The organism is Streptomyces sp. CY-1 (assembly GCF_047218265.1).
GTDB lineage: Bacteria > Actinomycetota > Actinomycetes > Streptomycetales > Streptomycetaceae > Streptomyces > Streptomyces niphimycinicus.
Genome location: NZ_CP178393.1, coordinates 9,195,928 through 9,309,634, shown reverse-complemented (window position 1 = coordinate 9,309,634; position 113,707 = coordinate 9,195,928). Strand labels below are relative to the sequence as shown.

At 71.4% G+C, this 113,707-nt stretch carries 100 protein-coding genes and 4 pseudogenes (2 of these 104 running past the window's edge); 54 read left to right on the top strand and 50 right to left on the bottom strand.

The features are described 5' to 3' along the window. Together ACK1X7_RS40080 and ACK1X7_RS40075 are read right to left on the bottom strand one after the other, a co-directional pair. Positions 1-716: the 5' portion of an ABC transporter permease gene (locus ACK1X7_RS40080; RefSeq protein ID WP_385152854.1), read on the bottom strand. Its footprint begins 328 nt before the window's first position; the window shows 716 of its 1,044 coding nt (coding positions 1-716); the start codon lies at positions 714-716; its stop codon lies off the left edge, out of view. Next, positions 713-2,293, bottom strand: a complete 1,581-nt coding sequence (locus tag ACK1X7_RS40075; protein WP_390793453.1) for a sugar ABC transporter ATP-binding protein — start codon at positions 2,291-2,293, stop codon at positions 713-715. The genes ACK1X7_RS40080 and ACK1X7_RS40075 overlap by 4 nt, the downstream gene beginning before the upstream one ends. A 223-nt stretch (positions 2,294-2,516) precedes the next feature. Between ACK1X7_RS40075 and ACK1X7_RS40070 the strand changes: the two genes are divergently transcribed. From ACK1X7_RS40070 to ACK1X7_RS40020, 11 genes are all read left to right on the top strand, one after another. Beyond that, positions 2,517-5,720, top strand: a complete 3,204-nt coding sequence (locus ACK1X7_RS40070; protein WP_390793454.1) for an alpha-L-rhamnosidase — start codon at positions 2,517-2,519, stop codon at positions 5,718-5,720. Between the two features lie 30 nt (positions 5,721-5,750). Continuing rightward, the gene (rhaI, locus tag ACK1X7_RS40065; RefSeq protein ID WP_385152848.1) at positions 5,751-6,911 is read left to right on the top strand and encodes an L-rhamnose isomerase; all 1,161 of its coding nucleotides are present in this window, start codon (positions 5,751-5,753) and stop codon (positions 6,909-6,911) included. A gap of 756 nt (positions 6,912-7,667) precedes the next feature. Further along, positions 7,668-9,707, top strand: coding sequence for a bifunctional aldolase/short-chain dehydrogenase (locus ACK1X7_RS40060; protein WP_385152845.1), 2,040 nt, complete (start codon positions 7,668-7,670; stop codon positions 9,705-9,707). A 202-nt stretch (positions 9,708-9,909) separates the two neighbouring features. Beyond that, positions 9,910-11,448 (top strand): rhamnulokinase, encoded by a 1,539-nt coding sequence (locus ACK1X7_RS40055; protein ID WP_413116417.1) that lies wholly within the window; start codon positions 9,910-9,912, stop codon positions 11,446-11,448. Continuing rightward, entirely contained in the window at positions 11,439-12,191 is a 753-nt protein-coding gene (locus tag ACK1X7_RS40050; RefSeq protein WP_385150362.1) for a (Fe-S)-binding protein, read from the top strand. Before ACK1X7_RS40055 ends, ACK1X7_RS40050 begins: the two co-directional genes overlap by 10 nt. Before the next feature lie 112 nt (positions 12,192-12,303). Further along, positions 12,304-13,773 (top strand): lactate utilization protein B, encoded by a 1,470-nt coding sequence (locus ACK1X7_RS40045; protein WP_413116946.1) that lies wholly within the window; start codon positions 12,304-12,306, stop codon positions 13,771-13,773. Positions 13,774-13,868: 95 nt separating this feature from the next. Further along, positions 13,869-14,528: a LutC/YkgG family protein gene (locus tag ACK1X7_RS40040; RefSeq protein WP_385150368.1), complete on the top strand. Its 660-nt coding sequence runs from the start codon at positions 13,869-13,871 to the stop codon at positions 14,526-14,528. A 164-nt stretch (positions 14,529-14,692) separates the two neighbouring features. Beyond that, complete coding sequence (locus ACK1X7_RS40035) at positions 14,693-14,884, top strand: hypothetical protein (RefSeq protein WP_093466356.1); 192 nt, start codon at positions 14,693-14,695, stop codon at positions 14,882-14,884. Between the two features lie 49 nt (positions 14,885-14,933). Beyond that, entirely contained in the window at positions 14,934-16,535 is a 1,602-nt protein-coding gene (locus ACK1X7_RS40030) for a penicillin-binding transpeptidase domain-containing protein (protein WP_385150359.1), read from the top strand. A 241-nt stretch (positions 16,536-16,776) separates the two neighbouring features. Beyond that, complete coding sequence (locus ACK1X7_RS40025; RefSeq protein WP_385150357.1) at positions 16,777-18,009, top strand: ROK family transcriptional regulator; 1,233 nt, start codon at positions 16,777-16,779, stop codon at positions 18,007-18,009. Between the two features lie 12 nt (positions 18,010-18,021). Further along, a complete protein-coding gene (locus tag ACK1X7_RS40020) occupies positions 18,022-20,955 on the top strand; it encodes a glycoside hydrolase family 2 TIM barrel-domain containing protein (RefSeq protein WP_385150354.1) in 2,934 nt (977 codons plus the stop codon). A gap of 297 nt (positions 20,956-21,252) precedes the next feature. On the opposite strand, the gene ACK1X7_RS40015 is transcribed toward ACK1X7_RS40020, so the two are convergent. The 4 genes from ACK1X7_RS40015 to ACK1X7_RS40000 form a co-directional block, all read right to left on the bottom strand. Continuing rightward, positions 21,253-21,708 carry a peroxiredoxin gene (locus ACK1X7_RS40015; protein ID WP_382953948.1) on the bottom strand — a complete coding sequence of 152 codons (456 nt, stop codon included), beginning with the start codon at positions 21,706-21,708 and terminating at the stop codon, positions 21,253-21,255. Positions 21,709-21,770: 62 nt separating this feature from the next. Further along, positions 21,771-22,079: a hypothetical protein gene (locus tag ACK1X7_RS40010; protein WP_216345634.1), complete on the bottom strand. Its 309-nt coding sequence runs from the start codon at positions 22,077-22,079 to the stop codon at positions 21,771-21,773. A gap of 36 nt (positions 22,080-22,115) precedes the next feature. Next, the gene (locus ACK1X7_RS40005; protein ID WP_413116416.1) at positions 22,116-23,396 is read right to left on the bottom strand and encodes an amidase; all 1,281 of its coding nucleotides are present in this window, start codon (positions 23,394-23,396) and stop codon (positions 22,116-22,118) included. A gap of 27 nt (positions 23,397-23,423) precedes the next feature. Further along, entirely contained in the window at positions 23,424-24,506 is a 1,083-nt protein-coding gene (locus ACK1X7_RS40000; protein WP_390793458.1) for an AraC family transcriptional regulator, read from the bottom strand. A gap of 92 nt (positions 24,507-24,598) precedes the next feature. On the opposite strand from ACK1X7_RS40000, the gene ACK1X7_RS39995 reads away from it, so the two are divergent. After that, positions 24,599-25,816, top strand: coding sequence for an MFS transporter (locus ACK1X7_RS39995; protein WP_385150343.1), 1,218 nt, complete (start codon positions 24,599-24,601; stop codon positions 25,814-25,816). Between the two features lie 64 nt (positions 25,817-25,880). Continuing rightward, on the top strand, positions 25,881-26,918 hold the full coding sequence (locus ACK1X7_RS39990) for a serine hydrolase domain-containing protein (RefSeq protein ID WP_385150340.1): 1,038 nt from the start codon (positions 25,881-25,883) through the stop codon (positions 26,916-26,918). Positions 26,919-26,964: 46 nt separating this feature from the next. Here the strand turns inward: ACK1X7_RS39990 and ACK1X7_RS39985 are convergent, their stop codons facing one another. From ACK1X7_RS39985 to ACK1X7_RS39970, 4 genes are all read right to left on the bottom strand, one after another. Continuing rightward, entirely contained in the window at positions 26,965-27,834 is an 870-nt protein-coding gene (locus ACK1X7_RS39985; protein ID WP_385150337.1) for a glycoside hydrolase family 16 protein, read from the bottom strand. A gap of 100 nt (positions 27,835-27,934) precedes the next feature. Next, positions 27,935-29,392 carry an ROK family transcriptional regulator gene (locus tag ACK1X7_RS39980; protein ID WP_413116415.1) on the bottom strand — a complete coding sequence of 486 codons (1,458 nt, stop codon included), beginning with the start codon at positions 29,390-29,392 and terminating at the stop codon, positions 27,935-27,937. Positions 29,393-29,521: 129 nt separating this feature from the next. Next, positions 29,522-30,805: an ROK family transcriptional regulator gene (locus ACK1X7_RS39975; protein ID WP_413116414.1), complete on the bottom strand. Its 1,284-nt coding sequence runs from the start codon at positions 30,803-30,805 to the stop codon at positions 29,522-29,524. Between the two features lie 166 nt (positions 30,806-30,971). Beyond that, a complete protein-coding gene (locus ACK1X7_RS39970) occupies positions 30,972-31,394 on the bottom strand; it encodes an ankyrin repeat domain-containing protein (protein WP_413116413.1) in 423 nt (140 codons plus the stop codon). A 252-nt stretch (positions 31,395-31,646) separates the two neighbouring features. Between ACK1X7_RS39970 and ACK1X7_RS39965 the strand changes: the two genes are divergently transcribed. Further along, the gene (locus tag ACK1X7_RS39965) at positions 31,647-31,841 is read left to right on the top strand and encodes a hypothetical protein (protein ID WP_059146566.1); all 195 of its coding nucleotides are present in this window, start codon (positions 31,647-31,649) and stop codon (positions 31,839-31,841) included. A gap of 1 nt (position 31,842) precedes the next feature. Next, entirely contained in the window at positions 31,843-33,471 is a 1,629-nt protein-coding gene (locus ACK1X7_RS39960; protein ID WP_390793461.1) for a hypothetical protein, read from the top strand. Between the two features lie 110 nt (positions 33,472-33,581). Here ACK1X7_RS39960 and ACK1X7_RS39955 read toward each other — a convergent pair whose 3' ends face one another. Next, a complete protein-coding gene (locus ACK1X7_RS39955; protein WP_413116412.1) occupies positions 33,582-35,105 on the bottom strand; it encodes a PLP-dependent aminotransferase family protein in 1,524 nt (507 codons plus the stop codon). A gap of 96 nt (positions 35,106-35,201) precedes the next feature. Between ACK1X7_RS39955 and ACK1X7_RS39950 the strand changes: the two genes are divergently transcribed. Further along, entirely contained in the window at positions 35,202-35,882 is a 681-nt protein-coding gene (locus tag ACK1X7_RS39950) for a YczE/YyaS/YitT family protein (protein ID WP_361512273.1), read from the top strand. 256 nt (positions 35,883-36,138) lie between these two features. Then, on the top strand, positions 36,139-36,513 hold the full coding sequence (locus ACK1X7_RS39945; protein WP_014056358.1) for an RNA polymerase-binding protein RbpA: 375 nt from the start codon (positions 36,139-36,141) through the stop codon (positions 36,511-36,513). Between the two features lie 94 nt (positions 36,514-36,607). Here ACK1X7_RS39945 and fxsA read toward each other — a convergent pair whose 3' ends face one another. Beyond that, positions 36,608-37,213 (bottom strand): FxsA family membrane protein, encoded by a 606-nt coding sequence (gene fxsA / locus ACK1X7_RS39940; protein ID WP_385149745.1) that lies wholly within the window; start codon positions 37,211-37,213, stop codon positions 36,608-36,610. Positions 37,214-37,376: 163 nt separating this feature from the next. Between fxsA and ACK1X7_RS39935 the strand changes: the two are divergent. Next, a pseudogene (locus ACK1X7_RS39935) lies at positions 37,377-38,306 on the top strand (proton-conducting transporter membrane subunit); the annotation flags it as partial. 25 nt (positions 38,307-38,331) lie between these two features. Here ACK1X7_RS39935 and ACK1X7_RS39930 read toward each other — a convergent pair. The 5 genes from ACK1X7_RS39930 to ACK1X7_RS39910 all read right to left on the bottom strand — a co-directional run bounded on the left by ACK1X7_RS39930 (position 38,332) and on the right by ACK1X7_RS39910 (position 44,285). Further along, the gene (locus ACK1X7_RS39930; protein WP_059146576.1) at positions 38,332-38,520 is read right to left on the bottom strand and encodes a Rho termination factor N-terminal domain-containing protein; all 189 of its coding nucleotides are present in this window, start codon (positions 38,518-38,520) and stop codon (positions 38,332-38,334) included. 79 nt (positions 38,521-38,599) lie between these two features. Further along, positions 38,600-39,388, bottom strand: coding sequence for a polyprenol monophosphomannose synthase (locus ACK1X7_RS39925; RefSeq protein ID WP_216345623.1), 789 nt, complete (start codon positions 39,386-39,388; stop codon positions 38,600-38,602). Between the two features lie 308 nt (positions 39,389-39,696). After that, the gene (lnt, locus tag ACK1X7_RS39920; RefSeq protein WP_413116411.1) at positions 39,697-41,532 is read right to left on the bottom strand and encodes an apolipoprotein N-acyltransferase; all 1,836 of its coding nucleotides are present in this window, start codon (positions 41,530-41,532) and stop codon (positions 39,697-39,699) included. Positions 41,533-42,109: 577 nt separating this feature from the next. After that, entirely contained in the window at positions 42,110-43,753 is a 1,644-nt protein-coding gene (locus tag ACK1X7_RS39915; protein WP_413116410.1) for an amidohydrolase, read from the bottom strand. A gap of 91 nt (positions 43,754-43,844) precedes the next feature. After that, complete coding sequence (locus tag ACK1X7_RS39910) at positions 43,845-44,285, bottom strand: Lrp/AsnC family transcriptional regulator (RefSeq protein WP_216341691.1); 441 nt, start codon at positions 44,283-44,285, stop codon at positions 43,845-43,847. Between the two features lie 217 nt (positions 44,286-44,502). Here ACK1X7_RS39910 and ACK1X7_RS39905 point away from each other — a divergent pair, with 217 nt between their 5' ends. After that, on the top strand, positions 44,503-44,868 hold the full coding sequence (locus ACK1X7_RS39905) for a hypothetical protein (protein WP_059146579.1): 366 nt from the start codon (positions 44,503-44,505) through the stop codon (positions 44,866-44,868). Between the two features lie 127 nt (positions 44,869-44,995). Here ACK1X7_RS39905 and ACK1X7_RS39900 read toward each other — a convergent pair whose 3' ends face one another. Beyond that, positions 44,996-46,168 (bottom strand): acyl-CoA dehydrogenase family protein, encoded by a 1,173-nt coding sequence (locus tag ACK1X7_RS39900; protein ID WP_413116409.1) that lies wholly within the window; start codon positions 46,166-46,168, stop codon positions 44,996-44,998. Positions 46,169-46,563: 395 nt separating this feature from the next. Between ACK1X7_RS39900 and ACK1X7_RS39895 the strand changes: the two genes are divergently transcribed. The 6 genes from ACK1X7_RS39895 (at position 46,564) to mgtA (ending at position 54,795) form a co-directional block, all read left to right on the top strand. Then, complete coding sequence (locus ACK1X7_RS39895; protein ID WP_385149758.1) at positions 46,564-47,841, top strand: glycoside hydrolase family 18 protein; 1,278 nt, start codon at positions 46,564-46,566, stop codon at positions 47,839-47,841. A 347-nt stretch (positions 47,842-48,188) separates the two neighbouring features. Continuing rightward, positions 48,189-48,323: a hypothetical protein gene (locus tag ACK1X7_RS39890; protein ID WP_262704163.1), complete on the top strand. Its 135-nt coding sequence runs from the start codon at positions 48,189-48,191 to the stop codon at positions 48,321-48,323. A 128-nt stretch (positions 48,324-48,451) separates the two neighbouring features. After that, positions 48,452-49,834 (top strand): GAF domain-containing protein, encoded by a 1,383-nt coding sequence (locus ACK1X7_RS39885; protein WP_390793463.1) that lies wholly within the window; start codon positions 48,452-48,454, stop codon positions 49,832-49,834. Positions 49,835-49,975: 141 nt separating this feature from the next. Then, complete coding sequence (adh, locus tag ACK1X7_RS39880; protein ID WP_385149764.1) at positions 49,976-51,499, top strand: aldehyde dehydrogenase; 1,524 nt, start codon at positions 49,976-49,978, stop codon at positions 51,497-51,499. Between the two features lie 181 nt (positions 51,500-51,680). Then, a complete protein-coding gene (locus tag ACK1X7_RS39875; RefSeq protein WP_361498298.1) occupies positions 51,681-52,049 on the top strand; it encodes an ArsR/SmtB family transcription factor in 369 nt (122 codons plus the stop codon). A gap of 7 nt (positions 52,050-52,056) precedes the next feature. Next, the gene (mgtA, locus tag ACK1X7_RS39870; RefSeq protein WP_390793518.1) at positions 52,057-54,795 is read left to right on the top strand and encodes a magnesium-translocating P-type ATPase; all 2,739 of its coding nucleotides are present in this window, start codon (positions 52,057-52,059) and stop codon (positions 54,793-54,795) included. On the opposite strand, the gene ACK1X7_RS39865 is transcribed toward mgtA, so the two are convergent. Then, positions 54,706-56,232, bottom strand: coding sequence for an LCP family protein (locus ACK1X7_RS39865; protein ID WP_385149767.1), 1,527 nt, complete (start codon positions 56,230-56,232; stop codon positions 54,706-54,708). The two genes, mgtA and ACK1X7_RS39865, sit on opposite strands and share 90 nt — an antisense overlap. Positions 56,233-56,782: 550 nt before the next feature. Between ACK1X7_RS39865 and ACK1X7_RS39860 the strand changes: the two genes are divergently transcribed. Beyond that, positions 56,783-57,031 (top strand): hypothetical protein, encoded by a 249-nt coding sequence (locus ACK1X7_RS39860; protein ID WP_413116408.1) that lies wholly within the window; start codon positions 56,783-56,785, stop codon positions 57,029-57,031. 175 nt (positions 57,032-57,206) lie between these two features. Here ACK1X7_RS39860 and tatA read toward each other — a convergent pair whose 3' ends face one another. Beyond that, positions 57,207-57,500: a Sec-independent protein translocase subunit TatA gene (gene tatA, locus ACK1X7_RS39855; protein WP_385149777.1), complete on the bottom strand. Its 294-nt coding sequence runs from the start codon at positions 57,498-57,500 to the stop codon at positions 57,207-57,209. Between the two features lie 705 nt (positions 57,501-58,205). Here tatA and ACK1X7_RS39850 point away from each other — a divergent pair. The 6 genes and pseudogenes from ACK1X7_RS39850 (at position 58,206) to ACK1X7_RS39825 (ending at position 61,850) form a co-directional block, all read left to right on the top strand. Further along, positions 58,206-58,427 carry a hypothetical protein gene (locus ACK1X7_RS39850; protein WP_201856843.1) on the top strand — a complete coding sequence of 74 codons (222 nt, stop codon included), beginning with the start codon at positions 58,206-58,208 and terminating at the stop codon, positions 58,425-58,427. A 342-nt stretch (positions 58,428-58,769) separates the two neighbouring features. Beyond that, positions 58,770-58,967 carry an antitoxin gene (locus ACK1X7_RS39845; protein ID WP_216341701.1) on the top strand — a complete coding sequence of 66 codons (198 nt, stop codon included), beginning with the start codon at positions 58,770-58,772 and terminating at the stop codon, positions 58,965-58,967. A gap of 179 nt (positions 58,968-59,146) precedes the next feature. After that, on the top strand, positions 59,147-59,377 hold the full coding sequence (locus ACK1X7_RS39840) for a hypothetical protein (RefSeq protein WP_385113167.1): 231 nt from the start codon (positions 59,147-59,149) through the stop codon (positions 59,375-59,377). Between the two features lie 287 nt (positions 59,378-59,664). Then, the gene (locus ACK1X7_RS39835; RefSeq protein ID WP_385157943.1) at positions 59,665-59,931 is read left to right on the top strand and encodes a GlsB/YeaQ/YmgE family stress response membrane protein; all 267 of its coding nucleotides are present in this window, start codon (positions 59,665-59,667) and stop codon (positions 59,929-59,931) included. Between the two features lie 75 nt (positions 59,932-60,006). Next, positions 60,007-60,633, top strand: a pseudogene (locus ACK1X7_RS39830) (BlaI/MecI/CopY family transcriptional regulator); the annotation flags it as partial. A gap of 212 nt (positions 60,634-60,845) precedes the next feature. Continuing rightward, a complete protein-coding gene (locus tag ACK1X7_RS39825) occupies positions 60,846-61,850 on the top strand; it encodes an acyl-CoA desaturase (protein WP_390793467.1) in 1,005 nt (334 codons plus the stop codon). Positions 61,851-61,913: 63 nt separating this feature from the next. Here ACK1X7_RS39825 and ACK1X7_RS39820 read toward each other — a convergent pair whose 3' ends face one another. Continuing rightward, a complete protein-coding gene (locus ACK1X7_RS39820) occupies positions 61,914-62,882 on the bottom strand; it encodes a zinc-dependent alcohol dehydrogenase family protein (protein WP_413116407.1) in 969 nt (322 codons plus the stop codon). Between ACK1X7_RS39820 and ACK1X7_RS39815 the strand changes: the two genes are divergently transcribed. Further along, the gene (locus ACK1X7_RS39815; RefSeq protein WP_413116406.1) at positions 62,863-63,333 is read left to right on the top strand and encodes a FadR/GntR family transcriptional regulator; all 471 of its coding nucleotides are present in this window, start codon (positions 62,863-62,865) and stop codon (positions 63,331-63,333) included. The two genes, ACK1X7_RS39820 and ACK1X7_RS39815, sit on opposite strands and share 20 nt — an antisense overlap. A 77-nt stretch (positions 63,334-63,410) precedes the next feature. Here ACK1X7_RS39815 and ACK1X7_RS39810 read toward each other — a convergent pair whose 3' ends face one another. Further along, positions 63,411-63,791 (bottom strand): winged helix-turn-helix transcriptional regulator, encoded by a 381-nt coding sequence (locus tag ACK1X7_RS39810; RefSeq protein ID WP_390793470.1) that lies wholly within the window; start codon positions 63,789-63,791, stop codon positions 63,411-63,413. A gap of 80 nt (positions 63,792-63,871) precedes the next feature. Here ACK1X7_RS39810 and ACK1X7_RS39805 point away from each other — a divergent pair, with 80 nt between their 5' ends. From ACK1X7_RS39805 to ACK1X7_RS39795, 3 genes are all read left to right on the top strand, one after another. Then, positions 63,872-64,804, top strand: a complete 933-nt coding sequence (locus ACK1X7_RS39805; protein WP_385145903.1) for an NADP-dependent oxidoreductase — start codon at positions 63,872-63,874, stop codon at positions 64,802-64,804. A 406-nt stretch (positions 64,805-65,210) separates the two neighbouring features. Further along, complete coding sequence (locus ACK1X7_RS39800) at positions 65,211-65,636, top strand: hypothetical protein (protein ID WP_385145895.1); 426 nt, start codon at positions 65,211-65,213, stop codon at positions 65,634-65,636. A gap of 206 nt (positions 65,637-65,842) precedes the next feature. Beyond that, positions 65,843-66,511: a Type 1 glutamine amidotransferase-like domain-containing protein gene (locus ACK1X7_RS39795; protein WP_413116405.1), complete on the top strand. Its 669-nt coding sequence runs from the start codon at positions 65,843-65,845 to the stop codon at positions 66,509-66,511. 210 nt (positions 66,512-66,721) lie between these two features. Here the strand turns inward: ACK1X7_RS39795 and ACK1X7_RS39790 are convergent, their stop codons facing one another. Then, positions 66,722-67,258 (bottom strand): hypothetical protein, encoded by a 537-nt coding sequence (locus ACK1X7_RS39790; protein WP_413116404.1) that lies wholly within the window; start codon positions 67,256-67,258, stop codon positions 66,722-66,724. Between the two features lie 292 nt (positions 67,259-67,550). Between ACK1X7_RS39790 and ACK1X7_RS39785 the strand changes: the two genes are divergently transcribed. From ACK1X7_RS39785 to ACK1X7_RS39755, 7 genes are all read left to right on the top strand, one after another. Beyond that, positions 67,551-68,180 (top strand): hypothetical protein, encoded by a 630-nt coding sequence (locus ACK1X7_RS39785; protein WP_385145889.1) that lies wholly within the window; start codon positions 67,551-67,553, stop codon positions 68,178-68,180. A 102-nt stretch (positions 68,181-68,282) separates the two neighbouring features. Then, positions 68,283-69,119 (top strand): alpha/beta fold hydrolase, encoded by an 837-nt coding sequence (locus ACK1X7_RS39780; RefSeq protein WP_413116403.1) that lies wholly within the window; start codon positions 68,283-68,285, stop codon positions 69,117-69,119. A 22-nt stretch (positions 69,120-69,141) separates the two neighbouring features. Then, on the top strand, positions 69,142-69,675 hold the full coding sequence (locus ACK1X7_RS39775) for a TetR/AcrR family transcriptional regulator (protein ID WP_385145913.1): 534 nt from the start codon (positions 69,142-69,144) through the stop codon (positions 69,673-69,675). A 197-nt stretch (positions 69,676-69,872) separates the two neighbouring features. Next, positions 69,873-70,247 carry a hypothetical protein gene (locus tag ACK1X7_RS39770; protein ID WP_385145885.1) on the top strand — a complete coding sequence of 125 codons (375 nt, stop codon included), beginning with the start codon at positions 69,873-69,875 and terminating at the stop codon, positions 70,245-70,247. Positions 70,248-70,415: 168 nt separating this feature from the next. Beyond that, positions 70,416-71,561, top strand: coding sequence for a DUF475 domain-containing protein (locus ACK1X7_RS39765; RefSeq protein WP_385145883.1), 1,146 nt, complete (start codon positions 70,416-70,418; stop codon positions 71,559-71,561). A gap of 149 nt (positions 71,562-71,710) precedes the next feature. Then, positions 71,711-72,736 (top strand): Leu/Phe/Val dehydrogenase, encoded by a 1,026-nt coding sequence (locus ACK1X7_RS39760; RefSeq protein WP_390793473.1) that lies wholly within the window; start codon positions 71,711-71,713, stop codon positions 72,734-72,736. Between the two features lie 258 nt (positions 72,737-72,994). Continuing rightward, positions 72,995-74,032 carry a hypothetical protein gene (locus ACK1X7_RS39755; RefSeq protein ID WP_385145911.1) on the top strand — a complete coding sequence of 346 codons (1,038 nt, stop codon included), beginning with the start codon at positions 72,995-72,997 and terminating at the stop codon, positions 74,030-74,032. A gap of 9 nt (positions 74,033-74,041) precedes the next feature. Here ACK1X7_RS39755 and ACK1X7_RS39750 read toward each other — a convergent pair whose 3' ends face one another. The 3 genes from ACK1X7_RS39750 to ACK1X7_RS39740 all read right to left on the bottom strand — a co-directional run bounded on the left by ACK1X7_RS39750 (position 74,042) and on the right by ACK1X7_RS39740 (position 75,632). Further along, positions 74,042-74,362: a transcriptional regulator gene (locus ACK1X7_RS39750; RefSeq protein ID WP_385145879.1), complete on the bottom strand. Its 321-nt coding sequence runs from the start codon at positions 74,360-74,362 to the stop codon at positions 74,042-74,044. Continuing rightward, the gene (locus ACK1X7_RS39745) at positions 74,359-74,823 is read right to left on the bottom strand and encodes a hypothetical protein (RefSeq protein WP_413116402.1); all 465 of its coding nucleotides are present in this window, start codon (positions 74,821-74,823) and stop codon (positions 74,359-74,361) included. Before ACK1X7_RS39745 ends, ACK1X7_RS39750 begins: the two co-directional genes overlap by 4 nt. Before the next feature lie 86 nt (positions 74,824-74,909). Further along, positions 74,910-75,632, bottom strand: coding sequence for a TetR/AcrR family transcriptional regulator C-terminal domain-containing protein (locus ACK1X7_RS39740; protein WP_385145875.1), 723 nt, complete (start codon positions 75,630-75,632; stop codon positions 74,910-74,912). A gap of 75 nt (positions 75,633-75,707) precedes the next feature. Between ACK1X7_RS39740 and ACK1X7_RS39735 the strand changes: the two are divergent. After that, positions 75,708-77,317: pseudogene (locus ACK1X7_RS39735) on the top strand (FAD-dependent monooxygenase). A gap of 162 nt (positions 77,318-77,479) precedes the next feature. Next, complete coding sequence (locus tag ACK1X7_RS39730) at positions 77,480-77,836, top strand: DUF779 domain-containing protein (RefSeq protein WP_385145873.1); 357 nt, start codon at positions 77,480-77,482, stop codon at positions 77,834-77,836. A gap of 274 nt (positions 77,837-78,110) precedes the next feature. On the opposite strand, the gene ACK1X7_RS39725 is transcribed toward ACK1X7_RS39730, so the two are convergent. Further along, entirely contained in the window at positions 78,111-80,393 is a 2,283-nt protein-coding gene (locus ACK1X7_RS39725) for a putative bifunctional diguanylate cyclase/phosphodiesterase (protein WP_385145871.1), read from the bottom strand. A gap of 733 nt (positions 80,394-81,126) precedes the next feature. Between ACK1X7_RS39725 and ACK1X7_RS39720 the strand changes: the two genes are divergently transcribed. After that, positions 81,127-82,887 carry a PucR family transcriptional regulator gene (locus ACK1X7_RS39720; RefSeq protein ID WP_413116401.1) on the top strand — a complete coding sequence of 587 codons (1,761 nt, stop codon included), beginning with the start codon at positions 81,127-81,129 and terminating at the stop codon, positions 82,885-82,887. Positions 82,888-82,943: 56 nt separating this feature from the next. After that, positions 82,944-83,582, top strand: a complete 639-nt coding sequence (locus tag ACK1X7_RS39715) for an endonuclease (protein ID WP_385145867.1) — start codon at positions 82,944-82,946, stop codon at positions 83,580-83,582. A gap of 58 nt (positions 83,583-83,640) precedes the next feature. On the opposite strand, the gene ACK1X7_RS39710 is transcribed toward ACK1X7_RS39715, so the two are convergent. The 3 genes from ACK1X7_RS39710 to ACK1X7_RS39700 are packed head-to-tail and all read right to left on the bottom strand — an operon-like array spanning position 83,641 to position 86,344. Beyond that, a complete protein-coding gene (locus ACK1X7_RS39710) occupies positions 83,641-84,150 on the bottom strand; it encodes a hypothetical protein (protein ID WP_385145865.1) in 510 nt (169 codons plus the stop codon). Continuing rightward, positions 84,147-85,652: an ATP-binding protein gene (locus ACK1X7_RS39705; protein WP_398159666.1), complete on the bottom strand. Its 1,506-nt coding sequence runs from the start codon at positions 85,650-85,652 to the stop codon at positions 84,147-84,149. Before ACK1X7_RS39705 ends, ACK1X7_RS39710 begins: the two co-directional genes overlap by 4 nt. Beyond that, positions 85,649-86,344: a response regulator gene (locus ACK1X7_RS39700; protein ID WP_385145861.1), complete on the bottom strand. Its 696-nt coding sequence runs from the start codon at positions 86,342-86,344 to the stop codon at positions 85,649-85,651. Before ACK1X7_RS39700 ends, ACK1X7_RS39705 begins: the two co-directional genes overlap by 4 nt. Positions 86,345-86,476: 132 nt before the next feature. Between ACK1X7_RS39700 and ACK1X7_RS39695 the strand changes: the two genes are divergently transcribed. Genes ACK1X7_RS39695 through ACK1X7_RS39680 form a run of 4 tightly spaced genes read left to right on the top strand, consistent with a single transcriptional unit; the run spans position 86,477 to position 90,157 of the window. Further along, positions 86,477-87,127, top strand: a complete 651-nt coding sequence (locus ACK1X7_RS39695; RefSeq protein WP_385145859.1) for a hypothetical protein — start codon at positions 86,477-86,479, stop codon at positions 87,125-87,127. Next, on the top strand, positions 87,124-88,200 hold the full coding sequence (locus ACK1X7_RS39690; protein ID WP_385145857.1) for an efflux RND transporter periplasmic adaptor subunit: 1,077 nt from the start codon (positions 87,124-87,126) through the stop codon (positions 88,198-88,200). Before ACK1X7_RS39695 ends, ACK1X7_RS39690 begins: the two co-directional genes overlap by 4 nt. After that, positions 88,197-88,931, top strand: a complete 735-nt coding sequence (locus tag ACK1X7_RS39685; RefSeq protein ID WP_413116400.1) for an ABC transporter ATP-binding protein — start codon at positions 88,197-88,199, stop codon at positions 88,929-88,931. Before ACK1X7_RS39690 ends, ACK1X7_RS39685 begins: the two co-directional genes overlap by 4 nt. Further along, positions 88,928-90,157 (top strand): ABC transporter permease, encoded by a 1,230-nt coding sequence (locus tag ACK1X7_RS39680; RefSeq protein WP_385145855.1) that lies wholly within the window; start codon positions 88,928-88,930, stop codon positions 90,155-90,157. The genes ACK1X7_RS39685 and ACK1X7_RS39680 overlap by 4 nt, the downstream gene beginning before the upstream one ends. Before the next feature lie 123 nt (positions 90,158-90,280). On the opposite strand, the pseudogene ACK1X7_RS39675 reads toward ACK1X7_RS39680, so the two are convergent. The 3 genes and pseudogenes from ACK1X7_RS39675 to ACK1X7_RS39665 all read right to left on the bottom strand — a co-directional run. Beyond that, positions 90,281-90,691 (bottom strand): annotated as a pseudogene (locus ACK1X7_RS39675) (sugar phosphate nucleotidyltransferase); the annotation flags it as partial. Between the two features lie 67 nt (positions 90,692-90,758). Then, entirely contained in the window at positions 90,759-90,968 is a 210-nt protein-coding gene (locus tag ACK1X7_RS39670) for a hypothetical protein (RefSeq protein WP_385145853.1), read from the bottom strand. Positions 90,969-90,973: 5 nt separating this feature from the next. Then, on the bottom strand, positions 90,974-91,948 hold the full coding sequence (locus ACK1X7_RS39665) for an SAM-dependent methyltransferase (protein WP_385145851.1): 975 nt from the start codon (positions 91,946-91,948) through the stop codon (positions 90,974-90,976). 451 nt (positions 91,949-92,399) lie between these two features. Here ACK1X7_RS39665 and ACK1X7_RS39660 point away from each other — a divergent pair, with 451 nt between their 5' ends. After that, entirely contained in the window at positions 92,400-92,762 is a 363-nt protein-coding gene (locus ACK1X7_RS39660; RefSeq protein WP_059145793.1) for a VOC family protein, read from the top strand. A gap of 90 nt (positions 92,763-92,852) precedes the next feature. On the opposite strand, the gene ACK1X7_RS39655 is transcribed toward ACK1X7_RS39660, so the two are convergent. Then, positions 92,853-94,061 carry a pyridoxal phosphate-dependent aminotransferase gene (locus ACK1X7_RS39655; RefSeq protein ID WP_398159669.1) on the bottom strand — a complete coding sequence of 403 codons (1,209 nt, stop codon included), beginning with the start codon at positions 94,059-94,061 and terminating at the stop codon, positions 92,853-92,855. A gap of 346 nt (positions 94,062-94,407) precedes the next feature. Here ACK1X7_RS39655 and ACK1X7_RS39650 point away from each other — a divergent pair, with 346 nt between their 5' ends. Beyond that, positions 94,408-95,751, top strand: a complete 1,344-nt coding sequence (locus ACK1X7_RS39650) for a hypothetical protein (RefSeq protein ID WP_385156872.1) — start codon at positions 94,408-94,410, stop codon at positions 95,749-95,751. A gap of 119 nt (positions 95,752-95,870) precedes the next feature. Here ACK1X7_RS39650 and ACK1X7_RS39645 read toward each other — a convergent pair whose 3' ends face one another. Beyond that, positions 95,871-96,596 (bottom strand): glycosyltransferase, encoded by a 726-nt coding sequence (locus ACK1X7_RS39645; protein ID WP_390793477.1) that lies wholly within the window; start codon positions 96,594-96,596, stop codon positions 95,871-95,873. A 50-nt stretch (positions 96,597-96,646) separates the two neighbouring features. Next, a complete protein-coding gene (locus ACK1X7_RS39640) occupies positions 96,647-97,846 on the bottom strand; it encodes an RNA-guided endonuclease InsQ/TnpB family protein (protein WP_413116399.1) in 1,200 nt (399 codons plus the stop codon). 155 nt (positions 97,847-98,001) lie between these two features. Here ACK1X7_RS39640 and ACK1X7_RS39635 point away from each other — a divergent pair, with 155 nt between their 5' ends. Continuing rightward, the gene (locus ACK1X7_RS39635) at positions 98,002-98,775 is read left to right on the top strand and encodes a class I SAM-dependent methyltransferase (RefSeq protein ID WP_413116398.1); all 774 of its coding nucleotides are present in this window, start codon (positions 98,002-98,004) and stop codon (positions 98,773-98,775) included. Positions 98,776-98,806: 31 nt separating this feature from the next. Here the strand turns inward: ACK1X7_RS39635 and ACK1X7_RS39630 are convergent, their stop codons facing one another. The 14 genes from ACK1X7_RS39630 to ACK1X7_RS39565 all read right to left on the bottom strand — a co-directional run. Beyond that, complete coding sequence (locus ACK1X7_RS39630; protein ID WP_385156884.1) at positions 98,807-99,154, bottom strand: MmcQ/YjbR family DNA-binding protein; 348 nt, start codon at positions 99,152-99,154, stop codon at positions 98,807-98,809. A 37-nt stretch (positions 99,155-99,191) separates the two neighbouring features. Continuing rightward, positions 99,192-100,016, bottom strand: a complete 825-nt coding sequence (locus tag ACK1X7_RS39625; RefSeq protein ID WP_390793480.1) for a class I SAM-dependent methyltransferase — start codon at positions 100,014-100,016, stop codon at positions 99,192-99,194. Further along, positions 100,013-100,270: a helix-hairpin-helix domain-containing protein gene (locus ACK1X7_RS39620; RefSeq protein ID WP_059145788.1), complete on the bottom strand. Its 258-nt coding sequence runs from the start codon at positions 100,268-100,270 to the stop codon at positions 100,013-100,015. The genes ACK1X7_RS39625 and ACK1X7_RS39620 overlap by 4 nt, the downstream gene beginning before the upstream one ends. A gap of 11 nt (positions 100,271-100,281) precedes the next feature. Continuing rightward, positions 100,282-101,790, bottom strand: a complete 1,509-nt coding sequence (locus tag ACK1X7_RS39615; RefSeq protein WP_385155431.1) for an MDR family MFS transporter — start codon at positions 101,788-101,790, stop codon at positions 100,282-100,284. Continuing rightward, the gene (locus tag ACK1X7_RS39610) at positions 101,787-102,662 is read right to left on the bottom strand and encodes a DUF4346 domain-containing protein (RefSeq protein ID WP_385155435.1); all 876 of its coding nucleotides are present in this window, start codon (positions 102,660-102,662) and stop codon (positions 101,787-101,789) included. Before ACK1X7_RS39610 ends, ACK1X7_RS39615 begins: the two co-directional genes overlap by 4 nt. Then, a complete protein-coding gene (locus tag ACK1X7_RS39605) occupies positions 102,656-104,485 on the bottom strand; it encodes a B12-binding domain-containing radical SAM protein (RefSeq protein WP_413116397.1) in 1,830 nt (609 codons plus the stop codon). The genes ACK1X7_RS39610 and ACK1X7_RS39605 overlap by 7 nt, the downstream gene beginning before the upstream one ends. Then, positions 104,479-105,822: an alkaline phosphatase family protein gene (locus ACK1X7_RS39600; RefSeq protein ID WP_385155440.1), complete on the bottom strand. Its 1,344-nt coding sequence runs from the start codon at positions 105,820-105,822 to the stop codon at positions 104,479-104,481. Before ACK1X7_RS39600 ends, ACK1X7_RS39605 begins: the two co-directional genes overlap by 7 nt. Continuing rightward, positions 105,819-107,084: a GTP-binding protein gene (locus ACK1X7_RS39595; protein ID WP_413116396.1), complete on the bottom strand. Its 1,266-nt coding sequence runs from the start codon at positions 107,082-107,084 to the stop codon at positions 105,819-105,821. Before ACK1X7_RS39595 ends, ACK1X7_RS39600 begins: the two co-directional genes overlap by 4 nt. A gap of 10 nt (positions 107,085-107,094) precedes the next feature. Beyond that, on the bottom strand, positions 107,095-107,901 hold the full coding sequence (cysD, locus tag ACK1X7_RS39590) for a sulfate adenylyltransferase subunit CysD (RefSeq protein ID WP_385116759.1): 807 nt from the start codon (positions 107,899-107,901) through the stop codon (positions 107,095-107,097). Further along, on the bottom strand, positions 107,876-108,517 hold the full coding sequence (locus ACK1X7_RS39585) for a hypothetical protein (RefSeq protein ID WP_385155446.1): 642 nt from the start codon (positions 108,515-108,517) through the stop codon (positions 107,876-107,878). Before ACK1X7_RS39585 ends, cysD begins: the two co-directional genes overlap by 26 nt. Continuing rightward, positions 108,514-109,890 (bottom strand): alkaline phosphatase family protein, encoded by a 1,377-nt coding sequence (locus ACK1X7_RS39580; protein WP_385155449.1) that lies wholly within the window; start codon positions 109,888-109,890, stop codon positions 108,514-108,516. The genes ACK1X7_RS39585 and ACK1X7_RS39580 overlap by 4 nt, the downstream gene beginning before the upstream one ends. Further along, positions 109,887-112,184 carry a beta-ketoacyl synthase N-terminal-like domain-containing protein gene (locus ACK1X7_RS39575; RefSeq protein ID WP_390793484.1) on the bottom strand — a complete coding sequence of 766 codons (2,298 nt, stop codon included), beginning with the start codon at positions 112,182-112,184 and terminating at the stop codon, positions 109,887-109,889. Before ACK1X7_RS39575 ends, ACK1X7_RS39580 begins: the two co-directional genes overlap by 4 nt. 16 nt (positions 112,185-112,200) lie before the next feature. Next, the gene (locus tag ACK1X7_RS39570; RefSeq protein ID WP_137968377.1) at positions 112,201-112,467 is read right to left on the bottom strand and encodes an acyl carrier protein; all 267 of its coding nucleotides are present in this window, start codon (positions 112,465-112,467) and stop codon (positions 112,201-112,203) included. Positions 112,468-112,581: 114 nt separating this feature from the next. Beyond that, positions 112,582-113,707, bottom strand: partial view of an alkaline phosphatase family protein gene (locus ACK1X7_RS39565; RefSeq protein ID WP_390793485.1) — the 3' portion only. The gene runs 425 nt beyond the window's last position; only the last 1,126 of its 1,551 coding nucleotides appear in the window; its start codon lies off the right edge, out of view; its stop codon occupies positions 112,582-112,584.

Sequence of the window (113,707 nt, the reverse complement as noted above, 5' to 3'; positions counted from 1 at the left end):
AAGAGATACGCGCCCAGCACCCGCCGCCGGATCGGCACCCCGGCCAGCCGGGCGGCCTCCGGGCTGGAGCCGATGGCGTACAGCTCACGGCCGCTGCGGTAGGTGCGCAGGACGTACGCGGTCCCGGCGAGCACCGCGAAGGCGATCAGCGGGAGATACGGGATGCCCAGCACACTGCCGCTGCCGAGGTCCAGTACGGGCTGCGGCACGTCGGCCGCGTTGATCTGCTGCCCTTGCGCCCACCAGTAGTCGACGCCCTGGATGATGTAGAGCATTCCGAGGGTCACCACCAGCGCGGGCACCCGGCCGAAGCTCACCAGCGCACCGCTGACGATGCCGCAGCCCGCGCCGACGAGCAGGCCGAGCAGCAGGACCGTCAGCACCCCGTGGTCGGTGCCGGAGACGAACTTCCCGCAGGCGAAGGCGGACAGGCCCACCACGGAGCCGACCGACAGATCGATATTGCGGGTGATGACCACCACCGACTGCCCGACCGCGAGCAGCACCAGGATCGCGGCGTTGAGCAACAGGTCCTTGATGCCCTGGTCGTTGAGAAAGCGTGGCTCGGCGATCCAGGTGAACAGCACCAGCAGCAGAAGGGCGCCGGCGATGCTGATCTCCCGCGCGCGGAAGACGGCGTCGACGAGCGAGCGCGCCGAGCGCGGCGTCTCGGGCGCGGCGGCGGGTTTCCCGGGTTTCTCGACGGTCACGCTCACGTCCGTGTCCTTTCGCCGGTGAGGCCCGTGGCGTCGGGGTCGCCCGTGACATCGATGTCGCGGGTGTCGCCGGTGAGCCCTGTCGCGGCGGCCATGACGGACTCCTCGGTGGCCTCGGCGCGCGGGATCTCGGCGACCAGCCGGCCCTCGTGCATCACCAGGACCCGGTCGGCCATGCCCAGCACCTCGGGCAGATCGGAGGAGATCATCAGCACCGCGAGGCCGTCCGCGGCCAGCGATGACAGCAGCCGGTGCACCTCGGCCTTGGTGCCGACGTCGATCCCGCGCGTCGGCTCGTCGACGATGAGCACCGTGGGCTCGGTCGCCAGCCACTTGGCCAGCACGACCTTCTGCTGATTGCCGCCGGAGAGCACCCCGACGTGGTCGGCGAGACTGCCGTACTTCAACTGGAGTCGGACCGCCCAGTCGGCCGCCCGGCCGCGCTCCAGCGTCCGTCGCACGAGGCCCGCGCGGCCCAGTCGGTCGAGGCCGGTCAGCCCGATGTTCCGTTCGATGGACAGCTCCATCACCAGGCCCCGCTGGCGCCGGTCCTCGGGGACGAGCGCGAGCCCGGCGTCCATGGCGGCGGTCGGCGAGCCGGGCAGCAGCACCGTCCCGTCGACCCGCACCTCGCCCGCGTCCGCCCGGTCCACGCCGAAGACGGCCTGGGCGACCTCCGTGCGCCCGGCGCCGACCAGCCCGGCGAGCGCGACGATCTCACCGCGCCGCACCTCGAAGGAGACGTCCCGGAAGACGCCCTCACGGGTCAGCCGCCGTACCGACAGCGCGGTTTCGCCGACCCGGCTGTCCTGCTTGGGGTAGAGCTCGGCCAGATCCCGGCCGACCATGCGGCGGACCAGATCGTCCTGGGTCAGCCCCGTCAGCGGCTCGGAGGCCACCCACCGGCCGTCCCGCAGGATGGTGACCCGCTGGCACAACTCGAAGATCTCCTCCAGGCGGTGCGAGATGAACAGCACGGCGGCGCCCTCGGCGCGCAACGTCTCGACGACCGAGAAGAGCCGGGCGGTCTCGCTTCCGGTCAGCGCGGCCGTCGGCTCGTCCATGATCAGGACCCGGGCGTCGAAGGAGAGCGCCTTGGCGATCTCGACGATCTGCTGATCGGCGATGGACAGCCCCCGGGCGGGCCGGTCCGGGTCGAGGTCGACGCCGAGCCGCGCCATCAGGGCGCCGGTGGAGGTCCGTACGGCCTTGTGGTCGATCCGGCCGAGGGCCCGGCGGGGCTGACGGCCCATGAAGATGTTCTCGGCGATGGACAGATCGGGGAAGAGCGTCGGCTCCTGGTAGATGACGGCGATGCCGACGTCGCGCGCGTCGGCGGGGCCGTGGAAGACCACCGGCTCGCCGTCCAGCAGCACCCGGCCGGAATCCGGCCGGTGCACCCCGGCGAGGGCTTTGATCAGCGTCGACTTGCCCGCCCCGTTCTCACCGGCCAGGGCATGGGCCTCACCGGCGAAGAGCTCGAGCGAGACATCGCGAAGGGCCCGTACGGCGCCGAAGGATTTGTTCACCCCCTCGAGGGCGAGGACCGGCACACCGGTCGAAGCAGGCTGGCTCACGGAGTCTCCTGACGCATACCCAGGGCGGGAAATGAAATGTTTCAATGCTGGATTCCGGGAAGCTAGCCGTGCACTTTGCGGCCGTCAAGGGGGTGTGCACGGGATATGCCCACATCGATTCAGCCCCCTTGACGCGCCCGGAAATCCGGCCCTACGGTCCAGGCGCCTTGGGTTGAATCGTTTTCATCGATCGTTCCCATCCAGCCATCCCTGGAGGAAGCCCATGATCAGCAGACGCCACCTGCTCGCCACCACCGCCGCCACCGGTACGGCCCTCACGGGTCTGCCCGCTCTCACCCCGTCCGCCGCCGCCGAGGACCGCCCCGCCGCCGGACTGCGGGTCCGGAGCACGACGGTGGAGTACGCGCCCCAGCCGCTCGGCCTCGACATCCCCCACCCCCGCCTGAGCTGGATCCTCGACTCCGACGCCCGCGACCAGTCGCAGAGCGCGTACCACATCCGGGTCGCCACCTCCCCCGACCGGCTCGGCGACCCCGACGTCTGGGACAGCGGCAAGCAGACCTCGCGCCAATCGGTCCTGGTGCCCTACGACGGTCCGGCCCTGCGTCCGCGCACCCGTTACCACTGGTCGGTGCGGGTCTGGGACGACCACGGCCGCCCCTCCCCGTGGTCCGCCCCCGCCTGGTGGGAGACCGGGCTGCTGGGCGACGGGCAGTGGCGGGCGCGCTGGATCACCGCGCCCGCCGCGCTGACCGCGCCCCCGGCCCTGGACGGCGCCTCCTGGATCTGGTTCCCCGAAGGGGATCCGGCCACCGAGGCCCCGGCGGCCACCCGGTGGTTCCGCGCCACGGTTCAGGTCACGGGCACCGTCCGGCGCGCCCGGCTGGTGGTGGCCGCCGACGACGGCTTCACCGCCTATGTGAACGGCACCGAGGTCGCCGCCCGCGAGGCACTGGGTGTGCTCAAGGCATGGAGCCACCCGGCCACCGTGGACGTCACCGAATTCCTCCACCAGGGCGCCGCCACCCTCGCCATCTCGGCCACCAACGCCGAGAAGGGCCCGGCGGGGCTGCTGACCACCCTGGAGCTCACCACCGAGGACGGCACCACCACCCACCACCACACGGACGCCACCTGGCGCACGACCGACGCGAAACCCCCCGCCGCCTGGCCGGACCGGGATTTCGACGACAGCGGCTGGGCCACCGCCAAGAAGCTGGCGGCCTGGGGCAGCGGGCCCTGGGGCCGGGTGCTCCCCCTCCAGTCCCCCGCCCAACTGCGCCGCACCTTCCGGCTCACCAAGCCCGTCGCGCGCGCCCGGCTCCACTCCACGGCACTGGGCCTGTACGAGGCGCAGCTCAACGGCGTCCGCGTCGGCCGCGATCAACTGGCGCCCGGCTGGACGGATTACCGCAAGCGGGTGGCGTACCAGACCTATGACGTCACCGACGCCCTCCGCCCCGGGGCCAACGCCCTCGGTGTGACCCTCGCCCCCGGCTGGTACGCCGGGAACATCGCCTGGCTCGGCCAGGCCCAGTACGGCGAACACCCCGCCCTGCTCGTCCAGTTGGAAGTCGTGTACGCCGACGGCAGCACCGAGCGCATCACCACCGACCAGCAGTGGCGCGCGGCCACCGGCCCACTGCTGACCGCCGACGTGCTGATGGGCGAGGAGTACGACGCCCGTAAGGAGACGCCGGGCTGGAGCTCACCGGGCTTCGACGACACCGGCTGGCAGCCCGCCGTCACGGCCGCGGACATCACCGCCGAGGTGGTGGCCCAGACCGACGCCCCGACCCGGGTGGAACGCGAGATCAAGCCCGTCGAGGTCACCGAACCCGCCCCCGGCGTCCACCTCTTCGACCTCGGTCAGAACATGGTCGGCAGCGTCCGCCTCACCGTCTCGGGTCCGGCCGGCCGGAAGATCCGGATCCGCCACGCCGAGGTGCTGAGCCCCGACGGCACCGCCTATACGGCCAATCTGCGCACCGCCCGCCCCGTCGACACGTACACCCTCAAGGGCGGCGGCCCCGAGACCTACGAGCCGCGCTTCACCTTCCACGGCTTCCGCTACGTCGAGGTCACGGGCTACCCCGGAAAGCCCTCCCTCGACGCGGTCACGGGCCGGGTCATGCACACCGCCGCGCCGTTCACCATGTCCTTCCACACCGACTCGGCGATGCTCAACCAGTTGCACTCCAACATCACCTGGGGCCTGCGCGGCAACTTCCTGTCCATCCCCACCGACACCCCGGCGCGGGACGAACGGCTCGGCTGGACCGGCGACATCAACGTGTTCTCCAGCACCGCCGCGTACGCCATGGAGTCCGCCCGCTTCCTCACCAAGTGGCTCCAGGACATGCGCGACGGCCAAACCGACGGCGGCTCCTTCCCCAATGTGGCGCCCAACCTCGGCGACGTCGGCGACGGCGTAGCGGGCTGGGGCGACGCCGGGGTGACCGTGCCCTGGAACCTCTACCAGGCATACGGCGACACCCGCGTCCTGCGCGAGAACTGGCCGGCCATGCGCCGCTGGATCACCTATCTCGAACAGCACAGCACCGGCCTGCTGCGGCCCGCCGAGGGCTACGGCGACTGGCTCAGCGTCGAGGCGGAGACCCCCAAGGACGTCATCGCCACGGCCTACTTCGCCCACGCCACCGACCTCGTGGCCCGCACGGCACAGGTCCTGGACGAGGACCCGGCCCCTTACGAAGACCTTCTGACCCGCATCAAGACGGCCTTCACCACGGCCTATGTCTCCGCCGACGGCAGGATCAAGGGCGACACCCAGACCGCGTACGTCCTGGCGCTCTCCATGGACCTGCTCCCCGCCGCCCTCCGCAAGCCCGCCGCCGACCGCCTCGTCGCCCTCATCCAGGACCGCGACTGGCATCTGTCCACCGGCTTCCTCGGCACCCCCCGGCTGCTCCCGACGCTCACCGAGACCGGTCACACCGACGTCGCCTACCGCCTGCTCCATCAGCGCACCTTCCCCTCCTGGGGGTACCAGATCGACCGGGGCGCCACCACGATGTGGGAGCGCTGGGACTCCATCAAGCCGGACGGCAGCTTCCAGGACGTCGGGATGAACTCGTTCAACCACTACGCCTACGGCTCGGTCGGCGAGTGGATGTACCAGAACATCACCGGGATCGCCCCCGCCGCCCCCGGCTTCCGCGAGATCCTCATCCGGCCCCGCCCCGGCGGCGAAGTGCGCTCCGCCGAGGGCCGCTACGACTCGCTCTACGGCCCGGTCACCACCCGCTGGTCCCAGGGCGAGGACTTCACCCTCACGGTGTCCATCCCCGTCAACACCACCGCACAGATCTGGGTCCCCGCGCGCCGCGCAGCGGATGTGACCCGGCACGGCGGGCACCTTCTGCGGATGGCGGACGGCTGCGCGGTGTTCGCCGTGGGCTCGGGGACCCACCACTTCTTGACGCGTGGCCGACCGCGCGGCTAGGTTTCTTGAATCGTTTCATTAAGGAGATTCATGTCTGACGTTCCAGCCGTGAAGGCGGCCCTCAAGAGCCAGGCGGTCGAGACGCCGTCATGGGCGTACGGCAACTCCGGAACCCGGTTCAAGGTCTTCGCCCAGCCCGGTGTGCCGCGCTCCCCCCAGGAGAAGCTGGACGACGCCGCCCAGGTGCACGCCTTCACCAAAGTGGCGCCCACCGTCGCCCTCCACATCCCCTGGGACCGGGTCGAGGACTACGGGGCGCTCGCCAAATACGCGGAGGAACGCGGCCTGAAACTGGGCGCCATCAACTCCAACGTCTTCCAGGACGACGACTACAAGCTGGGCTCGGTCACCCACCCCGACCCGGCGGTCCGCCGCAAGGCCCTGGACCACCTCCTGGAGTGCGTCGACATCATGGACGCCACGGGCTCCCGCGACCTCAAGCTCTGGTTCTCCGACGGCACCAACTACCCCGGCCAGGACGACATCGCGGCCCGCCAGGACCGTCTCGCCGAGGCCCTGAGCGCCGTCTACGACCGCCTCGGCGACGACCAGCGCATGCTGCTGGAGTACAAGTTCTTCGAGCCCGCCTTCTACACCACGGACGTCCCGGACTGGGGCACCGCCTACGCCCACTGCCTCAAGCTCGGCCCCAAGGCCCAGGTCTGCGTCGACACCGGCCATCACGCCCCCGGCACCAACATCGAGTTCATCGTCGCCCTCCTCCTGCGCGAGAAGAAGCTCGGCGCCTTCGACTTCAACTCCCGCTTCTACGCGGACGACGACCTGATGGTGGGCGCCGCCGACCCCTTCCAGCTCTTCCGGATCATGTACGAGGTGGTCCGCGGCGGCGGGCTGACCTCGGGGGTCGCCTTCATGCTCGACCAGTGCCACAACATCGAGCCCAAGATCCCGGCGATCATCCGCTCCGTCATGAACGTCCAGGAAGCCACGGCCAAGGCCCTCCTGGTCGACGGTGACGCGCTGGCCGCCGCGCAGCGCACGGGCGATGTGCTGGGCGCCAACGCGGTCCTGATGGACGCCTACAACACCGATGTACGGCCGCTGCTCGCCGAGGTCCGCGAGGAACTGGGCATCGGGCCCGACCCGATGGGCGCGTATCGGGGCTCGGGGTGGGCGGAGCGGATCGTTTCGGAGCGGGTGGGTGGGCAGCAGGCGGGGTGGGGGGCGTAGCGCGCGGGCGCGTAGCGCCTGCGGCGGGCCCTTCCCCACCCCGCCCCTTCCCGAAACCGGGGGCAAGCCCCCGGCCCCCCGGGACCACCGGGGCTGCGCCCCGCCCCGCCCCCGGGGCTCCGCCCCACGTCCCCGGGGCGTTGCCCCAGACCCTGGGGGCTCCGACCCAAATCCCAGGGGCTCCGCACCGAACTCGCCAGGGCTCAACACCCCAGAACGCCGCCCCAGACACCCGGGACTCCGACCTCGGCTCCCCAGAATTCCGCCCCGCACCCCGGGGCGCTGCCCCGATCCCCTTGGGGCTCCGCCCGAACAACCCGAGAAGCCGCCCCAAGCACCCAGGGCTCGGATCGAGCCCCCGGGGCTTCGCCCCGAACTCCCGGGGCGGTGTCCCAAACCCCAGGGACTCCGACCCAAGCCCGACGGGCCTCGCCCGAACACCCCAGGAAGCCATCCCAAACACGCGCGGTTCCGACCCACTCCACCCCGAACCCGGCGGGGCTCCGCCCGAACACCCCAGGGAGCCGCCCCAAACACGCGGGACTCCACCCGGGTCCAGAGCTTCGCCCCACACCCCCGGGGCGCTGCCCCAAACCCCGGGACTCCGAACCGAACTCGCCGGGAAAGTCGCCCCCAACACGCGGGGCGTCGCCCCGAACCCCTTGGCGCCACACCCGACCACTACCGGCCCCCAAACACACCCATGCGGGACACGTCTCCCGCCGAGACCAGCCTGGTCCACACGAAGAGGACGACATGACCGCAGAACCTCATCCCGAGGCGGCCGCGCTCCTGGAGCGATCGCACCGGCTCGGTGCCGACCCTCGTAATACCAACTACGCGGGCGGAAACACCTCCGCCAAGGGCACCGCGACCGACCCCGTGACGGGCCAGGACGTCGAGCTGATGTGGGTCAAGGGCTCCGGTGGCGATCTGGGTACACTCACCCACTCCGGGCTTGCCGCGCTGCGGCTGGATCGGCTTCGGGCGCTCACCGGGGTCTACCCGGGGGTGGAGCGCGAGGACGAGATGGTCGGGGCCTTTGACTACTGCCTGCATGGCAAGGGCGGGGCCGCGCCGTCCATCGATACCGCCATGCATGGCCTGGTCGACGCCGCGCACGTGGACCATCTCCACCCCGACTCCGGCATCGCCCTCGCCTGCGCGGCCGACGGCGAGGCGCTGACCAAGGAGTGTTTCGGCAACCACGTCGTGTGGGTGCCCTGGCGGCGCCCCGGCTTCCAACTGGGCCTGGACATCGCCGCCGTCAAGAAGGCCAATCCCCAGGCCATCGGCTGCATCCTCGGTGGCCACGGCATCACCGCCTGGGGCGACACCTCCGCCGAGTGCGAGGCGAACTCCCTCCGCATCATCCGCACCGCCGAGGAGTTCCTCACCGCACGCGGCAAGGCGGACCCGTTCGGCCCCGTCGTCCACCCCAGCCTCCCCGAGGCCGAGCGCCGCGCCCGCGCGGCCGCCCTGGCCCCCGTGATCCGCGGGCTGGCCTCCACGGACCGCCCCCAGGTGGGCCACTTCACGGACGACGACACCGTCCTGGACTTCGTCTCCCGCGCCGAACACCCACGCCTGGCGGCCCTCGGCACCTCCTGCCCGGACCACTTCCTCCGGACGAAGGTCCGCCCCCTGGTCCTGGACCTTCCGCCCGACACCCCACTCGACGAGACGATCAACCGCCTCAGGGAACTCCACACCACCTACCGCACCGACTACGCGGCCTACTACAACAACCACGCCACCCCCGACTCCCCTCCCATGCGCGGCGCGGATCCCGCCATCGTGCTCATCCCCGGCGTCGGGATGTTCAGCTACGGCAAGGACAAGCAAACCGCCCGCGTGGCAGGCGAGTTCTACGTCAACGCCATCAACGTCATGCGCGGCGCGGAAGCGGTGTCGGCCTACTCCCCCATCGAGGAGTCGGAGAAGTTCCGCATCGAGTACTGGGCGCTGGAAGAGGCCAAGCTCCAGCGCATGCCGAAGCCCAAGCCCCTCGCCACCCGTATCGCCCTGGTGACCGGCGCCGGCTCAGGCATCGGCAAGGCGATCGCGCACCGCCTGGTGGCCGAGGGCGCATGCGTCGTAGTGGCGGATATCGACGCAGCCTCAGCCGCAGCCGTCGCACAGGAGCTGGGCGGCCCGGACAAGGCCACCTCAGTCGTCGCCGACGTCACCTCCGAAGAGCAGCTCAAGGCGGCATTCGCCCAAACAGCCCTGGACTTCGGCGGCGTGGACATCCTCATCAACAACGCCGGGATCAGCATCTCCAAGCCCCTCCTCGAAACCACCACCCAGGACTGGGACCTCCAGCACACCATCATGGCCCGAGGCAGCTTCCTGGCCTCCCGCGAAGCGGCACGGACCTTCATCGCCCAGAACATGGGCGGCGACATCGTGTACATCACCTCCAAGAACGCGGTGTTCGCGGGCCCGAACAACATCGCGTACTCCGCGACCAAGGCCGACCAGGCCCACCAAGTCCGCCTGCTCGCCGCCGAGTTGGGCGAGCACGGCATCCGGGTCAACGGCGTGAACCCCGACGGCGTGGTCCAGGGCTCCGGCATCTTCGCCGGCGGCTGGGGCGCACAACGCGCCGCCGTGTACGGCGTCCCCGAGGAGAAGCTGGGCGAGTTCTACGCCCAACGCACCCTGCTCAAGCGCGAAGTACTCCCGACCCACGTGGCGAACGCGGTCTTCACGCTCGTAGGCGGCGACCTGGCCCACACCACGGGTCTGCACATCCCGGTCGACGCGGGGGTGGCGGCGGCGTTCCTGCGCTGAGACGCGCGTGAGGGGGACGGGGTCGGAGGGGTGGGGTCCTGGACGCTTACGTGCATTTGTGGCGCCGATCTCCGGCCCACCCAACGCCCCCGGCCAACGGCGCCGTAAATATACGGTCCAGGGCCCCGCCCCGGAGGCCCCGGCCCCCGCCCCGTACGAACCACAGCAACCACCCCCGCACCCCACCCACCACGAGGTCCACGTGCCCACCACAGAACACCGCTTCGCCGCCGTTGACCTCGGCGCCTCCAGCGGCCGACTCATCGTCGGCGAGGTCGCCCCCGAACGGCTGACCCTCCACGAGACACACCGCTTCCCCAACCAGCCCACCCGCGTCCTGGGCACCCTGCACTGGGACATCCTGTCCCTCTACCAGGGCATCCTGAACGGCCTGAAGGCAGCGGCGAACAGCGCCCCACACCCCCTGACCAGCATCGGCATCGACACCTGGGCCGTCGACTACGGCCTACTCGCCGCCGACGGCACCCTCCTCGCCAACCCCGTGCACTACCGCGACACCCGCACCACCCACGCACCCGAAAAGGTCGCGAAGACGCTCTCGCCCCAGGCCCTCTACGCCGCCACCGGCATCCAGCACCTCCCCTTCAACACCGTCTACCAGCTCATAGCGGCCCAGGGCACCCCCACCCTCACCGCCGCCCACCGGCTCCTCCTCATCCCCGACCTCATCTCGTACTGGCTGACCGGCGAGCCCGGCACCGAGCTGACGAACGCCTCCACCACCCAGCTCATCGACCCCCGCACCCGCGACTGGGCCACCCCTGTGGCACAGGCCCTGGGCATCGACCTGACGCTCTTCCCGCCCCTGCGCCACCCGGGCGACCCCGCCGGGACCCTGCGCCGGGACGTGCTCGCCGAGACGGGCCTCACCACCCCCCTCCCCGTGACCGCCGTCGGCTCGCACGACACCGCGTCCGCCGTCGTCGGCGTCCCGGCCACCACGCCCGACTTCGCGTACATCGCCACCGGCACCTGGTCCCTCGCCGGGCTGGAGCTGGACGCGCCGGTGCTCACGGAGGCGAGCCGCGCGGCCAACTTCACCAATGAGCTGGGGGTGGACGGCACGGTCCGCTATCTGCGCAACATCATGGGGCTGTGGATGCTCCAGGAGTGCGTCCGCACCTGGAACGCCGAGAACATGCGAGCCACCGGCACAGACCTCACCGCCCTGCTCCAAGAGGCAGCCCAAGCCACCCCCCTCCGCTCCGTGGTCGACGCCGGCGACCCCGCCTTCATCGCCCCGCACCACATGCCCGACCGCATCGCCGAAGCCTGCCGCCGCACCGGCCAGCCCGTCCCCCGTACCCCGGCCGAGACCACCCGCTGCGTCCTGGACTCCCTCGCCCTGGCCCACCGCCGCGCGATCGCCGACGCCACGCGGCTGTCCGGCCGTACGGTCCGCACCGTGCACATCGTCGGCGGCGGTGTGCACAACACCCTGTTGTGCCAGCTCACCGCCGACGCCTGCGGGCTCCCCGTCGTCGCGGGCCCGGCCGAGGCGGCGGCCCTCGGAAACGTATTGGTCCAGGCCCGGGCGGCCGGAGCGATCACCGGTGGTTTGCCAGAATTGCGCGCGCTGCTTCACAGCACCCAGCCTCTGAGGCAGTATGAGCCCACAGGTGATCATTCGGCGTGGGACCGGGCAGCCGCCCGGCTAGGAGACGCACAGGTCACAAGGGCCACCACCGGCCTGGGCGACGAGGAGGAACCGTGCGCGTAGCGCTCTTCATCACCTGCGTCAACGACACCCTCTATCCACAGACCGGCCAGGCCGTCGTCACGCTTCTCGAACGGCTCGGCGTGGAGGTCGGCTTCCCGGAGGGGCAGAGCTGCTGCGGTCAGCCGCAGTTCAACACCGGCTACCGCCACGAGACCGAACCGCTGGTGCGCCGCTACGCGGCCGCGTTCCGCGACTACGACTATGTGGTGGCCCCCTCGGGTTCATGCGCGGCGATGGTGCGCGACAACTACCCCCGGATCGGCGCCAAGGCCGCCGCCGAGGGTCGTGGCCAGGAGCTCGCGGACGCGGCGGCCGAGACCGTCCCCAAGACGTACGAGCTGACCGAGTTCCTCACCGACGTACTGAAGGTCACCGACGTCGGCGCGTACTACCCGCACACCGTGACCTACCACCCCACCTGCCACGGGCTGCGGATGCTGGGGCTCGGCGACCGCCCGCGTTCGCTTCTCGCCGCCGTGAAGGGGCTGACCCTGGTGGAGTTGCCGGGCGCCGACGAGTGCTGTGGCTTCGGCGGTACGTTCGCCGTCAAGAACGCGGCCGTCTCGGCGGCCATGGGGGCGGACAAGGCGCGCAACATCACGGCGACCGGTGCCGAGGCCGTGTGCACGGTCGACAACTCCTGCCAGATGCACATCGGCGGCACACTCGCCCGCCAGGGCTCCGCGGTCCGCCCGGTCCACATCGCCGAGATCCTGGCCAGCACGGAAGGAAACGTCTGGTGAGCGGAGACCGCCAGGTGAAGGCAAGGCATCAGGCGAGCGGACACCATCAGGTGAGCGAAATCCATCGGGAAGGACACGACTGGTGAGCGGAACCCAAGCCACCTACCTGGGGATGCCCGCTTTCCCGGTGGCGGCCGACGCCTCGACGCGGAACACCCAGTTGCGCGCCAACCTCCGCCACGCCACCCACACCATCCGCGCCAAGCGCGCCACGGCGGTGGCCGAACTGGACGACTGGTCGCCGCTGCGCGCCGCGGGCGCGGCCATCAAGGACCGTACGCTGCGCCATCTCGACCACTATCTGGAGCAGTTGGAGAGCGCGGTCACGGCGGCCGACGGCCACGTCCACTGGGCGGCGGACGCGGACGAGGCGAACCGGATCGTCACCGAGCTGGTGCGGGCGACGGGCGAGCGCGAGGTCGTCAAGGTCAAGTCGATGGCCACGCAGGAGATCGGGCTGAACGGCGCCCTCGCCACCGCCGGGATCACGGCGTACGAGACCGATCTCGCCGAACTGATCGTGCAGCTCGGCGACGACCTTCCGTCGCACATCCTGGTCCCGGCGATCCACCGCAACCGGGGCGAGATCCGTGACATCTTCGCGGCGAAGATGGCCGAGTGGGGCCGCCCGGCCCCGGAGGGGCTGACCGACGCGCCCGCCGATCTGGCGGAGGCCGCGCGGCTGCATCTCCGCGAGAAGTTCCTTAACGCCAAGGTGGGCATCTCCGGCGCCAACTTCATGGTCGCGGAGACCGGCACGCTCGTGGTCGTGGAGTCCGAGGGCAACGGCCGGATGTGCCTGACCCTCCCCGAGACGCTGATCTCCGTCGTCGGCATCGAGAAGGTGATCCCCACCTTCCAGGACCTGGAGGTCTTCCTTCAGCTTCTGCCCCGCTCCTCGACCGCCGAGCGGATGAACCCGTACACCTCCACCTGGACCGGCACCACGGACGCGGACGGGCCCCGCACCTTCCACCTCGTCCTCCTCGACAACGGCCGCACCGACACCCTCGCGGACACCGTGGGCCGCCAGGCGCTGCGCTGCATCCGCTGCTCGGCGTGTCTCAATGTGTGCCCGGTGTACGAGCGGGCGGGCGGCCATGCCTACGGTTCGGCGTACCCGGGCCCGATCGGCGCGATTCTCACCCCTCAACTGCGCGGCACCCAGAGCGAATTGGACGCTTCCCTCCCGTACGCGTCATCCCTGTGCGGGGCGTGTTACGAGGTGTGTCCGGTCGCCATCGACATCCCGGAGGTCCTGGTCCACCTCCGTGAGCGCGTGGTCGAGGGCGGGCCGGTAACCGTCCGTGGCACCCGTACCGTCATCAAGCCCGCCAAGGGCCACGCCGCCGAGCGCGCCGCGATGCGTGCCGCCCGCTGGGCCCTGGACCACCCCGGGGTGCTGCGCACCGGCCAGCGCCTGGCCTCCCGCACCCGCCGCTTCCATCCGCGCCGACTGCCCGGTCCGGGGCGGGCGTGGAGCGATACGCGGGAGCTGCCGAAGGTGCCGGAGGAGTCGTTCCGCGACTGGTGGCAACGCACCCGGGGCGGTAGCGGCACGGAGGGAAGGAAGACCACATGACCCCGCAGGACCCCGGCAGCCAAAGCACCCAGCGCCCCGGCGCCCGAAACGCCCAGGGCCCCGACGCCCAGGACCCCGGCTCCCGCACCCTGGTCATGGCCCGTATCCGCCGCGCCCTGGCCGATGTGCCGCGCGCCGAGACGCCCGACGCGGTGCCGGTCGAGCGCACCTACCACCGCGTCCACGGCGACCGCACCCCCGCCGAGACCGTGGACCTCCTCGCCGAGAACCTGGCCGACTACCGCGCGATCGTCCACCGCGCCGACACCCCCTCCCTCCCCGCCCTGATCGCCCGCCTCCTCGCCGATCGCGGCGCGACCAGCGTGGCCGTACCCCCCGGCCTGCCCGACTCCTGGCTGTCCGCCGTCCCCGACGCGGTGCGCCGGATCCCGGACACGGCGGAGCTGACCCCGCACGACCTGGACGCCGTCTCCAGCGTGGTGACGGCCTGCGCGGTGGCCATCGCCGAAACCGGCACCGTGGTCCTGGACGCCGCCCCCGACCAGGGCCGCCGCCGTATCACCCTGGTTCCCGACCACCACATCTGCGTCATCCACGTGCCCGACCAGGTCGTGGGCTCCGTCCCGGAGGGCCTTGAACGCCTCGACCCCGCCCGCCCGTTGACCTGGATCTCGGGCCCGTCCGCGACAAGTGACATCGAACTCGATCGCGTCGAGGGCGTCCACGGCCCCCGCACCCTCGAGGTGATCCTCGCAGGGTCGCCGGCCGGGCCGGAAACCGCTGGTCAGAGCTGATGAAGCAGGGGCGCATACCCCGGCCACGGCGGGGCATATGCCATAGGGGCAGGCGAAGGAACACCCGTGCGGGGGATGCGGTCTTCCTCACATACCGCCGGTAACACCGCAGTTGGGCGGTTTAAGCCGATGCTGTTGTCGGTAGGGGCCTCTACTCTTATGGCATGCGTCCGACTCCTACTCAACAACCTGCCTTACTGACCACCTCCTCCACCGACCAGGCCAATGAGGCGATTCGCGTCTTTCTGCGGGCCCGGGCAGGCCGGGCACTGCGGCCTTCGGAGCGGGCCGAGTACAGCCGGTTGCTGAAGGTCTACACACGGGCGCTGCGCGGCGAGGTCGAGAAGGCCGCCTGAGCGGCACGAGCGGCACGAGCCGACCACATCTGAAAAGCCGGGGGGCGCCATGGGGGCTGTGGGCAAGGTCGTCTTCGGAGCGGTGGCGGCGGGGCTTCTGGGCGTCGCCGGGTACGGCGGATACAACCTCTACACGGGCGTGACCAGCGGCAATACCACCGCACCCCATGACGGTCCGGTGACCGCGGACGAGACCCGGCGGACCGCCCGGGAATTCCTGGACGCATGGGCGGACGGCAATGACATGCTGGCCGCCGGGCTGACCAACGACGCCGAGGCGGCCATCGGCGCGCTGAGCGGCTATCGCGACGACGGTCATGTGCGGAAGGTGACGCTCAGCCCGGGCACGGCGCGGGGCACCACGGTGCCGTTCACCGTCAAGGCCGAAGTGGTCTTCGACAAGACCCTTTCGAGCTGGACGTACGAGTCCCGGCTGACCGTGGTGCGCGGCCGGACGACGAAGAAACCGCTGGTCGACTGGAGACCCTCGGTCCTCCATCCCAAGCTGGCGGCCGATGAGTCCGTGCGGACGGACCTGGCGGACAATCCGCCGGTGCGGGTGCTGGACCGCGACGGCAAGGAGCTGCGGCAGGGCCGCTATCCCTCGCTCGACCCGGTACTGATCGCGCTTCGGGCGAGATACGGGGCGGACGCCGGGGGCTCGGCTCGGGTGGAGGTGTCGGCGGTCAAGCCCGACGGGACCGCCGGAGCGACGCTTCATGTGGTGAAGAAGGGCACGCCTGGCACGCTGCGCACCACTCTCGACGCCGGGGTGCAGAAGCGCGCGGAGAAGGCGGTGGCCACCCGCGACGGCGCCTCCGTGGTGGCGCTCAAGCCCAGCACCGGGGAGATCCTGGCGGTGGCCAACTCCGACCAGGCCGAGTTCAACGCCGCGTTGCAGGGGCAGACGGCGCCGGGGTCGACGTTCAAGATAGTCACCGCGGCCACTCTGCTGGAGGCGGGCAAGGTCAGCCCGGGACACCTGGTGCCATGCCCGAAGACGGCGGCGTACGCACAGGGCATGACGTTCCACAACGTCGAGGACAGCGAGAACCCCGGCGCCACCTTCGCGCAGGACTTCGCGGCGTCCTGCAACACCGCGTTCGTCTCGCTCGCCGGGACCGTGCCCGATGGCGCGGTGGCCCAGGAGGCCCGGTCCGTGTTCGGCCTCGGGCTCAACTGGCGGGTGGGCGTCACCACCTTCGACGGCGAGGTGCCGGGCGGAAGCGGCGACGACAAGGCCGCCGCCATGATCGGCCAGGGCACGGTCCAGATGAACCCGCTCACCATCGCCTCCGTCGCGGCCACCGCCCAGACCGGCACCTTCAAGCAGCCCGTCATCGTGCCGCGCTCGGTCGACCACCGCGAGATCGCCACCAGCGACCGCGGCCTCGGCCCGGCCACCCGGTCGCAGCTCAGGGCCATGATGCGGCTGACCGCGACGAGCGGCACCGCCGCCCGGGCGATGTCCGGGCTCACCGGCGACATCGGGGCCAAGACGGGCTCGGCCGAGATCGACGGCCAGCCCAAGACCAACGCCTGGTTCACCGCCTACCGGAACGATGTGGCGGCAGCCGCCGTGGTCACCGGCGGCGGCCACGGCGGGGATGCCGCCGGACCCGTCGTCCGCGCGGTACTCGAGGCCGACTGACGAGCGGCGCTCGAAGCCGGTGCTCGAAGCCGGTGCTCGAAGCCGGTGCTCGAAGCCGGCTGACGCACGGTACCGAATGCCACTACCCCATGGCCTCCCCCGCTGCCCCTTCACTTCGTACAGGGGTTGGGCTAAGGGGTTGTCCAAGGTCTGGCCCACGCTCTAGCCTGGCGCGGCGGCCGCCACCGCACGGCACCGCATCTGCCCGCGCAGCGCAATGCAGCGCAGAGGGGATTCCGGCGTGAAGCGCACGTCCCGCGATATACGCACCGCCAACCGCTACAGCGTGCTGCGCCATATCGTCGCCCGATCCCCCGTCTCCCGGCGGGAGGTGGCCGCCGCGACGGAGCTGAGTCCGGCCACCGTGGCGAATCTCGTCGGGGAGCTGCTCGACCTCGGGATGCTGGTCGAGGTCGGCTACGAGGACTCCGACGGCGGCCGGCCGCGCGGTCTGCTCGCGGTCAACTCCTCGGGCGCCGCGCTGATCGGCGTGGATGTGGCGGAGACGTATATCCATGTCGAGCTGTTCGATCTGGCGCTGACCGTCCTGGCCCGCGCGGACGAGGAGTTGCGCCCGGAGGAGAACGATCCGGGCAAGGTGGTGGGGCGTATCGCGGACGCCGTGGCCTCGGTGGTCGGGCAGTCGGGCGTGGCCGCGGAGCGGGTGCTGGGCGTCGGCGTGAGCATGCCGGGGCAGGTGGACCGCGAGGGCGGGGTCTCGGTCTTCGCGCCCAACTGGGACTGGCATGACGTCCCGCTGCTGCGGCTGCTGGCCGAGCACCTCCCGTACCCCCTCCACCTCGACAATCCGCTGCGTGCCTGCACCGTGGCCGAGCAGTGGTTCGGGGCGGCGCGCGGGCGGAACGACGCCGTGGTGGTCAACCTCGGTACGGGCGTGGGGGCCGGGCTGGCGCTCGGCGGCACCCTGCACCGCGGGGTCAGCAACAGCGCCGGGGAGTGGGGGCACACCACCCTCGTCCTGGACGGACGGCAGTGCCACTGCGGCAACCAGGGATGTGTGGAGACCTATGTCGGCGCCCCCGGCATCATGCGGAATCTGCGCGAGCTGAGCCCGGACAGCCCGCTGCTGCACCCGGACGACCAGACGGCCACCATCGAGGCGCTCGGCCGGGGCCTCACGGCCGGCGATCCGGTGGCCGTGCGGGTCGTGCACACCACCGCGCGCTATCTCGGCGCCGCGCTCGCCGATCTGATCAATCTGCTCAACCCGGAAGTGATCGTGCTCAGTAGCTGGGTCGCGGCCGCCCTCGGGGAGCCACTGCTCGCCGAGGTGCGCGCGGCGGTGGCGGTGCGCGCGCTGCGCCGCCCGCTGGCGAACACCGAGATCGTGCTGTGCCCGATCCCGTCCAACCCCGTGAGCCTCGGCGCGGCGACCCTCGCCCTGGAGGGCTCGCTCGCGTCGGTGGGACCGAAGAACCGCCGCACCACACCAAGAAGCCGTTCCAAGGGCTGACCGAGGAGAACGATGAGCTCCACGCAGCACACGCCACCGCCCTACTACGAGGACGTCTCCCCCGGCGCGGGAGCGCTGCCGCCCCGCCCCTGGACCCCATCCTCCGACGCCGCGCGGCTGAGCCTGAACGGGACGTGGTCCTTCCGGCTGTCGCCGACCGCCACCGCCGAGGACGACTCCTTCGCCCGCCCCGGCTACGACGCCCGCGGCTGGGACGAGCTCCCGGTGCCCGGCCACTGGGTGCTGCACGGCCACGGGGCGCCAATCTACACCAATGTGCTCTATCCCTTCCCGGTGGATCCGCCGCATGTCCCCGCCGAGAACCCGACCGGCGACCATCTGCGCGTCTTCGATCTGCCCGGCGACTGGCCGGAGGGCGGGGACGCGGTGCTGCGCTTCGAGGGCGTCGAGTCATGTGCCCGGGTCTGGCTCAACGGCGAGGAGCTGGGCACCTTCAAGGGCAGCCGGCTGCCGCATGAGTTCGAGGTCGGGAGCCTGCTCGAGCCGTCGGGGAACGTGCTGGCCGTCCGCGTCCACCAGTGGTCCTCCGGAAGCTATCTGGAGGACCAGGACCAGTGGTGGCTGCCCGGTATCTTCCGCGAGGTGACGCTGGAGCACCGCCCCGAGGGCGCGCTCGCCGACTACTTCGTGCACGCCTCGTACGACCACACCACCGGCGAGGGCACGCTGCGGATCGACGCCGACCCCGGCGGCCGGGTCACCGTCCCCGAGCTGGGGCTTGACCTGGCCACCGGGGAGAGCGCCACCGTCCCCGTCGAGCCGTGGACGGCGGAGACACCGCGGCTGTACGCGGCGCGGCTGACCACGGTGGGCGAGAGCGTCTCGCTGCACGTGGGCTTCCGTACCGTGGTGGTCGAGGACGGGCTGCTCAAGGTCAACGGGCGTCGGGTGCTCTTCCGCGGCGTCAACCGGCATGAGTTCCACCCCGAGAACGGGCGGGCGGTGGACCTCGCGACCATGCGCCGCGATCTGGTGCTGATGAAGCAGCACAACATCAACGCCGTGCGCACCAGCCACTATCCGCCGCATCCGGCCTTCCTCGGGCTCTGCGACGAGCTGGGGCTGTGGGTGATCGACGAATGCGATCTGGAGACCCATGGCTTCGGCGTCCTGGACTGGCGGAACAACCCGGTGGACGACGACCGCTGGACCCCGGCGCTGCTCGACCGCGCCGAGCGCATGGTCGAGCGCGACAAGAACCACCCGTCCATCGTGATGTGGTCGCTGGGCAATGAGTGCGGCACCGGACGCGGGCTGTCCGCCATGGCCGACTGGATCCGGGAGCGCGACCCGTCCCGGGTGATCCACTACGAGGGCGACATGTCCTGTGCCGACACGGACGTCTACTCGCGGATGTACGCACCGCACGAGGAGGTCGACCAGATCGGCCGGCGCACCGAGGCGCCGTGGGGCGATCCGGAGCTGGACGCGAAGCGCCGGGCGCTGCCGTTCATCCAGTGCGAGTACGCGCACGCCATGGGCAACGGGCCGGGCGGACTGGGCGAGTACCAGCGGCTGTTCGAGGCGCATGAGCGCTGCCAGGGCGGTTTCGTCTGGGAGTGGATCGACCACGGCTTCACCCGGCGCGCCCCGGACGGCCGCTTCTACCACGTGTACGGCGGGGACTTCGGCGAGGAGCTGCACGACGGGAACTTCGTCTGCGACGGGCTGGTCTTCCCCGACCGCACCCCCTCCCCGGGGCTGATCGAGTACAAGAAGGTCATCGAGCCGGTGCGGATCGAGGGCGACGGGGCGCGGGGCACGGTCCGGATCACCAACGGCCATGACTTCGCCGATCTGTCCCATCTCGTCTTCACCTGGAGCTACGAGGCGGAGGGCGAGGCGATCGGCTCGGGTGAGCTGGCAGTGCCGCCGCTGCCGCCGGGCGAGTCCGCCGATCTGAAGCTCCCGGCACCGCCCGGCACCGCCGAGGCGGGGGCGGAGACCCGGTGGACCGTCGAGGCGCGGCTCGCGGCGCCGACGGCATGGGCCGAGGCGGGCCATACGGTGGCCTGGGCCCAGCTCCCCACCACCGCTTCCGGCACCGGCCGGGCGCGCGCCCTCGCCTCGGGGGAGGCGGCGCGCAGCGACGGCGACCGGATCGTGCTCGGCCCCGGTGTCTTCGACGCGGCCACCGGCGCCCTGACGGCACTGGGCGGGCTCCCGGTCACCGAACCGCCCCGGCTGGACATCTGGCGCGCGCCCACCGACAACGACAACGGCGCCTCCTGGCAGCCGGACGAGCGCTGGGGCCTGATCTGGCGCACGTTCGGGCTGCACCGGGTGCGGCACCGGACCGACGCGGTGGAGACGACGCCGGACGGTGCGCTGACGGTCCGTACCCGCGTCGCGCCCGCCGCCGTCGACTTCGGTCTGGAGACGGTCTACCGCTGGACCGCCGATGAGGACGGACGGCTGAGCCTGGCGGTCTCCGTCACCCCGCTCGGCGAGTGGACCTGCCCGCTGCCGCGCCTGGGCCTGCGGCTCGGGCTCCCGGCCGTGCTGGGCGAGGCCGAGTGGTTCGGCGGCGGACCCGGCGAGGCGTACCCGGACACGCGTGCCGCCGCGCGGGTCGGGCGGTGGGCGCTGTCGGTCGACGAGCTCCAGACGCCGTACGTCCGCCCGCAGGAGAACGGCGCCCGGATCGATGTCCGCTGGGTGCGGCTGACCGCGCCCGACGGCTCCGGGGTGCGGATCGAGGGCGAGCCGGCCTTCTGGTTCACCGCGCGCCGCTGGACCACCGAGCAGCTCGACGCGGCCGAGCACACACCGGATCTCGAGGCGTCGAACGAGACGGTGTGGGTGAACCTGGACCACGGGCAGCAGGGCATCGGCACCCAGTCCTGCGGCCCGGGGGTGCTGGACGAGCACCGCCTGGACGTGGCACCGGCCGAGTTCTCGTTCACGTTCTCGCGGCTGAGCTGACGGTCGCGTACGGTCGGGGCCGGTCGTGGCGACCGGCCCCGGGCCGTACGCGCCTGCACCACCCGTACCGCGCTCGCTGGTCAGAAGAGTGCGGGGGCAGTCCAAGGGGGGCCGCCCCCGCCGGGGGTTCGGGGGCGGAGCCCCCAGAACGGGGTCTGGTGCGTAGCCCCGGCGGGGGCCGGGGCAGCGCCCCGGTTCGGGAAGGGGCGGGGTGGGGGAAGCCCCCCCCCGCGCCTCCGCCACCACCCCCGTCGGCACGTGTTTTCGGCCTTCCGTACGCGGCCGCGTCAGGCGGCCCTACGCGCTCCTGCCGCGCAGAGCCTCGAGCGCCCGGTCCGCGTGCACGCTCATCCGGAACTCACTCTTGACGATCTCCAGCACCTTGCGGTCGGTGTCAATCACAAAGGTGACCCGTTTGGTAGGCACCGCCGCGATCCCGCGCTTCACCCCGAACCGCTCCCGTACGGTCCCCTCCGGATCCGACAGCAGCGGATAGCCGAAGGAGTACGCATGGGCGAACTCCGCCTGCTTCTCGACCGAATCGGCGCTGACCCCGACCGGCTGGGCGCCGAGTTCCTTGAACTCCGCGGCGATGTCCCGGAAGTGGCACGCCTGTTTGGTACAGCCGGGGGTGAAGGCCGCCGGATAAAAGAACAGCACCACCGGACCGTCCGCCAGCAGCCCACTCAGCGAACGGACGGCGCCGCTCTCGTCCGGCAGCTCGAAGTCCTCGACCACATCACCGATGTCCATGGGGGCACGCTACCCGTCACCCGCCCGGAGCGGCGGGGGAAACGGACGTGCGCGGCGGCACGTCAGCAGCGCAGCCGGGCGGTATGGCCGTCGATGCGCAGGATGCATTCGGTGAACAGCGTCATCGAGGGGCTGTCGTCCGTGGGGACCAGCCGCAGCCCGAGGTCCATGATGGACCGGATGACATGGGCGGTACGGCTTCCGTCGGGGTCCGGTCCGCGCAGCGCGGACCATGCCTCGAAATGCGCCCGGACGGCATCCCAGGCCGGTCCCGGCGTGAAGTGGCACAGAAAAACCGGCTGGTCGACCCCGTACTGGCGTAACTCGCCGACTGCGGCCTCACCTTGCATAAGCCACCATGTGGCACTCATCTCGTCCCCAACTCCGTACATGGGAGTGGATACCCATCATACGGGTGCGGATGACCCGTCGAGGGTCGACTCCAGATCGAGGGCCCATCCCAGCAGCCGCTCGTCGGCCCCCGGCCGGGCCACGCACTGCACGCCCAGCGGAAGGGAGCCCGCCGCCCGGCCCGCGGGCAGGGCCAGGGCGGGGACTCCCGCATAGCTCCAGGGGAGGCTCATCACGGAGTCGCCGGTGCTCTTCAGGCCGTACGGCGCGGGGCCCGTGGCGGCCGGGGTGATCCACAGGTCGATGCCGTCCCGGTCCATGGCGGCCACCAGCCGGTCGCGGAAGGCGGCACGTTCGCCAAGCGCCGCGGCGTACGCGTCGTCGCCGATCCGCTGCCCCTGCCGGATCGCCTCGGCGGTCTGCTCGCGGTACCGCTCCGCGTAACGCGGAAACCATACGGCGTGGGTCCGCGCCAGTTCGTAACGGCCGATCACCACCCGTTCCGCCACGACCCGGTCGAAGTCGTCCGGGAAGGGCACCCGGCGGACCGTGAATCCGGCCGCCTCCAGGCGCCCCGCCCGCTCCTCGAAGGAACTCCTGGCCTCGGCGTCGGCACGGTCGAGGTACGGACCGAGCGGGATGCCGAGCACCGGCCGCCGCCCCGTCGTCGCCTCCCCGCCGTCGCCGGACGGCCGCCAGCCGTCGCACAGTACGTCCGCCGCCGGGGCGAGGGTCGCCACGTCGGGGGCGAAGAGGCCCACGGTGTCGAAGGTCGGGGCGTTGGCGATCACGCCGTCGGAGGGGATGCGGCCGTGGGTCGGTTTGAAGCCGACGACCCCGCAGTAGGCGGCCGGGCGGATCATCGAACCGATCGTCTGGGTCCCGATCGCCAGCGGCACCATCCCCGCCGCGACGGCCGCGGCCGAACCGCTGCTGGAGCCGCCGGGGGTGTGGTCGAGATGGTGCGGATTACGGGTGGGGCCGGGGGCGGTCACGGCGAACTCGGCGGTGACGGTCTTGCCCGCCACCAGCGCACCCGCCGCCCGCAGCCGATCGATGAGTGACGCCTGCGGTCCGGCCAGCGCCTCGGCGGGAACGTCCGAACCGGCCCGTGTGGGCAACCCGTCGACATGCACGATGTCCTTGACGCCCACCGGCACACCGAACAACACCGGCCGCCCGCCCGGACGACCGTTCCACCGCGCATCCGCCATCCGCGCCTCATGCAACAGCCGCTCTCGGCGGCCGGTTTCGGGGACGAAGGCCCGAATCTCCCCGTCGGCGGCCTCGATCCGGTCACAGACCCGCGCGGCAGCGGTGGCACAGGAGGTGTCCATGAACCCCGAGGCTACGCCGCTCCCGCGTCAATCCGCCTTCTCAGCAGCCCCTGGCCGTGGGGTGTCCCTGCTGGCGCCGGGCGGCCGGCCGGTGACGCGTTTGAAGGCACGGCTGAAAGCGGCCTGCGAGGTGTAGCCGAGGCGCTGCGCCACGGACTGGATCGGCACCGTGTCCTGGGCCAGCCACTGCCCGGCCAGGAGCATCCGCAGCTCCGTGGCGTAGCGGAGGGGCGGCATGCCCATCGTGGTCTGAAAGCGGTCCGCGAAAACGGACCGGGAGACATTGCATTCCGCCGCCAGCTCCGCCACGGTCCAGTGATGCCCCGGCTGCCGGTGCAGGGCCAGGAGGGCGCAGGCAAGGCGGGGGTCGCGCAACGCGGCCACGAGGCCGGAGGAGTTGTCACATCCGCATTCGATCCAGCCCCGCACCATCATGGCCGCCGCCACCTCGGCCAGGCGGGCGAGGATCCCGGCGAAACCCACACGTCCGGCGCAGACTTCGCGCCTCATCGACGTGAGGATCGGCATGAGCCCGGGGTAACGCTTTCCCCCGGCATCGACCAGCATGACATCGGGCATCAGCCGGCCGATGCCCTGCATTCCACCGAGGTCGAATTCCATGAAGCCGTTGAAGAAGATGGCGCTGGGGTTCGGGTTGGTACTCGGGCAGGCATCCACATCGCATACCGCATTGCTGAGCGGGACCGCATCGAAACTGTCTATGCCCCGGACCGGTATATCCGGACCGGAGAGCAGTTGATGGGACTCGCCGTGGGGCATGAATACGGCATTTCCGGCCGAGAGTTCGTGGCGGGTTCCATCCTCGGTGCGCAGGACGGCGGAGCCGACGGCGAGGAAGTGGAAATAGGCGCGTCCGGGCTCGGCATCGAAATTGAGGCCGAACCGCGGGCCGGCGTGAACGCGACGATAGCGGACACCGCGCAGCCGCATGCTGGTCAGCAGTTCGCTGATGAGGTCGGACGACAGGGCGAACTGCCCCGCGGGCCCTCCGCCCGCGGGCGCTGTGTCCGGAGCTCCTCCGCCCGGACTCCCCCCGTCCGGACTCCCCTCGCCCGGACTCTCGGTCAAATATCGCAGACGCTCTGTCATAGCTCATCCTGAAATTCGTACCTAGCCTTGACTCGAAGCTCTCATGCGATTCAGGGAGAAGCAAACAGTTGAGTAGTGATGTGTGCACCACCATGCCCGATGCCAATCCCGGCGAAGCGGCCGATGGGGAATTGGTGCCGCCCGAACCGGTCTCGCCGTCCTGGGCGGCGGTGTTCTCACTGGCGATGGGGGTATTCGGATTGCTCACGGCGGAATATCTGCCGACCAGCCTGTTGACTCCGATGGCCGCCGACCTGGGAGTATCGGAAGCCCTGGCGGGGCAGGCGGTGACGGTAACGGCGGCGGCCGCGATGATTTCCGGATTGCTGACGGCGAGCCTGACCCGGAGGATCGACCGACGGATGGTGTTGCTCGGCTTCACCGTCCTCTTGATCGTATCCAATCTGCTGGTGGCCGTGGCCACCAATATGGCAGTGCTGATGCTGATGCGGATCCTGCTGGGTGTCGCACTCGGTGGCTTCTGGAGCATGGCCGCGGCGGTGGCGATGCGTCTGGTGCCCGCGGCTCTGGTTCCACGGGCGGTATCGATCATCTTCAGCGGCATCGCGGTGGCGACCATCGTGGCGGTGCCGCTCGGCAGCTACCTCGGCGACCTGGCCGGCTGGCGCAGCACCTTCCTGGCGGCGGCCGGACTCGGGGTCGTGACGTTGGTGTTCCAACTGTTCACGCTGCCCCGGATGGCGCCCCATGGCACGGCACGGCTGGGCACCTTGTGGGAGGTGCTGCGCCGCCCGGGCTTCGGGGTGGGCATCGTGGGAATGCTGCTGGTTCACATTGGGCACTACGCGCTGTTCACCTATATCCGGCCCGCGCTGGAAAACGTGGTGAAAGTCGACGTCGACGCGTTGGCGCTGCTGTTGTTCGTCTTCGGAGTGGCGAACCTCGTGGGCACGCTGGTGTCCGGATGGCTTCTGGAGATCAGCCTGCGTCTGGCGTTGACACTGACACCCGCGCTGATGGGCGTCGCGGCACTGGGCGTGGCGCTCCTTCCCGCCGGGCGGGCCGGGTACGTGTTCCTGGTGGTCCTCTGGGGCCTGGCCTTTGGCGGCGTATCGGTGGCATGGTCGAACTGGGCGACTCGTATGGTGCCCGACCAGGCCGAAAGTGCGGGCGGACTCGTGGTGGTAGGCGTGCAGTCCGCCATCGCCGGCGGCGCCGCCGCGGGCGGTCTGATATTCGGTATCGGCGGCGTCGTCACCGTATTCACCGTCTCGGGCGTCGTGTTGCTCGCCTCCGCCTTGCTGATCCTCCTGCGGGTCAAGGCGCCCCGGTGCCTGGTAAGGAGCTGAGGTCAAAGAGATGGTGACGGGGGACGGCATTGTCACGTGAGGCATGTGCCTGGACGATGGCCCGGTGAACGATGCCTGGACTGGGGTCGACCCCGTAGCGCTGGAAAGGGCCGTGCGGGAGCGGGCCGGGCGGCCCGTGGCCGGGGTCGAGGACATGGAGAGCTATCTCGCGGCCCAGGTGGCGGACACCTCGCACCGCGAGGTGCTCGGGCCGCTGCTGAACGGACACGGCCCCAGTGGTGTGGTCGTACGGCGCGGAGAGGTGCTCGCCCGCTGGGGCGATCCGAACCGGGTGGAGATGGCCTTCAGCGCGACCAAGAGCGTGCTGTCCCTCGTCGCGGGCGTCGCCTTCGACGAGGGGCTGCTGCGGCTCGACGAGCCCGTGCACACCTCCGTGGGGCTGCCCCAGTTCGCGGACGAGCACGGGTGCCGGATCACCTGGCGGCATCTGCTCGATCAGACGAGCCAGTGGGAGGGCGAGCTGTGGGGAAAGCCGACGCGTGTGGACGCCCAGAGCGTCCGCGAGGGCACGGAATCGGCGGGCGGCCCGTCCGGTGAAGGGTGGGCCTACAACGACGTCCGGGTGAATCTGACGGCGCTCGCGCTCACCGTGCTGTTCCGGCGTCCGTTGCCGGAGGTGCTGCGCACCCGTGTCATGGAGCCCATCGGGGCCTCCGCCTCATGGTCGTGGCACGGCTACGCCAACTCCCACGTGGACGTCGGCGGCGTCCGCCTCCCCGTGGTGTCCGGCGGCGCCCACTGGGGCGGCGGGCTGTGGATCAGCGCGCTCGACCTGGCGCGTATCGGCCGACTCTGCCTGGAGGGTGGGGAGTGGGCCGGGCGCCGGGTGGTGTCCCGGCGCTGGATCGCGGAGCTGTGGACGCCGTGTTCCGTCAAACCGGAGTACGGGCTGTCCTGGTGGCTCAACGATGGCCGCGTGGTGTGGCCACAGGCCCCGTCGACCGGGCGCTGCGCCCGGGGCAACGGCGGCAATCACCTCTTGTGGGTGGACCCGGCCCGTGGCCTCACGCTCGTCTCACGGTGGGGAGCCGATGTGGAAGCCCTGATCGTGGCGGTCTCGGCGGCGGTCCGCCCCGGATGACGGCCTGAGGCCACCGCTCAGCGGGCTTCCACATCGGCTGTCTCCGTCAGCTCCCGCCCGTCACCTTGACGTAGTCGACGACGAGCTGCTGCGGGAAGGAGGTGTTGCCGTCCGGGTCGCCGGGCCAGTAGCCGCCGACGGCCAGGTTGAGGATGATGTAGAAGGGGTGGTCGAACACCCAGCGGTTGCCGTTCAGGTCGGCGGGGGTGCGGGTCTGGTAGACGTTGCCGTCGACGGACCAGGTGATCTTGTCGGGCGACCAGTCGATGGCGAAGGTGTGGAAGGCGTCGGAGAACTTGCCGCCGCCTGGGAGGGTGTAGCCGGCGCCGATGCCGCCCGAGCCGGAGTAGCCGGGGCCGTGGAGAGTGCCGTGGACGGTGCTGGGCTCGAAGCCCACGTTCTCCATGATGTCTATCTCACCGCAGTTGGGCCAGCCCGCGCTGCCGATGTCGTCGCCGAGCATCCAGAAGGCGGGCCACATGCCCTGGCCCTGAGGGAGCTTCATCCGGGCCTCGACATGGCCGGAGGCGGTGGTGAACTTCTGCGAGGTGTTGAGGCGGGCGGAGGTGTACTCGCACCGGCCGTACCAGCAGTTGTAGTCGGCCGGGTTCTCCTTGCGGGCGGTGATGACGAGGTTGCCGTTGCCGTCCAGCGCCGCGTTCTTGTTGCCGTCGGTGTAGTACTGCCGCTCGTGGTTGTTGACGTTGTCGCCGGTCTCCACGCCCCACTTGGAGCCGTCGACCCCGCTGCCCGCCGGGCCGTCGAAGTTGTCGGTGAACTCGGCGGCGGCGGCCTTGTCGGTGGCCCGAGGGGCGGCCTGGGGGGTGGCCGTGGCCGGGGCGGTGAGCCAGGGGGTGGCGGCGAGCGCGGTCGCGGAGAGCAGACCGATCACGGTGTTGCGCACGGTTTTTCTCATGGAGCGGTGGTGCCTTCCTGTGTGGGGGATGGGACCGGTGGGTGCCGGTCCGGTGGGGGGAAGGTATGCGTCCGGCGGCTGGGGGCCGGGGCCCGTGGCGCTATGGCACGGGCGTACGGGTGGGAGGGGCGCCCATCAGCGCTCGTCGGGGAGTGGCGGTCGGGGAACGGTCGACAGGGGTGCCCGTCAGCGCTCGTCGGGGGGTGGTGGCCAGGCGACGGGCGGGCCGGTGCGCGTCCTCGGTGAGGAAGCGGCCGACGGGGACGGTGGCGGCGCCGAGCGCCACGGCGTGGGGGCCGAGGCGGCACAGCCCGATGGTGGTGTGGGCGTACGGCCGGCGCAGCGCCTGCGCGGCGACCGTCTCGCGGATCCGGGGCAGCATACGGGCGCCGAACAGCAGCCCGGCCCAGCCGCCGAGGATGATCCGCTGCGGGTTGAAGAGGTTGACCAGGTTGGCGATTCCGGCGCCCAGATACACCGCCGCCTCCTCCAGCACGCGCTGTGCGGCCGAGGAGGTGTCGGCGGCCGCGAGCAGCCCGGCGAACGTGGACTCGTTGTCGGCGCCGGGGATGGTGCGGCCGCGCCGGGCCTGCCGGAAGCGCTCCAGGACCGCCTCGGCGCCGACGTACGCCTCCAGGCAGCCGCGCGCGCCGCACCGGCAGCGGCGGCCCCCGGCCTGGACGGTGGTGTGGCCCCACTCGCCCGCGCTGTTGGTGGCGCCACGGTAGGGGACGCCGTGGGTGATGACGCTCGCGCTGACACCGGAGCCGATGACCGCGACGACCGCGTGCTGAACGCCGCGTCCGGCGCCGAACCACATCTCGGCCCGGCCCATGGCCTCGGCGCCGTTGTCGATGTGCAGGGGCAGTGCGGTGCCGGTGCTCAGCAGCCGTTCCAGGGGGAGGGCGTTCCAGCCGGTGGCCGATACGCCGATACCGGCGCCGAGGATGTGCCCCTGGGGGATCGCGGCTTCCTCGATGACGGCGTCGAGACCGGTCAGGATGTGGCCGACGACGGTTTTGGCGTCGCGCTCCGCGGAGGGTAACGGGTATACGACACCGGCCCGTTGGGTGAGGGCGAGGTCGAACAGCCCGACGCGGACGCGGGTGTCGGCGACCTCGACGCCGATGACGTAGCGGTGCTCGGGGACCAGCCGCAGCCGGGCGGCGGCCCGGCGGCCCGCCGCGACGAGGGCCGATTCCGCCTCGGTGACGACGCCTTCGGTGACGATGCCCTTGGTGACGATGCCTTTGGTGACGGCGTCTTTGCTCGCGGCGTCCGTGATGACGCCGTCCTTGCCGACCGTGCCGCTGGTGATGGCGTCTTGGGTGATGAGGCTTTCGGTGACCGCGCCTTCGGTGACGACACCTTCGGCGATCAGTTTGCCGATGACCGTGCGCACGGTGGTGGCGCTGAGCCCCGTACGGCGGACCAGCTCCTGCCGGGTGAGCGGGGCATGGAAGTACAGCGTCCACAGCAGTGAGGCGCGGCTGCCGTGCCGCGGATCGCGCACGGTGGTGCGCAGCGAGGGCTGGGCTGCCTGCGCCTGGGCGGTCATCGGTCACCTCCGGGGAGACACAATGTCCAGCGCTGTTCGAGTCATGTCAATAGGTCTGGACCTTCCTGCCTCAAAGAATTTGAGGCAGGCTCCGACCCAACTCCCCCTGAACCGACAGAAGTCGAACCCTCAGCGCGCGCCACCGGTGGCGAGGAAGTGCGCCAGTGGAAGGGTGGCCGCGCCCAACGCCACGGCGTCGGGCCCCAGTTCGGCCAGCCCGATCTCGGTCTGGGCGTATGGCCGGTGCAGTGCGTAGGAGGCGGTGGCGGCCCGGATCCTGGGGAGGACCCGGCCGCCGAGGAGCAGTCCGGCCCAGCCGCCGAGGATGATCCGCTCGGGGTTGAAGAGGTTGATCAGATCGGCGATCCCGGCGCCGAGGTAGGCGGCGGTCTCCTCGAGCACCTCGCGCGCCCGCGCCTCGGTTCCGGCGGCTCCCACGATCGCGGCGAACGCGGCCTGCTGGTCCTCACCGGCACCGTCCGCGCCGCCCTCTTCGACACCGTCCGCGCCGCTCTCCCCCGCGCCGCTCTCCCCCGCGCCGCCCGCCCCCGCGCGGTCGCCGCGCGTCGCGCGCCCGTAGCGGTCGAGCACCGCCTGCGCCCCGACGTACGCCTCCAGACAGCCGACCGCACCGCATCGGCAGGCGCGCCCGCCGACCTGGACGACGGTGTGCCCCCACTCCCCCGCGCTGCTGGTCGCGCCCCGGTACGGCGCCCCGGCGGTCACGATGGACGCGCCGACGCCGGACCCGATCAGGGCGATCACCGCGTTGTCCGCGCCGCGGCCCGCCCCGAACCACATCTCGGCCTGCCCCTGTGCGGTGGCGCCGTTGTCGATGAAGAGCGGGAGACCGGTGCCGGTGCGCAGCAGCCGCTCCAGCGGCACCGCGTCCCGGCCGGCGGTCGGGCCGTGGACGAGGACCTCGTCGCCCTGTTCGACGACGCCGGGGACACCGACCCCGACGCCGATGACCGCCTCCGGCTCCGTGCCGCTCTTGGCGACGACCGCTTCGAGGCCGGTCAGGATGTGGCCGACGACCGGCTCCGGGTCCCTCTCCAGCCCGCCTGGCGTCAGCGGATGCTCCCACCGGGCCAGTTCGGTCAGCATGAGGTCGAACAGCTCCACGCGCACATGGGTCTCGCCGACGTCGACCCCGATGAGATGGCCGCTGCCCGGCGCGACCCGCAGCAGCGTACGGGGGCGGCCGCCGTCGGACTCGACGGATCCGGCCTCCTCCACCAGTGCGTCGGCGAGCAGTTCGCCGACGACGTTGCTGACCGAGCCGGAGCTGAGCCCGGTGAGCGTCCCCAGTTCCTGACGGCTCACCGGGCCCTGGAAGTAAAGCTGGCGCAGCAGCGTCGAGCGGTTGCCGCGCCGCAGGTCGCGGACGGTCCGTCGGTTCATCTGACCCATCGGGCTCCTTCCCCCCTGCCCGAACCTACCTGACGCGGCCGCTCTTGACGCCGACTGGTTTCATCGCTTAACTCACGGTCTGAATGAAGTCTCGCGCTTCACCTTTTGAACGGTCGATGGCGTCCGGCCGCCAAGGGCAGGCCCCGGCCGCCGCCGTGCGGCCCCGCTACTCCGCGCCCGACGCCTGGAAGAGCGCGAGCAGATCGTCCCGCCCGAACATCCGCGCCGTCTCGACGGCCGAGGGTGATCCGGAGCGCGGGTCGGCGCCCTTGGCCAGCAGCACCCTCAGCACCTCCTCCTCGCCCTTGAACGCGGCCCCGGCGATGGGCGTCTGGCCCCGTTCGTTCACTCGATTGGGGTCGGCGCCGCGCTCCAGCAGGGCCGACACCGTCGCGGGGTGGCCGTAGTAGGCCGCGAGCATGAGCAGGGAATCGCCCTTGTCGTTGGTGAGGTTGGCCGGGACGCCCGCGTCCACATAGGCGGCGAGCGTGTCGGTGTCACCCTGCCGGGCCAGGTCGAAGACCTTGGCCGCCAGTTGCAGCACCTCCGGGTCGTGGGCGGGCTCGCTCTCGGGGTTCGATTGGGTCATGGCCTGTCGCCTCCGGCTTCGCTGCCTCGGTATGTGATCACCCACCCTAAGGACGGCGCTCCGAGACGGCTGCCTCCTCCCGGGGAGGTGGTCACCTCCCCGGGAGGAGGCAGCCGTCTCGGAGCGCCACGCCTCCATGGTGATGATTACACCGATAATCCACCCAATTGCACCTTTCGCCCGGTAGATACATGCTGTGATCCTGGAACCACTCATGGTGACTGACCGTCCCCCATCAGCCAGGAGACCGTGATGATCCTGTCCATTTCCGGCGTCGTACTGCTCGGCATCGTCGTCTTCATCTTCTTCCGCAAGGACGGGCTGAAGGGGTCGCACGCCATCATCTGCGCGCTCTTCGGCTTCTATCTCGCGTCCACCGCGATCGCGCCGAGCATCAAGGCAGGCGGTGCGAGCCTCGCCAGCCTCCTGGGTGGGATCAAGATCTGACGTGGCCCGGAGACCGCTCCCCCGCCTCCGCCTCGGCGGCGCCGGAGGCACCCCGCTCATCCCGTTCCTCCGTGGCCGCGCGTTCGCCCGCACCGCGGCCGACGGCGTCGCCGATGTCCTCCACCCCCTGGTCGCGCTCTCCCGGGGGATGCGCGTGCTGGCCGCCACCGGGCGGCGCAAGTGGATGGAGCTGCCGGGCGACCGCCGTGGACCAGTGTTGGTCCTCGTGGTCGCCTGCGGCTTCGTCCTCTTCCTGCTGCCGTACGGGCCACTGGCGGCGATGGTCAGCCTGCTCGGCGCGGCGGGCTGGGCCGGGCGGGGGCGCGCCCCCGCCGCATCGGGGACGCCCGGCACGGACGGGGCCGAGCGGCTGCGCATGCTCTACGAGGCGCTGGTGCCGTACTTCTCCGCCGCCGAGGACCCCAGCCCGCTCTACAGCCACGGCGGCGACTGGTCCACGGTCTTCGACTCCTTCGCCTTCGACGAGGACGGACGGCTCACCCGACTGCGGCTGCGCTACCCCGCGTACTTCACCGACGGCGAGCCCGCGGCCCGCACCCGGATCGAGCAACTGCTGTACGCGAAGTCGGGACGCGGCCGTGAATATCTGTTCGAGTGGGACGAGGAGGCCAACGGCCTCGGCCTGACCGTGCTGCCCGCCCTGTCCACCGCGATCCACGCCCAGCGCTTCGTCACCGCGCCCGGCGAGACGGTGCTGGGCTTCACCGACCCGTCGTCGGTGCAGCGGACGCTGCCGGTACTGGCGGAGCCGGAGAACTGCGAGGAGAGCGCGGGGGACGCGGTGGGCGCGGGCGTCGAGCGGGCGACGGGGGACGGACCACAGACCCATGACGTACCGCCGGTGGTCTGGCGCACCGGCCCCCGCTCCACCGAACCGCATCTGCTCGCGCTCGGCCAGCCCGGCAGCGGCACCACGACCCTGCTGCGCTCCATCGCACTTCAGGCGCTGCCCACTGGCGAGGTACTGGTGGTGGACGGCGGCGGCACCGGCGAGTACGCGTGTCTGGGCGGGCGTACGGGGGTGCTCGCGGTGGAGTCCGGGCTGGCCGGGATGCTGGCCACGCTGGAGTGGGCGGGCCATGAGACCGAGCGCCGGCTGATCGGCGCCAACCGCGCCCGCCAGTTGGGACATTCGCCGCCGGAGGACATCCAGCGCCCGCTGTGGATCCTGCTGGACCGGCCGTCGGTGATGAGCCATCTCGCGGCGGCCGACGGCCGCACCGACCCGCAGGAGTTGCTGGCCGTGCCGCTGCGGCACGGACGGGCGGCGAACGTACGGGTCGTGGTGGCCGATCAGCTCGATGCCGCGGAGGGGCTGAGCGACGCCGTACGGCGCCACACCCGGGCCCGGGTGGTGCTGGGCCCGGTCTCGTCCGAGCAGGTCACGGCCGTCCTCGGGACGCCGCCGCACACCACGCCGACGCCCGAGGTGCCTCCCGGCCGTGGCTATGCCCGCCTCGGGGCGGGCCCGGTGCACCGCCTCCAGGTGCCGGCCACGCCCGATCCGTACGACGAGGCGGTGAGCGAGGCCGAGCGGCAGGCGGTGCTCCGGCTGCTCCCCGCCCCGGACCCCGCGGCGCCCCAGGCCGCGGCGCCCGTGGGCGGATGACCCGCCGGGGCGGCCAGACGGGGTGACCCGCCGAAACACATCCCGGCGGGGCACGTCCCGCCGAAGCACGTCCCGGCGGGGGACATCCCGGCGGGGGACGTCCCGGCGGGTCAGGCCACGTACGTACGGGGCGACTCGGCCTCGATCGTGGCGCCCGAGGCCACCAGGTCGGCGGCGGCGGCCAGCCGGGTGGCGGCCTTCTCGGCGACCGCTCCCCCGACGGTGAACGGAAGCCGTACGTACCCCTCGAACGCGCCGTCCACCCCGAAGCGGGGCCCCGACGGCACCCGCACCCCCAGCCGGGCGCCCGCCTCCGCGATGCGCGAGCCGGAGAGGCCACCGGTGCGGGCCCAGAGGGTGAGCCCGCCGTGCGGGACGGTGAACTCCCAGTCGGGCAGATGGCGTCGGACGGCCTCGACGAGCGCGTCACGGTTGCCGCGGGCCAGCGCCCGGCGCACCTCGATGGCCTCCTCCCAGCCGCCGGTGTTCAGCAGCCAGGCGACGGCGAGCTGTTCGATGACGGGGGTGCCCAGGTCCGCGTAGGCGCGGGCGGCGACCAGGCTGCGGATGACATCGGGCGCGGCGCGCACCCAGCCGATGCGCATCCCCGCCCAGAACGACTTGCTCGCCGAGCCGACGGTGATCACGGTGCTGCCGCCGGGGTCGAAGGCACAGACCGGGCGGGGCAGCGCCACCTCGTCGTCCAGGCGCAGCTCGGTCATGGTCTCGTCGGCGATCAGGACCGTTCCGGCGGCGCGGGCGGCGTCGACGAGCTGCCGGCGCTGTTCCTCGGTGGCGAGGGCGCCGGTGGGGTTGTGGAAGTCGGCGATGACATAGGCAAGGCGGGGTGCGGCGGCGCTGAGGGCCTGGCGCCAGGCCGGGATGTCCCAGCCCCCGAGTCGGTCGGCCACGGCGACGGGCACGAGCCGGGCGCCCGCCTCCCGCATCAACTGGAGGATGTTGGCGTAGCTGGGTGATTCGACGGCGACCCGCTCCCCGGGCCGGACCATCAGCCGGCAGGCGGCGGCGACCGCGCCCATGGCGCCGGTGGTGACCATCATCTGCTCGGGCATGGTCGGTATGCCGCTCGCGGTGTAGCGGTCGGCGAGCGCCTGACGCAGGGCGGGCAGCCCGGCGGGGTAGTCGCCGTGGGTGCGGGCGTAGGGCGGGAGTTCGTCCAGGGCGCCGTGCATGGCGCGGGTGAGCCACGGTTCGGGGGCGGGCAGCGCGGCACAGCCGAGGTCGATGACGGAGGCCGCGGCCTCGGGCGGGAGCGGATCGAGCCCCCGGGTGGGCAGTGGGCTTCCGGCGGGCATGGCGGTCCAGCTTCCGGCGCCGCGCCGGGACTCCAGGAACCCCTCGCCGCGCAGCGCCTCGTAGGCGGCGGCGACGGTGGTGCGGCTGACCGCGAGCCCCGCGGCCAGCTCGCGCTCGGCGGGGAGGCGGGCCGCGACCGGAACCCGGCCCTCCAGGATGAGCAGCCGTACGCCGTCGGCGAGGGAGCGGTAGGCGGGGACGCGGCGGCCCCCGGTCGGTGAGGCCGCGGCCTCGGCGGCCACGCCGTCACGGGTGTGCTGCGACCCGAGCAGCCGGGCCAGTTGGGGTGCGCCGACCGCGGACGTCCATGGACTCATCGAATGCGGTCCACCTTTCGGGAATTGGCCGTAGAACTGGACTGGTTCCAGGCCACAGAGTGACATGCCGCAGGCCACTCACACCAGGAGCTCGCATTGTCCGATCACCTTCCACGCCGCCTTGTCCAGCTCTACGTGGGACTCGTCCTGTATGGCGCGTCCATGGGGCTCCAGTTGCGCGCCGCCGTCGGACTCGACCCCTGGGACGCCTTCCACCAGGGCATCGCCGAGCACACCCCGCTGTCGATCGGCACGGTGACGGTCATCGTCGGCCTCGTCGCGCTGCTGCTGTGGATCCCGCTGCGCGAGCGACCGGGCCTGGGCACAGTGTCGAACGTGATGGTGCTCGGGCCGGTCATGGACGCCACCATGTGGCTGATACCGGAGCAGGAGTCGCTGGCGGTGCGGATCCCGATGCTGCTCTTCGCGATCGTGCTGTGCGGCGTGGCCACCGGTCTCTACATCTCGGCGCGGTTCGGGGCGGGCCCGCGGGACGGGCTGATGACGGGGCTGCACCGGCGCACCGGGTGGTCGCTCCGGCTGGTGCGGACCGGGATCGAGCTGGCGGTGCTGGCCACCGGCTTCGCCCTGGGCGGGTCGGTGGGGCTGGGTACGGTGCTGTTCGCGCTGACCATCGGGCCGCTGTCGCAGTTCTTCCTGCGCGTCTTCGCGATTCCGGCGCCCGCCGGGACCTCGGCCCCCGCGCCCGCCGGGGCGCCGGGCCCCGGGATCGTGGCGCGCGGCGGCGCCGAGCCCCAGGTCCGGGACCTGATTTAGGGCTGACGCGATCGGGGCGGTAGTGTACGCCCTTGGCCTACCAGGCGGACCGTTACTGCGCGCTAAAGTACCAGAAACGCTGGGTGACATCTGCTGCCAGATGTGACAAACCGGGCGCCTGTGGGTAGAACAACGGGGCGGCACGACGGGCGACGCATGTCCCAATACGGGAATCTTCACCGCCGACCGGACGTTGACCGGATGACGACGACAGCGACACCTGTCCTGTGGGCGACAAGCCCGGGAGGCACGATTCATGAGTGAGCGAGCTCTCCGCGGCACGCGACTCGTGGTGACCAGCTACGAGACCGACCGCGGCATCGATCTGGCCCCGCGCCAGGCGGTGGAGTACGCATGCCAGAACGGCCATCGATTCGAGATGCCGTTCTCGGTAGAGGCGGAGATCCCGCCGGAGTGGGAGTGCAAGGCGTGCGGCGCCATGGCACTCCTGGTGGACGGCGACGGACCTGAGGAGAAGAAGGGCAAGCCTGCGCGCACGCACTGGGACATGCTCATGGAGCGGCGTACCCGCGAGGAGCTCGAGGAGGTGCTGGCCGAGCGGCTGGCGGTCCTGCGCTCCGGTGCGATGAACATCGCCGTGCATCCGCGTGACACCCGTAAGTCTGCCTGAATCCGAGCGGCAGCACTGAGATAGATGACAAGGGCCGGGGCCACTGCTGTGCAGTGGCCCCGGCCCTTGTTCGCATTGGCGTGACCCCGGTGGCTCAGCCCCGGTCGCGGGGCCGCAGTCCGGGGCCCGGCTCCGCATCGCCGTTCCGGTCCCGGTCGTCCCCGTCCTTGATCACCTCGCCCTGGATGACCGTGCCCCGCTCCGCACGCGCCTGCCCGCCCCGGCGCTCCCACTCCTCACGGGCCTGAACGAAGGGGTCGGACGGCGATCCGGGGACGAAGCCCATCCGGCGCGACAGCGCGCTCTCCGCACGGCGCCGCAGCAGCGCCCGGGTCGGCGGGAACAGGCACACCAGCGCGGCCACGTCCGATATCAGCCCCGGCACCATGAGCAGCAGCCCGCCGAGCATGGTGAAGGAGCTTCCGGGCCGCACCGAGGGCTCCTCGGCGCCGCCCGGCCGCATCGCCCCGGCCAGGCTCTGCCACGCCCGGCGGCCACCGCGCTTGACCACGGCCCCGCCCACCACCACGCCCGCCACCAGCAGCAGGAAGACGGTCAGCCCACCGGCCAGGTCCGCCACCAGGGTCAGCAGCCAGATCTCCAGAACCAGCCAGGCGGCGATCCCCAGCGGCACGAAGGTGCGGGCGCGTGAGCGCTTCGGGCGGGTCGGGTCGCTCTGCTGGGATGCGCCGGTCATCATGCCTCCAAGTGTGCCCGGACCCGTGCGCGAAACGGAGCCCGGGGCCGCGTGGCCAAGGGGATCGAGGGGATCTCATGGGTTCCAACGTGCGAGGTGCCCCAGAGGCTCCAGCAGTCCGAAGAGAGGTTCGGAGCGGAGTCCGAAGAGAGGGCCGAGGAGGCGTCTGCTGGGCGCGGTGATGTGCTGGCAGCAGCGCCATCTCAAACGGCTGCTGGCGTTCTCGACCGTGTCCCACACCGGGCTGTTCCTGATCGGCGTCGCCGTGCTGACCCCCGAGGGGATCTCGGGCACGGCGCTGTATGTCCTCGGCCACGCGGGGGTGAAGGCGGCCCTCTTCGCCTGCGCCGGGGTGCTGCTGGACCGGTACGCGTCGGTGGACGAGCACGAGTTGTTCGGCCGGGCCCGGGATCTGCCGGAGGTCGGCGCCCTGTTCGCGGTGGGCGGGCTGGCGCTGTGCGGGCTGCCGCCATTCGGCTCCGGGCTCGGCAAGGTCGTCGCCGAGGAGGCCGCGGGGCACACCGCCGCCTGGCTGCCCGCGCTCTACGTCCTGGTGTCGGCGGTGACCGGGGGCGCGGTGCTGCGCGCCGGGCTGCGGATCTTCGCCGGAGTGGGGCGGCGGCCCCGGGACGGGCATCACGCGAGCGGCCCGGAGACCACCGGCGAGGAGGAGCCCGAGACCGGCCGCCGCCTCGCACGCATCCCGGTGCCGCTGCTGGCGGTGCCCGCCGCGCTGCTGGCCGGGTCGCTGGCCGTCGGGGCGATCCCGGCCGTCGCCTCCGCGGTGGGCCGGGCCGGGTCGCTGTTCACCGACACCGGCGGCTACCGGCGGTCGGTGCTGGACGGACGCGCCGCGGCCGTCCCGGCGTCCGTGCCGCCGCACTGGCAGGCGACCGGGATCCTGCTCGGGCTGCTCTCCACTGCCCTCGCCATCACCCTGGCCACACTGGCGGTACGGCGGCCGGTCCGCACCGGGACGGCCGCTCTGCTCGCGCCCGTACGGCGGCTACAGTCCGGGCATATCGGCGACTACGTCGCCTGGCTGGTCGCCGGGACGGCGCTGCTCACGGTGCTGACCGTCCCGGGGGTCCGCTGAGACCGAGCCGCGCCCGGTCCCGTGGTCAGCGGTGGCGCAGTGCCGAGATCAACTGACTCTTGGACATCTGGGACCTGCCCTCGATGCCCGCCTTCTGGGCCTCGCGGTACAGATCCTCCTTGGTCCGCATCTCCATGCTGCCCGACTTGGCGCTCCCTCGGGCCGCCATGCCGCGCGCTGTCGACTTCCCGCTCTTCGTGGTCGCTTTAGCCATGTTCCGCCTCCTTCCGCCTCAAGTGTCCGGTACGGGACGGAAGGACGCCTGCGGGACTACTCCGAGCGCGAGGCCGGGCTTACGGCTCCTTGCGGCCCAGCATCTTGTTGACCCGCGAGCCCACGCCCCAGGACATGACCCGCCAGGCCGCCTCGGTGACGATGTCGCGGCTCATCTTGCTCTCGCCACGCTCGCGTTCGATGAAGGTCACCGGAACCTCGATGACATGGAAGCCCGCCTTGATGGCCCGCCAGGCCAAGTCGATCTGGAAGCAGTAGCCCTGGGAGGCGACCTCGTCCATGCCGATGCCCTCGAGCGTCTCCTTGCGGAACGCGCGATAGCCGGCCGTCATATCGCGGATCGGCACATCGAGGAGCAGGCGGGAGTACGTGCTGCCGCCCCGGGAGATGAACTCGCGGGACTTGGGCCAGTTGACGATGCGGCCGCCGGGCACCCAGCGGGAACCGATCACCAGATCCGCGCCCTTGAGCGCGGTGAGCAGCCGGGGCAGCTCCTCGGGCTGATGGGAGCCGTCGGCGTCCATCTCCACCAGCACGCCGTAGCCGTGCTCGATGCCCCAGCGGAACCCGGCCAGATAGGCGGCGCCGAGGCCCTCCTTGCCCTTACGGTGGAGCACCTTGACGCGGTCGTCCTCGGCGGCCAGCTCATCGGCGACCTTGCCGGTGCCGTCCGGGCTGTTGTCGTCCGCGACGAGGATGTGCGCGTCCGGAACCGACTCCCGGACCCGCTCCACGATCGACTTGATGTTCTCCGCCTCGTTATAGGTCGGGATGATCACCAAGGTCGTACCGAGCGGACCGTACTTCCGCCGGCCACCGTCGTCCTGACGCTCGCGGCGCGGCTCCACGTCCGCGCCGTCGGTGAGCGACTCGTCGGCTTCCGCACGCGGCTCGTCGGCCTTCGTGCTGGGCGCGTCGGCCTTCGTGCTGGGCTCTACGGCTCCGGCGCCCGGCTCCTCGGCCTTCGCGCTGGACGCCTCGGCCTTCTCGCTCGGCTCACCGGCTCCGGCCAGCGGCTCCGCGGCCTTCTCGCTCGGCTCACCGGCCTCGCGCGCGTCGCTCACGGCGTCGGATTGTTCGCTTCTCCGCCCGTGAGACGAATCATCACGGTCGTTGCTCCGGCGCGGCTCCTCGGCCTCGCGTGCGTCGCTCACGGCTACTGCCCCTTCTCGTCCGTACGTCCCCGACGGCCGATCGTGATCGCGGCCGCGCAGGACAGAACGCCCACCATAGCGAGCACCCACTCGGGGATCGCACCGACGCGGTCGGCCAGGGTCTTGCCGTCACGCAGCGGGATGCGCGCGGTGAGCACATCTTGCGTGAATTCTTTCGTCCGCTGCTCGATCGTGCCATCCGGGGAGACCACGGCGCTGATCCCGCTCGTGGCCGCGGTGATCACCGGCCGACCGTGTTCGATCGCCCTCAGCTTGGACATGACCAGTTGCTGCTCGGGCTGGCCGCTGCGCCCGTAAGTGGCGTTGTTGGTCTGGACGACGATCGCCCGGGCGCCCGCGTTGACCGTGTCGCGGACGATCTCGTCGTAGGCGACCTCGAAGCAGATCACATCGCCGAGCCGGGCGGGGCCGACGTTGAGCACACCGGTGTGGTCGCCGGGGTAGAAGTCGCGGGGCACCCGCTGGAGCCGGGTGATGATCTTGCTCAGCTCCTGGCGGAACGGGACGTACTCACCGAAGGGCACCGGGTGCTGCTTGGTGTACGAGGCGCCGGGGCCGCTCTTCGGGTCCCAGACGATGCCCTGGTTCTCCACATAGCCCTGTTTGGTCGGATGGTCGACCAGGGCGCCGACCAGCACCGGAACGCCGATCGCCTTCACGGCCTCGTCGATCCGGGCGTATGCCTCCCGATACTGGAAGGGGTCGAGGTCGGAGGCGTTTTCCGGCCAGATGACGAGATCGGGCTTGGCGATCCGGCCGGCCTTGACGTCCTTCGCCAGGTTCAGGGTCGCCTTCACATGGTTGTCGAGGATCATCATGGGGCGGCCCAGGAAGTCCATACCGGGCTGCTGCACATTGCCCTGGACGACCGCGATGTCGACCGAGTCGGCGGCGGCGGTGGGGATGGGCACCGCGAATCCGGCCACCGTCACGACGGCGGCGACGGCCACGGCCCCGGCGGCGGGCAGAGCGCCGCGCGGTGAGAGGCCGCCGGCGCGGTGCAGCCGCCACAGGAGGAGGGCGGCGGAGGCGAGCGCTCCGCCCGTCACCGCGACGCCGAAGGTGACCAGCGGGGCGCCGCCGAGCGCGGCGAGCGGGGTGTAGGGCGAGCCGGTGTTGGCGAAGGCCAGCCGGCCCCAGGGAAAGCCCCCGAAGGGCACCCGGTCGCGGGCCCACTCCTCGGCGATCCACAGACAGGCCGTCCACAGCGGCCACAGGGCCGGCACCGGCAGCCGGGAGACCAGGGCCAGGCCGGCCCCCATCAGCGCCAGGAAGGCCGCCTGGATGATCGACAGGCCGATCACCGCGTCCCAGCCCACCACGTTGAGCCACTTCAGCAGCAGCAGGAAGAACGGCACCCCGAAGGCGAAGCCCGTCCAGGCGCCCTGGCGGGCGGTCCGGCCGTGGGTGAGCAGGGCCAGGGCCGCGACGGCCACCAGGGACAGCGGCCACACCCCGAACGGCGGGAAGGCGAGGCCGAGCGCGAGCCCGCCGGCCGCCGCGAGCGCGCTGCGCCGCGCCTCGCGGCGGGCGAGCAGGCCCAGACGGCGCAGCCGGCCGGGCCGCCGCTCTCCGGTGGACGGCTCGGGCGCGGTCGGCTCGGGCGCGGTCGGCTGGGACGCGGTCGGCTCGGGCGCGGACGGCTCGGACCCGGTCGCGGGCGCTGCGGTCCCGGCCTCCCCGCCCTCGGCGGTGTCACCGCCCTCGACGGCGCCGCCGGAGGGCGGCGTGACGGCGGGGCCGGACCGCGGACCCGGACGGTCTGCGTCCGGCCCGGTGGGGGCGGTTTCGGCGGTGGTGTCGGAACCCGATGGCACGGTGCGGCCTTCCTACAGGTCGTGCTGTGGTGAAGTGACCGTATAACGCGGGCGCCCAGAAGTTGTCCCGAGGTGCGGATTGTGACCTCGGGCCATGGAAACGCTTCGGCCATGGCGGGGGTTCCTCGCCCAGCGGCGGCCCCGCCCCCGCGTCGGGGGGCGGTCCGCCGGTGTGCGCGTGCGGAGTGGGGGCCCGACGCCCTTCGGGCCGACCTGGGACCCGCTGGCTGCGGATCGACCGAGAGCCGTTGTCTACTGAGCGTCCGGGCCCCTCCCGGGTCGCACCTGCCGACCCGGCGATCCCTCCCTCGCCCCCGTGCGCTGGACCTGGCTCCCAGTGGCGGCGCACCACGGCGGCGCGTCTCCCTCTGGCCCAGCGGCGTTCGACGACTGCGTGAAGATTCCCCGGTCGGGCGTCCAGTGGTGGACGAGGCCGAACCTACCGGCCACCGACCGCACCCTGTCAACAGCCACATGACCTGCGCCGTTTCCTCAAATGACCAGGTCAGTACGGACGATGTTCAGATGCCACGACAGGCCGTGGGCTCATCGTTCGGCGGTACGGGGCGCCCGCGCGTCACTCGTCCGGCCGGAGGTGGACGGTGCGTCCGCCCACCACCGTGCGCACGCAGACGGGCAGTTGGCCGCCGGGGGTGAGGTCGGGCAGGCCGGGGGTGCCGGAGCGGGGGTCGGTCGACCATCCGGCGACCCGCGTGTCGGGCACCTGCACGATGAGTTCACCGGTCCGCCAGATCGCGTAGTCGGCGGGCGCGCCGGGCACCAGGACGCCCGCGTCGTCCCGCCCGATGGCCCGCCAGCCGCCGCGGGTGTGGGCGGTGAAGGCGGCGCGGACGGAGATCCGGTGCTCGGGGGTGCGGTGGAAGGCGGCGGCGCGCACGGTGCCCCAGGGGTCGAGCGGGGTGACGGGGCTGTCGGAGCCGAGCGCCAGGGGCACACCGGCGCGCAGCAGCGCCGCGTACGGGTTGAGGGTGCGGGCCCGCTCGGGGCCGAGCCGCTGGGCGTACATGCCGTCCTCGCCGCCCCACAGGGCGTCGAAGGCGGGCTGGACGGAGGCGGTGAGGCCGAGGTCGGCGAAGGCCGCGATGGTCTCCGGGGTGAGCATCTCGGCGTGTTCGACGCGGTGGCGGGCGGCGCGGACGCGGGCGAGCCCGGCCTTGTCGGCGGCGGCCCGTACGCCCTCGACGACGGCCGTGACGGCGGCGTCCCCGATGGCGTGGAATCCGGTCTGGATCCCGGCCTCGGTGCAGGCGATGACATGGGCCGCGATGGCCGCCGCGTCCAGATAGGCGGTGCCGCTGTGCGGCGTGTCGGCGTACGGCTGGTGGAGACACGCCGTGTGCGAGCCGAGCGCCCCGTCTGCGAAGAGGTCGCCCGCCGCGCCGATGGCGCCGAGTTCGCGCACCTTGTCCAGGTCGGCGGCGCTGCTCGCGGCCTCGGCCCAGTAGCCGTACACCCGCGGTCCCGGCTCCCCGGCGGCGAGCTTCAGCAGCCCGGTGAGGTCGTCCTCGGAGGAGATGTCGGGCCCGGCGCATTCGTGGAGGGAGCCGATGCCGAGCGCGGCGGCGCGGGCGAGGGCGGCCCGCTGGGCGTCGGTGCGCTGCCGCTCGGTGACGGCCGCGTGGGCGGCGGCCCGGACGGCGTGGTGGGCGGCGCCGGTCAGGGGGGCGTCAGTCCGGTGACCGGCCAGGTCCGACACGCCGGGGACCCGGTCGAGGAGGGCGGTCGTGACGACGGCGGAGTGCACATCGATACGGGTGAGGTACAGGGGGCGGCCGCCGGTCGCCTCGTCGAGTTCGGCCCGCGACGGCGGCCGTCCCTCGGGCCAGCGGGCGGCGTCCCAGCCGTGGCCGAGCAGCACCCGGTCGGCGGGGCGGGCGGCGGCGAAGGCGCGCACCCGCTCCAGCGCGTCGGCGAGCGTACGGGCGCCGGTGAGATCGAGTCCGGTGAGGGCGAGCCCGGTCCCGGTGGTGTGCACATGCGCATCGGTGAACGCGGGGGTGACCAGCGCCCCGTCCAGCCGGATGATCTCGTCCACGCCGTCCGCGAAGCTGTCCGCGGCCCCTTCGGAGCCGACCCAGGCGATGGTGCCGCGCTCGACGACCATCGCGGTCGCGAACGGATCGGCGGGGCTGTGGACCTCGCCTCCGCGCAGCAGGACGGTACGGCCTTCGGGGGCCTGGGCGGGGGTCGGGTCGTTCACGGCGGGCTGCCTCGGGGGTATCGGATGAGGGGGATCGGGGGGATCGGACGAGGGGGATCAGGAAGGGGCCCGGCAGGAAGGGCCGGGCGTTTCAGACGCGCGGCGGGCGCGACTCGTAGGGCGTGGAGAGAACCACGGTGGTGCGGGTGGAGACCCCGGCCAGCGAGCGGATCCGGCTGAGCAGGTGCTCCAGCTCCAGCGGGGTGGCGACGCGCACCTTGAGGATGTAGTTCTCATCGCCCGCGACGCTGTGGCACGCCTCGATCTCGGGCACCTCGGCGAGCCGCTCGGAGATGTCGTCGGGCGCGCTGGGGTCGAAGGGTTTGACCGAGATGAACGCGGTGAGGGGCAGCCCGACGGCCTCGGGGTCCACGACGGCGGCATAGCCGCGGATCACGCCCCGCTGTTCGAGGCGGCGAACCCGCTGGTGCACGGCCGATGTGGACAGGCCGGTGGCCTTGCCCAGGTCCGTGTAGCTCATCCGGCCGTCCTTGACGAGCAGCTCCACGATCTGTCTGTCCAACTCCTCCACAGCCGATCACCTTATGTGGTCGGGAGGGCTCCGGCACAACGGGTGGGCACACCGGACACAGACGCCCGTACGCCACACCTGCACCGGGCATGTGACGAACACCACATCTCCTCGTGGCTGTCCTATGAGTTGCCGCGATTACCTATGCGGCCGCGAGGGAAATGCTTGCTGTGGTCGAGGCCGACGCGCCCGGCCAGCCCACCCGAGGGGGAAACACATGCCTCATCTCGAGCGCCTCGACGCAGGCGACATCGATACCGACGAGCACAACGACACCTATGAGATGTTCCGGGTGATCTGCCCGGACTGCGCGCGCCCCATCGCGCTCCTCGCCGACGAGGACGTACTTCCCGAGCACGCGCTCTGCTCCTCCCCGTGGGACCCGTTCGGGCTCACGGTCTGTGCCGGCACCGGCCGCCGGGCGGCCGACGCCGCCCCCGCCGACGCGTCGCTGGAGGCGCGGGAGCGGGACGCCGCGCTGCTGCTGACGCTTCCGGCGGGCCTGGACTGGCGGACGCAGCCGTTCTCGCACCTCGGCGGCCCCGGCTCGCAGCCGGTCCGCTTCCCGGTGACGCGGCGGTAGGCGAACGGCGGGGGCGCATGCCGCGCCCCCTACCGAAACACCCGGCTCGGCCGGTCCCGGAACTCCTGGCTCGACCTGTCCCGAAACACCCGGTTCACCCGGTTCAGCCGGTCCAAGGACACCCGGCTCAGCCGGTCTCAGGTCCCGCGAGAGCGCGGGCGATGACCACCCGCTGGATCTGGTTGGTGCCCTCCACGATCTGGAGGACCTTCGCCTCGCGCATATAGCGCTCGACCGGGAAGTCCACCGTGTAGCCGTATCCGCCGAGCAGTTGGACGGCGTCGGTGGTGATCCGCATCGCGGCGTCGGTGCAGAACAGCTTGGCCATCGCCGCCTGCTTGGAGAACGGCCGCCCGGCGTCCCGCAGCCGTGCCGCCGCCAGATACAGGGCGCGCCCGGCCTCGATCTGGGTGGCCATGTCGGCGAGCATGAAGCGCAGCCCCTGGAAGTCGGCTATCGGACGGCCGAACTGCCGCCGCTGCGCGGTGTACGCGAGCGCCTCGTCCAGCGCCGCCTGGGCGACGCCGACGGCGCAGGCCGCGATGCCCAGTCGGCCCGCGTCGAGGGCGGACAGCGCGATCGCGAACCCCTGGCCCTCCTCGCCGATGCGGCGGGTGTCGGGGACCCGCACCCCGTCGAAGTGGATCTGGGCGGTCGGCGAACCGGCCATGCCCATCTTGTGCTCGGGCGCGGCCGCCGAGAGCCCGGGGGTGTCGGCCGGGACGAGGAAGGCGCTGATGCCCCGGGTGCGCTCGGGGCCGGTGCGGGCGAGCACGGTGTAGAAGTCGGCGATACCGCCGTGGGTGATCCACGCCTTGCTGCCCTGAAGCGTCCAGGTGTCCCCGTCGCGGGTGGCCCGGGTGGTGAGCCCGGCCGCGTCGGAGCCGGAGGAGGGCTCGGAGAGGCAGTACGCGCCGAGCAGACCGCCGCCCAGCATCGCGGGAAGGTGCTCGGCCAACTGCTCCTTGCTGCCGTAGCGGGCGAGGGCGTGGCAGGCCAGGGTGTGGACGCTGACGCCGAGGCCGACGGTCAGCCGGGCCGCCGCGAGCTCCTCCAGAACCTGTAGATAGACCTCGTACGGCTGGGCGCCGCCGCCGAACTCCTCGGGCTGGACCAGCCCCAGCAGCCCGGACTCGGACAGCAGGGTGAACAGCTCGCGGGGGAAGCGCCCGGCGGCCTCCTCCTCGGCGGCCCGGGGCTTGATCTCCCGTTCGATCAGCTCGCGGACGAGCGAAATCAGGTCGCGGGCCTCCTCGGTGGGCAGCTCGCGTTCCACCGGCTGCGGGCCGTGGTCGGTCATGGCGGCGCTCTCCTCTCCCCTGTTCAGGCGCTGCGGCGACGTGCGCCGGGGTGTGGCGGCGCCACCGGTGTTGCTGCCGCCGGCCGGCCCGCCCGCCCGGATCGCGAGGGGTGGTGACCTGTATCGCGGCGGTTGGAGTATGCCCGATCCCGGGCCTTCCGCCACCGGTTGCCCGATCTTCGGCCAACTTCGCACACGAACGCCCACCACCGCCCACCACCTTCTTACGCGCATTCCCACCAACGGCGCACGCGCGGAGCAAATTGGCCCAGACCATTGACCCCACTGGTCTAGTCCTTCTACCTTTTCCCCACCCTGCCCTGCGCGTTCATGTCAAGCTATGGGCAGGTCGTCGGGCTGTTCACTCTCCCCTCACCCCCCACCGAGGAGATTCCATGCTCAGACCAGGCAGACTGTCGGCCGCGCTCGCGGCGCTCTGTACGGCGGTCCTGACCGCCACTCTGCTCGCGGGCTCGGCCGCGGCCGGTGAACCCCAAAGCACCGGCACACCCAAGGCCGCACCCAAGGCGGCGCCCCAGGCCGCGGAGGCCCCCGCCACGAAGGCCGCCGGTGACAAGGTCGTCGGCTACTTCACCGAATGGGGCATCTACCAGCGCAACTACCACGTCAAGAACGTCGAGACCTCGGGCTCGGCCGCCAAGCTCACCCACATCAACTACGCCTTCGGCAATGTCACCGGCGGCAAGTGCGCCATCGGCGACGCCTACGCCGACTACGACAAGGCGTACGACGCGGCGAGCAGCGTCGACGGCCAGGCCGACACCTGGGACGCGGGTGCCCTGCGCGGCAACTTCAACCAGTTGCGCAAGCTGAAGAAGCTCCACCCGGGCCTCAAGGTGCTGTGGTCCTTCGGCGGCTGGACCTGGTCCTCCGGGTTCACCGAGGCCGCCAAGAACCCCGCGGCCTTCGCGCAGTCCTGCTACGACCTGGTCGAGGACCCGCGCTGGGCCGATGTCTTCGACGGCATCGACATCGACTGGGAGTACCCCAACGCCTGCGGGCTGAGCTGTGACACCAGCGGCAAGGACGCCTTCAAGAACCTGATGGCCGCGATGCGCGCCAAGTTCGGTTCGTCCAATCTGGTGACCGCGGCGATCACGGCCGACGCCTCCTCCGGCGGCAAGATCGAGGCCGCCGACTACGCGGGCGCCGCGAGTTACGTCGACTGGTACAACCCGATGACGTACGACTTCTTCGGCGCATGGGCCGCACAGGGCCCCACCGCCCCGCATTCGCCGCTCAACTCCTACAACGGCATTCCGCAGCAGGGCTTCAACACCGACGCCGCCATCAGCAAGCTCAAGGGCGCCGGCATCCCGGCCTCGAAGCTGCTGCTGGGCATCGGCTTCTATGGACGCGGCTGGAGCGGTGTCACCCAGGACGCCCCCGGCGGCACGGCGACCGGCGCCGCGCCCGGCACGTACGAGGCGGGCATCGAGGACTACAAGGTGCTCAAGAACTCCTGCCCGGCGACCGGCACGGTCGCGGGGACGGCCTACGCGCACTGCGGCAACCAGTGGTGGAGCTATGACACCCCCGCCACCATCGCCGGCAAGATGAACTACAAGCGGCAGCAGGGCCTGGGCGGCACCTTCTTCTGGGAGCTCAGTGGCGACACCACCAACGGTGAGCTGATCAAGTCCATCAGCTAACCCTCGTACGACCTCGTACGAACCCCGTACGAACCCCCTGATGACGCGGGCGGGGAGCCCTCACCGGCTCCCCGCCCGCGTTGTCGTGCGCGGCGGGCCGGACGTGCGCTGCGGGCTCGACCGGCAGCCGACCGGTCATTCAAGCGTTCAAGCGGGCGTGCGAGGGGGCGCGGGAAGCGCAAGGGGAGATCCCCGGCCACGCCGCACACCCGCTGTGAACACGCTCCATCCGGTGCCCGTACCTGAACGCGGCTTGTTCTGACTGTTGCGGGGCATCCGCCCCACAAGGAAATCTGAGCGCACGGGTGGCCCGCACCGCCTCGTGCGCATGAACCAAAGGAACGATCATGAGCTCCGAGCAGTGCCCGAGCTGTGGTGGCCAACTCGCCGTGAACCAGGACGGGTGGAAGATCTGCCACTCCTGCGGCTATGCCTCCCCGCCCGGGGTCGTGCCCGCCCCCTCCCTGCCCGCTCATACCTGACGGCCGACTCCCCCATTCCGTCCGGCCCTTAGTACCGTCTCCTCGTATCCCCGTGGCTCCGAACCCCCGAAACCCTGGAACCCTGGACCTCCGAACATTCCGCCCTCCGTACCGCTGAGCGAGGCACCATGGTCAATCCCTGGCTGGCGATGGCGTCCGGCACCGACCCCGCCGAGCGCACCCGTGCCGTGCGCCGCGCCCATGAGGCGTTTCTGACCGAGGGATCGGTGAGCCCGGCGGTGCGGCCGGTGGTGGCGGAGTCCTGGCGGCGCTCGGCCGACGCGCGCGTCGCCCAGGAGCGCAACGCGCCGATCGACCTGGCGGACGACGCGCTGGACACCTACCGCGCCGACCATCCGCTGGCCCGGGTGATGCCGCTGTTCCGGGAGCTGTTGGGCACCATCGCCCACGACGGCGCCCATCTGCTCGCGGTCTGCGACGAACAGGGCCGGCTGCTGTGGGTCGAGGGGCACGCGGGCGTACGGAACCAGGCCGAGCGGATGAACTTCGTGGCCGGGGCGCGCTGGGACGAGAGCCATGCGGGCACCAACGCGCCCGGGACCGCGCTCAGCGTCGACCACGCGGTGCAGATCTTCGCCACCGAGCACTTCAACCGCAGTGTGCAGCCGTGGACCTGCGCCGCCGCGCCCGTCCACGATCCGCACACCGGACGGCTGCTGGGCGCGGTGGACATCACCGGCGGGGACCATCTGGCCGCCCCGCACAGCCTGGCCCTGGTCCAGGCGACCGCGCGCGCCGCCGAGGCCCAGCTCGCCGCCGGGGAGCCGCGGGCGCGCGGGCCGCGGATCAGTCTGACGGCGCTGGGCCGGGACGAGGCGCTGCTGGTCGTCGACGGGCGGCGGCTGCGGCTCGGGCGGCGGCACAGCGAGATCATGGTGCTGCTGGCGGGCCATCCGGAGGGGCTGTCCGGCGACCGGCTGACGCTGGAGCTGTACGGGCCCCGGGCCGACGACCGCTCCCCGGTGACGCTGCGGGCCGAGCTGTCGCGGCTGCGCCGCCTGGTGGGCCCCCTGCTGGGCTCGCGCCCGTACCGGCTCTGCGCGCCCGTGAGCACCGATCTGGCCGACGCCGCCGAGGCGTTGGCCTCCGGCGACGCGCATACGGCGCTGCGGGCGTATCCGGGGCCGCTGCTGCCGCTGTCGGAGGCGCCGGGGGTGTGCCGGATGCGCCGGGTGCTGGAGGACGGGCTGCGGCGCACCGTGCTGTCCCACGGCGATCCGGAGCTGCTGCGGCGCTGGGCGCAGACGCCTTGGGGCGAGGACGATCTGGAGGTCGCGGAGGCGCTGCTGACCGCGCTTCCGGCCCATGCGCCGGGGCGGGCGGTTCCGGCAGCGCGGGTACGGCGGCTGCGGGAGCTGTACGGACTGGCGGGCGTTGCCCAGCACGGGGGCGGCGTCCGACACGGAGACGGCACGCAACGCGGAGACCACGCCGCACCGCAAGGGGGCGGCCACCGGGACGCAACGTCCCCGCAACGTGGCCGCGGCTAGCCTCCCCGTCGGCTCCGCCCGTGTCGGCGCGGGCGGGGCCGGGACGCACATGAACGACACGGACGCACACGAACGACGTGTCCGACAACGGGAACCCATCACCCGTACACCACGCACGCGTACACCACGGGAGGCCGCCCCATGACGCGTTTCGCAAACCCCGGCTCCGAGGGCTCGGTCGTCAGCTATCAGCCGCGCTATGACCACTGGATCGGCGGCGAGTACGTACCGCCGGCCCGGGGCCGCTATTTCGAGAACCCGACCCCCGTGAACGGGCAGCCGTTCACCGAGATCGCCCGGGGCACCGCCGAGGACGTCGAGCGGGCCCTGGACGCCGCCCACGCGGCCGCGGCCGCCTGGGGCCGTACGGCACCCGCCGAGCGCGCCTCGGTGCTGCTGAAGATCGCCGACCGGATGGAGCAGAATCTGGAGGCGCTCGCGGTCGCGGAGAGCTGGGAGAACGGCAAGCCGGTACGGGAGACGCTGGCCGCCGATATCCCGCTGGCCATCGACCACTTCCGCTATTTCGCGGGGGTGATCCGGGCCCAGGAGGGCAGCCTCTCCGAGCTCGACCACGACACGGTCGCGTACCACTTCCATGAGCCGCTGGGCGTGGTCGCCCAGATCATCCCGTGGAACTTCCCGATCCTGATGGCCACTTGGAAGCTGGCCCCGGCGCTGGCCGCGGGCAATGCGGTGGTGCTGAAGCCCGCCGAGCAGACGCCCGCCTCGATCCACCTGTGGATGAGCCTGGTGGCCGATCTGCTGCCGCCGGGTGTGGTCAACATCGTCAACGGCTTCGGTGTGGAGGCCGGAAAGCCGCTGGCGTCCAACTCCCGGGTGGCCAAGGTCGCCTTCACCGGGGAGACCACCACCGGCCGGCTGATCATGCAGTACGCGAGCGAGAACCTGATCCCGGTCACGCTGGAACTCGGCGGCAAGAGCCCGAACGTCTTCTTCGACGATGTCTCGGCCGCCGACGACGACTTCCTGGACAAGGCGCTGGAAGGGTTCACCATGTTCGCCCTGAACCAGGGCGAGGTGTGCACCTGTCCCTCGCGGGCCCTGGTCCAAGGCGGCCACTATCAGGCGTTCATGGACGCTGCCGTGGCCCGTACCGAGAAGGTGACGCAGGGGCATCCGCTGGACACCGACACCATGATCGGCGCCCAGGCGTCCAACGACCAGCTCGAGAAGATCCTGTCGTATCTGGACATCGGCCGGCAGGAGGGCGCCCGCGTCCTCACCGGCGGCAGCCGCGCCGAACTCGGCGGCGAGCTGGAGGGCGGCTACTACGTCCGGCCCACCATCTTCGAGGGCGGCAACCATATGCGGGTCTTCCAGGAGGAGATCTTCGGACCGGTGGTCGCGGTGGCACGGTTCACCGACTTCGAGGACGCGATCGGCATCGCCAACGACACGCTCTACGGGCTGGGCGCGGGGGTGTGGACCCGGGACGGCACAACCGCGTACCGCGCCGGACGCGCCATCCAGGCGGGCCGGGTGTGGACCAACTGCTACCACGCCTACCCGGCGCACGCCGCCTTCGGCGGCTACAAGCAGTCCGGGATCGGCCGCGAGACCCACAAGATGATGCTGGACCACTATCAGCAGACGAAGAACCTGCTGGTGTCGTACTCGCCGAAGAAGCTGGGTTTCTTCTAGACGCCCGAAAAAGGGCGCCTGACCTGGGTTTTCACCTGTCAGGCGCCTTTCGCTCCACCCGCTCTCGACCGAGCCCGGCATCTGCCAGGAGGCGCATCAGTGACCTCGGATCGGGTGGGTACCGCCACGCCTAGACTGGGGAGCCTTGTGAACGGGTGGTTCAGGGCTACGGAGGTCGGCGATGGCGAAGGGCGACGTGCGCGAGTTTGAAGATCCTTCCGCCGACGTCCTCGCCGAGGCGGCGGCGGCCTTCGGGCTGCTGGCTTCGGCGGCGCGGCTGCACATCATGTGGGCGCTCGCCCAGGGGGAGAGCGATGTGACGCATCTCGCCGACCGGGTGGGCGGGGCACTGCCCGCGATCAGTCAGCATCTGACCAAGCTCAAGCTGGCGGGGCTCGTCCGCTCCCGGCGGGAAGGCCGCCGTCAGGTGTACTTCGTCGATGACCCCGACGTCGTGACCGTGGTGCGTCTGATGGTCGGCCAGCTCGCCGACCGCGCGCGGAACGAGGCCGCGGCGCCGGTGCGTCTGGTGCACGAAACCGGTGCCTGAGCGCGCCATGGCCGCGGGGAGCGGCCCCTCGACCGCCGCGACACCATCCCCAGGAAGCGGCGGGAGTGCGGCGCCGACCGCGCTGCAAGTGCTGCGCGCCCTCGACAGCGGGCCGCGCGGGCTGACCGAGCAGGCGGCGGAGGAGCGTCTGGCCCGCTTCGGTGAAAACGTCCTGCCCACTCGGCGCGCCACTCCCTGGCCTCGGCGGCTGCTGCGCGGCCTGCGCGATCCGTTCACCGCGGTGCTGCTCGTGCTCGGTCTCGTGTCGGCGGCGGTGGCCTCCTGGGCGACCGCGACCGTGATCACCTTCCTCGTGGTGGTGAGCTGCGGGCTGCGCATATCCGGCGAGCTGCGGGCCGATCGGTCCATGGCACATCTGCGCGAGCTGGTCGCCACCACGGCGAGCGTACTGCGCCGGGCCGACTCGCGGGACGCCGCTCCGGTGGTGTGCGAGATCCCGGTCGACCAGCTAGTGCCGGGCGATGTGATCAGTCTCGGTCCCGGGGATCTGGTGCCCGCAGACGTACGGCTGCTGCGGGCCAGTGGACTACGGGTGTACCAGGCGGCGCTCACCGGAGAGTCACAGCCCGTCGACAAGTACCCGGTCGACGTGCCCGACGCCCGTTACGGCCGGGGCGTATTCGGGCAACCGCACCTGTGTTTCCAGGGCAGCAGCGTGGCGTCGGGCAGTGGCACGGCCGTTGTGGAGGCAACCGGGGCGCATACGGAGTTCGCGCGCACGCATACGGGTGTCCAGCGGCGCGGCCCCAGTGCCTTCGACCGTTCGGTGCACGGCGTCTCGTGGATTCTCGTCCGCTTCACGCTGCTGACCCCGCCGCTGGTCCTCATGGCCAACGCCGCCGTGGACGGACGCGGCCTGGAGACTCTGCCGTTCGCGGTGGCGGTGGCGGTCGCGCTGACCCCCGAAATGCTGCCGGTCGTCGTCACGACGTGCCTCGCCCGCGGCGCCGCGCTCCTCGCCCGCACCCACGGGGTGATCGTCAAACGCCTGCCCGCGCTGCACGACCTGGGTGCCATGGACGTGCTGTGTCTGGACAAGACCGGCACCCTCACCGAGGACCGGCCCGTCGTGCACCGGGCCCTGGACGCGGACGGCCAGAACGACGCCGAGGTGCTGCGCTGGGCCGCCGTCAACGCCTGGTGGACTCTGCAGCTCGCCGACCTGCCCGTGCCCGACATGCTGGATGAGGCGCTGCTGGATGCCGTCGACGAGGCGGAGGCCATGGCCTACGAGCCGGTGGCGGCGCTGCCGTTCGATCCGGTACGCCGCCTGGCCACCGCCGTCGTCAGCACCCCGGGCCGCCTCGGCACCCACACCCTGATCGTCAAGGGTGCCGTCGAGGCCGTCCTGGAACGGTGTGCCCTCGGCGAAGAGGAACGGGCGAGGCTGCACTCGCTCGCCGACCGCCTGGCCACCGACGGTCTGCGCCTGCTGGCGGTCGCCACCGCCGACCGCACCGCACGCCTCCGCGCCTACACCCACGCCGACGAACACGATCTCACCTTCCGGGGATTCGTGACGCTGCGGGACGAGGTCACCGACACCGCGGCCGCCGCCCTGCGCGACCTCGCCGGCCGCGGGGTGAACGTGAAGATCCTCACCGGCGACCACCCGGGAACCGCCACCCGCGCCTGCCACGATCTCGGCCTCGCGGTCGACGGCGTCCTGACCGCCGACCGCGTCGACTTGCTCACCGACGCCGAACTGGCCGCCGCGGCACGCCGTACCACCGTCTTCGCCCGCTGCTCGCCCGACCACAAGGCCCGCATCGTCACCGCCCTGCGTGCCGATGGACACACGGCCGGCTTCCTCGGCGACGGCGCCAATGACCTGCCCGCCCTGCGCGCCGCCGACATCGGCATCTGCCCGCGCGACGCGGTGGCCGTGACCCGGGACGGCGCCGACGTGGTCCTCGCCGGACAACAGAAGCAGGACAAGGGGGGTAAAGACCTCACGGCCATCGGCCGTGCCGTCACGGCGGGACGGCACGCCGGCGGCAACATCACGGCGTACTTGCGCATCGCCCTCTCCTCCAACCTCGGCAACGTCATCGCGATGCTCGCCGCGGGCGTCCTGCTGCCTTTCCTGCCGATGCTGCCCGCCCAGGTCCTGGTGCAGAACCTATGCTTCGACGCCGCCCAGCTCGCCTTCGCCTACGACCGCCCTCACCCGGCCGCGCTGCGCCGTCCCGCCGTGCTGCGCCCGCGTGGCCTGCTGCGCTTCATCACCGGCTTCGGCGCCCTCAACGCCCTGGCCGACCTGGCCACCTTCGCCCTGCTCGCCCTCGCCATGTACGGCCCCGGCAGCGACAACGACGAGGCGATCTTCCACTCCGGCTGGTTCACCGAGAACCTGCTCACCCAGGCACTGGTCATGGTCCTGCTGCACACGGGCCGCCGCGGCGCCAGGGGCGGACTGAGCCCGGTGGGCTGGGCAGCCGCCGTCCTCGCCGCCGTCGGCGTCCTGGTTCCCCCCTCCCCGCTCGGTCCACCGCTCGGGATGACGGCACTGCCGCTCGCGTACTACGCGCAGCTCGCTGCCGTCCTGACGCTGTACGCGGCCGCGTTGGCGATGGCCATGCGGCGCCGCGAACGACGGCACGCGGAGCGGCTGGGACGTGTCGCGGGGCCGGGATCAGCCGTAGGAGAGGTTGGAGCAGGCGTCGTCGTCGGCGGAGCGGGCGCCGTCGGCCACCTTGGAGGGGACGATGGTCGGCTCGGGTGATGGTGCGGCCGAGGGGTTGTCCGCGTACGACTGGCCGAGAGTGACGGTGATGCCGTCGGCGGACACCGGCTCGAGTCCGGCCTTGGCGAAGAGCCGGGCAACCGTTTCGGCCTGGGTCTTCTGGCCGGGTCCGTAGGTGATCGTGGTCGTGGAGTGGTCCTGGCTCGGTGCGTTGCCGGTGCCGGTGATCATGAAGCCGTGGTCGGTGAGCGCCTTGGCGGCGCGTGAGGCGAGGCCGCCGGTGGTGGTGCCGTTGTGAATGGCCACCGCGATGCCGTCGCCGGAGACCGGCCTGGCGTTCTGTGAGGGTTTGGGCTTCTTGTCGCCGTTCTTTCCGCCGGCGTCCTTGCCGTCGAGGGTGCGGTCGGCTTTCAGAGCGGCCCACAGGGCGTCGGCCTCCGGCTCGACGATGGCGACCCGCTCACCCTGGTACCGCCAGGGGATGGTGATGAACTTGGTGTTGTGCAGGTCGATCTGCTTCATCGACATCGCGAAGGAGATCAGCTTGTTGGCGGATCCCAGACCGGGGTCGACCGTCATGGACTTGGTGGCGGCGTTCGCAAGGGGCAGCAGCTTGGTGGGGGTGAGTCCGTCGCTCTTGATCTTCTTGATGAGGCCGGCGATGAAGGCTTGCTGGCGCTTGATGCGGCCTATGTCGGAGCCGTCGCCGATGCCGTGCCGGATGCGCACGTAGTCCAGGGCCTTCTGTCCGGCGACACGCTGCTCGCCCTTGGCGAAGATGCGCTCGCCGCGGTCCGCGCGGTTGGGGTTGAGGTCCTTCTGGTAGACGTCCTGCGGCACGCACACCTCGACGCCGCCCACCACGTCGGTGAGCTTCGCGAAGCCCTTGAAGTCGACCACTATCGTGTGGTGGACGCGCAGGCCGGTGAGGTGCTCCACGGTGTTCTGCGTGCAGGCAGGATTTCCCTTGGCGGTCTGTCCGACGGAGTACGCGGCGTTGAACATGTCGTGCCGCGTCCTGGTCCAGCTCCCGTCGGGCAGCTTGCAGGGTGGGATGTCCACGAGGGTGTCGCGGGGGATGGACACGGCCACGGCGTGCTTGCGGTCGGCGTACACATGCAGCAGCAGCGCGGTGTCGGAGCGCCCGATGTCGCCCTTGTCGCCGCCGCCCAGCTCGCTGTTGCCTCCGGTACGCGCGTCCGAGCCGATGACGAGGACGTTCTGGCCGTTGGAGAAGTCGTCCGGCCGGTCCCCGGAGATGCCGTCCGCGTCAAAGGTGCTGATGTTGCCGTTTAGCTGCCAGTACACCCAGCCCGCGCCCGCCGCCACGAGCACCAGCAGCGACAGCACTATGGTCAGCGCGATCCGCGTACGGCTCCGCTTGCGCCGCCGGGCACGGGAGGCGTCCCGGCACCGCTCGGTTGACTGCGCCGGGGCGTGCCGCTTGGACGCGGTCTTCTTGCGGCTGTTGGTCATCCGTACACCCCTCGTGCGTCCGGCTCTACACAGGGGACTGCCGACCCCGACCTATGGTTGTGTGATTGCGCAATCTAGCAACTATTTCCCGGGAATGGTTCACGGCCCCACCCCGTGACGTTCTTCGGGCCCAATGACCCGTTTTACGGGGCGAGTTGAGTGACGTCTTTCAAGGCACAGTCCCCCGCCGGAACGCCCACTCCATGGTGGGCTCGATCATGAACCGGAAGATCCGCCGCACGGGTGGCGTGCACAGCACGGTGATCGCGGCTGCGGCGACGAGCGTGACGGTGATCTCGCCGAGGGGCCGGTGCAACCAGCCGGGCCCGCACATGCGGCGCCGGGGCACCCAGGCGCCCGATGGAGCCGGCCGCCTTGATGATCCTGGCCGTGCCGCTCTTCGGCCCGGACAAGCTCCCGGAGCTGATCCAGAACGTGACGGGCTTCCTGCGCAAGGTGCGCGAGCTACAGCGTCAAGCAGGACATCCGCTCCGAACTGGGCCCGGAGTTCCAGGACTTCGAGTTCGAGGACCTGCATCCCAAGAGGTTCGTGCACAAGCACGTCCTGGGCAGCGATGGGCTCGGCCTTGAGGAGCTCCGCGACGCTCTCGACCCGCGCAAGGAGCTGACTCAGATCGCGGACGCGGTGCGCGAAGCAGCGGATATCTCGACAGAGAACGTCCCGGCGGCGCCTGGCGTCGACCTTGCCAAGGACGTGACCCCGGCAAAGAGGGTGACCTTGGCGAAGGAGGGAGCGGCCACGTCGGAGCGTCCGCTCTTCGACCCCGAAACGACGTGACCACCCCTCCTGGGGCCACGCGGAATCCCTCGGCTCCCCCCGGGCCACTGTCGAGCCGATCATCGAGGCGCCTTGTCGGCGGACGCGGTTCCCTGGTTCGCCGGCAGGCGGCCGACTGCTTCGCAGCCGTGCCCCCTGTCGCGCCAACACCCAGGAGACGCGTGCCGTACGGGACTCACCGCCCTGTGGTGTGATCTTCTCGGCCCGCGCGCGCCGAGGAGGGCTCGCCGGAGGCTGCCTGGACAACGCGGGATGAGGGCTGCTCGGCCGTGTCGGTGGCAGCGGACGCCGACGAGGCCGCGGCCGCCTGCCCGCCCTCCTCCTTCATGGCCTTGGCCTCACTCTTGAGGATGCGCAGGGACTTGCCCAGAGACCGAGCGGTGTCGGGCAGCCTCTTCGCCCCGAAGAGCAGAATGAACACAATCGCCACGATCAGCAGGTGCCAGGGTTCCAGTCCATTGCGAAGCACCACACTCACCTCGTTCCTCTTTGTCGGCCGCCGGGAGCCACCCCTTGGCATGCTTGCAGTATTGCGCAACTGTACAACTCGAAGGCGTCACGGTGGAATGGCCCGGCAGGGTCGGCGGCTGCCGGGCGGGCACGGCACCACACGGCATCGCCCAGAGCACGTCGACTCACCGTCGGGCGAGCATGAGCGGCGCCCGGGCAGGCCGCCGAACATAAGGGCTTCCTCGCCCGGCTCACGGGCCCCCGTGGCGACCGGACCGTCTTCACGGTGAACTCCTTCACCGGCCAGTCGGAGGACCTTCTCCCCGACATCACCCCTCACCCGTAACACCTCGCCGCGGCAGATGGCCGGCGGGGCGATGGACCCGCAGCGCTGGGGGTCGTCGGCGGCGAAGAAGACCCAGTCCACCATCGCGTACACGTACGGCAGCAGGGCACCACGGACGACCCCGTCGCGACAGCGTCGCAGGCGCGGTGGCAGCGATGCGCCCTCAGCCATTCGACAGAGCCCCGCACCAGTCAACTAACGCCGTCTCATACTCACGCCCACTGCGACCAGCGGGGTGAAGGAGGGTCGCCGGCGTGGCCGAAAAGCCCTCGGTCCGCTCCCAGTCGGGAACTGTATCTACACCACTGTAGTTTTTCATTCGGCCGCGGACGCGGTCACCGGGCCACCACGGCGCCCGGCGGGAATCAGGAGGACAGCTTGGCTGCGATAGACCTTGGCAACATGGTGGACAAGGCATGGGCCGACAAGGAGCTCTCGGAGATCCTCGCGGCTCCCGTCTCCGCCCTGAAGGGCGTGTCGGACCGTCACGGCGATTTGCTGCGCGAGGCGTTCGGCATCAAGACGGTGGCGGATCTGGCCAATCTGAAGTACTTCCAGTGGGCCTCCACACTCGCCTCGCTGGAATCCGCCACGAAGTAGAACCACAAGCCCGCGGCGGCGCCGGTACAACCGGACCGCCGCAACCTTCGGGCAACACGGACAGCGGTCCTCGAAGCCCTCGGGCAGCTCGAGTTCGGCTTCGACTCCGCCGACCTGAATCTTGGGCGCGTCCACAGCGCCAGACAGTTGAGACAGCATCCCGGCGGAGCCAGCGGGCCGACGCTCCTGGTTCCCGCCCGGAGAGGGCGCGATGCCGACCCTCACCACCGTCACAAGCCCCATCACCAAGGAACGGGTGCCGGCACCCAGGCCCGCGCCACATCGCCGCGCCGGTACCGCACACCCGGAACGACCGAGATCAGCCGGAGGTATACGCACAGGATGTTCGACGCTTTGAAGAACCTCAAGCAGAAGGCCGCGGACCTCGCCGAGAGCCATGGCGGAAAGATCTCCGCAGGGCTGGAGAAAACCGGCGACTTCATCGACGACAGGACCGGCGGCAAATACAGCGAAAAGATCGACACAGGAGTCGACAAGGCGCAGGACTTCGTCGAGCGCCTTGGTGAGAAGAAGGACTGACAGCCCCGGCTCACCCCGAACGGGCAGTCAGCGTCTGCGACAGGACGCGGGCGTGCCGGGGCAGTCTGCCCCGGCACGCCCGCCGTCCAGACTCGCCCCACGCCATCCGAAGCGCCGAACGGTGCGTGTGACCCAAGACACAACAATTCCATAGTTGCGCAACCACTAAACTGTCTTGGATGGAAACCAGCGACGCAACGGGACAGGAAGCCGCGGTACTCGATGATGGCCCCGCAGACGGACTGCGAGTCCGGGTCACCGGCCGACCGCGAGCGATTCAGGTGACATACCCCTGCGAGGTGGATGCCGCGCTCGGCGGCGTGCGCGCGGAGGCGTTGTACATCTACCGTCGGGACCTCCGCGTGGAACACGAGCCGCTGCGGTACGGCTTCGACGCGGCGAGCCCCTGATGGGCGCGGCGCGAAGCTCAGCGGGCGACTCCGTCTTCGGACCCCTGACGGTGCCGGGGCGAGCGTGTTGCCGTCGTCGAGCCGGACGCCAACCCCGCCTCCGCACCCACCAAAGACGCACATGACGCCCGGTCGACCGATGACGACCTGACCTCCCGGTGTATACGCAACCGCAGGCGCCCAGACACGCGTCTTCCCCAATATCTGTAAAATTGCGCAACCGAGCAATACTGCTGTCGGCCAGGTGTGTCCCGACTTGGCCAGGCCGGATGGAGGACATCAACAACATGGGCATCATTAGCTGGATCATCCTCGGCCTCCTCGCCGGGGCCATCGCCAAGATCCTTCTGCCCGGACGTGACCCGGGCGGTCTCATCGGCACCACCCTCATCGGCGTCGCGGGCGCCTTCATAGGCGGCTGGATTTCCGCTCGATTCCTCGACCGCCCGGTGGAGAAACAGTTCTTCGACCTCTATACGTGGGGTGCGGCCGTCGGCGGCTCTCTCGTGCTACTCGTCGCGTACCGTCTCCTGTTCGGCAACTCGCGCGACTGACCCCCACCACGTCCGTGGCCGCCTTCGGCCGGGTGGTCACGGCGGCCATCAGTCCCTGGAAGCGCTGAGACGCAAGTCCTCTCCGCGCTGCATGCCGCTGGCGACCCGGTGTCGGCAGGCTGGGTGCGGGATCACCTGGCCGCCGACCTCGCGTACACGACCGTGACGACGGTGCCGGCCCGGCTGCCGGCCAAGCAAGCCGTCGCCCGTAGGCGGGAGGGACGGTCGTTCCTGTGGACACCACCGGATACGACGCCGCGCCCACCAAGCGCTGGCGGAGCTGCCCAGCACGGAGGTGGGAGTGCTGCCCGACGACTGCGCCGCGCGCTGTTCGCCCACGAGCGCACCCACCTCGCCGCCCGCCACCACCACCATCTGCCGACCGTCCAACTAGCCGCGTGCGCCAACCCGTTCCTGCTGCCCTTGCGCTCCGCCGTGGCCTACACGGCGGAGCGATGGGCGGACGAGGAAGCCGCCCAGGTCGTCGGCAGCCGCAAGGCCGTCGCCCGCGCGATCGGCAAGGCCGCCCTCGCCTCGCGCAACACGCCGGCAGCAACAGTCGCCGCCTTCGCCGCACCCGGCCCCCTGCCACGCCGGGTCACGGCCCTGCTCTGCCCGCCACCCGCGGCACGCGCCTGGCCACCGCTCTTCACCACGGTGGGCATGGCCCTCTGGAGCGCTACTGCCGGCGCCGTCGAATCAGGTTCGAAGGCCCCCAGCCTCCGAGATCCGGGCCATCCCCGGGCCAGCCAGCCCAGCGGACACTGGACACCGAAAAAGGGCGCCTGGCTGACGGTGGTTCGGTCCCTCGACGTTCACACCCTGGACATCGGCGACGACCTGCGCGGCTGCCATCCGGTGGAACCGTATGCCGTGTCCACATCCGAAGTGGTTCGAGCAACGGCGAGGAATCGATGTACCCCAGCGAGGCTGACCGCGCTGAACAGGCCGCCGCCGAACGCGACGCCGAGACCGCGGCCGAGGTCAAGCCGCTGCTCGACGCCCCGCAGACGGCCGCGGCGGGGGTGGCGATGTGGATCTTCGTCGTCGGCCCGCCGATCTGCCTGATCGCCGCGGCGCCGTTCGTATGGGGATGGGGCCTGTTGTCCGCGCTGGACGTCGGCATGGCGGTGGTCGCCTACCTCGTGTCCGGCTTCGGACTCACGGTCGGTTATCACCGCCTCTTCACGCATCGCTCGTTCAAGGCACGGCGGGGCCTGCGGATCGCCCTGGCCGTCGCGGGTTCGCTGGGTGTCGAGGGTTCACCGGTCCAGTGGGTGGCGAACCACCGCCGCCATCACGCCTTCGCCGACCGAGAGGACGACCCGCACTCGCCCTGGCGCTACGGGACCGACACCCGCGCGCTGCTCAAGGGGCTTGTCCACGCTCATATCGGGTGGATGCTGAAGCGCGAGCTGAGCAACCGTGCCAGGTTCGCGCCCGACATCGCCGCCGATCCCGACCTGCGGCTCGTCGGTCGGCTCTTCGGGCCGCTGACCGCCGTCTCGCTCTTGTCCCCGGCACTGGTCGGCGGGCTCGTCACCGGCACCTGGACCGGCGCGCTGAGCGGGTTCCTCTGGGCCGGGGTGATCCGGATGGCGCTGTTGCACCACGTCACCTGGTCGGTGAACTCGGTCTGCCACGTCGCCGGCAAACGCCCGTTCATCAGTCGGGACAAGGCCACCAACTTCTGGCCGCTCGCGCTGCTGTCCTTCGGCGAGAGCTGGCACAACTCACATCACGCCGACCCCACGGGCGCGCGCCACGGCGTCCTGTCGGGCCAGCTCGACCCGTCGGCGCGCCTCATCTGGGTGTTCGAGAAGCTGGGCTGGGTCCATGACGTGCGCTGGCCGAGCGAGGACCGCCTCAACGCCCGACTGCTCCCCGAAGCGGCCGGCCCGTACCCGCCCGCGGTCTGACCCCCCTCACGGCGCGGCGAGAACAGCACTCCACCGGCCCGCATCGGTCCCGCGCCGGCACGTTCAGCTCCTGGGGACGGTGACGACGATCTTTCCGACCTGCCCGCCGGCCTCCAGGTATCGGTGGGCCTCGGCGATGTCCTCCAGCGGGAACGTCCTGTCGACGGTGGGGGTCAGCTCGCCCTTGGCGAGGCCGTCGGTCACGAAGGCGACCGCTTCGGCGCGGCGCCGGTCGTCGGTGGTGATCTCGAAGAGTTCGAATCCGCGGATGGTGAGGTGCTTGAAGAGGACCTCACCGACGTTGAGCGGTGCGGGGGTGCGGTCGAGGAGGCCGTAGAGAACGAGGTGGGCCTCGTGAGCGGCGGCGGTGACCAGGTCGGCCAGGGCCGTTCCTCCGACGGCGTCGAAGATGACCCGGGCGCCCTGGCCGTCGGTCAGCTCCCGTACGCGGGCGGGGACGTCCTCCTCGGCGGTGGCGATGACCTCGTCGGCGCCGGCGTCCAGGAGCTGCCGGCGCTTGGCGCTGGTGCGGGTCAGGGCGACGGCGCGGGCACCGGCCTTGTGGGCGACCTGGATGGCCGCGAGGCCGACGCTGCTGGAGGCGGCGGAGATCAGGACGGTGTCGCCGGGGCGGACGCCCGCGAGGTCGACCAGGCCGCCGTAGGCGGTGATGAACTGCATCCACACCGAGGCCGCCTCCTCGAAGGACAGGCGCTCGGGGTGGGTGACGACCGCGTGCTCCGGGGCGAGGACCGCCTCGCCGTGCACGGCGTAGTCGGTCATGGCGAAGGACGGCACCAGGCTGACCGCGTCGCCCACACTCAGCCCGCTCACGCCGTCCCCGAGGGCCTCGACCACTCCGGCCGCCTCGTAGCCGATACCGGACGGGAAGACGGGGTCGATGCCGTACTGGCCCAGACGGAACATCGACTCCGCCCGGTTCAGGCCCAGCGCCCGGGTGCGGATCAGGACCTCGCCCGGCCCTGGGCTCGGGCAGGGGGACCTCCTCCAGGTGCAGGACTTCGGGTCCACCGGCGTGCAGCATCGCTTCAACCGCTTCCATGAGCTGACCGGCAACGACATACGCCACCCGGAGAGCGCGGCCCTGATCGCGCCGGCCCTGCGGGCCCGCGGTCACGGGCTCGACATGGCCGAGTGGCTGGCCACCGACCTCGAGTTCCACACCGCGATCACACGGGTGGCCGGCAACCGCATCCGCGAACTGGCCATGACCTCGGTACACCTCGTACGGCCGATGACGAACACCGTCTTCGTCGGGCTCCTCGACCGTGACGTCATTCAAGCCCAGCACAGTGCCGTCTTCGAGGCCATCGAGAACCAGGACCCGGACCTCGCCCGCACCCGGCTGCTCGAGCATGTGAACCACCTGGCCGACGTCCGCGCCCAGGCGCTGGCCCACCGCTGGGCGAGCGAGGTGCCGATCTCCAGCCTGCTTTCCCAGGACCAGCCCACGGACGGCTGAACGCCCGGGCGCTGTGGCCGGGCGCTGCGACCGCCGCCCGGGTCTCGCCCCGGGCCGCGAGTCGAAACTCGACGGCCTCAGTCGCTTTGGGCGACCGGCCCGGGGCCGGCGTCGAGCGCGTCGAGCACCGCGTCGCCGTTCGCCCTCGCCCACTCGGTCAGCATGTGGATCGGATCGATCAGTGTCGCCCCGAGTGGGGTGAGTTCGTACTCGACGCGGGGCGGCGCCTCGGCGTAGGCGTGGCGGCGGACGAGTCCGTGCGCCTCGAGCCGTCGGAGCGTCTGGGTGAGCATCTTGCGGGAGATACCGCCGATCAGCTCGATCAGCTCGCCATGGCGCACCGGGCCCCTGCTGAGGCCGTAGAGCACGACCGCCGTCCACTTGTCGGCGATGAGCTCGATCGCCAGACGCGCCGGACAGTCGGCGAGAAAGGGACCACCGGGACCGAAACCGCTCATGGCGCCCAAGGTACCTGGTGGTTCCTATCGAAAATCTAGCCTGGGTTCTCCCCCCTTCGAAGCTGAAAGCCAGGAGAGTCATGCGAGTCATCACCCAGCAGACGCTCGGCGGTCCCGAGGTGCTCACCGTCGTGGACGCGCCCGAGCCCCAGCCCCTCCCGACCGAGGTTCTCGTCCGCGTCAAGGCGATCGGGCTGAACCCGCTGGAAGCGCTCCTGCGCGCCGGCGAGTTCCCCCCGCTGCTCGGCCGGCCGCCGTTCATCCTCGGCTGGGACATCAGCGGCGTGGTCGAGGAGGGGCCGCTGACGTATCGGTTCAGGCCCGGCGACGAGGTGTTCGGGATGCCGCTGTTCCCGCGGGCGGCGAGCGCGTACGCCGAGGTCGTGGCGGCGCCGGCGCTCCACCTGGTACGCAAGCCGGCGTCGCTCTCGCACATCGAGGCGTCGGCGCTGCCGGTCGTCGGGCTGACGGCGTGGCAGGGCCTCGTCGACCTCGGCGGCGTGACCGAGGGCGACCGCGTCCTGGTCCACGGCGGTGGTGGCGGGGTCGGCCACGTCGCGATCCAGATCGCGAAGGCGCTCGGCGCGCATGTGATCGCGACCGCCAGTGGGAGCAAGCGGACGTTCGTCGAGGGGTTCGGCGCCGACGAGGTGATCGACTACACGGCGGTCGACTTCGCCGAGGCGGTCCGCGATGTCGACGTGGTGCTCGACACGATCGGCGGCGACACCGTCGAGCGGTCGCTCGAAGTGCTCCGCCCAGGCGGCCACCTGGTGACGGCGGTCGCCGAGGAGGACTTGGGGCTCGCCGCCAAGTACGAGGCGGCCGGGATGCGCTTCAGCGGCATCGCGGTCGACCCCGATCCGGTCGCCCTGCGAGGTCTCGTCGAACTCGTCGAACAGGGCAGGCTCCGGGTCCACGTACAGGAGACGTTCCCGTTCGAGCGCGTCGCCGACGCGCACCGGCTGCTCGACGGCGGTCACCTCCAGGGCAAGCTCGTCCTCACCGTCTGATCCCGTCGTGGGGACCGCTGGATCTCGATGGGCACCTGTGGCTCCGGGAAAGCGCATTGGGGCGTGGCCCCGGCCGCATGGCCGGGGCCGGCGGTCGGGCTTCGGGTTCAGCGGGCGGTGTGTAGGTGATGCGGGCGTCGCGGCAGTCGTCAGCAAGGCCGGTGAGCCCGTCTGCCGCTCCTGCAAGCCGTGGCGGCGTCGATGTCGTCCTGCCCGCCGGCTGACAGCCCCTCGTCGGCCTCAACTGACCCATCGTGTCCCACGCAGACGTCTCGTGTGAGCAGTTCTGCACAGGTCACAGGCGTGGACGTCCCGGGATGTCGTCACTTGCCCGACACCGATGGCACGGTGCCCCGCTGCTGCGAGATGGTCCTGTCACCAACCACGTCAATGGGAGAAGGACACAGTGAACGGATCCAAAAACCTTGCTGCCATCACGATGGCGACCGCCTTGGCCGGTGTGACGATCGGCCTGGCCTCCCCGGCCCACGCCACGACGACATCCCGGAGCCGCGTCGCCACCTCGGCGGCTTCTGCGGTCTACTTCATCTCCTCCTCACCGGTGACCATTCCGGGCTGCAAGGCGTGGATGAACGGCAAGAAGCCCGGCCCCAAGGTGCAAGGGCTCGTGCAGACCTGGAGCGGCTCCGACTGCGCGATGCGCCTGGAGATCGATCACAATCAGCAGACCAAGTGGGCGGACAGTGCGGGCACAGGAGGGGACCTCAACAAGGCCAGCACCCACTTCCACTACGACGGCCGTGGCTACAAGGCCCGCGTGTGCGTGAACAACCTCAACAACGGCTGGGTTAAATGCGGGGCCTGGTACTGATTCCTGGCCTCGTCCCGGACGTAGCGAGGCTGCTGATCCGCCCCGCGTCGGGCTCGGTATGGGCCTCTCCCCTCGGTCCCGGAAAGCCAAGATCAATCTCACCTGACCGGTGAGTTCGGGCGCGACCGCGGCGAGGATGTCGTCGAACCGGGCGAGTGGATCCTGGGTTCGTTGCACGCGCCCGTCAGTCGTGCTTGGCTCGCCCGATGAACTTTCTGTTGACGGCGAGTGGCCTGCGCAACGAGACGCTGCGGGATGCGCTGCGGGACATGCTGGGAAAGCCGTTCGGGTCGGCGAACGTCGTGTTCGTCCCCACGGCGTCCGTTGCCGAGCCCGGGGACCACGGGTGGGTCGTCGCGGACATGAACCTGCTGCACGGCCTCGGCTGGCGGGAGTTCGACGTTCTGGAGCTGAACGGCCTGCCCCGGCAGATGGTGCTCGACCGGCTGCTTCACGCCGACGTCATCTATGTCGAGGGCGGCAGTCACTACCACCTCGCGCGCAGCATCACCGGCAACGGCCTGGCCGACGGCTTCCTGGAGGCGCTGGAGAGCCGGGTCTATGTGGGGGTGAGCGCCGGATCAATGATCTTCAGCCGGAATCTCACCGGGCACTCCGCCGACGTCATCGGGGACGCCGCGGACCTCCACGTGCTCGGCGCGACGACCGTGAAGCCGCCGTTCGGGCTCTTCGACTGGTATCTCAAGCCCCACCTGTACTCGCCGGATTTCCCCGAGCGGGACGACGCCTGGGCTGATCGCATCGCCGCGCGGGCGGACTTCCCCATCTACTTCATCGACGACGAGACGGGCGTTCGCGTCAGGGACGGCAAGGTGGATGTCGTTTCTGAAGGCCGGTGGCGATTCCATCCGTGACCCGACGCGTGGTGGCGAGCCCCGGACAGGGCAGTGCCGCGCCCGCCCGGCTCCGGCGTCTCGGAGATGAGCGAGCACGAGTACTCGCCTGTGCCGGCCAACGGCCTCCTGCGCGCGGTCGACACATGAGCGACGCACGCCGCCACTCGGCGACGCCTCGCATGAGCGAGGCGCCACTGACCCATCCGCGACGCGGCGGCTCGGCGCTTTCTAGCCCTGGCAGGTGCAGGCGTTCGGGCATCCGCAAGTTTGCTCGCCGGGCTTGGCGATCGGGACGACGAGCAGGGGTTCGGCGCCCGGGATCGGTCTGATGTAAGGCAGTCCCGAGGTGGTGTCGTGCCCGATTCCTCGCAGCAGGTGGCCGGTGCCCTTGGGGAAGACGAACATCACGTGGGGTCCGGCGCGGTACCAGTCCTTGCCCGCGGGGGGCTGCGTGGCATGGGGGTCATCAAAGTCCGCGCCGGTTTCTCCTTGCAGCATGTAGGAGATCCCGATGCGACCGATCGTCGGTGTCTTTCTCTGAGCGAGCTCCTTGAACCACTGCATCATGGTCGGGTCGTTGCACATCGGACCCGGGTGGGGCTTGCCGGGAGGGGTTGGCACACAGGTCCAGTCGGGCGACCCGTCCCGTAGGGCTGTCTCCATGTCCGTGTCGACGACCGTGGCCGACTCCGCGATGTAGGCGGGAGCAGCCCGCATAGCGTCTTTGATCTTGTCTTCTGTCCTGGGCTCCGTGTTGCCTGCCATGGTCTCCGCCGTCCGATCGTTTACCGGCCAGCACGATTACTGAAAGTAGTGGTTATTAACCTGACAGCGCGCGACCGGATCGGCGTGACGTCACGGTGTCGCCGGGCGCCGCCGTTTCAGCGCACTGAACAACTGCCCGACGTTTCTCGGCCTGGCGGCGGCCGTAGCGCCGTTTGCCGTGGCCCCCTGATGCCGTTTGGTGACAGGAAAGACACTCCACACCCACACACGGCCAGCAGAATTCCCATGTCGCCACACCCGCCAGACCCACTGGCAACTACGGGGGAATTCCATGCACCGCTCCATCACATCCGCCGCCGCAGCCGTCGTGCTCGCCGCCGCCCTTGTGGCGTGCGGGGGTTCGGACGGGGACAGCGGCAAGGCCGACGCCACGAAGAGCGCCGGTTCCAGCGGCGCCACCGCCTCCGGCGGTCAGCAGTCGCCGGACGCCACACCCAGCAGCACAACGCCGAGCAGCGCCAAGCTCGGTGACACCCTCTCGCTGGAGGGGCTGCCCGGTATGGGCGCCACGGGCAAGAACGTTCGGGCCGACATCACCCTGACCAAGTACGAGGACAACGCCAAACCGTCGCTGGACGCCTTCGCGGCCCCCGACGGGCAGCGCCTGGTCGCGACGGAGTTCACGATCGTCAGCACCGGCGACGCCACCTACGACGACCCCGGCAACCTGGGGGCGAAGGTCGTCGACTCGACCGGCAAGGTGTACCCCGGTAAGCCCGGCATCCCCACCGCCGGTGACTCCCTGGACCTCACCATGATCCTCCAGCCGGGCGACAAGACCACCGGCTGGGTGATCTTCAACGTGCCGCAGGACGCGAAGATCACGGCCGTGACGTACCAGATGGACTCGCTTCTACAGACCAACGGAGAGCACACCGGCAGGTGGGCCCTGCCCTCCTGAGGCAATCTCCGGCGGCGCCGGTACCGCGGGCACTCTCGTTGACAGGCTCGGCTAACTGAATTAGCTTTTAGCTAACGAAATTAGCCAGAGCTGAGGGATGCCATGACCGAGTACCTTGCCGTCGACGGCGGCACAATCGCTTATGAGGTGGCGGGGTCCGGCCCGCTGATCGTTCTCGCCCACGGCATGGGCGACAGCCGCGCCGCGTACCGTGCGGTGATCCCGCCGCTGGTGGCGGCGGGCTATCGGGTCGCCGCGGTCGATCTGCGCGGCTGCGGCGAGTCCAGCGCCGGCTGGCCTGCCTGGAGCCGCACCGCCATCGCCGGCGACCTGCTCGCCGTGATCCGCCACCTGGGCGGCCCGGCCCTCCTCGTCGGCCACTCGATCTCCGGCGGCGCCGCCACCATCGCCGCGGCGCGCGAGCCCTCGCTGATCACCGCGGTGGTCGAGCTGGCGCCGTTCACCCGCAAGCAGTCGATCCGCCTCGGCGACCTGCGGGTCAAGCGCTTCCGGCAGGGCATGCTGCGGCTGCTCGGCACGGGCGTGTTCGGCAGTGTGCCGCTCTGGCGCTCGTACCTCGACGTGGCCTACCCAGGCGTGAAACCGGCCGACTGGACCGAACGGCTCGGCCGCGTCGACTCCCTGATGCGCGAGCCGGGCCGGATGAAGGCCCTCCAGGGCATGGGCCGCAGCGCCCCGACCGACGCCGGAGCGCAACTCGGCAACGTACGCTGCCCGGTGCTGGTCGTGATGGGCACACTCGACCCCGACTGGGCCGACCCGCACGCCGAGGGTTCGGCGATCGTGGAGGCCCTGCCGTCCGGCCTCGGTCACCTTGAGATGATCGACGGCGCGGGGCACTACCCGCACGACCAGTTCCCCGACCAGGTGGTTTCGCTGATGCTCGCCTTCGTCCGCTCGGACACCGCTCATGCCTAGGGCCGGCCTGGACCCGACGGCCGTGGTCGCGGCCGGGGCCGCCCTCGCCGACGAGGTGGGTATCGCCGGCCTGACGATGGGTCTGCTGGCCGAACGGGTGGGCGTGCGCACCCCCTCCCTGTACAAGCACGTGAGCGGCCAGGAAGATCTCAACCGGCGCATCGCGGCCCTGGCGTTGAGCGAGGCCGCCGACGCCGTCGGCGGCGCGGTCCAGGGGTACGCGGGCCGCGACGCCCTGGCGGCCGCGGCGCGGGCCTTCCGCGCCTTCGTCCTGGAGCACCCCGGCCGGTACGCCGCGACGATCGGCCTGGAACCCTCCGGTCCGGACGATCCGCTGGCCACCGCGAGTCAGCGGCTGCTGGACGCGTTCACGGCGGTCCTGCGCGGCTACGACATCGCCGAGTCCGATGTGAACCACGCCCTGCGCATGCTCCGCAGCCTCTGCCACGGCTTCGCCACGTTGCAGGCGGCGGGCGGCTTCCAGTGGAGCACCGACATCGACGAGAGCTTCGCGTGGCTGATCGCCTTCACCGACCGGGGGCTACGCGCCTTGTGAGAACGCTGCCGCACGGGCCGGGGTGGCCGGGGTGGCCGAGGCGTCCTCGGCGACGACCGCATGGTGGCCCGCGCCGGTCGCCGCTTGCGCGCAGAGCACCCCTCGCGGCCTGCGGCGCCGTAGCCGAGGAGTAGTGATCTCGATATGAGTACGGCAGCGGATACCGGCGGTTCGGCTGGTTCCCTAGCGTCCCTCGCATGGAGAACACCACAACTGCTTCTGACGGTGCGGCCGGACCGGACCGCCGCGCCGCCCCTCGTCCGCGCAGCGCCGTCGGCTGGGCAGGGCTGGTCGTTCTCGCGGTGGGAGTGCTGGTCCTCGGAGTCTTCGTGGGGCTGGTGGGGCCTCTCTTCGCCATCGCTTGCGATTCCTGCCCGGACGGTGTCCGGGGCCCGCAGCGTTTCGGCGATGCGCTGATAGCCATCGCACGGTACGCGGTGCCGTTCGCGACGCTGGGGACCATCGTGGGGATGTTCCACCCTCGAGGTGGCGCCCGAGTGGGCGGCATCGGACTGGGGGTACTGGTCATGCTGCTGTTCCTGATGGTGGCCCTCGGTCAGTCCACCGCCTGACAGCGGCCGGTGGCCTCCTCCACCGGCACGGCGGCGAGTGAAAGTTTCGCGCTGTTGGCCCGGAATATGTGTCGGGGCCGCGAGGCATCGCCCTAGACTTCGTGGGTCAATGTTTCGCAAAACCAGGTACGGCGCGGGGGAGCCCCGTACAAGACGATTGGGTAGCCAGTGCTTCTGAAAACGTTCGGCTGGTCGTTCGCGGTCACCGCGCTCGGCCTGGTCGCGGCGGTGTTCTACGGGGGGTGGACCGGCTTCGGGGTCGTGGCGATCCTGTCCATCCTCGAGATCTCGGTGTCCTTCGACAACGCCGTGGTCAACGCCGGGATCCTGAAGAAGATGAATGCCTTCTGGCAGAAGATCTTCCTCACCATCGGCGTCCTGATCGCGGTCTTCGGCATGCGCCTGGTCTTCCCGGTCGTGATCGTCGCCATCAGCGCCAAGATCGGTCCGATCGAGGCGGTGCGGCTCGCGCTCGACGACAAGGACAAGTACCAGCAGTTGGTGACCGACGCCCATCCGTCGATCGCCGCCTTCGGTGGCATGTTCCTGTTGATGATCTTCCTCGACTTCATCTTCGAGGACCGGGAGATCAAGTGGCTCGGCTGGCTGGAGCGTCCGCTCGCCAAGCTCGGCAAGGTCGACATGCTTTCCGTCTGCATCGCGCTCATCGTGCTGCTCGTCTCCGCGATGACCTTCGCCACCAACGCCCACCAGCACGGCGGCATCCATGCGGACAAGACGGAGACCGTCCTGATCGCCGGCATCGCGGGCTTGATCACCTACCTGATCGTCGCCGGCCTCTCCGGCTTCTTCGAGAACAAGCTCGAGGAAGAGGAGGAGCGCGAGCACGAGGCGGAGGAAGAGGCCAAGAGGAGCGGCAAGAAGGTCCCGGCGGTCGTGATGGCCGGCAAGGCCGCGTTCTTCATGTTCCTCTACCTGGAGGTCCTGGACGCGTCCTTCTCCTTCGACGGCGTCATCGGCGCCTTCGCGATCACCAACGACATCGTCCTGATGGCGCTCGGCCTCGGCATCGGCGCGATGTACGTCCGTTCGCTCACGGTCTATCTGGTCCGCCAGGGCACCCTCGACGACTATGTCTACCTGGAGCACGGCGCGCACTACGCGATCGGCGCCCTCGCCGTGATCCTGCTCGTCACCATCCAGTACGAGATCCACGAGGTCATCACGGGCCTGGTCGGCGTCGTCCTGATCGCCTGGTCCTTCTTCTCCTCGGTCCGGCGCAACCGCAGGCCGGAGGCGGCCGAGGGGGACACCGGGTCCGACGAGAAGGTTGAGATCTCCTCCGGCGTCTGAGCCGGGCCACCGCCACCGCATCGGCGAACCGGCTCGGCTCGCTGATGCGGTGGGCGGGACCCGTTCCGGGACGGTGCCCGATGCGGCGGACGTCCCCTCGAAGCCGCGACCCGAGCCCAGTTGTCAGTGGCCGCTGCGACGATGCCCGGATGACCTCCACGATCTTTGACCGGCTCCGCTCCGGCGGGTTCGAGCAGGCGCTGTTCAGCCACGACGCCGAGACCGGGCTGCGATCCCTCGTCGTCAGCCACGACACCACGCTCGGCCCCGCGCTGGGCGGCGTCCGCATGTACCCGTACGAGGACGAGACCGCCGCCCTCGAAGACGGCCTGCGCCTCGCCCGGGCCATGACCCTCAAGGCCGCGGCCGCGGGCCTCGATCTCGGCGGCGGCTGGAGCGTCATCATCGGTGATCCGGCACGCGACAAGACCGAGGCGCTGCTGCGTGCCCACGGTCGCTTCATCGCCACCCTCGGCGGGCGTTTCATCCCCGTCAACGACGTCGGCACCACACAGGCAGACCTGAAGGTGATCGGCACCGTAGCCTCACCGGTCTGCGCCGACGGCGACCCCTCCCCCATGACGGCGCTCGGTGTCCTCGAAGGGATACGGGCGTGTCTGCGCGCCACCGGTGGCGACGGGAGTCTTCGGGGCGTACGCGTGTGCGTACAAGGCGCGGGCAACGTGGGTGCCGCGCTCGCCCGCCTTCTGGCGGCGGAGTCCGCGGAGCTGCTGGTGTCCGACACCGACGCTCGACGAGCCGATGCCGTTGCCCGAACCATTGGAGCGCGCGTCATCGACCCCGCGACCGCGGCGGTCGCCGAATGCGATGTGCTCGCCCCCTGCGCCCTCGGAGGCGTCGTCAACGACCGCACCCTGCCGGAGCTGCGCTGCCGGATCATCGCGGGCGGCGCGAACAATGTGCTCGCCGCCCCCGAGCACGCCGCCGCGCTCGAGGCCCGCGGAATCCTCTACGCGCCCGACTTCTGCGTCAACGCGGGCGGCTTGATCTTCCTCGAGGAGCGGATCCTCGGCCATGACAACGCTCGAGCGGAGCACCGGGTCCGTCAGGTCGGCGAGCGCGTGGCCACGGTCATCGAGCATGCGCGTCGCTCCGGTGTGCCCCCGACAGATGCCGCACTCTCACTGGCCAGAGCCCGGCTCCACGCGCACTGACGCGCCCGGTGAACCTGTCCGCCCCGGACCGCCGTCAGAACGCCGTCCCGGCGACGACGAGCCCGCGACGACCGCCTACGACGAGGCCGAGCGCCTGCTCGTCCTCTTCCAGGCGCCGAACAGGGGCCCCTGACCCCACGTCATGCCGACCGCCCGAGCCCGTCCGGTCGTCTCGCCGCGGCTCGTAGCTGCCGGGTGCGGCCGCGGCGTACTGGGACAATGGAGCTCATGCGCTCGTCGCGGCAAGGGGGATGCGTGGTGAAGGTAGGGGCGGGACGTTCTATCGCGGTGGAATGGGTTGCCCGGCACGCCCGCTCCGATGTGGGCTTTCGGGGGGCGTATTTCAGCGGGTCGACGGTGGGCCTGCCGGACGACGCCGAGTTGGCGCCCTCCTCCGATGTCGACATCGTCGTCATCACCGCCATGGACGACCCGCCCGCCAAACCGGGCAAGCTCCGTTACCGGGGCACACTGCTGGAAGTCAGCTACCTGCCCTGGTCCCAGTTCGTTTCCGCCGACGACGTCCTCGCCTCCTATCACCTGGCCGGAAGCTTCCGGACCGACGCGATCATCGATGATCCGACCGGGCACCTGCGCACAGTGCAGGCGCATGTCGCGGGCCACTTCGCGGCGCGGCCCTGGGTTCGTCGCCGGTGTCAGGACGCCCGGCGTCGGATCGAAACCCGGCTCGCGGCGATCGACGCTTCGGCGCCGTTCCATGAACAGGTGCTGTCCTGGCTGTTCCCCACCGGTGTGACCACCCATGTGCTGCTGGTCGCCGCACTGCGCAACCCCACTGTGCGTCTGCGCTATCTGGCCGCTCGTGAGGTGCTCACCGAATACGGGCACCTCGGCCGCTACCCGGAGCTGCTGGAGCTCCTCGGCTGCCGGAACCTGTCCGCCCGGCGCATCCGGCACCATCTGCGGGAGCTCACCAGAACCTTCGACGCCACCGCCGAGGTCGCGAGGACCCCGTTCCTCTTCAGCAGTGACATCACCCCGTCCGCGCGGCCGATCGCGATCAACGGCAGCCAGGAGCTCATCGACCGTGGCGACCACCACGAGGCCGTCTTCTGGATCATCGCGACCTTCGCCCGCTGTCACACCATCCTGGCGGCGGACGCCCCCGAGCTGCACCGCGCTCTCGCCCCCGCGTTCCACGCAGCCGTCAGCGATCTCGGCATCAGTTCGACCGAAGACATCCGCCACCGCGCCGGGGAGGTCAGCCGGTTCCTGCCCCGCCTCTGGCAAACCGCCGAGGACATCATGGCGAGCAATCCCGGGATCAGCGGATAGAGACACACGTCATGAGCGAGTCGCCGGCCTTTCGGCCGGACTCGCGGCGGCGACGATTTCCCGCAGTGCGGCGACATGGCCGTTGAAGGCGTCGCGGCCGGTGGGGGTCAGCCGGGCGCGTACCTTGCGGCGGCTGCCGCTGAGGCGGCGTTCGGTGGCGACGTACCCGGCCTCTTCGAGTGTCGTGAGCTGCTTGGACAGTGCCGAGTCGGACATCGCCAGCCGGTCCTTGAGGAAGGCGAACTCGGCCCAGTCGGCGGCTGCCAGTGTCGCCACCAGCGACAGCCGGGTGCTGGGATGGATCAGCTCGTCGAACCGTGCCTTCGTCATGCCCGCGCCCAACGACGCAGCACACGCAGGATTTCCGGTCCGCCGAACCCGACGACGGCCGCGATCAGCGCCGCCGCCCAGATGGCGGCGTGGGCGGCGCCGTCGGCGTCGAGCGTGAGCGCCACCAGGACCGTGGCGCCGATGAGTCCGAGCAGCATGCCGAACACGACGAGCGGGATGCGGTGGCCGGCGACCGCCGCGCTCACCTGGAGCCGGTCCGTGCGCCGACGGCCGTCGAGCAGACGGGAGGCGAGCCACCCGTGTCCGACGCCGAAGGCCACGGTCGCGATCCCGGCCGGCCACTGCGGCAGTACGTTGCCGAGTACGCCCAGCAGAAGCCAGCCGCCCGCCATCGCCCACCAGTAGCCGCGGGGCAGGCCGACTTCCTCGGCCACCTGGCGTTGGGCCCGGTCGACCACGCCCAGTGCCGCACTGGCCTGCTCAGGAGCGATGTCCTCCATGACGAGACCTCACTTTCCTATCAGGAAAGTCATCGTCCTGCTTTCCCGGCAGGAAAGTCAAGGAATTCGGCGAGGGCGCCCGGCCGCTAGCGGCGTGCCAGCCCGTCGACCAGCAGCGCGAGCGTGAAGTCGAACCGGTCGTGGCCCTCACCCGCGGTGAGCTCGGCGGCATGGCGGGTGGTGTGGGGGAAGGTCTCGGCAGGCAGGGCGGTGAACCGGCGGAGCAGTTCATCGCGGTCGAGGACCCACGCAGCGTCATCCCGCGCCGATCGCCGGCGCGCGATCGACACCTCGAGGCAGTAGGCGGCCACGTACAGCAGGAGGGCGTCGATGGCCCAGGCCGCGGTCTGCGGGGCGACGCCACCGGCGAGCAGGATCGCCAGCATTCCTTCGCTGACGCGCAGGATCTCGAGGTCGGTGGGGGCCATGGCGAGCGCGGCGCGGGAGATTCCTGGGTACTTCAGGTACTGGTCGCGCATCTGGGCGCATACACCGCGGATCTGGTCCCGCCAGGCCACGGGGTCGGGCTCGGGCAGGACGAGCTCGGCGCACAGCCGCCCGATGAGCAGCTCGTCGAGGTCGGCCTTGTTGACCACATGCGCGTAGAGCGAGGCGGGTCCGGTGTCGAGCGCACCGGCCAGCCGGCGCATGGTCAGCGCCTCATAGCCCTCCGCGGCGACGACATCCAGGGCGGTGTCGATGACCTGCTCCACGGTGATCGGGGCCGTGCGGCGCCGCGGCCCGGGGGCGGCTTCGGCGTCGGGGTTCGGCGGCTGGTGGCGCGCCGCGCGTCGCTCTCTCGGGTTCACCCGACCCATCATAGCTTGACACGAACACTGTTCGTACATAGAACACTGTTCGTAACAGTGGATGTGAACCAGGACATGGACGTGACCGTGGTCGGAGCCGGGCCGGTGGGCCTCGTGCTCGCCGCGGAGCTGGCGCTCTGCGGGGCGAGGGTGCAGATACTCGAGCGGCTGGCCGAACCGAGCGAGGCGATGAAGGCGGGGGCGATCAACGTGCCGACGGCCGAGGCGCTGGACCGCCGCGGCCTGCTGCCCGCCGCCGAACAGGTGCAGCGGGAGATGCTGGAGCGGGTGGGGTCGTTCGCCCGTACGGCCGACGACCAGCCGCCCGGTGGCGGACGGCCCGCGCCCGGGCCACCGTTCACCGGGCATTTCGCCGGAATGGTCCTCGACGCCGACCTCGTGGACTGGTCCGATCCCGACCTCGCCGCCCACACCGCGGTCGACGGAGGCAAGCTGGTGCCGCAGCGCGAACTGGAGGAGCTGCTGGCCGGACATGTCGCGCGACTCGGCCTACCGGTGTGTCGCGGGGTGGAGGTCACCGCGCTCGAAGACACCGGCGACGGCGTGCTCGTCGGCACCACCGCCGGACCGGTGCGCACCGGGTGGCTGGTCGGATGCGACGGCGGGCGCAGCACCGTACGCCGCCTCGCGGGCATCGACTTCCCCGGCACCGGCCCCGAACTCACCAGACACCTGGCCGTCGCCGATATCGCCGACGCTTCGATGCTCGCCGACGGATGGGTGTGGTCGGCCCGGGGGACGTACCGCTACGGGCCACAGCCCGGGCGAGTGGTCACCGTGGAGTTCGACGGCCCTCCCGCCGACCTCCCCCACGCTCGGCTTCGCTCGCGCGGGGGGACCCCCTGGCGCCGGTCACCCTCGATGACGTGCAGACCAGTCTGCGCCGGGTCTCGGGCACCGACGTCACACTGACCGCGCTGCACGGCGCCGCGACCCGCTGGACCGACAACGCCCGCCAGGCCGCCACCTATGGGGCGGGGCGGGTGCTGCTGGCCGGCGACGCCGCGCATGTGCACTCGCCGTTCGGCGGTCAGGGGCTCAACCTCGGGGTCGGCGACGCGATGAACCTCGGGTGGAAGCTCGGTGCCGTGGTCGCCGGATGGGCACCCGAAGGGCTGCTCGACACGTACGACGCCGAGCGGCGTCCGCTTGGCGCCTGGGTGCTGGACTGGACGCGCGCCCAGATCGGGGTGATGCGCGGGGACGCCAAGTCGGCCGCGCTCCGGGAGGTCGTCGCCGATCTGCTCAGCACCCGGGAGGGCGCGACCTACGCGGTCAAGAAGATCTCCGGTGTCACGCAGCGCGTCGACCTGCCCGGCGACCATCCGCTGATCGGCCGGTACGTCCCCGACCTGCGACTGGGGGACGGCTCCCGGCTGGTCGACCACGGTCACGGCGGCGGGTTCCTGCTGCTCGACGGCACTCCGGACGGCACGTTCGCCCGCCGCGCCTCGGCCTGGGCCGGGCGGGTGAGCTTCGTGCGCGACGACCACGCGACGCCGACCGGGGTGTTGGTACGCCCGGACGGAGTCGTCGCCTGGGCCTCCGACACCACCGACCTCACCGCCGTCACCGGCCTGGAAGCCGCCCTGCGCCGATGGACCGGCGCGCCGACGGGCTCGCCCGAGGGCGAGGCGGTGGGGCCGGTGGGGCAAGTGGGGTGAGCCGCTGCCGTTCGGCCGACGTGCCCGTCACGGACGGTCGCGGTCACGGGGGCCGGGCCCGGTCGCGGGACGTCGCGTGGGCAACGTTCTCGCAACGTGGCGAGGGGTTCGCTGGGCTTGGCCCCTGACCGCTCGGTGAGCATGATCGGAGAGGGATCGCCCATGGAACGTATCGCGCTGACCCCGGCCGCGGCCGACCTGATCCGCCAACTGCGAGCGGAGCACGGCCCGTTGATGTTCCACCAGTCGGGCGGCTGCTGCGACGGCAGCGCGCCGATGTGCTATCCGCTCGGCGAGTTCCGTACGGGCGGGTCGGATGTGCTGCTCGCGGAGCTGGAGGTGGACGGGGTCGAGGAGCCGGTGGGCTTCTGGATGTCGGCCTCGCAGTTCGAGCGGTGGGCGCATACGCATCTCACGGTGGACGTGGTGCCGGGGCGCGGCAGCGGCTTCTCCCTGGAGGCACCGGAGGGTGTGCGCTTCCTGATCCGCTCAAGGCTGCTGGACGACACGGCGAGCTGAGCCCGGCGCGGCATCTGCCGGGGGCGGTGGCCTGCTCGGCACGTTCACCTGCGGGGCGCCGCGTCTGCGGGGTCCGGCGTCTGCAAGGCGCGTGGCCTGCGGGACACCTCGCCCGCTTGGAACGTCCCCTGCGCGGCGCGCCACCTGTGCGACGCATCGCCAACGCGGCGCGTGACCTGTAGGCGCATCCTCCGCGCGGCGCGTCACCCGCGCGGCACACCGCCTGCGCGGCGCGTGGCGCCGGCAAGGCGGTGCGCATCTCCCCCTCGTGGCCTCAGCTCGCGTCGGCCAGTGCCAGGGTGTGCAGTCGCTCGGGCGGGCCCGGGCGGGCGTAGTACCAGCCCTGGGCGGTGTCGCAGCCCAGGCCCCGGAGATGCTCGGCCTGTACGGCCGTCTCCACGCCCTCGACCGTCACCGCGAGGTCCAGCGTGTGGGCGAGCGAGACGATGCCCTCGACGATCTTGACGTCGACCGGATCGGCCGGGGCGCGCTGCATGCCCCGGGTGAAGGAACGGTCCAGCTTGAGCGTGGAGACCGGGAGCCGGCGCAGGTACGAAAGGTTGGAGTAGCCGGTGCCGAAGTCGTCCAGGGCGATGTCCACGCCGAGGTCGGCGAGTTGCCGCAGGGGCCGCAGGGCGCTCTCGTCGGCGCCGATGAGGTCGTTCTCGGTGACCTCCAGGCACAGCGCACTGGGGCACAGCCCGGCGTTCTCCAGGACCGCCACGGTGTCGGAGACCAGCGTGGGGTGGCTTAGCTGGCACGGCGAGAGATTGACGTTGACGCGCAGCGGCTCGCCGTCCTCCTCGTCGGCGTCGCGCCACTCCCGCGCCTGCCGGGCGGCCTGTTCCAGCACCCAGCGGCCGAGCGGGACGATCAGCCCGGTGTCCTCGGCGAGCGGGATGAACTGGTCGGGGCCGAGCACCCCGTGCACCGGATGCAGCCAGCGTACGAGCGCCTCCGCACCGCGCACGGTGCCGTCGGTGAGCCGTACCAGCGGCTGGTACTCGATGAAGAACTCGCCCTTCTCCAGGGCGGAGGGCAGTCCGTTGGTGAGGCTGTGGCGGGCGATCACCCGGGCGTTGGAGTCGGCGTCGGCGATCTCATAGCGATTGCCGCCCGCGGCCTTGGCCCGGTACATCGTGATGTCGGCGCTGCGCAGCACCTCGGCCCGGCCGATCTCCCCGGCCCGGCCGTCGACCACGCCGATGCTGGCCCGTACCCGCAGCTCACGGCCCTCGACCCGGACGGGTTCGGCGAGCGCGGCGAGCATCCGGCGGGCCAGCCCGGCGCCGTCGGCCTGCGCCGCGGGGCCGGTGACCAGGGCGAGGAACTCATCGCCGCCGACCCGGGCGATCAGCTCGGCGGGAGCTTTCACACAGTTCTGGAGGCGCTTGGCGACGGCCTTGAGCATCCGGTCACCGGCGGAGTGTCCGAGGCTGTCGTTGACGGCCTTGAAGCCGTCCAGGTCCAGATAGCACACGCCGAACCGCTCGGCGTCCGCGCCCGCGGCCAGCACCTGGTCCAGCCGCTCCAGGAACAGGGTGCGGTTGGGCAGTCCGGTCAGCTCGTCGTGGGTGGCCTCGTAGCGCAGCCGCTCCCGCAACTGCCGGTGCTCGGTGATGTCCTCGGCGAGGGCGAGCTGATACTGCGGGGCGCCGCTGGAGTCGCGCAGCAGGGTGACCGTGAGATTGGTCCACAGCTCGCTGCCGTCGTCGCGGTAGTGCGGCTTCTCGATGCGGAAGTGGTCGCGCTCCCCGTTGACCAGCTCGCGGTAGAGCTCATGGGCGCCCGGTACGTCGTCGGGGTGGACGAATTCGGTGACGTTGCGGCCGGGGCGGAAGAAGTCCATCCCGCCGAACATCCGGGCCATGGCGTCGTTGACGACGAGCACCTCGCCGTCGAGTCCGGCGATGCCCACGCCGATGACGGCACCCTCGAAGACGGCCTGGAACTTGGCCTCGCTCGCGTGCAGCGCCTTCTCGGCCTCGGTCCGGGCGGCCAGCGCGGCCCGCGAGATGGCCTCCTGCTCATCGCGCTCGCACTTGCGCAGTTCGCGGACGAACCCGGCGGCGAGGGCGTGTTGCAGCCGCACGCAGCGGGCGCGCGCCTCCTCCTCGGTCAGGGGCTCGTGCTCCTCGGCCAGGGGCTCATGGCCGGGCGCGGCGGGCAGTTCGGCGGACGGCGCGGCGGAGGGCGGCCCGGAGGACGGGTGCCCGGGGGGCGACGAGCAGGACACCAGGTGCGCGTCGATGACGCCCAGGATGGCGGGCAGCGCCTCGGGCTCGGTGCACTGGGCGTTCACCAGCGCGGCCCCGACCGCGTACGCCGCCTCGGTGTCGAAGGGAGAGCCGCGCAGGGCGGCGCTCAACCGGTGGGCCAGCGGCAGCAGATAGACCTCGAACTCGTCGGGGGTCATCGTCGTGGTCGCCAGCGGGTGGACGGCCCGGCACCAGATGCCCGCGAACCGCCTCAGCGCATCGTTCTCCGTGGGGGCGAGGTGCCCGGCGGCGTCCCCGGCGCCGCGGTCACATCTCGGCCCGCCCGATTCGGAGGTCATATCGCGCGCTCCCCGGGGCAGCCGCCATGGGCTGTGTCCCTGTCACGTGCCGCGTCCTCGCCTGTGGCGTCGATGCCCTCCGGCCGCCAGGCGGCTTCCACGTCCTGCACTTCCTTCGCCCTCTTCCGGCTTCCGGGGCCGCCCTCGGGTCGTCCGCGTCCTCGGGGAAGTTGAGCACGACGAAGAGCGGCACGGCAACCCGCTGCTGAGGCGAGATTACTGATCAACCGTTCGATAAGGAAAGGAAAAACGGAAAACTGTAATCCGGATCTGATCATGGAGACGTGCGCCACCGGGGGATGCCGGGCACCTGCCACCGGCATCTGCCAGCGGCTCGAACCCCGCGCTGACCTCGACCCTCCAGAGGGCGGGCCATTGAAAGCGGCTCCGCTGAACCCGTCGGGATCCGCCTTCTGACGCACCGCCAATCCTGCCCGGAGGCAGTCGAATTGGGAAATCCATCACGTCCCCGCGCTCCGACCGCCGCACCGGGCGAGGAGACGGGAGACACGTCCTCCCGGCCCGTCCGCTCCCCCTCCGGGCCCGTCCACTGCGCCCAGGAGATCGAAATGCGTGCACCGTTTTCGCCCTCATGCGGTGAATTGCCATGAAGTGGGTACTCGCCCGGGCGGATCTCCCCGAGGAGGCATCTCGATCGAGGAGGCATCTCCAGAAGCCATCTCGAGTAGGCATGAGGACGCACAGGACACATGAGGACGCACGGAGTGACCGAATGGCCCCACCAGGTGTCGCCCACGATCTGCTGCTGCACCGCTGTCTGACCCTGTTCACCAGCTTCGACGGGATCGAAGGGACCGACGGGAGCGACGGAAGCGACGGCCAGGACGGGGCAGAGATACTGCGCCGGGCGATGGCCCAGGTCGGCGCGGTCGGGACCGGCCGCGCCGAGGCGGGATACCTACGGCTCGGCGAGGGTCTCGTCCGCTGTCCGCACGACGGCCGGCGCGCCACCGAGGCCCTGGACGCGCAGGTGAGGAAGCTGGCCGGACGGGACGGGCCGGTGCGGCTCCCCCGGCGGGCCTGGGGCTGGGCATTCGGGCTGCGCGAACCCGGCGGGCCGCGCGCACCGGGCACACCACACGCGCCCGACGGTCCCCATGCGCCGGACGGCCTGTACGGCGCCCTGGTCGTGAGCTACCGCGACCGGCCCGGCGAGGACGAACGGCTGCTGCTCACCCTGCTCGTACGGCAGACCGCCGCGGCCCTGTCCGCCGCCGCCGCGCACCGCCGCGAGCGCGCCCAGGCCCTGGAGCTGCGCCGGGCATGGGACGAGCGGGAGGCGATTCGGCGGCGGCTGGACGCCTCGCTGACCGATCTCTCCCAGTTGCGGGAGGTGCATGACGCCCTCGCCCGCTCGGCCGCCCACGGTGACGGCGAGGACGGGATCGTCCGGACGCTGTACCGGATCACCGGGCTGGCGGCCGCCGCCGAGGACCGGTTCGGCAACCTCCGGGCCTGGGCGGGCCCCGGCCGCCCGGACCCCTACCCCAAGCCCGATCCGGCACAGCGCGAGGAGCTGCTGCGAGAGGCCGCCCGCCGGGCGCGCCCGGTGCGGGTGCGGGAACGGCTGGTCGCGGTGGCGGATCCGTGTGGCGAGGTGCTGGGCGTGCTGTTCCTGGTGGACCCGGACGGCCGGGCCGATGAGCGGGCGGGGCGCGCGCTGGACCACGCCGCTACCTCGCTGGGCCTGGAGCTGGCCCATCTGCGCGAGCTGGCCCAGGTGGAGCTGAGGCTGCGGCGGGAGCTGGTCGACGATCTGCTCTCGGGCGCGGACGACACCAGTGCGTACGCCCGCGCGGAGGCGGTCGGCCACGATCTGCACGGTCCGCACCATGTGATCGTGGTGCGCTGGAGCGACCGCCCGGCCGACGACGTGTTCCTCAAATCCGTGAGCCGGGCGGCCACGGGCATGGGCCTGCGGATCCTGCCCGCCCTGCGCTCGGACGCGGCGGTCCTGGTGGCCCAGAGCGCACCGGGCGAGCGGTCGCTGCACTCGGCGCTGAGCCGTGAGCTCGGCACGGACAGCGGGGCGATCGGGGTGGGCGCCGCCTGCGACACCCCGCACGAGGTGCCCCGCTCGTACCAGGAGGCGCTGCGGGCGCTGGAGGTGCGCCGCCGTTCCAACAGCGCGAGCGGCATGACGTTCTACGACGACCTGGGGCTGTACCGGATTCTGCGCACCGGGAGCGACCACCGGGAGGTCGAGGGGTTCGTCCGGGAGTGGCTGGGCCCGCTGCTGGACTACGACGCCCTGCACCACACCGACCTGGTGGAGACCCTCTCCCAGTACTTCGACCGCGGCGGCAACTACAGCGAGACGGCCGAGGCGCTCGTGATCCACCGCTCGACCCTGCGCTACCGGCTCCAGCGCATCCGCGAGATCAGCGGAAGCAATCTCGCGGATGTGGACAGCAGGCTCAACCTCCAGGTGGCCACCCGCATTTGGAAGGTCATGCGCGGCGGCCCCGAGTGAGCGCGGCGCCACCGGGCACCCGTGACCGACGCGACGGCACCACACGACGAGGCGGGATGGCAATGGGCGACAGATACGCGAGCGTGGCGCGCACCCTGCTCGACCAGCAGGGCACGACCTTCGCCACGCAGGCCGGGATCAAGCTCCGCGACACTCCCGGCCCGCTCTACCAGCTCCTCGTACTCGCGCATCTGCTGTCCGCGCGGATCAGCTCCGATATCGCCGTCGCCGCCGCCCGCGCCCTCTTCGACGCCGGGATGCGGGATCCGCGGCGGATGGCGGAGGCCACCTGGCAGCAGCGGGTCGACGCACTGGGCGAGGGCGGCTACCGGCGTTACGACGAGCGGACCGCCACCCAGCTCGGTGCGGCGGCCGAGCTGGTGAACCGCGAGTACGGGGGCGATCTGCGGCGGATGCGCGAGGCCGGGGACCCGAAGAAGCTGCTGGCGGAGGTCAAGGGCATCGGGCCCGCCGGGGTGAACATCTTCCTGCGCGAGGCGCAGGGCGTCTGGCCCGAGTTCGCCCCGTACTTCGACCGCAAGGCGCTGGAGGGCGCCGAGCGCGTCGGGCTGCCGAAGAGCGCGGGGGCGCTGGGGCGGCTGGTGGCCGAGAAGGACCTTCCCCGGCTGGCCGCGGCCCTGGTCCGCGTCGCGCTCCACGCGGACGCCGCCCGGGAGGTGCGCGCCGCCGCGTGACGCGTTCGGTCCGCCACCTGATTCGCCACGTAACACATTCAGCCTCCGCGCGACACGTTCAGGTCAGGAACTGCGAGCACTGGTAAGGGCCGTACGTCCGCTCGCCGTCGTCCAGGGAGACCCGGACGTCGTCGGGCCGGATCGCCTCGTCCCGGTGCAGGAAGGACTGGGCGCGGGCGAGGGTGCACACGAGCTGGCCGTTGGGCAGCCGGTCGCGTGGGCTGTCGAAGGAGGCGCCGGGCGCGTGGAGGGTGATCCGGTGGCCCGTGCCGCTGGTCGAGTACGAACCGAGCTGGACCAGGTTGACGAGCCCCCGCTCCTCGGCCCAGGCCGGCATGTCGGAGAGCAGCTTGAGAACGCCGCCGAGTCCCTGGAGGGTGATATCGGGGCGGGTGACGCCCTGGAGCCCGGAGCCGCGGACGTAGTAGATCCGCAGATCCTTGGTGAGCCCGTGCGCGGGCTCACCGCCGTCCACCACCCCGGTGGGCCGCACTCCACAGCCGGCCGTGGCCAGGGCGAGGACCAGGGCCCCGGCCACTGCCCCTGCCACCGTACGGAAGCGGCTCATCGCACCCCACCGCCCGCCGCCGTTTCCCGTCCGGCGCCGTCCCGCCCGCCGGGTTGCCGCGGGTGGCGGGGCAGCCGCAGGGTGAACACGGCTCCGCCGCCCTCCTCGGCGGGCCGGTTGGCCGCCTCGATCGTGCCGCCGTGCAGCCGGGCGTTCTCCAGCGCGATGGCGGTGCCGAGGCCGCTGCCCTCCGAGCGGGTCCGGGCGCTGTCCGCCTTGTAGAAGCGGTCGAAGACCTGGTCGAGGGCGTCGGGCGGCAGCCCCGGCCCCCGGTCGGTGACCTCCACCACCACCCCGTCCGCGGTGGCGGAGAGGGTGACCGTCACCGGCGGCGCACCGTGCCGGAGCGCGTTGCCCACGAGATTGGCCACGGCCACGTCCACCCGCCGCCGGTCCACCACCGCCCGTATCCCCTCCGGGAGCCGCGCCGCCACCTGTTCGGTCCAGCCGCGCAGTTCCAGCGTGCCGCGGAGGGTCGGCGCGAGGTCGGTCTCGGCCGCGTCGAGCCGGGCCGCGCCCGAGTCGAAGCGGGACATCTCCATCAGGTCCTCCACCAGCCGGGCCAGCCGCGCCGTCTCGTCGCTGACGGTACGGGCGGCGCGGGCGGCGTCCGAGGGCAACTGGGCCGCGTCCTCGTCGAGCACGGTCGTCACCATCGTCATGGCGGCCAGCGGGGTGCGCAGCTCGTGCGAGACATCGGCGACGAACCGGCGCGCCCTGGCCTCCTGGTCGCGCAGATCGGTCACCGAGGCCCGCAACGCGTCGGCCGTGGTGTTGAAGTCAGCGGCGAGACGGGCGAGTTCATCACGGCCCTTGACCTCCGCCCGTGAGTCGAGGTCGCCGTCGGCCAGCCGCCGGGTGGCCCGCCCCAGCTCGCGCACCGGCCGCAGTACGGTCCCGGCGGCGAGCAGGGCCAGCAGCGCGGCGAGGCCGAGCACCGGGGGCAGTCCGCCGCGTACCGAGTCCAGCAGGGCGTCGGTGTGCTCCTGCTCCGCCAGCAGGGAGGTGACGGCGAACACCTCGAGCCCGGAGACCCGGCCGCCGTCGTAGGTGACGGGGGTGCCGACCACCAGATACGGCCGGCCCCGGTACTCCACGCGCTGGAAGCGGGTGCGGCCCGAGGAGCGGACCGAGGCGCGCAGTTCGGGGGTGATCCGGGTGCGGTCCGCCAGGCCGTCGGAGGACGCGGTGAGGTCGTGGTAGCGGGTGACGACGAGCGGGGCGCCGGAGAGCCCGGAGGAGACCGAGTCGGCCATGGCGGTCAGCGTGCGGACGTCGGGTGGCATGTCGAAGTCGGGGGCGACGCTGTCGACGCGGTCGCGGACATCGGCCTGGAAGGCGTCCTGGGTGCGGGCGAGCACGGCGGTGCGCGATTCGCGGTAGGCGAGCGCGGTGGCGGTCACGGTGCTGATCAGTGCGACGAGGACGAAGGCGATGAGGAGCCGGGTGCGCAGCCCGCCCAGGCGGGGCCGGAAGCGCTTCAGCGGCTTGCAGCGCCTCATATCGGACCGAACCGGTAGCCGAAGCCGCGCACCGTCTGGATGTAGCGGGGCCGGGCGGGCACTTCCTCGATCTTCGCGCGCAGCCGTCCCACCGCGGCGTCGACCAGCCGTGAGTCCCCGAGGAAGGAGTGGTCCCACACCGAGGAGAGCAGTTGCTCACGGCTGAAGACCCGGCCCGGCGAGGCGGACAGCTCGAGCAGCAGCCGCAGTTCGGTCGGTGGCAGCGGGACGGGGGTGCCGTCGCGGCTGACGGTCAGCCCCGCCCGGTCGATGACCAGACCCGCGTGGACCTCTCCGGGCCGCCGCGGTACGGGGTCGGCGCGCCGCAGCGCCGCCTTGATCCGGGCCTCCAGTACGGGCGCGGTGACCGGTTTGACCACGTAGTCGTCGGCTCCGGCCGCCAGACCGCCGACGATGTCCGGATCGTCGCCGCGCGCGGTCAGCATGATCACGGGCATGGTGGAGCGGGCCCGGATCCGGCGGCAGACCTCGAAGCCGTCCATACCGGGCAGCATCAGATCGAGCACCGCGAGTTCGACGGCCGTCCCCGCCGTCTCCGCGGGGGCGTCGAGCAGCGCGAGGGCCTCTTCGCCGGTGGCGGCGACCGACACCTGATAGCCGTGGCGGCGCAGCACGAGCTCCATTCCATCCCGTACGGAGGCGTCGTCCTCGATGAGCAGTACATGCGGCATGCGGCGATTATGACCCAGGAATTCTCTGGAATCCGCTGGTCAGGCCGGTGAATCAAAGGCGGGTGGGCTTTGTTACACATCCATCATGTGCTCATGGACGGGCCATCATGTGATCGCCGGAAGGTGATCGGCATGACACACCACACCACGTCCCGCGCCGCCTTCCGGCGCACGCTGGCCGCCCTCGCCGCGCTGCCCGTTCTGGCCCTCGCGGTGGGCTGCGGCGGTGACGGCGATTCCACCAGGGTGGAGGGGGTGGCCTCCGCTCCGGGCGGGAAGACCGGCGACTCGAAGGACTCCGGCAGCGGCTCGAAGGATTCCGGCGGCGGCTCCGCCAAGGGCAAGAGCGCCTTCTACGACGCCCAGCTCGACTATGTGCGCTGTATGCGCACCAAGGGCGGGGCCAAGGACTTCCCCGACCCCAAGCTCAGTGGCCATCTCGACTGGGAGAAGATCGGCAAACTCGATGACCCCACCGGCACCGGCGAGGTGACCAAGGGCGGCAAGGACGGAGCCTGTGCCGACGAGCTGCGGAAGGCGCTGGAGCTCGAGCCCAGGCGGGACGCGCAGAAGGACTACGAGTCCATGCTCGCGCACGCCACCTGCATGCGGGACCACGGCGTATCGGAGTTCCAGAACCCCACCATGTCCGCGGGCAACGCGATACCCGGCGGTGAACCGGACCCGACGAACCCCCGTATCGACACCGAGTCCTCGGTGTACAAGCAGGCGCGCGAGGCGTGCAAGGACAAGCTGCTCGACGGTCTGGACGGTATGCAGTGAGGCGTCGTACCGCATGGCTCGCGGGTGGCGCCGTCGCCGCCGCCGCGACCGGCGCCGCCGCCCTGGCGCTCGGCGGCGGGAACGGGGCGGACGCCTCGTCCCGGGACGGTGACCGGCCCCCCGCCACGGCCAAGATCGTCCGTACCGATCTGGTCCAGAGCAAGACCGTCGACGGACAGCTCGACTACGCCCAGCGGCGCAAGGTGTCCTCCGCCGTCGACGGCACCGTGACCGTGGCGGCCGAGGCGGGCAGCACGGTCACCCAGGGGCAGGCGCTGTACGAGCTGAACGACAAGCCGGTCACCCTGCTGTACGGGCAGATCCCGATGTTCCGCGAGATGAAGCCCGGGGACCGCGGCTCCGATGTCCTTCAACTGGAGCGGAATCTGAGGGACTTGGGCTTCGGTGCCGGGCTGTACATCGATCCGCGCTACGACGCGGCGACCAAGGCGGCCGTCAAGAACTGGCAGAAGTCGCTCAACCGCACCCCCACCGGCACCGTGGGCAAGGGGGACGTGGTCTTCCAGCCCGACCGGGTGAAGGTCGTCTCCGCGGACGCCGCGGCCGCGGATCAGGTGGGCCCGGACACGCCGGTGCTCACCGTCGCCTCCACCAAGCCGGTGGTCCGGGCGGAGCTGGATCAGCAGGATGTGTCCCTCACCTCCAAGGGCACCACGGTGAAGGTGACGCTGCCCAGCGGACGGACCGAGCGCGGCTCGGTGTCCGGCACCGTCCGCCCCGAGCCCTCCGGGGACGGTGCTTCGGGCGGGGCACAGGACCGCATCACCGTGGAGGTCACCCTGGACGGCGGCCGTTCGGCCACCTCCGGGGAGGACAGCAAGGCGACGGTGAACGTGACCTTCGTCAGCGAGAGCCACGACAACGTGCTGGCCGTCCCGGTCGAGGCGGTGGTGGCGCTGCGCGGTGAGCACGGCGGCTACGGACTGGAGCTGGTGAACGGCGACACCACCCGGATGGTGCGGGTCGACACCGGGATGACGGCCGACGGGCAGATCGAGGTCAGCGGGGCCGGGCTGCGCGAGGGCATGACGGTGGGAGTGGCCGAGCAGTGACCGCCACCGCACCGCACCGCCCGGCGGCCGTGATCGAACTGGTGGGCGCCACCAAGACCTATCCGGGCGGGGTCCACGCGCTGCGCGGGGTGGATCTGACCGTCGTCTCCGGTGAACTGCTGGCGATCGTCGGTCCGTCCGGCTCCGGGAAGTCGACCATGCTGAACATCATCGGCACCCTGGACCGCCCCACCACGGGCACGGTCCGGGTGGCCGGCCACGATGTGAACACGCTCTCCGACGCCCAGTTGTCCGCCCTTCGCGCCCGTCACATCGGCTTCGTCTTCCAGCACTTCCACCTCTCCCCCGGCCGGGACGCGGTGGACAACGTGGCGGACGGGCTGCTGTACGCGGGGGTGGGCCCGCGCGAGCGCCGGGCACGGGCCCGCGCGGCGCTGGAGCGGGTGCGCCTCGGCCACCGGCTGGACCACCGGCCGCATGAGCTGTCCGGCGGTGAGAAGCAGCGCGTGGCCATCGCCCGGGCGCTGATCGGCGAGCCCGAACTGCTGCTCGCGGACGAGCCGACCGGCGCGCTCGACTCGGCGTCGGGGCAGCTCGTGCTGGAGCTGCTGCGGGAGCTGAACGCGGCGGGCACCACGGTGTGTGTCATCACCCATGACCACGAGATCGCCGACGCGCTGCCGCGGCGGGTGCGCTTCCGTGACGGCGAGGTCGTCGCGGACTCCGGGCCCGCCACGCCCGACACCGCCACCCGTGAGGTGAGGTCATGACCGGCCGTAGGACCGCGGCAGCACGGACGTCCAGGGGCCGCGGGCTGAAGCCCTCCCGGCTGGCCGCCGGTGACATCCTCCGCGTGGGCGCCGTCGGACTGCGGGCACGCCGGACCCGGGTGGTGCTGTCCGCCCTCGGAATCGCGATCGGCATCGCCACGATGGTGGCGGTGGTGGGTCTTTCCACCTCCAGCCGGGCCGATCTGATGGCCCGGCTGGACCGGCTGGGCACCAATCTGCTCACCGCCGAGGCCGGGGAGGACACGCTGGGGAACGATGTCGTCCTGCCCAAGAACGCCGTCGCGATGGTCGAACGCATCGGCCCGGTGCGGCACGCCACGGCGACCGGCGAGGTGGACACCCGTATCCGGCGCAGCGATGTGGTGCCGGAGGAGCGGACAGCCGGGGTCACCACCCAGGCCGCCCGGCCCGATCTGCTGGAAGCGCTCGGCGCCGAGGTGGACCGGGGCGTCTGGCTGAACTCCGCCAATGAGCGGCTGCCGGTGACCGTGCTCGGCTCGATCGCCGCGAAACGGCTCGGGGTCACGGCTCCCGGCGAGAAGATCATGGTCAATGACCGCTATGTGGTCGTCGTGGGCATTCTCCGGCCGGTCGAGCTGGTGCCCACGCTGGACCGGGTGGCGATGGTCGGATTCCCGGCCGCCGAGCGGTACTTCGGCTTCAACGGCCACCCCACCACCATCTTCGAACGCTCCACGGACGCGTCGGTGGAGGATGTGGCGGCCGTACTGGCCCGGAGCGTCAACCCCGGCCATGAGGGCACCGTCAAGGTCTCACGGCCCTCCGACGCCCTGGAGGCGAAGGCGACCACCGACAAGGGGCTGACGGCGCTGATGCTCGGGCTCGGGGCCGTGGCGCTTCTGGTGGGTGGGGTCGGGGTGGCCAACACCATGGTCATCTCGGTGCTGGAACGCCGTCAGGAGATCGGTCTGCGGCGGGCGATCGGGGCCACCCGCGGTGCCATCCGGCTTCAGTTCCTCACCGAGTCACTGCTGTTGTCGGCGCTCGGCGGGCTGGTGGGGGTGGTGCTGGGCGCGGTGGCGACCTGGGCGTTCGCCCAGGCCCAGGGCTGGACGACGGTCATCCCGGCCTGGGCGGCGGCCGGTGGCTTCGGGGCCACGCTGGTCATCGGCATGCTCGCGGGGCTCTACCCCGCCATCCGCGCCTCGCGTCTCCACCCCACCGTGGCGCTCAACGCCTCCTGAACGCCTTATTCCGTCGCCCGGTGTGTGCGTGGCGGCGCTCGGCTCCGTTCTCGGCGCCGCCACGCACACCGCGGATCGCCCTGGTCCGGATGGGCTGAATTCACTCCCTCCGGTGATTTCCAGCTCACCACGGGCGCCGGGCTTCAATTCCACAGCGATCTTCGCGACTCGATTGTCGTAGAAATACCGCCCCGGGATGGCGTAACGGGACTTGGGTTTGGCCGGTTTCTCCTCGCCGGAGCGGACCTTGCCGTCCTCGTCGAAGTCGACCACGCCGTATGTTCTGGGGCCGGAAACCGGATAAGCGAACACCCGGGCACCCTGGACGCGGATACTGTTCCGCGGTTGCGTGCCCAGTCCGGCGCCATGAAAATTATTGTCACCCAGGATCGGGGCGACGGACCACTCCCCGATGAATTCCTCTGCATAAGCGAGTTCGAGTCCCCATGGGGAGCCATCGCCGAGCAGGCAATAGACGGCATGAGTTGCCCGGACACCGCTGTGGTGATCGCGGCCGAGCCGGGCCGGACTCACAGTGGTGCGACGGGGGCGTGAGAATTCTCCTCACGCCCCCGTATCCGCTACCAAGAACTACCAGCGGCTACCAAGGCCAATCGCCACAGAGGGCGAAACCATCGCACTGGCTCGGCTCGGACCGGCGGTCGTCCAGGCTGCGGAGCAGCCGCTCCAGGTAGTCGTCCGGGGACTCGGCGGCGGCCGGGCTGTCCCAGGAGCCATCCGGCCGGGCCCATGCGGCGTCCGATTCCGCGGCGGCCTCCAGTTGTCTGGAAGCGTCCAGTTCCTTCGTCACGTCGCTCAACGTCGGGCCTTCCGTTCCGCGGAGCCGCTGGGGCTCGGATGGCGGCCCGGAAGGCCGAGCGTGCAAGCCGCGGACACAACGGCCGTACGGGTGGCGGCGATCGGCGTGACGCCGCGCACGGAGATTCCGGCGGTCGCCAGCTCCGCGCCGAGCTCGTCCGGGCCCGGCAGGAAGCCCGAGCCGTTCGCCAGCCAGTCGATCGCGGAGGCGGCCTCCTCCGGCGACGGCGCACCCGATGCCGTACCGGGCAGGAAGTCGTGCACCACGACCGGGTCGCCATCCGCCAGCGCGGCCCGGACCCGGCCCAGCAGCTCCGCCCGCGCCGGGGCGTCGAGCAGATGCAGGACGTGGGACAGCAGCGCGCAGTCGTGCCCCGCCGGGACGGGGTCGTCGCGCAACTCCCATGGCTCCAGCGCGATCCGGTCGTCCAGCCCGGCCTCCGCCACCGCCCGGGCGGTGTGCTCCAGCATCTCCCGGCGGTCGTACACGGTGGCTCTGAGATGCGGATACATCCGGCACAGCAGGATGGCGTAACCACCGCTGCCGCCCGCCAGATCGGCCAGATGGGCGCGGTCGCGCCACAGCGGCAGCCGGGCCAGATGTGGTGCGCTGGCCCGGGCGCCGCGCAGCATGGCGTCGGCCAGCGCGCCCACATAGCGGTCGTCGATCTCCGGCGGGCGGCGGTGCCCGCGCAGCGCGGCGACGATCCCTGCGCCGTTCAGATGATCCCGGGTGGCCCATCCCTCGATGCGCAGCAGGGGCAGCGCCCCGCTCGTCACCTCGGCGCGGAGGGCCTCGTCGAGCGCGAAGTGATCACCATTCCGGGTGAGAATTCCATTCCATACCAGAACGGTGAGGAAATTATATGCCATGGTCCGGTCAATCTTGGCCCGGTCGGCGATCTCGGTCGGAGTCAGCGGTTCTCGCGCGAGTTCCGTGAGCAACCCCAGCTCGTCCGCGGCTTCGATCATGGCCAGAATCTTTCTGGCACGAACCAACTCATCCAGAGTGCGAATGCCAGCCTCCCCCGTAGTCCCCCGTAACTACACGGGAGAGTCTGTATCACCTAAAAATCCATGTCAAGGTCTTGGATGTCGGCTGGAGATCGACAGAAGATCGGCTCCCGGCCGGGCCGTTCAGGCGTTATGTCCGCGCTCCGACAAGAAAGGGCTTCCCCTGGATGCCGCCCAGCTCAGCGCCCCACTGGAATAGAAAGTTCCGCTTCCGAAAGAAGGTTCAAATCTTGGGAAAGCCGGGGCCGCGACGCTCGACATTACCTCGATTTACGGCAGGACGAGATCGCGGGTAACGCCCCCCACCGGGCGATGACCGCGCTTTCTCCGGTACCGATCCGGAACGGTTTTACGCTATCGTCGCTCCGCCAGAACATTGACTGGCCGAATCGATCGAAGGAGTATTCCGGTGAGTGTGAAGTTTCTGGGTCTTCGAACGGTTGTCTACCCGGCGCGCGACCTGGAGGCCGCCAAGCTCTGGTGGAACTCGACCCTCGGTCATGAGCCCTACTTCGACGAGCCGTTCTACGTCGGATACGACGTCGGCGGCTACGAACTCGCGCTCGACCCCGACGGCGACCCCGACGAAGGCCCGATCGTCTACTGGGGCGTGGACGATGTGTCCGACGCCGAGGCGCAGTTGCTCGCCGCGGGCTGCGAGTCCCGCTCGTCCTGCCGCGAGGTCGGCGGCGGCATCGAGGTCGCGGTCGTGCGCAACCCCACCGGCGATCTGATCGGCCTCATCTACAACCCGCACTTCCAGGCCGCGTGACCACACCCCGGGCCGGCCGTCGGCCGGGGCCGGCCGGGCGGCGGGTGCCGCGCCGCCCGGCCCCGGCGTCGCACGGCCCGGGGCAATGGGTCAGCCCCGCGAACCGACGGTCGTACGACGGATCTCGCGGGCGAACGCCCCCAGCCGGTCCAGCCCTTCCGCGACCACCGCCGGGTCCGTCGCATAGGTGATGCGGACGTGTCCTGGCGCGCCGAAGGCGGTCCCGGGGACCAGGCCCACGCCGGTGGTTTCCAGGAGCCGGTCGCAGAAGTCGTCGGCCGTGGCCAGTGGCCGTCCGCCGTGGTCCCCGCCGAGGAGGCGGGAGATATCCGGGAAGAGGTAGAACGCCCCGGTGGGCAGCAGGCATTCGACGCCGTCGACCGCGGTCAGTCGGGCGTGGGCGGCGTCGCGCCGTTCGCGATACCCGGCCAGCAGCCGCCACGGCACGTCGTCGAGCGCGCCGAGCGCCGCATGCTGTGCGATGGCGGCCACGTTCGAGGTGGACTGGCTCTGGATGCGCCGGACCAGGGCGCTGATCGCGGGGGACGCCACCGTGTAGCCGACCCGCCAGCCCGTCATCGCGCATGACTTGGACACCCCGTTGACCAGCACGGTGCGCTCCCGGAGGGCGGGGAACGCCGTCATGCTGGGCGCGGTGCCCTCCTCGTAGAAGAAGTGCTCGTAGATGAGGTCCTCGACCACATACAGGTCGTACCGCTCGACGACCGCGGCGAGTTCGGCCAGCTCCCGCTCGGTGTAGGTCGCACCGGTCGGGTTGCCGGGGCTGTTGAGGACGATGGCCTTGGTGCGCGCGGTGATGGCCTCCTCGACCCGTGCGGCGGTGAGCTTGTACGCGGTGTCGGCGTGGGTCGGCACGATCACGGGAGTCGCGCCGACCGCCCGCACCTGCTCGGGGTAGGTCACCCAGTAGGGAGCCGGGACGATCACCTCGTCGCCCGCCTCGCACAGCACGAAGAACGCGTTGTACAGCGCGTGCTTGGCCCCGGCCGACACCACGATCTGGTCCGGCCCGACGTCCAGGCCGTTCTGCTCATGGAGCTTGCGCTGGACGCGGGCGCGTAACTCGGGCAGCCCGGCGACATCGGTGTAGCGGTCGGCACCCGCCGCGAGGGCGTGCAGCGCGGCGGTGCGGCCTCCCTCCGGCATGGCGAAGTCGGGCTCTCCGACGCACAGGTTCAGCACCCGCTCGCCCGCCCGCACGCGTTCGTTGAGCCGTGCGTTCAGCGACAGGGTGGGAGACGGGCGGATGGCTGTGGCGTGGCGGGACAGGGCCTTCATGCTGACCTCTCGGCGGTGGGCGATGACCGGATGCGGGTGCGGATGCGGGTGCGGAGTGCCGCGGGTCGCCTGCGGCTCCGACACCGCCGGCCGGGCGGCTGCCGCCCGGCCCGACTCAAACCATAAGATTCGATGACTATAGTGATTGTCAACGTTTGTTCGGTTTGCCTCGGAAGATTATTCGGGACCGCCCGGGGGGGGGTCCCGAACAAGGGCCAGCCACCCCTCCCGTGCCTTGACTTTAGTCAACAAGGGGGCCTAGAGTCGCCACATCCGCCTGCCAGTGTCGTCGGTGTTCCGGAAGGCGGCCTCTCGATGTCCGCCAAGGTGCAGGGGGGATGCGGGCGTGTCGGAACAGGAATCGGGGGCGGAGGCCGCTTCGGTCGGCCCGTTCCCCTCAATCGGCTCGGAACGGGACCCCGAGGCGACCGCCGAGGCGCTCGCGGACGCGGTCGCCGCCGGCTGGTCCTGCGTCGTTACCGTGGGTGTCCCGCTCTGCTCGGACGGGACCAACGCCTGGTTCGGATCGGGGATCTACGACCCCTTCAGCGAGCGCACACTGCTCACGCCGCCCGAGGGACTCAGCGCGGAAGGGGAAGCCGATCTGCGCTTCGCCCAGGCCGTCGCCGAGCGGCTGCATGCGCTGCCGGCCTCCGGGCCGGGGTCGGTGACCTTCTCGCTCTCGATCTTCGACGGCAAGATGGTCCATGGCATCGGGCGTGCGGCGGCGCGGCGCATGCACGCCAAAATCACCGGAGACCCCGAGGAGTTCCTGCCTCCCGCCGCGCTGGCCCTGTATCACGCGGTGGGCGGGCGGCTCGCGTTCGACTTCTCCCTGGACTACCGCAAGCTCGGCGACCGGTTCGTGGATCGGCTGCGCGGCGAGGTGCGTCCGGTGATCCCGTCCGTGCCCACGGGGCGGCTGGTCGATCTGTTCCTCGGGACGGGCTGTGTCCCGCTCCGCCGCGTGGACGCCGCACAGCCCACCCCGGGGATGGGCCAGGTGCTCTGCGCGACACCGAACACCCTCTCGGTCGGTCAGCACATCGCCGACCTCTCGCCGCTCGACGGGCGCGGCCGCATCCAGACCGGCCCGGAGGCCGTCCCGCTGACCAATGAGAACGGCGCCTATATATGTGAGGTGACCGCGATCGGGCGGCTGCTGGCGATGCTCGCCCACGCTCCCGCCCCCGCGGACGGCGGCGGCGTTCTCACCCTCAGCGTCCTCAACACCCGCGACCCGGGAAACCACAAGATCCACCGGATGAGCTGGTCGGCGGGCGAACTGGTCACGGCACTGCTGCCCTATCTCCGGCCGGATTCCTGGTCGCGCCGGCCCCTCGTGCACTGGGCCTCGGTGACGGACGGCGAGTCCTCCGCGGCCATCGGCTCCACCCCCGACACCCTGGCGCGTCAGGGTTTCCTGGCCGACCTCAGGGCGCGGATCCAGCGGTCGTCCTCGCCGCGCCGCCGCGAGGAGATCATCGCGGGTGAGCTGGAGCGCATCCGGATGCGGGTGCAGAACGCCGACGCCGCCAAGGCGCCCCTGCTGTTCCTCTACGGCCCGGGCGACTACGACAGCCACCGGGCCTCCGGCCTGCCCGCGCCGGACGGCACCGGCGCGGCGTCGGACGGAGTGAACCGCCAGGCGGCTGACACCGCGCTCTCGCAGAGCTGCTTCCTGAACTGATCGGGCGACCGGTCCCGCCAGGCGGCCAGTTCCGCTCAGGCGACGAGTCCCGCTCAGGCGACGAGTTCGGCTCAGGCGACGAGTTCGGCGATGATCCGGGCGGCGGCCTCCGGCCGGTATTAGCGGCGAAGCCGGTCGGCGACGTCTTTCGCGGCCAGCCGGTAACTGCCGTCCGTGAGCAGGCGCTGGAGTTCCTCTCCGAGAGCGGCCACGGACGCGTCGAGTCGAAGATGACGGCCCACGCCCAATTCCGCTGCCCGCCGCGCGTTGTTGAACGCGTCCTGCTCGAAGGGGATCACCAGCATGGGGACCCCAAAGGCCAGGCCCCGTACGAAAGTGCCATGACCGCCGAGCGTCACCAGGACAGCGCTTTCAGGGAGCAGCTCCTCGATGGGCCGATATCCCGACGCGCGTACATTTCCCGGCAGTTCTTCACCCTGGACGACTCCACCGATGAAGTGGAATTCGGCGTCGATTCCCTCGGCGGCCTCCAGGAGGGAACGCACCAGCTTCGGCTGAGCGGAATGCGGTGTGGTCGACAGGCTGATCAGCACGCGGCGCGTAGCGCCCATATCGCCCGCGCGCTCTTGTGGTGGCGCGAAGCCCGGACCCACGTAATGGACGCGCTCGGGGACCGCGTCCGCCGCCGGGTCCACCGTGGGAAAGGTCGCCACCATGCACCGGTCCGCCCGCATGTACTGCTCCCTTGCGGCACTCAGCGGCGCCAGCCCCCAGCGGGCACGCGCATCGTTCAAGGCCGGAAGCGCCTTCTTGGTCATGCGTTCAAACAGCGGAACGAAGGGCCCGTTGCGCATGGCCTGATGCGAGGGTTCGCCGACGGACATCGGATAAATCGCGTTCTTGACTTCCTCCCCCTCGCGAACGAGGGGGATTCCTACGGCTCGCGCCGTGGGGATTCCTGCTTCATCACCGACTGCCCCGTCCGGGAGGATTCCCGTTGAGGTCTTACACCGGCTCCACAGGCCGACACCGCCAGCCCGGCGGCCAGAAGGTTCTTCGCGGCATTGACGTCCCGGTCGTGGGCCGTACCGCAGCCACATCTCCAGGTGCGGACGCTGAGCGGCATCTTGTCCCGCAAGGCGCCGCAGTTCGAGCAGAGCTTGGAGGAGGGGAACCAGCGGTCGACCGCGATCACGTCCCGGCCGTACCACTGGGCCTTGTACTCCAGCATGCTGCGGAACTCCGACCATGCCGCGTCGGAGATCGCCCGGGACAGCTTGCCGTTGCTGAGCATGTTCCGGACGGTGAGGTCCTCGATCACGAGCGTTTGGTTTTCACGCACGAGCCGAGTGGTGAGCTTGTGCAGGTGGTCACGCCTGCGGTCGGCGATGCGGGCGTAGACCTTGGCGACCTTGCGGCGGGCCTTGACCCGGTTGGCGCCGTCCCCCTTGGCCTTGCGGGCGAGGTCGCGTTGCGCGCGGGCGAGGCGGGCGCGGTCGCGCCGCTCGTGCCGGGGGTTGGCGATCTTCTCGCCGGTCGACAGAGTGAGCAGGTGGTCGAGCCCGGCGTCGATGCCGACCGCCCGGCCGCTGGCGGGAAGCGGCTGGACGGCGGGGTCTTCGACGAGGAGGGAGACGAACCAGCGCCCGGCGGCATCCTGCGACACGGTCACCGTGGAGGGGGAAGCGGCTTCCGGGAGGGGACGCGACCAGACGATGTCGAGCGGCTCGCTCATCTTCGCCAGCGTCAGCTTCCCCGCCCGGAACCGGAATCCACTGGTGGTGTACTCCGCGCTGCTGCGGGACCTCTTCCGCGACTTGAACCGCGGGTACTTCGCCCGCCTGGCGAAGAAGTTGGTGAACGCCCCTTGCAGGTGCCGCACGGTCTGCTGGAGCGGAACCGAGGAAACGTCGTTCAGATAGGCGAGTTCCTCGGTCTTCTTCCACGCCGTCAGCATCGCCGACGTGGCGTTGTAGTTGATGCGCTCCTGCCGCAGCGCCCACGCCTCCGTACGGGCCGCGAGCGCCATGTTGTAGACCTTCCGCACACACCCGAACGTGCGCGACAGCTCGGCCGCCTGCACATCGGTCGGATAGAAGCGGAACTTGAATGCCCGCTTTACGTGAGTGGCCATGGCTCACAAATTACCGCATCAGATGGTGGCCGCCTGCCGAGTTGTCAGCGGCGGACACCGAACCCCCTTGGCGGCGATTCACCATCCCCTGCCCTGCACCGCAGGAGCCCGATTCCTCCCCCGCCTGAAGGCGAAGGTTTCCTCGAAGGTTCCCGATGACCGATGTCGAGCACAAGAACCCGCGGCTCCTGCCACATGAGTCGGCGCAGGAGAAGGAGGTGCGGGAGCGGCTCACCAAACTGCTGACCGAGACGCCCATTCCGCCCGTGTATCTGATCGACAATCTCCCGGTGTATCTCCGCCGCCATCAGCTCGCGGATCTGCTGACGATGGACGCGCTGTACCGGATGCTGCCCGAGATCCCCGGCGTGATCATGGAGTTCGGTGTGCTGCACGGATGCCATCTCGCCACCCTCGCCGCGCTGCGCGGCCTGTACGAGCCGTACAACTCCTACCGCCGGATCATCGGTTTCGACACCTTCACCGGATTTCCCGACCTCGCCGAGATCGACCAGGTGAGCCCGAGTGCGGCCGTCGGCAGGTTCGCCGTCCCCGGCAACGAGGTGGACCATCTGCGTGAGGTGCTCGCCGCGCATGAGGCGGGCGATCCCATTCCGCATGTCCAGCGGACCTTTGTGGTCCAGGGAGACGTCCGGGAGACGGTCCCGCGCTATCTGGCGGAGAACCCGGAGACGGTCATCGGGATGGCCTTCTTCGATCTCGACCTGTACGAGCCGACGCGTGAGGTGCTCCAGGCGATCCGGCCCCATCTCGCCAAGGGCAGCATCGTGGCCTTCGACGAACTCGGGCATCCCCGGTGGCCCGGGGTGACCGCCGCGATCCGCGAGACCCTCGGCCTCGGCCATATGACGCTGCGGCAGCTCCCGTTCCGCGAGCAGCCCGTGATCTACCTGAAGTGGGGCGAGTGAGCCCCAGGCGCCGGGCGGGGCGAACGGACGGTCAGGCGGGTCGCAGTCGGCGGGGCAGCGACGCCACCACGATCTCGTAGGACTCCCCGAGCAGTTCGCGCACCTCTTCGGCCTCCAGGCCCCCGCTCAGCAGCACGGTGACCCAGTGCCGCTTGTTGAGGTGGTAGCCGGGCAGCACGGTGTCCGGGTGCTGGGCGCGCATCGCGAGGACCTCGTCGGGCGGCAGCTTCACGCTGACGCGAGGCGGTACCGCGCCCTCGCTGAGGATCGCGAAGATCTTGCCGCCGACGCGGTAGACGGCCGGTGAGTCGCCGAAGGGGAAGTCCTCGGCCGCGCCGGGCAGGGCGAGGCAGTGCGCGGTGACGTCGTCGGGTTTCACGGTGCGAGCCTATCCACGGGCGGTGCCATCCGGACGGCTATCGCGGCCGGACGCCGACCGCGATGAGGCTGCTGGCGTCGAGGTGGGAGTGGCCGGCGGCCGCCATGTCGGCGTGCAGCCGGTCCCGGACGCGGCCGAGCTGCTGTTCGTCCATGCCAAGCACAAAGCGGCGGGGCGCGGCGCCGAGCAGGAACATCCAGGCGTCGTCGCCGAGCAGCGGGACGCGGTAGTCGACCCGGTGCACCGCGATGTCCACGAGGCCGAAGGAGCGCAGCCAGGCGGCGAGTCCGTCGGCGGAGTCCACTCGGGTGCGCGGGTCGGGGGCGGTCGGCGGTGCGGGCAGCGGGCGGATCGCGGAGGCGGCCTCGCGGGCGCGGCGGACCATGCTGTCCATTCCGCCGCCGACCCAGGTGCTGAGGGCTATCCGGCCGCCGGGGCGCAGCAGGTCCACCAGATGCCGGGTCCCGGTGTCCATGTCGGGGAAGAAGAACACGCCGTAGCAGCACTGGACGAGGTCGTAGGGGGCGTCCGCGCGCCATGCGGTGACATCGCCGCGGTGGAACCGCAGATGGGCGAGCCCTTGCCGGTCCGCCTCGGCCCGGCCCTGGTCCAGCAGGGCGCCGGCCATGTCGACGGCGTCGACATGGCCGGCGGCACCGACGGCACGGGCGGCGGGCAGGGCCGACGCGCCGGAGCCGCAGCAGGCGTCCAGGACCCGCTCCCCCGGCCGGGGCCGGGAGACGCCGGTGGCGAGCGCCCCCAGCGGCCCCCACAGCCGCGAATACCAGGAGGCGAACTCGCGGCGGGTCTGGCTGAACAGCGCGCCCACCGGGAGGGTGGGCACGGCGGATATGACGGTCATGGTGTCTTCGAGTCCTTCCAGTTCCACCAACGGAGCTTCTCCGGCTCCCTGCCGCCCTCGGCGTAGTAGACGGCGCACCGGAAGACGTAGAGCATGCAGCGGTCCACATAGGCCCCCTGTTCGAGCATCAGCCGGTCGTACAGCTCCTCGGGGTCCTGGCCGACGAGTTCCTCGACGCGGTGGATGCCCATGCCGTGCAGGTCGCCCTCGACGGCCTTGCCGACGCCGGGGATCTGCCTCAGGTCGCTCTCCATAGGGCTGCTCCTCACTCTCCCAACGCGCGGTCGCGCATCGCGAGCGACAGTACGAGAGCGAGCAGCAGAACGGGGACCGCGACGAAGAAGACGGTGCCCAGCGAGTCGGCGTACGCCTCGGTGAAGCCGTGCCGCAGGTCGCCGGGGAGCTTGTCGAGCGCGTCGGCGGTCAGGTTCGTCATGGACCGGGCGCTGTCGCCGGGTACGTGCCGGGGCAGTTCGGTGGCCAGCCGCGCCGAGAACACCGCGCCGAACGCCGAGATCCCGAAGGAGGCCCCGACCAGCCGCGCGTAGGTGACCGTCGCGGTCACCGCGCCGATCTGGGCGGGCGGTGCGCAGCTCTGCACGGCCACCATGAACACCTGCATCGACAGGCCGGAGCCGACGCCGAGCAGCACCGAGTACGCCACCACGAGGGGCCAGGGCGTGTCCGCGTCCATGGTGGACAGCAGATACGACGCCACCGCGGCGACGGCCATGCTGGCCACCGGGAACCAGCGGTATTTCTTGGTCTCGGCGATCCGGCGGCCGACCAGGGTGGAGGCGATGAGCAGGCCGAACATCATCGGGATCAGCAGCAGACCGGAGGTGACGGCCGACGCGCCCGAGGCGGCCTGGAGGAAGAGCGGCAGGAAGTTGACGGTGGCGAGGATCGCGAACCCGGCCAGCATGGTGATCGTGTTCGACAGGACGAAGGTGGAGTTGCGGAACAGGCTGAGCGGGATCATCGGTTCGGCCGCGCGGCGCTCCACCACGATCCACGCGGGAATGAGCACGACGATCGCGACGATCAGCGCGATACCGCGCGTGGACAGCACCGCGTCCAGGCTGCCGACGCGCCCCGCCAGCAGCGCCACGCAGACCGACAGGGCCGCCAGCAGCGCCGCACCCGGGTAGTCGATCTTCGGTCGGCCACGGGTGGCGGCGGTGGGCAGCAGGAACGCCACCACGGCGAGGGTGACCAGGCCGAGCGGCAGATTGACGTAGAACACCCAGCGCCAGCCGATCGCGTCGGTGACGGCGCCGCCGACGAGCGGGCCCGCGACGCTGGCGACGGCGAACACGCTGGTGGAGTACCCGGCGTACTTGGCGCGCTCGGCGGGCTCGAACAACTGGCCGATGAGGGAGAAGGAGGCGACGACCAGCGCGCCGCCGCCGATGCCCTGGATCACCCGGAAGGCGATCAACTGGCTCATGTTCCCGGCCAGTCCGCACAGCATCGACCCGGCGATGAACACCACGACGCCGCCGAGGTACACCAGGCGGTGGCCGAAGAGGTCGCCGAGCTTGCCGCCGACGATGGTGGTGATGCTGAGCGTGAGCCCGTACCCGGTGAACACCCAGGCGAAGTGCTCGAGCCCGCCCACGTCGTGTACGACGCTCGGCAGTGCCGCGGCGACGACGGACTGGTCCAGGGTGGACAGCAGCATCCCGAGCAGGATGCCGCCGAAGACCCACAGCCGACGGCTGAGGCTTGGGGGGGCCGCCGCCGGGGCGGGCGCCGTCGTTTCAGCGGTCACAGGGCTACTCCCTTGGGGGGTTCGGCGGTCACCGGGCCGGCCCAGGGGAGGGAAGGGGCCGGATCGGCGGACCGGGAGTCGAGCGGACGGTCCTGGACGTAGGCGAGGCCCAGCCGCAGCGCGGTCTCGGCCTTGGCCAGTTCACCGCCCAGGTAGCCCGCGTGGGCGGGGTCGTCGGTGAGCCCGTGGGCGACGGCCGCGAGGGTGAGGGCGGTCGCGCTGCGGCTGCGCAGTTCATGCCCGCTCGCCAGATCCTCGCCGTAGTGCCGGAGCACGATCCGGCCGGCCGGGCGGTCCAGGGAGATGACGAAGCAGCCGGCGCCGGCCGAGGCGATCGGACGGACCCGGCCGACAGCGGCCAGCGGCACCAACCGGGGTGTGCTGGCGGCCAGTTCCTCCCCCAGGACACCGGCCACACAGTCCGGGCCGTTCACATCGCTCGCCCCGTCCGGGTCGTCGGCGTGGCGGGGCAGGGCGTCGACGGCGGCCAGCACGGCGGCCGGGTCGTCCTGGCCGCGCAGGTCGTGGACGGCGATCCGGCGGCGGAAGGCGGCCACGACGGGCGGCCGCAGATTGGGGAGACGGGCCCGGTGGCCGTGGGCTCCGATGATGGTGCCGTCCGGGGCGGTGCCGTGCGCGGCCAGCGCCAGCAGGCTCTGGCCGGGGTGGAACAGCCGGGAGTCGTGCCCGCACACCACCAGATGCCGGACCGCCGGACGGGCGAGGGCGCCCCTGACGAGCTCCTCGATCCCCAGGTTGGCGGTGGCCAGCGGGGCCGCGACCGCCACCCGGGGGTGGCCGGCCAGCCGCGCGGGCAGCGTATGCGTGCGCAGCGTGCAGACCGCGACGTCGGCGGTCCGGTGGGTCACCACGTGGGGGCACCCCCGTTGTACGAGCGGGGCGCGCCGCCGGGGGTCACCGGCGGGAGGCTGGAGCTGATGGCGGTGACATCCGCGCCGAACCGGTGCAGCCGCATCCCGACGCGCAGTTGCTCGGCGCGGATGCGGTCGATGCAGGAGCGGAAGCGGGCCTCGATCTGCTCCAGTTGGCGGCGGCGCTTGGCGTGGTCCAGGCGGTCGGTGAGGACGTCGTCGAGGTTCTCCATGAAGAACTCGTGGTTCTGCCGCCCCATGTCCTGGCGGGTCTCGTGCAGGAAGTCCTTGAACCGCTCCAGGACCTCCATCGCCCCCGGAAGGGCGTGGAAGCGGCGGTAGAGCCGGGAGACGAAGGTCTGCACGACGACGTTGAACGTCTCGAACTCGAACACCGCCGACTGATCGGTGATGACGCCGCGCTTGTGATAGTCCTCGTCGTTGTAGAGCGAGGCGAAGTGGACGGCGAGCCGCTCGACGCGCTCATCGCTGTGGCGGTAGTCGTAGGGGTCGAGGTTGTCCTCGTAGGCGTGGCCGAGGAGGCCGTCGTCCGCGAGCTTGCGGGCGATGGAGGTGCCCGGGTAGACCTCCAGCCGCTCGGTGAGCCGGCGCAGGTTGTGCCCGGCGTGCTCGCGCAGGAAGTCGGCGTTCCGGGTCAGGGTCTCGACCGTGGCGTAGGGGTGGAACGGAATGAACCCCATGGCCAGATAGATGCCGTGCTCGCGCAGCAGCCGGATGATGGTGATGTTGTCCTCGACGGTGGCGCGCTTCTCCCACAGCAGCAGCTCTTCGGGGACGCCGGATTCGATGCCGACGTTGACCTTCTCCAGGCCGCTGCGGACGAGCAGGTCGAGCAGATCGTGGTCCTCGGCACAGTCGGACCAGTTCTCGGCGCGCATGCAGACGTTGTAGTAGATGTCGAGACCGCGGTCGAGGATGCCCTCGGCGATGGCGCGGACACGTTTTTTTCCGACCCGGCCGCCGTCGGGGTCCTCGAAGGTGGAGTCGATGAAGTCGAAGGTGCGGAACCGGTGGTCCCGGACGAGCTGCTCCACCTCGTCCAGGACATAGCCGGGGCCGACCCCGCGCCATGCCTTGCCCGCCTGGACGCGGTTGCCGAGGTTGGGGGCCGAGCAGAAGGTGCAGCGGGCGACGCAGCCGCGACTGGTGCTGACCCGGACGTACTCGAGCTTGTTGCCATGGGCGATGAGCTGATCGCGGACCGGGTACGGCAGCACCTCCAGGTTGTGGACGAGCGGGCGGGCCGGGTTCTGCCGGTATCCGCCGTCGGCGTCGCGGTAGCCGATGCCGGGGCAGTCGGCGATGTCCTCGCCGAGGGCGAGACGCTGGGCGAGGTCCAGGATGATGGGCTCGCCCTCGCCGACCGCGACGATGTCGGCGTGCGGGTTGACCCGCAGCACATCGGTGCCGGTGAACGTCCCGGCGGGGCCGCCGCAGGCGATGACCACCTCGGGCATCTCCTTGCGCAGGGCCGCGCAGAACTCCACGCAGCTCGGCACGTTCAGGCTCATCAGCGTGAAGCACACCAGGCCGGGGGCGTAGGCCGCGATGGCGTCCACGACCTCCTGGTGGCGGCCGTGCTCGGCCTCGCGGATCTCGCAGGAGAAGCCCGCAGCGCGCAGCGTCGCGGCCATATAGGCGACGCCGAGGTGCTCGGGGGACATCACCAGGTCGCCGTCGAGCAGGATCACGAAGCTCACCCGGAACGCGACCGGGTCGGTGATCCTGGCGTCGAGCGCTATCTCGAAGTGCCCCGGCTTCTCCCGGGGCTGGAGCCCCAGCTCTTTCCCGGACGTCAGCATCGGATGTCCTCCTCGTTCCGCGGCCGCATGACCCGCACGTCGGTGCCCTCGGTTCCGGGTGGCGGGTCGATGCCCAGGGAGGCCAGGACGGTCGGCGCCACGTCTCGCATATGCAGGGGCTCGGTGCCCTGGTCGCCCCGGCACCAGAAGGTGGCGTCGGGGCGGGTGTGGGTGCCGGTCAGCGGGGCGTCCCCGATGACCTGGTCGGTGGCCCAGGCGCCCCGGATCTGTACGCCGGGGGCGGGCATCACGACCAGGTCGGGGGCGTCGTCCGCGCACGGCCCGGCGTAGATCTTCGGCCCGGAGAGCACCTCGGAGACCACAGGGGTGCCGGGGCCGCCCTCGGCGATCCGGCCGTCCTCGGTGAGCCGCAGGGCGAGCAGCCGCGCGGTGAGTTCGCCGGGGTCGGTGGGCGGTCCGCCGCGGGGGAAGCGGTCGGCGGTGTTGAGGTGGATACGGCCGGGGTCGAGCGCGAACGCCCGGGTGCGCTCGTCGATCTCCTCCAGGGACTCGGCGCCGGGCGGCAGCGCGAGATACCCGGCCCGCCGCAGCCAGGCGTTCAGATAGAACTGGGTGTGCGCCGGGCCGAAGCCGTGGTCGCTGGCGAGGAACAGCGCGCCGTCCCCGGCACGGTCGGCCAGCTCCGCAACGGCCTCGTCCACCCTTCGGTAGAAGTCGAGGACACGCCCGTGGAGCCGGGCGGCGGGGTCGGTGAGCGAACTCCACAGGAAGTGGTGGACGCGGTCGGTTTCGGTGATGACGCACACCGCCAGGTCCCAGCCGTCGGACAGGACATGGGCGAAGGCGGCGCGGCGGGCGGCGAGGGCGGCCTCCGCCCGGTCCAGGAACCCGTCCGGGTCGGCGGTCACATCGCCGACCTCGACGTCGAGCTGGTAGTCCAGGGCGCGCAGCGGCCCGCGCAGCTCGGGCGGGTACACGGCCCGGTCGAAGTCGGGGGCGACGAACCCGGACACCAGCGTGCCGCGCAGCGGCGGCGCGGGGTAGGTGCTCGGCACGTTCATGATCACGCTGCGGCCGCCGTTCCTTTCGACCGCCTCCCACAGCGGCGGGGCCTTCAGATGGCCGTAGCCCGGGAAGTACGTGCGATAGGTGCCGGGCCGCAGGTCCACGAATCCGTAGATGCCGTGGGTGCCGGGGTCGGTCCCGGTGAGGAAGCTGGCCCAGGAGGTGGAGCTGATCTCCGGGACGGGCGCGCTCATGGCGCGCAGGCTCCCCTGCGGCAGCAGGCCCGCGGTCTTCGGCATGACGCCCTGGCCGGCCAGATCGCGCAGCAGCCAGTACGGGACGCCGTCCAGCCCGATCACCATCGCGCTCATCGCCGGTCCTCCCCCGCGATCTCGTCCACGATGCCCAGGCCGAGGATGCGGGCGGCGCCGTCGGTGAGCATGAAGCGGCCCAGCGGCGCGCACACCCGTACGTCGTCGCCGTCGGCGGGCCGGTCGAGCAGCATGGTCAGCTCGGCGACCTCGCTGAACCGGACCGGGCCCCGGTCGGTCGCGGCCGGGGCGCGCCGGGCGCTGTCCCAGTGGCGCTCCACCCGGGCGATACGGCCGGTCAGGTCGGCGCCGGCCCGGCGCAGTGTGCACCGGGCGCCCTCGGCGAACCCGTCCTCGGCGGTGCACAGCACGCGCACCCGCCACCGGTCGCCGCGCAGCGGCCGCCGGTCGGGGGGTGCGAGCAGGGTGCCCGGCGCACAGGGCGGCCCGGACAGCACCAGCCCGATGTTGTCGCCCGTGGCGGCCGACTCCTGGGGCGGCTCCCCGAAGCGCTCGATGGCCAGGGCGGTCCGGGCGTCCTCGCCGGGTGCGACCAGCCGGTCCCCGGTGCGCAGTTCACCGCTGAGCACCCGGGCCAGCACCCGCCCGTCGACCACGTCCTGGGCCTCGACGCGCAGCGGCGCGCCGCCATCGCCCCAGGGGGTCAGGTCGGCGAGGGTGTCGAGCAGGGGACGGCCCGCGTACCAGGGCAGCCGTGTGCCGGCGGCGGTGACGTTGTCGCCGGTCATCGCGCTGACCGGGACGGCGGCCACCAGCGTCAGGCCGATCTCGTCGGCGAGCGCGGCCACCTGCCGGGCGGCGGTGTGGAATTCCGCTTCCGCCCAGCCGGCGAGATCCATCTTGGTGATGGCGCAGACGACGGCGGTGACGCCCATCATCGCCAGGACCCGCATATGCCGCCGGGTCTGCTCGGCGGCGCGCTCGCGGCAGTCCACCACGATCACGGCGGCCTCCGCGCGGGACGCCCCGGTCGCCATGTTGACGAGCAGTTCGGCGTGGCCGGGCACGTCGATCAGCACATAGCGGCGGCTTCCGGTCTCCAGGACGGCGCTGGCGGTGTCGAGGGTGAACAGGTCGGCGCGCTCCTCGGTCAGCCCGTCGAGCAGGAACGCCAGCCCGCCGTCCGCGACGGGCACCTCCAGCCGGTCGGTCGTGACACTGCCGGTGTCCAGCAGGAGCCGGCCGAGCAGGGTGGACTTGCCGTGGTCCACCTCCCCCACGAACGCCACGCGCAGGGTGTCGGCGTCACGGGCGGTGGCTGCGGGGGTCGGTCCCCCCTCGGGCAGTACGGGTGTCGTCACTGATGCCGCCTCACATATATCCGAGGGCGCGGAGCTTCTCCATCGCCGCCGCGTCTTCCTTGTCCTGTGCCCGGCCCGCGCGCTCGCCTTCGCGGGAGCGGCGGACCTCGATGACCACGTCGGTGACCGTCCCGGCGTCGCTGCGCACCGGCGAGCAGCAGCATTCGCAGCCGATCGACCGGTAGCGGTTCCCGTCGTTCGCGAAGTACAGGTCGGGGACGGGGATGCCCTCCTGCCGCACGTACTCCCAGATGTCGATCTCCCGCCAGGAGAGCATCGGGTGGACGCGCATATGGCCGCCCTCGTCCACCGCGGCCTGCCGCAGGTCCCAGAATTCGGCCGGCTGGTTGCGGTAGTCCCAGCCGAAGGACCGGTCCCTGGGGCTGAAGACCCGCTCCTTGGCGCGCACTCCGTGCTCATCCCCGCGAATGCCGAGCAGTACGGCGTCGTGTCCGCCGGCCTCCAGGGCCTCCTGGAGGGCGTTGGTCTTCAGGGCCGTGCAGCATTCGAGCTTGGTGGCGGCGGTGGGGCCCATCCCCGCGGCCAGCGCCTTCTCGTTGCGATGCACCCGCAGGTCCAGGCCCCACTCCCGGGACCAGCGGTCGCGGAACTCGTACATCTGCCGGAACTTGTAGGAGGTGTCGATGTGGATGACGGGGAAGGGCACGTCCCCGAAGAACGCTTTGCGGACCAGCCACAGGAGCGTGGTCGAGTCCTTGCCCATCGACCACAGCAGGGCCGGGTTGGTGAACCGGCCGCGCACCTCGCGCAGCACCTGCACCGTGTCGTTCTCAAGGTCGCGCAGCGCCGAAGCCACTCACGTCACCCCTTTCGGAAAGAACCCCCACCACGAGGGGATGGCAGCCCCGGAACCGCCCGGGGAACCGGCCGTTCGGCTTGGTCAGGCCGATGGACAGAAAGCAGGGCCCCGCCAGGTCCGGCAGCGGCTCCTCCAACGGCGCCGGGAACGCGCGGACCAGCCGGGCGTCACGCACGATCCAGTCGTGCTCGGCGCCGGAGGCGTCGGTGAACTCCAGCCGCAGGAAGGAGCGGCCGCCGGTGGAGCGCCGCCCGTAGATCCGGCACACCTCGGTGGGCACCAGACCGGCGCTGCGCTCGCCCGCGAACGCCTTCTCCACGGTCTCGTCGGCGGTGTCCTCGAGCAGGTGCTCGCGCAGCGCGGGGTCGAGGGCCGGGCCGGCGGGCCGGGGCGGCGCGATGACGGCACGGTCCTCGGGGCGGGCGTCCGGCTCGGTGCTGGGGCCGAGGCCGATCCGGACGGGCTGGAAGAACGCGTAGGGACCGTCCGGGCCCACCTGCTCGGCGGTGACGGGTTCGGGGCGGATCCAGCGGCCGTCCAGGTCGAGGCCCGCGACGCACGCACCGCCATCGGCGTCGAGGGTCACCGCCAGGGGCAGGAGGGTGCCGGTCATGAGGCACCCGCCGGGGCCGGTCGCAGCGCGGGGGCGGTCAGGGCCGTACCGGGCAGGTCGGGGGCGGGGTCCAGGCCGAGCATCGTCAGCAGCGTCGGCGCGATGTCCAGCGGCCGGGCGGGGCCGCCGCGCCCGGCGGTGAACGCCGCGCCCGCCCCGGCCCAGTAGGAGTCGCGCCGGTGCCAGCCGCTCTGGAGCATCCGGTTGGTGCGGCCGGACCAGAACGGGTCGCCGAGCGGCAGATACCGCCAGTCGGCCGGGTCGAGTACGAGGTCGGGCGCGGCGTCGGCGGCCGGGCCGGCGTGCAGTTCCTCGCGCGGGACGGCGCGGGTGAGGAACCGGGTGCCGGTCGCCGGGTTGATGTGCTCCTCCAGGACGGCGGCGACATCGGCCAGCACGCGGGCGCGGTCGGCGGGGCGGACGGTGCCGTCCCGGTAGCGGCCCGCGAGGTTGAGATTGACGCCCTGGGCGCCCTGCACCGCCTCGAACGCGGTCGTCCGCGACCAGTCGGGCGTGCCGTCCGGGCCGAGGGTGAGCAGCCCGGCCGCCGCCAGTACGTCGTTGACCGACCGGTAGGAGCGCAGCGGCCCGAATCCGATCTCGGAGAACGCCAGCAGGCTGGTGTGGTCGTCGAGCCGCTCCAGCAGTTGGCCGAGCACCCGGTCGGCCAGTTGGTAGGCGCGCAGCACCGCCTGGTCGGCCTCGGGGACCGGGCTGCCCGGCTCGGTCTCCTGCCAGTAGACGTGCGAGAGCCGGTCGATGGCGGTGAGGTTGAGGACGGTCAGGTCCGGGCGGCTACCGACCCGGCCGTCCAGCATCGCCAGGGCCGCGTCGGCGCGCTGCCGGTCGGCGTTCAGAACACCCGAGACGAACGGGTCCTTCGGGCCGCCGGTGAACCAGACGGTGACATCGTGCACCGGCCGCACACCCTCGCGGGCCAGCAGCACCGGCAGATTCCGCGGATGGCATGCCTGCACGGTGGCCCGCATCGGATAGCTGAGGCAGTATCCGTCGACCGGCTCCACCGGATGGGTGCCGAACAGGTTCACCAGCGCGATCCGGCGGCCCGTCAGTTCCGGCCGCCGCCACAGGAACGGGCGGCGGGCGGCGGATCCGTCGAGCACCACCGGCCGGTAGTCGGGTGCGTGTACATCCCAGTAGGAGAAGCACCCGTGCTCATCGGGAGCGAATCCGGTGAACGCGCTGAACAGCCCGGGCGCCTCGTAGGGGACGAAGTCCGAGCGCAGCGGCCCGCCGGCGCCCAGCGCGCGCAACCGGTGCAGATGCGGCAGCCGCTCCGGGCCCCACCGGTCGATCAGCTCCGGGCACGCCCCCTCGGTGATCAGGGCGATGGCCCGTGCCCGGGCGCTCATCCGCGCCCCCCGTCCGGACCGGCCAGCCGCAGCGCGGCGGCCGAGCCGCCCGGTGCGACGGTGGACACGATCGCGGCCGCGCCGGGTTCGACGGCGACCCGTGCGACCGCCGCGACGACGGCCAGCAGCGGCCCGGCGGCCAGCGCGCCGCCGAGCGCCTCGGGCTGGAAGCCGGAGGCGAGCAGCTTGACCTCGCCGGTGTCGGACAGATTGCCCTTGCCCACGTGGTACGAGAGGTGCGGCCGGTCGGCGCCGGCCGCGCCGACCGCCGTAAGGCAGCGGGTCAGGGCGCCCGCCGCGGCTTCGGTCCGGTCCGGTGCCTGGGGCTCCGACCAGCTCGCGCAACCCGTGACGACCGCACGTACCGGCGCGCCGCGCTCGCGCGCGCCGTCGGCGCGCTCCAGCACCACACATGCCGCGCTGTCCGTCGGCTCCTCCCCGGCCCGGCCCTGACGGCTCGCCAGCAGCCGCGCCGCGTCCCGGGTCGGGGCGTCGCCCGCGTCGCCGCCGCCCGCGATCACGATGTCGCAGGCCCCGGCCGCCAGCAGCGCCCGGCCGACCTCCACCGCCTGGAGACCGGCGGCCGGTCCGCTGATCAGGGTGACCATCGGGCCGGTGACACCGGCGGCCCGGCACACCAGGGTCGCGGCGAGCTGCGGCCCGTGGTCCAGCGACATCGAGGGGGTGATCCGCGTCGGGTCGGCGGACAGATGCGGGCACAGCGTCTCGGCCATCGCGCTCAAGCCCCCGACGGCGGTGCCCATGACCACCGCCACCCGGCGGCCGGCGAGCGGCCCTTCGGCGGGGAGAGGCACGGGCAGGCCCGCGTCGGCCATCGCCTGCGCCGCCGCGCCGAACCCGAGCTGCGCCGAGCGGCTGAGGTACTGGTAGCCCGCCGCCGCGTCGATATGGTCCAGCACCGAGTAGGGCCGGGTCCGCCCGGGTGCGGCGTTGGGACCGTAGGCGGCCTCCAGGGCGTCCGGGCCGTCGCCGAGCCTGCTCACCGCGCCGGTCCCGGTCACCACCACGTCGGGGACGGGCTCGAAGGCGTCGGGGGCGGGCTCCAACGGGTCCGGCGTGGCCTGGGCGGAGTCCTGTGGGCGGAACGCCAGGACGGCGTTGGTGCCGCCGCCGCCCAGCGAGTTGGACACCGCCGCGCGGATCCGCTGCGGACGGCCGCGCAGCGGGACGTAGTCCAAGGTGAGCGCGGGGTCGATCCGGTCGAGCTTGGCCGTGGGGTGCACCCACTGCTCGGTGAGGCAGTACACGGTCGCGATCGCCTCGATGATCGGGGACGCGGCGGCCAGATGCCCGACGATCGACTTGGTGCTGCTGATCGCGACCTGGCCCGCCCGGTCGCCGAAGACCAGCCGCGCCGAGGCGGTCTCCAGCCGGTCGATCAACGGGGTGCCGGTGCCATGCGCGTTGAAGTAGTCGACCTCCTCCGGCGAGATCCCGGCGTCGGCCAGGGCCAGCCGGACCGCCTCGGCGTTGGACGCGCCGTCCTCCGGCGGGATGATCGCATGCGGGTTGTCGTCGCAGGTGATGGCCCAGCCCGCGAGCCCGGCCAGCGGGGTGCCGCCGCGCGCGGCCGTATCGGCGGCGCGCTCCAGGACCAGCGCCCCGGCCCCGTCCCCGAGGACGCTGCCGTCCCGGTCGGCGTGGAAGGGGCGCAGGTCGTGGCCCACGAACCCGGCGCGCTCCGCTCCCCAGTAGGAGGTGGCCTTGAGGTGGTCGGCGCCGACCACCACGGCCCGGTCCACGGTGCCCTGACGCAGCGCCAGCAGCGCCATCGCGGTCGCGGTGGTGCCGGACGCGCACGCGTTCGTCACCGCGTAGCGGGGGCCCTCGATGCCGAGCCGGTGCGCCAGCACATCGGCGAGCACCCCGATCGGGAACCGCACCATCGCCTCGGCGAGTTCGTCGTCCACCTGCGGGTCGGCCCCGGCAGCCAGTGCCCGGCGGGCGGCCAGGAAGTCCTCCCAGCGGTCCTCCAGCGCCCGGTTGTCACCGCCGGTCGTGCCCACGTACAGGCCGGTGACGCCCGGCGCGGGCCCGCCCGCCTGGGCGAGCGCCTCGCGGGCGGCGTCCACGGCCATGTCCGACAGCCGCCAGGGGCCCGTCCGGCGTGGGTCCTCGATCTGGGCCGAGCGGTTCTTGCCGCGCGCGACCGCGATGCCGCGCAGCTCGTGCAGGCCCGACTCGCCCTTGCGCAGCGCCTCGAACAGCGCGGTGCAGCCGTCGCCGAATACGGTGACGGCGCCCATGCCCGTGATGACCACCGGGAAGCTCACGCTTGTCGCCCCCCCGTCAATCCCGGGCGGCGGCGGTCCGCGCCGCGCGCTCGTCCACGTAGGCGGCGAGCGTGTCGAGCGAGTCGACCAGCTCGACGCTGAGGTCCTCGTCCTGGATCTGTATGCCGAACTCGTTCTCCACCCAGATGAGGAACTCCAGCCCCATCACCGAGTCGATGCCGACCGCCTCGCGCAGGCCGGTGTCGGGCACCGCCTCGGGGGCGAGATCCAGCCGCAGTGATTCCACCAGCACGCGGCGCAGACGGTCCTTGGTGTCGTTCATCAGACCTCCGTACGTTGTCGGGCGGCCCGGGCGGGCCGGATGTTGTGCCAGTCGTGGCTCGAAGGAGTGGCCGCGGTCGCCGGATCGGTCGCTTTCACCGGATCGGTCGCCGTCTCACAGGTAGCCCATGGCGCCGAGCGCCTTGGCGGTCAGCTCCTCCTCGCTCAGCCGCGCCGTCTCCTCGGCTCCCCCGGACGCCACCGCGGAGACGGTCTCCCCGGGGGCGAGGAAGGCGCGTCCACCGTCGGCGCCGTCCCAGCCGTCCCACTGGAGCGGGCGGCCGTGGACGGCGGCCGGAAAGGTCAGGCCGGCCTCCGCCAGCAGCGTGGGCATCAGATCGGCGAGTGCGACGGGGGCGGTGCGGCGGCCGGGCGCAAGGCTCGTCCCGCGCAGCGCCCACATCCCCAGATAGCGGTGCATACCCGTCTGTTCACTGGGCCGCCACAGCGGGCCGCTGATCGCCGGGCTCGCCAGCACGCCCTCGTCGGCGGGGATGAGCAGCAGATCGGGGGCCGCGTGCGCCATCGGGCCCGGGTAGGCGTCCGCGCGCGGCAGCGCGGCGGCGAAGACCGGCTCGCCGGTGTCGGGGGCGCGCAGCCCCAGCAGCAGCTCGGCGGCCTCCGCCAGGACGGGGCCCGGGTCGGTCACCACTCCGTCGCGCTGGCGGCCCGCGAGGTTGACGTTGACCGCGTAGCAGCCGGGCGTGGGCATATAGGCGCGGGTGCGGGTGAAGTCCACCTCGCGGCCGTCGGCGCGGAACCAGTCGGCGAGGCCGTCGCCCGCGGCGGGCGGGGTGGCGGCGGGCCGGGTGGCCAGCAGCCCGGCCTCGGCGAGGACGGCGTTGACGGCGACGTTGTGGCGGCCCGGCCCGAACCCGTGGTCCGACAGCAGCAGTACGGGCGTCTCGTCGCCCACCACGTCGAGGATCTCGCCGAACACCTCGTCGATCGCGACATAGGTGGCGCGGATCGCGTCGGCCCACTCCTGGCGGTCGGGGAGGGTGTGGCGGTCGTGGCAGGCGTCGGCGAAGTGCCAGTAGTGGTGGCAGATGCGGTCGATCTCGGTGATGACCGCCATGAAGACATCGACCGGGCGCTCACGCAGCACGTACTGGATCGTCCGGCCGCGCGCCCTGACATGCTCGACGGCGGCCTCCGCGTAGGACAGGTCGCCCCGGAACATCGCGGCGATATCGGCCTTGAAGCCCGCGCCCGCCCGGGCCAGCTCCCCGAGCAGCCCC

Excerpts from the sequence above, each read along its gene's own strand:
- ACK1X7_RS39705 (WP_398159666.1), bottom strand. The coding sequence starts at position 85,652 with ATGAGGCGCTGCAAGCCGCTGAAGCGCTTCCGGCCCCGCCTGGGCGGG.
- ACK1X7_RS39885 (WP_390793463.1), top strand. The coding sequence starts at position 48,452 with ATGGTCAATCCCTGGCTGGCGATGGCGTCCGGCACCGACCCCGCCGAG.
- ACK1X7_RS39905 (WP_059146579.1), top strand. The coding sequence starts at position 44,503 with ATGCCTCATCTCGAGCGCCTCGACGCAGGCGACATCGATACCGACGAG.
- ACK1X7_RS39745 (WP_413116402.1), bottom strand. The coding sequence starts at position 74,823 with ATGGAGGACATCGCTCCTGAGCAGGCCAGTGCGGCACTGGGCGTGGTC.
- ACK1X7_RS39645 (WP_390793477.1), bottom strand. The coding sequence starts at position 96,596 with ATGTCCGTCGGCGAACCCTCGCATCAGGCCATGCGCAACGGGCCCTTC.
- fxsA (WP_385149745.1), bottom strand. The coding sequence starts at position 37,213 with ATGATGACCGGCGCATCCCAGCAGAGCGACCCGACCCGCCCGAAGCGC.
- ACK1X7_RS40015 (WP_382953948.1), bottom strand. The coding sequence starts at position 21,708 with ATGGACATCGGTGATGTGGTCGAGGACTTCGAGCTGCCGGACGAGAGC.
- ACK1X7_RS39655 (WP_398159669.1), bottom strand. The coding sequence starts at position 94,061 with ATGAAGGCCCTGTCCCGCCACGCCACAGCCATCCGCCCGTCTCCCACC.
- ACK1X7_RS39720 (WP_413116401.1), top strand. The coding sequence starts at position 81,127 with ATGGCCCCACCAGGTGTCGCCCACGATCTGCTGCTGCACCGCTGTCTG.
- ACK1X7_RS39700 (WP_385145861.1), bottom strand. The coding sequence starts at position 86,344 with ATGCCGCATGTACTGCTCATCGAGGACGACGCCTCCGTACGGGATGGA.
- ACK1X7_RS39975 (WP_413116414.1), bottom strand. The coding sequence starts at position 30,805 with ATGGGTCAGATGAACCGACGGACCGTCCGCGACCTGCGGCGCGGCAAC.
- ACK1X7_RS40070 (WP_390793454.1), top strand. The coding sequence starts at position 2,517 with ATGATCAGCAGACGCCACCTGCTCGCCACCACCGCCGCCACCGGTACG.
- ACK1X7_RS39805 (WP_385145903.1), top strand. The coding sequence starts at position 63,872 with ATGCGAGTCATCACCCAGCAGACGCTCGGCGGTCCCGAGGTGCTCACC.
- ACK1X7_RS39585 (WP_385155446.1), bottom strand. The coding sequence starts at position 108,517 with ATGACCGGCACCCTCCTGCCCCTGGCGGTGACCCTCGACGCCGATGGC.
- ACK1X7_RS39945 (WP_014056358.1), top strand. The coding sequence starts at position 36,139 with ATGAGTGAGCGAGCTCTCCGCGGCACGCGACTCGTGGTGACCAGCTAC.
- ACK1X7_RS40040 (WP_385150368.1), top strand. The coding sequence starts at position 13,869 with ATGGCCCGTATCCGCCGCGCCCTGGCCGATGTGCCGCGCGCCGAGACG.
- ACK1X7_RS39620 (WP_059145788.1), bottom strand. The coding sequence starts at position 100,270 with ATGGAGAGCGACCTGAGGCAGATCCCCGGCGTCGGCAAGGCCGTCGAG.
- ACK1X7_RS39760 (WP_390793473.1), top strand. The coding sequence starts at position 71,711 with ATGACCTCCACGATCTTTGACCGGCTCCGCTCCGGCGGGTTCGAGCAG.
- ACK1X7_RS40045 (WP_413116946.1), top strand. The coding sequence starts at position 12,304 with ATGCCCGCTTTCCCGGTGGCGGCCGACGCCTCGACGCGGAACACCCAG.
- ACK1X7_RS39580 (WP_385155449.1), bottom strand. The coding sequence starts at position 109,890 with ATGAGCGCCCGGGCACGGGCCATCGCCCTGATCACCGAGGGGGCGTGC.
- ACK1X7_RS39625 (WP_390793480.1), bottom strand. The coding sequence starts at position 100,016 with ATGACCGTCATATCCGCCGTGCCCACCCTCCCGGTGGGCGCGCTGTTC.
- ACK1X7_RS39810 (WP_390793470.1), bottom strand. The coding sequence starts at position 63,791 with ATGAGCGGTTTCGGTCCCGGTGGTCCCTTTCTCGCCGACTGTCCGGCG.
- ACK1X7_RS39835 (WP_385157943.1), top strand. The coding sequence starts at position 59,665 with ATGGGCATCATTAGCTGGATCATCCTCGGCCTCCTCGCCGGGGCCATC.
- ACK1X7_RS40005 (WP_413116416.1), bottom strand. The coding sequence starts at position 23,396 with ATGGACACCTCCTGTGCCACCGCTGCCGCGCGGGTCTGTGACCGGATC.
- ACK1X7_RS39985 (WP_385150337.1), bottom strand. The coding sequence starts at position 27,834 with ATGAGAAAAACCGTGCGCAACACCGTGATCGGTCTGCTCTCCGCGACC.
- rhaI (WP_385152848.1), top strand. The coding sequence starts at position 5,751 with ATGTCTGACGTTCCAGCCGTGAAGGCGGCCCTCAAGAGCCAGGCGGTC.
- ACK1X7_RS39695 (WP_385145859.1), top strand. The coding sequence starts at position 86,477 with ATGACACACCACACCACGTCCCGCGCCGCCTTCCGGCGCACGCTGGCC.
- ACK1X7_RS40035 (WP_093466356.1), top strand. The coding sequence starts at position 14,693 with ATGCGTCCGACTCCTACTCAACAACCTGCCTTACTGACCACCTCCTCC.
- ACK1X7_RS39825 (WP_390793467.1), top strand. The coding sequence starts at position 60,846 with ATGTACCCCAGCGAGGCTGACCGCGCTGAACAGGCCGCCGCCGAACGC.
- ACK1X7_RS40010 (WP_216345634.1), bottom strand. The coding sequence starts at position 22,079 with ATGAGTGCCACATGGTGGCTTATGCAAGGTGAGGCCGCAGTCGGCGAG.
- ACK1X7_RS39730 (WP_385145873.1), top strand. The coding sequence starts at position 77,480 with ATGGAACGTATCGCGCTGACCCCGGCCGCGGCCGACCTGATCCGCCAA.
- ACK1X7_RS39965 (WP_059146566.1), top strand. The coding sequence starts at position 31,647 with ATGATCCTGTCCATTTCCGGCGTCGTACTGCTCGGCATCGTCGTCTTC.
- ACK1X7_RS39770 (WP_385145885.1), top strand. The coding sequence starts at position 69,873 with ATGGAGAACACCACAACTGCTTCTGACGGTGCGGCCGGACCGGACCGC.
- ACK1X7_RS39895 (WP_385149758.1), top strand. The coding sequence starts at position 46,564 with ATGCTCAGACCAGGCAGACTGTCGGCCGCGCTCGCGGCGCTCTGTACG.
- ACK1X7_RS39605 (WP_413116397.1), bottom strand. The coding sequence starts at position 104,485 with ATGCTGACGTCCGGGAAAGAGCTGGGGCTCCAGCCCCGGGAGAAGCCG.
- ACK1X7_RS39890 (WP_262704163.1), top strand. The coding sequence starts at position 48,189 with ATGAGCTCCGAGCAGTGCCCGAGCTGTGGTGGCCAACTCGCCGTGAAC.
- ACK1X7_RS39980 (WP_413116415.1), bottom strand. The coding sequence starts at position 29,392 with ATGACCGCCCAGGCGCAGGCAGCCCAGCCCTCGCTGCGCACCACCGTG.
- ACK1X7_RS39930 (WP_059146576.1), bottom strand. The coding sequence starts at position 38,520 with ATGGCTAAAGCGACCACGAAGAGCGGGAAGTCGACAGCGCGCGGCATG.
- ACK1X7_RS39600 (WP_385155440.1), bottom strand. The coding sequence starts at position 105,822 with ATGAGCGCGATGGTGATCGGGCTGGACGGCGTCCCGTACTGGCTGCTG.
- ACK1X7_RS39875 (WP_361498298.1), top strand. The coding sequence starts at position 51,681 with ATGGCGAAGGGCGACGTGCGCGAGTTTGAAGATCCTTCCGCCGACGTC.
- ACK1X7_RS39790 (WP_413116404.1), bottom strand. The coding sequence starts at position 67,258 with ATGGCAGGCAACACGGAGCCCAGGACAGAAGACAAGATCAAAGACGCT.
- ACK1X7_RS39750 (WP_385145879.1), bottom strand. The coding sequence starts at position 74,362 with ATGACGAAGGCACGGTTCGACGAGCTGATCCATCCCAGCACCCGGCTG.
- ACK1X7_RS39680 (WP_385145855.1), top strand. The coding sequence starts at position 88,928 with ATGACCGGCCGTAGGACCGCGGCAGCACGGACGTCCAGGGGCCGCGGG.
- ACK1X7_RS39725 (WP_385145871.1), bottom strand. The coding sequence starts at position 80,393 with ATGACCTCCGAATCGGGCGGGCCGAGATGTGACCGCGGCGCCGGGGAC.
- ACK1X7_RS39845 (WP_216341701.1), top strand. The coding sequence starts at position 58,770 with ATGTTCGACGCTTTGAAGAACCTCAAGCAGAAGGCCGCGGACCTCGCC.
- ACK1X7_RS39635 (WP_413116398.1), top strand. The coding sequence starts at position 98,002 with ATGACCGATGTCGAGCACAAGAACCCGCGGCTCCTGCCACATGAGTCG.
- ACK1X7_RS39865 (WP_385149767.1), bottom strand. The coding sequence starts at position 56,232 with ATGACCAACAGCCGCAAGAAGACCGCGTCCAAGCGGCACGCCCCGGCG.
- ACK1X7_RS39665 (WP_385145851.1), bottom strand. The coding sequence starts at position 91,948 with ATGATCGAAGCCGCGGACGAGCTGGGGTTGCTCACGGAACTCGCGCGA.
- ACK1X7_RS39955 (WP_413116412.1), bottom strand. The coding sequence starts at position 35,105 with ATGAGTCCATGGACGTCCGCGGTCGGCGCACCCCAACTGGCCCGGCTG.
- ACK1X7_RS39780 (WP_413116403.1), top strand. The coding sequence starts at position 68,283 with ATGACCGAGTACCTTGCCGTCGACGGCGGCACAATCGCTTATGAGGTG.
- ACK1X7_RS39715 (WP_385145867.1), top strand. The coding sequence starts at position 82,944 with ATGGCAATGGGCGACAGATACGCGAGCGTGGCGCGCACCCTGCTCGAC.
- ACK1X7_RS39970 (WP_413116413.1), bottom strand. The coding sequence starts at position 31,394 with ATGACCCAATCGAACCCCGAGAGCGAGCCCGCCCACGACCCGGAGGTG.
- ACK1X7_RS39710 (WP_385145865.1), bottom strand. The coding sequence starts at position 84,150 with ATGAGCCGCTTCCGTACGGTGGCAGGGGCAGTGGCCGGGGCCCTGGTC.
- adh (WP_385149764.1), top strand. The coding sequence starts at position 49,976 with ATGACGCGTTTCGCAAACCCCGGCTCCGAGGGCTCGGTCGTCAGCTAT.
- ACK1X7_RS39640 (WP_413116399.1), bottom strand. The coding sequence starts at position 97,846 with ATGGCCACTCACGTAAAGCGGGCATTCAAGTTCCGCTTCTATCCGACC.
- ACK1X7_RS39785 (WP_385145889.1), top strand. The coding sequence starts at position 67,551 with ATGCACCGCTCCATCACATCCGCCGCCGCAGCCGTCGTGCTCGCCGCC.
- ACK1X7_RS40060 (WP_385152845.1), top strand. The coding sequence starts at position 7,668 with ATGACCGCAGAACCTCATCCCGAGGCGGCCGCGCTCCTGGAGCGATCG.
- mgtA (WP_390793518.1), top strand. The coding sequence starts at position 52,057 with ATGGCCGCGGGGAGCGGCCCCTCGACCGCCGCGACACCATCCCCAGGA.
- ACK1X7_RS39840 (WP_385113167.1), top strand. The coding sequence starts at position 59,147 with ATGGAAACCAGCGACGCAACGGGACAGGAAGCCGCGGTACTCGATGAT.
- ACK1X7_RS39570 (WP_137968377.1), bottom strand. The coding sequence starts at position 112,467 with ATGAACGACACCAAGGACCGTCTGCGCCGCGTGCTGGTGGAATCACTG.
- ACK1X7_RS39900 (WP_413116409.1), bottom strand. The coding sequence starts at position 46,168 with ATGACCGACCACGGCCCGCAGCCGGTGGAACGCGAGCTGCCCACCGAG.
- ACK1X7_RS40030 (WP_385150359.1), top strand. The coding sequence starts at position 14,934 with ATGGGGGCTGTGGGCAAGGTCGTCTTCGGAGCGGTGGCGGCGGGGCTT.
- ACK1X7_RS40020 (WP_385150354.1), top strand. The coding sequence starts at position 18,022 with ATGAGCTCCACGCAGCACACGCCACCGCCCTACTACGAGGACGTCTCC.
- ACK1X7_RS40000 (WP_390793458.1), bottom strand. The coding sequence starts at position 24,506 with ATGACAGAGCGTCTGCGATATTTGACCGAGAGTCCGGGCGAGGGGAGT.
- ACK1X7_RS39995 (WP_385150343.1), top strand. The coding sequence starts at position 24,599 with ATGCCCGATGCCAATCCCGGCGAAGCGGCCGATGGGGAATTGGTGCCG.
- ACK1X7_RS39795 (WP_413116405.1), top strand. The coding sequence starts at position 65,843 with ATGAACTTTCTGTTGACGGCGAGTGGCCTGCGCAACGAGACGCTGCGG.